This window comes from Streptomyces sp. NPDC001351 (assembly GCF_042896045.1).
Lineage (GTDB): Bacteria > Actinomycetota > Actinomycetes > Streptomycetales > Streptomycetaceae > Streptomyces.
Genome location: NZ_JBIAWS010000001.1, coordinates 1106242 through 1190554 on the forward strand (window position 1 = coordinate 1106242; position 84313 = coordinate 1190554).

At 71.3% G+C, this 84313-nt stretch carries 81 protein-coding genes and 1 riboswitch (1 of these 82 cut by a window edge); of the genes, 40 read left to right on the forward strand and 41 right to left on the reverse strand.

All coding sequences use genetic code 11. The features are described 5' to 3' along the window. Both ACFY1U_RS05105 and ACFY1U_RS05110 read left to right on the forward strand, forming a co-directional pair. Positions 1–761: the 3' portion of an amidohydrolase family protein gene (locus ACFY1U_RS05105; RefSeq protein WP_390692738.1), read on the forward strand. 331 nt of this gene lie to the left of the window's left edge; 761 of the gene's 1092 nt are visible here — the last part of the coding sequence; its start codon lies off the left edge, out of view; the stop codon is at positions 759–761. Between the two features lie 177 nt (positions 762–938). Then, a complete protein-coding gene (locus ACFY1U_RS05110) occupies positions 939–1835 on the forward strand; it encodes an SCO1860 family LAETG-anchored protein (RefSeq protein WP_390692739.1) in 897 nt (298 codons plus the stop codon). A 122-nt stretch (positions 1836–1957) separates the two neighbouring features. Here ACFY1U_RS05110 and cobC read toward each other — a convergent pair whose 3' ends face one another. Genes cobC through cobM form a run of 6 tightly spaced genes read right to left on the reverse strand, consistent with a single transcriptional unit; the run spans position 1958 to position 8278 of the window. Continuing rightward, complete coding sequence (gene cobC, locus ACFY1U_RS05115; RefSeq protein WP_390692740.1) at positions 1958–3022, reverse strand: Rv2231c family pyridoxal phosphate-dependent protein CobC; 1065 nt, start codon at positions 3020–3022, stop codon at positions 1958–1960. Then, entirely contained in the window at positions 3012–3929 is a 918-nt protein-coding gene (locus ACFY1U_RS05120) for a sirohydrochlorin chelatase (RefSeq protein ID WP_390692741.1), read from the reverse strand. The genes cobC and ACFY1U_RS05120 overlap by 11 nt, the downstream gene beginning before the upstream one ends. Beyond that, entirely contained in the window at positions 3926–4516 is a 591-nt protein-coding gene (locus ACFY1U_RS05125; RefSeq protein ID WP_390692851.1) for a precorrin-8X methylmutase, read from the reverse strand. The genes ACFY1U_RS05120 and ACFY1U_RS05125 overlap by 4 nt, the downstream gene beginning before the upstream one ends. Positions 4517–4536: 20 nt before the next feature. Continuing rightward, complete coding sequence (cobJ, locus tag ACFY1U_RS05130; RefSeq protein WP_390692742.1) at positions 4537–6228, reverse strand: precorrin-3B C(17)-methyltransferase; 1692 nt, start codon at positions 6226–6228, stop codon at positions 4537–4539. Next, positions 6225–7463: a precorrin-6y C5,15-methyltransferase (decarboxylating) subunit CbiE gene (gene cbiE / locus ACFY1U_RS05135; RefSeq protein ID WP_390692743.1), complete on the reverse strand. Its 1239-nt coding sequence runs from the start codon at positions 7461–7463 to the stop codon at positions 6225–6227. The genes cobJ and cbiE overlap by 4 nt, the downstream gene beginning before the upstream one ends. Then, positions 7460–8278: a precorrin-4 C(11)-methyltransferase gene (gene cobM / locus ACFY1U_RS05140; RefSeq protein ID WP_390692744.1), complete on the reverse strand. Its 819-nt coding sequence runs from the start codon at positions 8276–8278 to the stop codon at positions 7460–7462. Before cobM ends, cbiE begins: the two co-directional genes overlap by 4 nt. A gap of 111 nt (positions 8279–8389) precedes the next feature. Between cobM and ACFY1U_RS05145 the strand changes: the two genes are divergently transcribed. Then, complete coding sequence (locus ACFY1U_RS05145) at positions 8390–9118, forward strand: ZIP family metal transporter (RefSeq protein ID WP_390692745.1); 729 nt, start codon at positions 8390–8392, stop codon at positions 9116–9118. Positions 9119–9129: 11 nt separating this feature from the next. On the opposite strand, the gene cobI is transcribed toward ACFY1U_RS05145, so the two are convergent. The 10 genes from cobI to ACFY1U_RS05195 form a co-directional block, all read right to left on the reverse strand. After that, positions 9130–9873: a precorrin-2 C(20)-methyltransferase gene (gene cobI / locus ACFY1U_RS05150; protein ID WP_390692746.1), complete on the reverse strand. Its 744-nt coding sequence runs from the start codon at positions 9871–9873 to the stop codon at positions 9130–9132. Beyond that, entirely contained in the window at positions 9870–11360 is a 1491-nt protein-coding gene (locus tag ACFY1U_RS05155) for a cobyrinate a,c-diamide synthase (protein WP_390692747.1), read from the reverse strand. The genes cobI and ACFY1U_RS05155 overlap by 4 nt, the downstream gene beginning before the upstream one ends. Beyond that, positions 11323–11922 carry a cob(I)yrinic acid a,c-diamide adenosyltransferase gene (gene cobO / locus ACFY1U_RS05160; protein ID WP_390692748.1) on the reverse strand — a complete coding sequence of 200 codons (600 nt, stop codon included), beginning with the start codon at positions 11920–11922 and terminating at the stop codon, positions 11323–11325. Before cobO ends, ACFY1U_RS05155 begins: the two co-directional genes overlap by 38 nt. Beyond that, positions 11922–13925: a putative cobaltochelatase gene (locus tag ACFY1U_RS05165; RefSeq protein ID WP_390692749.1), complete on the reverse strand. Its 2004-nt coding sequence runs from the start codon at positions 13923–13925 to the stop codon at positions 11922–11924. Before ACFY1U_RS05165 ends, cobO begins: the two co-directional genes overlap by 1 nt. Then, positions 13922–17575, reverse strand: coding sequence for a cobaltochelatase subunit CobN (gene cobN / locus ACFY1U_RS05170; protein ID WP_390692750.1), 3654 nt, complete (start codon positions 17573–17575; stop codon positions 13922–13924). Before cobN ends, ACFY1U_RS05165 begins: the two co-directional genes overlap by 4 nt. Continuing rightward, positions 17572–19083: a cobyric acid synthase gene (locus tag ACFY1U_RS05175; RefSeq protein ID WP_390692751.1), complete on the reverse strand. Its 1512-nt coding sequence runs from the start codon at positions 19081–19083 to the stop codon at positions 17572–17574. The genes cobN and ACFY1U_RS05175 overlap by 4 nt, the downstream gene beginning before the upstream one ends. Beyond that, a complete protein-coding gene (locus ACFY1U_RS05180; protein ID WP_390692752.1) occupies positions 19080–20096 on the reverse strand; it encodes a cobalamin biosynthesis protein in 1017 nt (338 codons plus the stop codon). The genes ACFY1U_RS05175 and ACFY1U_RS05180 overlap by 4 nt, the downstream gene beginning before the upstream one ends. Before the next feature lie 99 nt (positions 20097–20195). Then, positions 20196–20338: riboswitch (cobalamin riboswitch) on the reverse strand. Between the two features lie 151 nt (positions 20339–20489). Beyond that, positions 20490–20717 carry a hypothetical protein gene (locus tag ACFY1U_RS05185; RefSeq protein WP_390692753.1) on the reverse strand — a complete coding sequence of 76 codons (228 nt, stop codon included), beginning with the start codon at positions 20715–20717 and terminating at the stop codon, positions 20490–20492. 34 nt (positions 20718–20751) lie between these two features. Then, positions 20752–22002, reverse strand: coding sequence for an anion permease (locus ACFY1U_RS05190; protein WP_390692754.1), 1251 nt, complete (start codon positions 22000–22002; stop codon positions 20752–20754). A 149-nt stretch (positions 22003–22151) separates the two neighbouring features. Further along, positions 22152–22901 carry a lysozyme gene (locus ACFY1U_RS05195; RefSeq protein ID WP_390692755.1) on the reverse strand — a complete coding sequence of 250 codons (750 nt, stop codon included), beginning with the start codon at positions 22899–22901 and terminating at the stop codon, positions 22152–22154. Positions 22902–23097: 196 nt separating this feature from the next. Between ACFY1U_RS05195 and ACFY1U_RS05200 the strand changes: the two genes are divergently transcribed. The 7 genes from ACFY1U_RS05200 (at position 23098) to ACFY1U_RS05230 (ending at position 30935) form a co-directional block, all read left to right on the forward strand. Next, complete coding sequence (locus ACFY1U_RS05200; RefSeq protein WP_390692756.1) at positions 23098–23829, forward strand: class II aldolase/adducin family protein; 732 nt, start codon at positions 23098–23100, stop codon at positions 23827–23829. A 279-nt stretch (positions 23830–24108) separates the two neighbouring features. After that, complete coding sequence (locus tag ACFY1U_RS05205; RefSeq protein WP_390692757.1) at positions 24109–25227, forward strand: alpha/beta hydrolase family protein; 1119 nt, start codon at positions 24109–24111, stop codon at positions 25225–25227. A gap of 191 nt (positions 25228–25418) precedes the next feature. Further along, complete coding sequence (locus ACFY1U_RS05210; protein WP_390692758.1) at positions 25419–26819, forward strand: hypothetical protein; 1401 nt, start codon at positions 25419–25421, stop codon at positions 26817–26819. Positions 26820–27053: 234 nt separating this feature from the next. Continuing rightward, on the forward strand, positions 27054–27728 hold the full coding sequence (locus tag ACFY1U_RS05215; protein WP_390692759.1) for a hypothetical protein: 675 nt from the start codon (positions 27054–27056) through the stop codon (positions 27726–27728). A 90-nt stretch (positions 27729–27818) separates the two neighbouring features. Beyond that, entirely contained in the window at positions 27819–29417 is a 1599-nt protein-coding gene (locus tag ACFY1U_RS05220; RefSeq protein ID WP_390692760.1) for an ABC-F family ATP-binding cassette domain-containing protein, read from the forward strand. Between the two features lie 362 nt (positions 29418–29779). Continuing rightward, positions 29780–30001, forward strand: a complete 222-nt coding sequence (locus ACFY1U_RS05225) for a helix-turn-helix domain-containing protein (RefSeq protein ID WP_004002281.1) — start codon at positions 29780–29782, stop codon at positions 29999–30001. Between the two features lie 130 nt (positions 30002–30131). Further along, positions 30132–30935: an enoyl-CoA hydratase/isomerase family protein gene (locus ACFY1U_RS05230; protein WP_390692761.1), complete on the forward strand. Its 804-nt coding sequence runs from the start codon at positions 30132–30134 to the stop codon at positions 30933–30935. A 100-nt stretch (positions 30936–31035) separates the two neighbouring features. Here ACFY1U_RS05230 and ACFY1U_RS05235 read toward each other — a convergent pair whose 3' ends face one another. Beyond that, positions 31036–31749: a nucleopolyhedrovirus P10 family protein gene (locus tag ACFY1U_RS05235; RefSeq protein WP_390692762.1), complete on the reverse strand. Its 714-nt coding sequence runs from the start codon at positions 31747–31749 to the stop codon at positions 31036–31038. A gap of 88 nt (positions 31750–31837) precedes the next feature. On the opposite strand from ACFY1U_RS05235, the gene ACFY1U_RS05240 reads away from it, so the two are divergent. From ACFY1U_RS05240 to amaP, 5 genes are read left to right on the forward strand one after another with little or no spacing between them, the layout of a single operon-like run. After that, complete coding sequence (locus tag ACFY1U_RS05240) at positions 31838–32335, forward strand: Asp23/Gls24 family envelope stress response protein (protein WP_390692763.1); 498 nt, start codon at positions 31838–31840, stop codon at positions 32333–32335. A 43-nt stretch (positions 32336–32378) separates the two neighbouring features. Then, entirely contained in the window at positions 32379–32564 is a 186-nt protein-coding gene (locus ACFY1U_RS05245; protein WP_390692764.1) for a hypothetical protein, read from the forward strand. Continuing rightward, positions 32561–32980 carry an Asp23/Gls24 family envelope stress response protein gene (locus ACFY1U_RS05250; RefSeq protein ID WP_390692765.1) on the forward strand — a complete coding sequence of 140 codons (420 nt, stop codon included), beginning with the start codon at positions 32561–32563 and terminating at the stop codon, positions 32978–32980. Before ACFY1U_RS05245 ends, ACFY1U_RS05250 begins: the two co-directional genes overlap by 4 nt. Then, positions 32977–33627 carry a DUF6286 domain-containing protein gene (locus tag ACFY1U_RS05255; protein WP_390692766.1) on the forward strand — a complete coding sequence of 217 codons (651 nt, stop codon included), beginning with the start codon at positions 32977–32979 and terminating at the stop codon, positions 33625–33627. The genes ACFY1U_RS05250 and ACFY1U_RS05255 overlap by 4 nt, the downstream gene beginning before the upstream one ends. A gap of 5 nt (positions 33628–33632) precedes the next feature. Next, complete coding sequence (gene amaP, locus ACFY1U_RS05260; RefSeq protein ID WP_390692767.1) at positions 33633–34211, forward strand: alkaline shock response membrane anchor protein AmaP; 579 nt, start codon at positions 33633–33635, stop codon at positions 34209–34211. Between the two features lie 31 nt (positions 34212–34242). Here amaP and ACFY1U_RS05265 read toward each other — a convergent pair whose 3' ends face one another. The 5 genes from ACFY1U_RS05265 to ACFY1U_RS05285 form a co-directional block, all read right to left on the reverse strand. Then, complete coding sequence (locus tag ACFY1U_RS05265) at positions 34243–34998, reverse strand: SDR family oxidoreductase (RefSeq protein ID WP_390692768.1); 756 nt, start codon at positions 34996–34998, stop codon at positions 34243–34245. Between the two features lie 5 nt (positions 34999–35003). Next, on the reverse strand, positions 35004–36791 hold the full coding sequence (locus ACFY1U_RS05270; RefSeq protein WP_390692769.1) for a glycoside hydrolase family 15 protein: 1788 nt from the start codon (positions 36789–36791) through the stop codon (positions 35004–35006). Between the two features lie 70 nt (positions 36792–36861). After that, on the reverse strand, positions 36862–37653 hold the full coding sequence (locus ACFY1U_RS05275; protein ID WP_390692770.1) for an SURF1 family protein: 792 nt from the start codon (positions 37651–37653) through the stop codon (positions 36862–36864). 49 nt (positions 37654–37702) lie between these two features. Further along, entirely contained in the window at positions 37703–37936 is a 234-nt protein-coding gene (locus ACFY1U_RS05280; protein WP_390692771.1) for a hypothetical protein, read from the reverse strand. An 80-nt stretch (positions 37937–38016) separates the two neighbouring features. Continuing rightward, positions 38017–39006, reverse strand: coding sequence for a DEDDh family exonuclease (locus ACFY1U_RS05285; RefSeq protein WP_390692772.1), 990 nt, complete (start codon positions 39004–39006; stop codon positions 38017–38019). A gap of 180 nt (positions 39007–39186) precedes the next feature. On the opposite strand from ACFY1U_RS05285, the gene ACFY1U_RS05290 reads away from it, so the two are divergent. The 6 genes from ACFY1U_RS05290 (at position 39187) to ACFY1U_RS05315 (ending at position 45328) form a co-directional block, all read left to right on the forward strand. Next, positions 39187–39984 carry an acetoacetate decarboxylase family protein gene (locus ACFY1U_RS05290; protein WP_390692773.1) on the forward strand — a complete coding sequence of 266 codons (798 nt, stop codon included), beginning with the start codon at positions 39187–39189 and terminating at the stop codon, positions 39982–39984. Beyond that, a complete protein-coding gene (locus ACFY1U_RS05295) occupies positions 39984–40868 on the forward strand; it encodes an SDR family NAD(P)-dependent oxidoreductase (RefSeq protein WP_390692774.1) in 885 nt (294 codons plus the stop codon). Before ACFY1U_RS05290 ends, ACFY1U_RS05295 begins: the two co-directional genes overlap by 1 nt. Before the next feature lie 37 nt (positions 40869–40905). Beyond that, positions 40906–42189 (forward strand): amidohydrolase family protein, encoded by a 1284-nt coding sequence (locus tag ACFY1U_RS05300; protein ID WP_390692775.1) that lies wholly within the window; start codon positions 40906–40908, stop codon positions 42187–42189. After that, positions 42186–43418, forward strand: coding sequence for an amidohydrolase family protein (locus ACFY1U_RS05305; RefSeq protein WP_390692776.1), 1233 nt, complete (start codon positions 42186–42188; stop codon positions 43416–43418). The genes ACFY1U_RS05300 and ACFY1U_RS05305 overlap by 4 nt, the downstream gene beginning before the upstream one ends. Positions 43419–43442: 24 nt before the next feature. After that, on the forward strand, positions 43443–44156 hold the full coding sequence (locus ACFY1U_RS05310) for a VIT family protein (protein ID WP_390692777.1): 714 nt from the start codon (positions 43443–43445) through the stop codon (positions 44154–44156). 125 nt (positions 44157–44281) lie between these two features. Then, positions 44282–45328: a zinc-dependent alcohol dehydrogenase family protein gene (locus tag ACFY1U_RS05315; RefSeq protein WP_390692778.1), complete on the forward strand. Its 1047-nt coding sequence runs from the start codon at positions 44282–44284 to the stop codon at positions 45326–45328. 3 nt (positions 45329–45331) lie between these two features. Here ACFY1U_RS05315 and ACFY1U_RS05320 read toward each other — a convergent pair whose 3' ends face one another. The 4 genes from ACFY1U_RS05320 to ACFY1U_RS05335 form a co-directional block, all read right to left on the reverse strand. Continuing rightward, positions 45332–46336 carry a CopD family protein gene (locus ACFY1U_RS05320; protein ID WP_390692852.1) on the reverse strand — a complete coding sequence of 335 codons (1005 nt, stop codon included), beginning with the start codon at positions 46334–46336 and terminating at the stop codon, positions 45332–45334. Positions 46337–46442: 106 nt separating this feature from the next. After that, positions 46443–47807 (reverse strand): CoA transferase, encoded by a 1365-nt coding sequence (locus ACFY1U_RS05325; RefSeq protein ID WP_390692779.1) that lies wholly within the window; start codon positions 47805–47807, stop codon positions 46443–46445. A 52-nt stretch (positions 47808–47859) separates the two neighbouring features. Then, positions 47860–49383 carry a S8 family serine peptidase gene (locus tag ACFY1U_RS05330; RefSeq protein WP_390692780.1) on the reverse strand — a complete coding sequence of 508 codons (1524 nt, stop codon included), beginning with the start codon at positions 49381–49383 and terminating at the stop codon, positions 47860–47862. A 106-nt stretch (positions 49384–49489) separates the two neighbouring features. Next, positions 49490–51016, reverse strand: a complete 1527-nt coding sequence (locus ACFY1U_RS05335; protein WP_390692781.1) for a S8 family serine peptidase — start codon at positions 51014–51016, stop codon at positions 49490–49492. Between the two features lie 252 nt (positions 51017–51268). Here ACFY1U_RS05335 and ACFY1U_RS05340 point away from each other — a divergent pair, with 252 nt between their 5' ends. The 3 genes from ACFY1U_RS05340 (at position 51269) to moaA (ending at position 54422) form a co-directional block, all read left to right on the forward strand. Then, positions 51269–51625 carry a DUF485 domain-containing protein gene (locus ACFY1U_RS05340; protein ID WP_266953941.1) on the forward strand — a complete coding sequence of 119 codons (357 nt, stop codon included), beginning with the start codon at positions 51269–51271 and terminating at the stop codon, positions 51623–51625. Beyond that, positions 51622–53247 (forward strand): cation acetate symporter, encoded by a 1626-nt coding sequence (locus tag ACFY1U_RS05345; RefSeq protein WP_390692782.1) that lies wholly within the window; start codon positions 51622–51624, stop codon positions 53245–53247. The genes ACFY1U_RS05340 and ACFY1U_RS05345 overlap by 4 nt, the downstream gene beginning before the upstream one ends. 185 nt (positions 53248–53432) lie before the next feature. After that, positions 53433–54422, forward strand: a complete 990-nt coding sequence (moaA, locus tag ACFY1U_RS05350; protein ID WP_390692783.1) for a GTP 3',8-cyclase MoaA — start codon at positions 53433–53435, stop codon at positions 54420–54422. A 15-nt stretch (positions 54423–54437) separates the two neighbouring features. Here the strand turns inward: moaA and ACFY1U_RS05355 are convergent, their stop codons facing one another. Both ACFY1U_RS05355 and ACFY1U_RS05360 read right to left on the reverse strand, forming a co-directional pair. Continuing rightward, a complete protein-coding gene (locus tag ACFY1U_RS05355) occupies positions 54438–54656 on the reverse strand; it encodes a hypothetical protein (protein ID WP_390692784.1) in 219 nt (72 codons plus the stop codon). Positions 54657–54892: 236 nt separating this feature from the next. Next, entirely contained in the window at positions 54893–55291 is a 399-nt protein-coding gene (locus ACFY1U_RS05360) for a DUF3099 domain-containing protein (protein ID WP_390692785.1), read from the reverse strand. A gap of 246 nt (positions 55292–55537) precedes the next feature. Here ACFY1U_RS05360 and ACFY1U_RS05365 point away from each other — a divergent pair, with 246 nt between their 5' ends. After that, positions 55538–55816 carry a GlsB/YeaQ/YmgE family stress response membrane protein gene (locus ACFY1U_RS05365; RefSeq protein ID WP_390692786.1) on the forward strand — a complete coding sequence of 93 codons (279 nt, stop codon included), beginning with the start codon at positions 55538–55540 and terminating at the stop codon, positions 55814–55816. Positions 55817–55930: 114 nt separating this feature from the next. On the opposite strand, the gene tyrS is transcribed toward ACFY1U_RS05365, so the two are convergent. From tyrS to ACFY1U_RS05380, 3 genes are read right to left on the reverse strand one after another with little or no spacing between them, the layout of a single operon-like run. Next, positions 55931–57199 (reverse strand): tyrosine--tRNA ligase, encoded by a 1269-nt coding sequence (gene tyrS / locus ACFY1U_RS05370; RefSeq protein ID WP_365844233.1) that lies wholly within the window; start codon positions 57197–57199, stop codon positions 55931–55933. Between the two features lie 56 nt (positions 57200–57255). Further along, the gene (locus ACFY1U_RS05375) at positions 57256–58650 is read right to left on the reverse strand and encodes a metallopeptidase TldD-related protein (RefSeq protein WP_390692787.1); all 1395 of its coding nucleotides are present in this window, start codon (positions 58648–58650) and stop codon (positions 57256–57258) included. Then, on the reverse strand, positions 58647–60170 hold the full coding sequence (locus tag ACFY1U_RS05380; RefSeq protein ID WP_390692788.1) for a TldD/PmbA family protein: 1524 nt from the start codon (positions 60168–60170) through the stop codon (positions 58647–58649). Before ACFY1U_RS05380 ends, ACFY1U_RS05375 begins: the two co-directional genes overlap by 4 nt. Positions 60171–60426: 256 nt before the next feature. Between ACFY1U_RS05380 and fabG the strand changes: the two genes are divergently transcribed. From fabG to ACFY1U_RS05395, 3 genes are all read left to right on the forward strand, one after another. Beyond that, positions 60427–61146 (forward strand): 3-oxoacyl-[acyl-carrier-protein] reductase, encoded by a 720-nt coding sequence (fabG, locus tag ACFY1U_RS05385; RefSeq protein ID WP_390692789.1) that lies wholly within the window; start codon positions 60427–60429, stop codon positions 61144–61146. A gap of 5 nt (positions 61147–61151) precedes the next feature. Beyond that, positions 61152–61919, forward strand: a complete 768-nt coding sequence (gene fabI, locus ACFY1U_RS05390; protein WP_390692791.1) for an enoyl-ACP reductase FabI — start codon at positions 61152–61154, stop codon at positions 61917–61919. Between the two features lie 193 nt (positions 61920–62112). Further along, a complete protein-coding gene (locus tag ACFY1U_RS05395) occupies positions 62113–62460 on the forward strand; it encodes a hypothetical protein (RefSeq protein WP_390692792.1) in 348 nt (115 codons plus the stop codon). Here the strand turns inward: ACFY1U_RS05395 and ACFY1U_RS05400 are convergent. Then, the gene (locus ACFY1U_RS05400) at positions 62441–63130 is read right to left on the reverse strand and encodes a FadR/GntR family transcriptional regulator (RefSeq protein WP_390692793.1); all 690 of its coding nucleotides are present in this window, start codon (positions 63128–63130) and stop codon (positions 62441–62443) included. The two genes, ACFY1U_RS05395 and ACFY1U_RS05400, sit on opposite strands and share 20 nt — an antisense overlap. 70 nt (positions 63131–63200) lie before the next feature. Between ACFY1U_RS05400 and ACFY1U_RS05405 the strand changes: the two genes are divergently transcribed. The 4 genes from ACFY1U_RS05405 (at position 63201) to ACFY1U_RS05420 (ending at position 65629) form a co-directional block, all read left to right on the forward strand. Continuing rightward, on the forward strand, positions 63201–64499 hold the full coding sequence (locus tag ACFY1U_RS05405; protein WP_390692794.1) for a CynX/NimT family MFS transporter: 1299 nt from the start codon (positions 63201–63203) through the stop codon (positions 64497–64499). 43 nt (positions 64500–64542) lie between these two features. Then, complete coding sequence (locus tag ACFY1U_RS05410) at positions 64543–64659, forward strand: SGM_5486 family transporter-associated protein (protein WP_269787331.1); 117 nt, start codon at positions 64543–64545, stop codon at positions 64657–64659. A 179-nt stretch (positions 64660–64838) separates the two neighbouring features. Then, positions 64839–65045: a hypothetical protein gene (locus ACFY1U_RS05415; RefSeq protein ID WP_390692795.1), complete on the forward strand. Its 207-nt coding sequence runs from the start codon at positions 64839–64841 to the stop codon at positions 65043–65045. A 65-nt stretch (positions 65046–65110) separates the two neighbouring features. Then, positions 65111–65629 carry a SixA phosphatase family protein gene (locus tag ACFY1U_RS05420; RefSeq protein WP_390692796.1) on the forward strand — a complete coding sequence of 173 codons (519 nt, stop codon included), beginning with the start codon at positions 65111–65113 and terminating at the stop codon, positions 65627–65629. A 111-nt stretch (positions 65630–65740) separates the two neighbouring features. Here ACFY1U_RS05420 and serB read toward each other — a convergent pair whose 3' ends face one another. Then, positions 65741–66955 carry a phosphoserine phosphatase SerB gene (gene serB, locus ACFY1U_RS05425; RefSeq protein WP_390692797.1) on the reverse strand — a complete coding sequence of 405 codons (1215 nt, stop codon included), beginning with the start codon at positions 66953–66955 and terminating at the stop codon, positions 65741–65743. A gap of 485 nt (positions 66956–67440) precedes the next feature. Beyond that, positions 67441–69297 (reverse strand): streptophobe family protein, encoded by a 1857-nt coding sequence (locus tag ACFY1U_RS05430; protein ID WP_390692798.1) that lies wholly within the window; start codon positions 69295–69297, stop codon positions 67441–67443. 253 nt (positions 69298–69550) lie between these two features. Here ACFY1U_RS05430 and ACFY1U_RS05435 point away from each other — a divergent pair, with 253 nt between their 5' ends. Continuing rightward, positions 69551–72052, forward strand: a complete 2502-nt coding sequence (locus tag ACFY1U_RS05435; RefSeq protein WP_390692799.1) for an FHA domain-containing protein — start codon at positions 69551–69553, stop codon at positions 72050–72052. Between the two features lie 94 nt (positions 72053–72146). On the opposite strand, the gene ACFY1U_RS05440 is transcribed toward ACFY1U_RS05435, so the two are convergent. The 3 genes from ACFY1U_RS05440 to ACFY1U_RS05450 all read right to left on the reverse strand — a co-directional run bounded on the left by ACFY1U_RS05440 (position 72147) and on the right by ACFY1U_RS05450 (position 75015). Then, positions 72147–72935, reverse strand: coding sequence for a transglycosylase SLT domain-containing protein (locus ACFY1U_RS05440; RefSeq protein WP_390692800.1), 789 nt, complete (start codon positions 72933–72935; stop codon positions 72147–72149). Positions 72936–73234: 299 nt separating this feature from the next. Continuing rightward, entirely contained in the window at positions 73235–74320 is a 1086-nt protein-coding gene (locus ACFY1U_RS05445; protein ID WP_390692801.1) for an S-adenosylmethionine:tRNA ribosyltransferase-isomerase, read from the reverse strand. Continuing rightward, positions 74317–75015, reverse strand: coding sequence for an SDR family NAD(P)-dependent oxidoreductase (locus tag ACFY1U_RS05450; RefSeq protein ID WP_390692802.1), 699 nt, complete (start codon positions 75013–75015; stop codon positions 74317–74319). Before ACFY1U_RS05450 ends, ACFY1U_RS05445 begins: the two co-directional genes overlap by 4 nt. A gap of 225 nt (positions 75016–75240) precedes the next feature. Here ACFY1U_RS05450 and ACFY1U_RS05455 point away from each other — a divergent pair, with 225 nt between their 5' ends. From ACFY1U_RS05455 to ACFY1U_RS05465, 3 genes are all read left to right on the forward strand, one after another. Then, the gene (locus ACFY1U_RS05455) at positions 75241–76386 is read left to right on the forward strand and encodes a GAF domain-containing sensor histidine kinase (protein WP_390692803.1); all 1146 of its coding nucleotides are present in this window, start codon (positions 75241–75243) and stop codon (positions 76384–76386) included. Beyond that, positions 76379–77020: a response regulator transcription factor gene (locus ACFY1U_RS05460; protein WP_365844203.1), complete on the forward strand. Its 642-nt coding sequence runs from the start codon at positions 76379–76381 to the stop codon at positions 77018–77020. The genes ACFY1U_RS05455 and ACFY1U_RS05460 overlap by 8 nt, the downstream gene beginning before the upstream one ends. A gap of 169 nt (positions 77021–77189) precedes the next feature. Beyond that, positions 77190–77438, forward strand: coding sequence for a chaplin (locus ACFY1U_RS05465; RefSeq protein ID WP_099927856.1), 249 nt, complete (start codon positions 77190–77192; stop codon positions 77436–77438). 212 nt (positions 77439–77650) lie between these two features. Here the strand turns inward: ACFY1U_RS05465 and ACFY1U_RS05470 are convergent, their stop codons facing one another. Continuing rightward, positions 77651–78439 (reverse strand): hypothetical protein, encoded by a 789-nt coding sequence (locus ACFY1U_RS05470; RefSeq protein ID WP_390692804.1) that lies wholly within the window; start codon positions 78437–78439, stop codon positions 77651–77653. Positions 78440–78580: 141 nt separating this feature from the next. Between ACFY1U_RS05470 and ACFY1U_RS05475 the strand changes: the two genes are divergently transcribed. From ACFY1U_RS05475 to ACFY1U_RS05485, 3 genes are all read left to right on the forward strand, one after another. Continuing rightward, positions 78581–79372, forward strand: coding sequence for an ABC transporter ATP-binding protein (locus tag ACFY1U_RS05475; RefSeq protein WP_390692805.1), 792 nt, complete (start codon positions 78581–78583; stop codon positions 79370–79372). Between the two features lie 93 nt (positions 79373–79465). After that, complete coding sequence (locus ACFY1U_RS05480) at positions 79466–79897, forward strand: NfeD family protein (RefSeq protein WP_390692806.1); 432 nt, start codon at positions 79466–79468, stop codon at positions 79895–79897. Between the two features lie 131 nt (positions 79898–80028). Continuing rightward, positions 80029–80973 (forward strand): SPFH domain-containing protein, encoded by a 945-nt coding sequence (locus ACFY1U_RS05485; RefSeq protein ID WP_361272652.1) that lies wholly within the window; start codon positions 80029–80031, stop codon positions 80971–80973. A 63-nt stretch (positions 80974–81036) separates the two neighbouring features. On the opposite strand, the gene ACFY1U_RS05490 is transcribed toward ACFY1U_RS05485, so the two are convergent. The 3 genes from ACFY1U_RS05490 to ACFY1U_RS05500 form a co-directional block, all read right to left on the reverse strand. Next, positions 81037–81543 (reverse strand): HNH endonuclease, encoded by a 507-nt coding sequence (locus tag ACFY1U_RS05490; RefSeq protein WP_390692807.1) that lies wholly within the window; start codon positions 81541–81543, stop codon positions 81037–81039. A 144-nt stretch (positions 81544–81687) separates the two neighbouring features. Beyond that, on the reverse strand, positions 81688–82227 hold the full coding sequence (locus tag ACFY1U_RS05495; protein WP_390692808.1) for a YbhB/YbcL family Raf kinase inhibitor-like protein: 540 nt from the start codon (positions 82225–82227) through the stop codon (positions 81688–81690). 42 nt (positions 82228–82269) lie between these two features. After that, entirely contained in the window at positions 82270–83052 is a 783-nt protein-coding gene (locus tag ACFY1U_RS05500) for a sporulation protein (RefSeq protein ID WP_390692809.1), read from the reverse strand. 137 nt (positions 83053–83189) lie between these two features. Between ACFY1U_RS05500 and ACFY1U_RS05505 the strand changes: the two genes are divergently transcribed. Then, complete coding sequence (locus ACFY1U_RS05505; protein ID WP_390692810.1) at positions 83190–83831, forward strand: DNA-3-methyladenine glycosylase; 642 nt, start codon at positions 83190–83192, stop codon at positions 83829–83831. Positions 83832–84313: the final 482 nt, after the last annotated feature.

Here is an 84313-nt window from a genome sequence, read left to right on the forward strand (position 1 = left end):
GGGCCGGACGCCACATCGCCCGCACCCGCCGCTACATGCGCGACTACGCCTGGGAGATCGAGCCGGACGAACTGACCGCCTACGTCGCCCAGGAGGCCCGCCGCGGCGACGGCTGGGTGAAGCTGGTCGGCGACTGGATCGACCGCGACCTCGGCGACCTGGCCCCCAGCTGGCCGCGGGAGGCCGTGGACGCGGCCATCGCCGAGGCCCACCGCCTCGGTGCCCGCGTCACCGCGCACTGCTTCGCCGAGAACTCCCTCCAGGACCTGGTGGAGGCCGGGATCGACTGCATCGAGCACGCGACGGGCCTGACCGACGACCTGATCCCCCTCTTCGCCTCGCGCGGCGTCGCGATCGTCCCCACCCTCGTCAACATCGCGACCTTCCCGCAGCTCGCCGACGGCGGCGAGGACAAGTTCCCCAAGTGGTCGGCTCATATGCGCCGGCTCCACGGACGCCGCTACGACACCGTGCGCAACGCCTACGACGCCGGCATCCCGGTCTACGTCGGCACCGACGCCGGCGGCCACCTCGCGCACGGCCTGGTGGCGGGCGAGGTGGCGGAGCTGGTCACCGCCGGCATCCCGCCCGTCGAGGCGCTGTCGGCGACCACCTGGGGCGCGCGGAAGTGGCTCGGCCGCCCCGGACTTGAGGAGGGAGCCCCGGCCGACCTCGTGGTGTACGAGAGCGATCCGCGGGCCGACGTACGTGTACTCGAGGCCCCTCGGCGGGTAGTGGTGAACGGACACGTCGTCGGCTGACCGACGCGGGCACAAGGCGGTACGGCGGTGAAAGAGTGGAACGCCTGTGCCTGGTGATTCGAAAATGTTCACGGCGAACACACGATGGGGTGAAGTGGCGCCGGAATGCCTTCAGGGCACCCCTGGTGCGCAATTCTTGACGGGTCCCGAGCAAGAATCCTCTGAGGGGTCCCCACCTTGAACGGCAAGAACTTCCGCATGCCCGCACGCCGTCTCGCCACCGTCGCGACGGCCACGGCCCTCGCCGCAGGTCCCGCGGCGCTGGCCGGCGCGGGCGCCGCGCACGCGACCGGTGACCAGGGCCGGGCGAGCGCTGTCGTCCTGCGCACCGGGCTCGACGTCTCCCTGCTCCACAAGACCGTGAACGTCCCCCTCGCGGTCTCGCTCAACCAGGTCGAGGCACCCGAGAGCGCCGAGAAGACGGCGCTGAGCGCGGAGCTGGACGGCGTCAACGGCGGCAGGCCCTTCAGCGTGCTGGACGCGAAGACGGCGAAGTCCGCGGCGAGCGTCACCTCCGCCAGGGCCGAGGGCTACACCAACCTCGCCCACGCCAGTGTCCATGTCCCGGGGCTGCCGCTGCTGTCCCTCATCGAGCTGGAGCAGGTCACCTCGAAGGCGGTCTGCGAGGCCGGGAAGAAGCCCGTGGCCTCCTCGAACCTGGGCGGCTCGGTGACGGTTCTGGGCAAGAAGGTCACCCTGACGACCGGCGGCAGCACGGAGGTCAAGGCGGCCGGCATCGGTGAGGTGCGTCTCGCCCTGTCGAAGACGGAGACGACCTCGCGTACGGCGGCCGCGACCGCCCTCGAACTCAAGGTGTCCGTCAACCCGTTGAAGCTGAACGTGGCCGAGGTGGGGGGCACCCTCACCCTGGCGAAGGCGACCTGCGAGGCGCCGGGCGGCTCCGCCGGGTCCAGCGGCTCCGGCAGCACCGGTGGCACCAAGGCGCAGGGCGAGGAGTCTGGGCTCGCCGAGACCGGTGGTGGCTCCATGACGCCGTACATCGCCGGTGGGGCGATCGCCCTGGTCGTGGCGGGCGGTGGAGCGGTGGCGCTGGCGCGGCGAAGCCGGAGCTGAGCGCTCCGCTGGGGGTGCGGGGATGGGTCGTTTTTTGGCTGCGGGCTCGATGTGGCTGGTCGCGCAGTTCCCCGCGCCCCTAAAGGGCGCACTCCCCGCGGCCCTGAGGGAGCCGGGACCGCTCAGCGGCGCGACGACGCCAGGGTCAGCGCACGGTCCAGTGCCTGGAGGAAGGTGTTGACCGTCGCCCTGTCCCGCACCGCCAGCCGTAGCCACTCCTCGCCCAGCCCCGGGAACGTGTCCCCGCGCCGGACCGCGAAGCCCAGGTCCCGCAGATGCCTGCGTACCGCGGTCGCCCGGGGCAGTCGTACGAGGATGAAGGGGCCCTCGGCGGGCTCTGTCACCCGGAGCCCCTCCGAGGCGAACTCGCCGAGCCCGGCGATCAGATGGGCCCGGTCGGCGGCGATGCGGTGTGCCGCGTGGGCCGCCTCCGCGAGGGCCTGTGGTCCCATGCAGGCCTCGGCGGCGGCCAGCGCCGGAGAGGACACCGGCCACAGCGGCTGGGCGCGCTCCAGTTCGGCGATCGTCTCGGGGGCGGCGAGGACGTAGCCGATCCGGAGGCCGGCCAGCCCCCAGGTCTTGGTGAGGCTGCGCAGGACCACCAGCCCCGGCACGTCCGTACGTCCCGCCAGCGCCTCCCGCTCGCCCGGCACCGCGTCCATGAACGCCTCGTCCACGACCAACGTCCGCCCGGGGCGGGCGAGTTGGGCGACGGCCGCGGCAGGGTGCAGGACGGAGGTCGGGTTCGTCGGGTTGCCGATCACCACCAGGTCGGCGTCCTCGGGGACCGCCGCCGGGTCGAGGCGGAAGCCGTCCTCCTCGCGCAGCAGCACCCGGTCCACCGTGTGGCCCGCGTCCCGCAGGGCCGCCTCCGGTTCCGTGAACTGCGGGTGCACGACGACCGGTCGACGTACCTTCAGGGCGCGGGCGAGCAGCACGAAGGCCTCGGCGGCACCGGCCGTCAGCAGCACCCGCTCCACCGGGAGGCGGTGCCGCGCCGCCACCGCCGCCCGCGCGGCCCGTCCGTCCGGATAGGCCGCGAGGGAGCCGAGCGAACCGGCTACGCGTTCGCGCAGCCAGGCGGGCGGTGTGTCCGCGCGGACGTTCACCGCCAGGTCGACCAGGGCCAAGCCGTCGTCGCGCACCTCGGCGTCGCCGTGGTGCCGGAGATCGTGCTCAGTGCGCATGGGCGTGTCCGCCGTGGTGGTGATGGTGGTGTCCGTCGTCGTCCGGGTGGAAGTGCGGCTGCTGCGGCAGCCCCACCTTGTCCTCGAAGCCAGGCAGCGCGATCCGGTACACGCACGAGTCGCAGTTCATCCGCAGATCGCCCTTGACCGCTTCCTCGTACCGCTCCATCACCAGATCGAGCAGCTCCGGCTCCGGGCCGATGACGTCGGCGGAGCGCACCTCGACCTCCGGGTGCGCGGCCGCCCAGCCCTCGGTCTGCTGCCGCACCCGGTCCGGCAGGATGCCGGTGAACAGAAAGTAGGGGAGGACGACGATCCGCTTGGCACCCAGCTGCGCGCACCGGTCCAGGCCGCTCGGCACGTCCGGCGCCGCCAGCGACACGAACGCCGTCTCCACGCCCGCGTACCCGCGTCCCTCCCACAGCAGCCGTGCCGCCTTGTACACCTCGGCGTTGGCGTCGGGGTCCGTGGAGCCGCGCCCGACCAGCAGCACGGTCACGTCCGCTCGGTCCTCCGGCGTCCGCGCGGTCTCTCCGAGCGCCTCGTCCAGCCGCCGCTCCAGGACCGACAGCAGCGAGGGGTGCGGGCCCAGCGGACGCCCGTACGTGTAGGAGATCCCCGGGTGGCGCTCCTTCTCGCGGGTCAGGGCCGCCGGGATGTCGCCCTTGGCATGCCCGGCGGAGACCAGCATCAGCGGCACGGCGGCGAAACGCCGTACCCCCCGCTCCACCAGTTCGGCGACCGCCTCGCCGAGCGGCGGCGGCGACAGCTCGATGAAGCCGCCCGCGACGGGCAGGTCGGGGTGGCGGTCCCCCAGCTGCCGTACGAAGTCGCGGAACGCCTCGGCTCCGGCCTCGTCCCGGGTGCCGTGACCGGCGATGAGCAGGGCGGGCGGCGGGGTGGTCACGATGTCTCCTCGGAATACGAAGTGGGGTGGTACAGCAGGGCGTTCAGGGTGGCCGACGCGACCGCCGAGCCGCCCTTCTCGGACACGTTGCTCACGGCGGGCAGCCCGCTCTCGCGCAACGCGGCCTTGGACTCGACCGCGCCGACGAAGCCGACGGGCAGGCCGATGACGAGCGCGGGGGAGGCGTCCAGGGTCAGCAGCTCCTCCAGGGCGGTCGGCGCGTTGCCGATCACCCAGAGGGCGCCCGGGCCGACCTGCTCGTAGGCGAGCCGTATCGCGTGCGCCGAACGGGTCAGTCCGGGACCGGCGACGGCGTCCCTGAGCCGGCAGACCGTCTCGCGCCGGGTGATCCCGGCCGCGACCATCTCCACGTCCACGACGACGGGCGCCCCGCCGTGCAGGGCCGCGTACGCCTTTTCCAGGGCGGCCTCGTCCATGACGAGATCGGTCGCGTAGTCGAGGTCGGCGGCGGAGTGGACGACCCGCTCCACCACCGCCCGCGTCAGCGGCGGGAAGTGCGAGGTGTCCAGGCGGGCACGCAGCCGCCGGTAGGACTCCTGCTCGATCGGATGGACCACACGGTTCACCGGCCCGGCGACGGAGTCGCTCATGATGCGGCCTCCTGCCAGCGGTAGCCGCGCGGCGTCACCATGCGCCCCGCGATCTCACGGGTCGCCGTGTTGCCCACGGTCACGACGGTCATCATGTCGACCGTCGCCGGGTCCAGGGAGCCCAGGTCGGTCACCCGGCTGGATTCGTCCGGCCGCGACGCGTTGCGTACGACACCGACCGGCGTCGTCGGCTCCCGGTGCTCCGCGAGGATCGCGAGCGCCTTCGGCAGCTGCCAGTCCCGGCCCCGGGAACGGGGGTTGTAGAAGGTCACCACGAGGTCCGCCTCGGCCGCCGCCCGCACCCGCCGCTCGATGACCTCCCACGGCGTGTGCAGATCGGAGAGGCTGATGGACACGTGGTCGTGGCCGAGCGGCGCGCCCAGGATCGCCCCGGCCGCGAGCGCGGCGGTGACGCCCGGTACGCCGATCACGTCGATGTCGTCGGAGGCCTCGGCTAGCGCGGGCGAGGCCATGGCGTACACGCCCGCGTCGCCGCTGCCGATCAGCGCGACCGCCTGGCCCTTCCGGGCCTCGGCCACCGCGGTCCGGGCCCGCTCCTCCTCGGCGCCGAGCCCGGACTCCAGGATCCGGGTGCCGGGCCGCAGCAGGTCGCGGATCTGGTCGACGTACTGGTCGAGCCCGACGAGCACGGAGGCGCGCCGCAGTTCGGCCGTGGCGCGCGGGGTGAGCAGATCGCGGGCGCCGGGGCCGAGCCCGACCACCGCGAGCCGCCCGCGCGCGGCACGTCGTACGACGGCGCAGGTCGCCATCGAGGCGTGCCCGTCCGCACGGGCCGACTTCCGCTTGGGGACGAGGAGTTCACCGCCGCGGGCGAGCGCGGAGGCCTCGGCGACCGACGGAGTGCCCACGGCGGTGAGCGGGGCGTCGGAGGGGTTGGGGACCTCGACCTTCGCCAGCTCCTCGGCGGAGTACGTCACCAGGGGCACCCCGAGCCGCGCGGCCGCCTCGACGATGCCGGGCTCCTCCCGCTTGGCGTCCACGGTCGCCAGCTCGGCGAGGCTACGAGGAGACAGTCCGGCGTCCCGCAACGCGCCCTCGACCAGCCCGAGCACCTCGTCGACGAGGGCGCCCTTGGAGGCACCGACGCCGACGACGAGGGACGGCGGACGCAGCAGCACCTCACCTTCGGCGGGTTCGGCCGCTCGGTCCGTCAGCCGGACGGTCCGTGTGCCCTCCGCCGTGAACGGCAGCGGCGGCAGCGGCCAGGCCACTTCGGCGTCCAGCGCGACCGGCTCACCGTCCAGCAGAGCCCGCGTCACACCGGCCACGTCGCCCTCCACCGGGAGGCCGAGCGTGTCCAGGCCGGTAATGCCCACGGCGTCCGTCGCCGTGGTCACCACGGGCTCGGCACCGAGCAACTCGCCCACCTGCTCGGCGAGTTCATTGGCACCGCCCCCGTGTCCGCCCACCAGCGACACGGCGAACCGGCCGCCCTCGTCGACGCACACCACACCGGGGTCGCTCTTCTTGTCCCCCAGCAGGGGCGCCACGAGCCGAACCACCGCCCCCGTCGCCAGGAAACACACGAGCTGCTCGCACTCCGCGAACGCGACTTGTACGGCGTCCCCGACGGGACCCTCGTACACCCGCGTGCGGTCCGGCCACGCCGCGGCCAGCCGGTCGCGCGCCGCCGCCCCCGCCGCGGTGGCGGAAATGAGGCCGATCACAGGGCAACTCCTTCGTGAGACACGGGGGTTCTGGTCCCCCACAGCAGGAATACGGGGTTCGTCGCCGCGAGGCGGGTGACATCCCCCGGCAGCGGTGCGAGCCGCGACGACTGCAGCAGCACCCCGTCGCAGTCGAACCCGGCACCGGTGAGCGCCGTGCGCACCGCGGGCACCCGGTCCAGTGCGGCCATGGCGACCACGACCGTCCGCCGGGCCCGCCGCGCGCACGCCCGCACGATGCCGGGCAGTTCGCGCCCCCCGCCCCCGACGAACACGGCGTCGGGATCGTCGAGCCGATCCAGCGCGTCCGGCGCCGTCCCGTGCACCACGTGCACGTCGACGCCGTGCGCACCGGCGTTGGCGCGGATCCGCTCCACCCCGTCCGGTGCCTTCTCGACGGCGCTGACGGCGGCGCCCAGCCGCGCGCACTCCACGGCCACGGAACCCGAGCCGGAGCCGACGTCCCAGACCAGATCGCCGGGGCGTGGCCCGAGCCGGGCCAGGGCCAGCGCCCGCACCTCGAACTTGGTGATCATGGAGTCGCGGTGCGCGAACTCGCCCTCGTGCAGGGCCCATCCCAAGGGCCGTACGGCCGTCCCGGCGAGCGTCCGTACGGGACCGAGCGCCCGCGTCTCGTCCAGGCACAGGACGACACTCACCGCCGTACCCCAGTCGCGGCCCGCGGCCTCGGCGGGGGAGACCCGCTCCAGGCGCTCCTCGCCGGAGCCCAGCGCGGAGGCGACGACGAGGACCCGGCCGGGCGCGGTACGGGCGAGCGCGGCGCCCAACTCGGCCGGACCGGCGCCGGGCCCGGTGAGCACGGCCACCTTCGGGTGCGCCCGGCACATGTTGACGGCCGTGCGCGGATCCCGCCCGTGCGCACTGACCACGACCGCGTCGTCCCAGGTCAGCCCGAGCCGGGCGAAGGCGGTGGCGACGGACGAGACACCCGGCCGTACGTCCAGACGCTCCGCACCGAAGCGCTCGGCCAGCGCCCGCACGATCCCGAAGAACCCGGGGTCGCCGGAGGCCAGCACGACCACCCGCCGGTCCTTGCCGACGTACTCCTCCATGGTGTCCAGGGCGGGCGCCAGCGGCCCGAGCACGATCCGCTCGGCCGTCTCGGGCAGCCGCACGGCGTCCAGATGCCGTCGCCCGCCCACGACGAGCTCGGCCCCCGCCACCGCTTCGAGGGGAACGGGTGCGCCCGTTCCCGTACCGACGACCGTGATCACGTACTGGCACCCCGCGCGCGCAGGGCCCTGCGGGCCTCCGGGTCGGCCTTGCGGTAGCCGTGGAAGTGACCGGGGTGGTACAGGTGCGAGCGGGTGCCCTCGGCGTCCAGCGCCGGGCCGACCAGGAAGAGGGTGTGCTTCCAGAGCTTGTGCTCCTTGACCGTCTCCTCCAGCGTCCCGATCGTGCACCGCACGACCAGCTCCTCCGGCCAGGTCGCCTGGTAGGCGACGACGACCGGCGTCGACGTCGGGTAGCCGCCCTCCAGCAGCTCCCGCACCAGCTGCCCGCTGCGGGCGGCGGACAGGAAGATCGCCATGGTGGTGCCGTGCTTGGCGAACTCCCGCACCTCCTCACCGGGCGGCATCGGCGTCTTGCCGCCGCCGAGCCGGGTCAGTACGACGGACTGCGCGACCTCCGGGATGGTCAACTCGCGCTGCGCGAGCGCGGCGACGGCCGAGAACGCGGACACACCGGGCACGACCTCCGTCCCGATGCCGATCCGCGCACACCGGTCGAGCTGCTCCTGCGTACCGCCCCACAGGGCGGGATCCCCGGAGTGGATACGGGCGACCTTCAGGCCGGTGCGATGTGCGCGCTCGTAGACGGCGACGACGTCCTCCAGCGACATGGTCGCCGAGTCGAGGATCTCCGCGTCCTCGCGCGCGTGCTCGAGGACCTCCGCCTGCACCAGGCTCGCCGCCCAGATCACGACGTCGGCCTCGGCGATGGCGCGCGCGGCACGGAACGTCAACAGGTCGGCGGCGCCGGGGCCGGCACCGACGAAGGTCACCTTGCCGGTGGGGGCATCGGCCATGGGAACGGTCCTCTCTAGCAAAGCTCGGGTCTGGCTCTTGGAGTGACGAGTGGAGTGTGGTTATTGCCGTCGGACGTGCGTGAACGGGGGTTGATCGGATAGCAAGGGCGTATGGCGGTCTTCGTCGCGCTCGGCGCGTTCCTGATGACGCTGGCCGGCGGCTGGACGGCACAGCGTGTGACCGACCGCCGCCACCTGGTTCTGGGCCTGGCCGGCGGACTGATGCTGGGTGTCGTCGGCCTGGACCTGCTGCCGGAGGCGCTCAAGGCGGCGGGCGAAGAGGTCTTCGGCGTACCGGCGGCCCTGCTCCTGTTCGTGGCCGGCTTTCTGCTGGCCCATCTGGTGGAACGCCTGCTGGCAGCCCGCCAGGCCGCGCACGGCGGGGAGGAGAGCAACGGACGCGCGCCCGAGGTGGGCCTCACGGCCGCCTCGGCGATGGTCGGTCACAGCTACATGGACGGCGTGGCGATCGGCGCGGCCTTCCAGGTCGGCGGCGGCATGGGCGCGGCGGTCACGCTGGCGGTGGTCGCCCACGACTTCGCGGACGGCTTCAACACGTACACGATCACCAGCCTGTACGGAAACGCCCGTCGCAAGGCCCTGACCATGCTGTTCGCGGACGCGGTGGCCCCGGTGGCCGGCGCGGCCTCGGCGGCGTTCGTCACCATCCCTCAGGGCCTGCTCGGCGGCTACCTCGGCCTCTTCGGCGGTGTACTCCTCTACCTCGCCGCCGCCGAGATCCTCCCCGAGGCGCACCATGAGCACCCCGCCCGCTCGACGCTGCTGTGCACCGTGGCGGGGGCGGCTTTCATCTGGCTCGTGGTGGGCCTGGCCGGGTGAGTCCGTGCCGGTCACAGCTTGCCGCCGCGCCCGCCGTCGCGCGGCGCGGGCGCGATGAGCGTGGAGAGGTACGGGAGGGGCTCGCCGTCGAGCTGGGACGCCGGCCGGATGGACTCCGACTCCAGCCCGAGCGCGGAACCCCACACGGCGTCGTCGATCCGCCCGGTCTCGCGCAAGGCCTCGGCGACCTCCCCGGCCTGCCGCCCGAACTTGTAGGCGACGACGGTGCCGGGCCCGGCGAGGGCCTCCTTGAGCACGGCGGCCCCGGCGGTGACGGGCACCAGGGTGAGCGGCTCGGTGCCCTCGGTGAGCACGGCACCCGAGCGCGCCGCGAGATCCTGCATGGCGGTGATCCCGGGGACGGTCTCGATGCCCGTCCCCGGCACCAGCTCGGCGATGGTCTGCGCGAGATAGGTGAAGGTCGAATAGACATGGGGATCACCGATGGTGGCGAACGCGACGACGCCCCGCTCCCGCAGCAACTGCGCGACCCGCTCCCCGGCCGCGTCCCAGGCAGCCTCCCGCCGCCCGCGGTCACTGCGCTCGTTCAGCGCGAACACCACGCGGACGACCTTCTCCGCCGGCACGTAGTGCAACACGGTGGCCTCGGCCCGCCCCCGCTCCAAGGTGTCCATGACGGGCACGACGACGACATCGGCGGCCCGCAGGGCATTGACCCCCTTGACGGTCACCAGCTCGGGATCACCGGGACCCACACCGACCCCGATCAACCTGCTGTTGCTGCTGCTGGTCATGACGTCCGGCACCTCTCCACGAACCGACGGGCGACACCGGGCTCGGACGCCCAGTGCGTGTGCAGATAACTGGCGTGCACACCTTGTTGTACGAAACCTTCGACCCGCGGCACAGGGGCGCGCACGCCCCAGGCGGGAGCCGCCCCCGCCCCCGGCTCGACGACCGTCCGGTGAAACTCGTGCCCCCGCATCCGGGTCCCGGCGGGCGCGAGCACACTGTCACCGACGGCCACGGCGTCCCGATACCCGAGGGTGAGCCGCCCGCTCATCCGCGCCCTGGCATCGAGCACCCCGCACATGGGCTGCCCGTCGAGCTCCCGGCACAGATACAGCAGCCCGGCACACTCGGCAGCCACGGGAGCACCGCCCTGCGCGAGCGCGGCGACGGCTTTGCGCAGCGGCTCGTTGGCGGACAGCTCGCTCACGTACACTTCGGGGAAGCCCCCACCGATGATCAACCCCCGTGTCCCGTCGGGCAGTTGCTCATCCCGAAGCGGATCGAAGGAAACGACTTCGGCACCCGCGGCAGCGAGCAGCTCACTGTGCTCGGCATAGGAGAAGGTGAAGGCGGCCCCACCGGCAACGGCAACCACCAGCCCGTCCGGCGTTTGAGGACGAGGCCGTTCAGGCCGAAGCGGGGGTCTGGGGGCGGCAGCCCCCAGGGTCGGGACGGGAAGGGGCGGCGGGGGCGAGGACCCCAGGACCTCAGCCGCATCCCAGGCCGCACACGACAACGCACCAGCACTCCGCGCCAGCCCCGCCAACGCCTCAAGATCGCACCCGGAGGAAACCTGCGCCGCCATGGCGGCAACCGCCTCCACAGCGTCGGTCCGCCGCTCGGCGACCGGCACCAACCCCAAGTGCCGCGAGGGCGTGTCCACCTGCGCAACCCGCCGCAGCACCCCCAGCACAGGCACCCCCGCCGACTCCAACGCCTCCCGCAACAACTCCTCATGCCGATCCGAGGCGACCTTGTTGAGGATCACGCCCCCGACCCGCACCTCCGGATCCCAGGACGCGAACCCATGCACCAACGCCGCCACGGACCGGGACTGCGACGACGCGTCGACCACCAGCACCACTGGCGCCCCGAGCAGCTTCGCCACATGAGCGGTGGACGCCAGTTCACCCTCCCCCGCGGCCCCGTCGAACATCCCCATCACACCCTCGACGACGGCGATGTCACACCCACGAGCCCCGTGCAGGAACAACGGCCCCACCAGCTCCGGCCCGCACAGATACGCGTCGAGGTTCCGCCCCACCCGCCCGGTGGCGAGCGCGTGATACCCGGGGTCGATGTAGTCCGGCCCGACCTTGTGCGGGGACACGGCAAGCCCCCGCGCGGCGAACGCGGCCATCAACCCGGTGGCCACGGTGGTCTTGCCGCTGCCCGAGGAGGGCGCGGCAATGACCAGCCTGGGGACGGAGGACGGGACACTCACGACGACATCACCACTCGATGCCTCGCTGGCCCTTCTGGCCCGCATCCATCGGATGCTTGACCTTGGACATGTCGGTCACGAGATCGGCGAACTCGACGAGCTTCTCGGGCGCGTTCCGCCCGGTGATCACCACATGCTGGGTCCCGGGCCGGTTCCGCAGCACGTCGACGACCTCGTCGGTGTCCACCCAGCCCCAGTGCATGGGGTACGCGAACTCGTCCAGCACATACAGCTTGTACGTCTCCGCGGCGAGGTCCCGCTTGACCTGCTCCCAGCCCTCCTGGGCCTTCTCCTCGTTGTCCATCTGGGAGTCCCGCTGCACCCAGGACCAGCCCTCGCCCATCTTGTGCCAGTCGACGGTCCCGCCCTCACCGCTGGCGCCGAGCACCCGCAGCGCGTTCTCCTCGCCGACCTTCCACTTCGCCGACTTGACGAACTGGAACACCCCGATCGGCCACCCCTGGTTCCAGGCCCGCAGCGCCAGCCCGAAGGCGGCCGTGGACTTGCCCTTCCCGATGCCCGTGTGCACGACGACCAGCGGACGGTTACGCCGCTGACGAGTCGTCAGCCCGTCGTCCGGCACCACACTCGGCTGCCCCTGCGGCATTACGCGGCCCTCCTCTTCGTCCCACCCTGTACATCCCTGACCAGCCCGGCGATCGAGTCCGCCCGCAACTCGTCGAGCGTCACCGCCGTCCCGCCCAGCTCCCCCGCGAGCTGCCCGGCGAGCCCCAGCCGGACGGGCCCGGACTCACAGTCGACGACCACGGAGGCGACCCCCTCGGCCGCGAACAGCCGAGCGGCCCGCCCAGCGAGCGCCACGGGCTCCGGACCACCGGTGGCCCGCCCGTCCGTCACCACCACGACCAGCGCCCGCCGCGCCGGATCCCGCAACCGCTCCACCCGCAGCACGTCGTGCGCGCGCAGCAGCCCGGCGGCGAGCGGCGTACGCCCACCCGTCGGCAACGACTCCAGCCGCACCGCCGCCGCGTCCACGGACGAGGTCGGCGGCAGCGCGACCTCGGCGGCCGAACCCCGGAACGTGACCAGGCCCACCTTGTCCCGCCGCTGGTACGCGTCCAGCAGCAGCGACAGCACGGCCCCCTTCACGGCGCTCATCCGCTGCCGGGCCGCCATCGACCCCGAGGCGTCGACCACGAACAGCACGAGGTTGCCCTCGCGCCCCTCCCGGGTCGCCTGCCTCAGATCGTCCCGCCGTACGACCAGCCCCGGCCCCGACCGCCCCCGCGCCCGCTGATGCGGCGCGGCGGCCTGCACGGTCGCCGCCAGGTGCAGCTTGGTGAGCGCCCCTTGAGGCCGCCGGGCCCCCGTCGTCCGCCCATGCTCGGTCCGCGCCCGCGAACGCCGACCGGCGGCCCCCTCACCGATCCCGGGCACGCTCAGCACCTTGGTACGAAAGGGCTCCGAGGCCCGTACGGCGGACTGCTCGGCAGCCCCGGAGGCCTGCGGCTGCCCGCCCTCGCCGGCCTCGGGCCGCGCATCGGTGTCACCGCCCTGCGGACCGTCCGAGTCCCCGGAGGGCGGCTGCCCGCCACCACCCGGTCCGCCGCCGTCGGGGTCCGGGTCGGGATCGTCGTCCTCGGAGAACTCCTCCAGCGTCTCGTCGAGCTTGTCCTCGTCGAGACCCGGCGCGTCGAAGGGGTTACGGCGCCTGCGGTGCGGCAGCGCGAGCAGTGCCGCCTGCCGTACGTCCTCGGCGAGCACCTCGGTGCGCCCGGCCCAGGCGGCCAGTGCGGTGGCCGTACGCGCCATCACGATGTCGGCCCGCATGCCGTCCACCTCGAAGGCGGCGCAGGTCGCCGCGATCTGCCGGAGCGCCCCGTCGCCGAGCCGCACCGACGGGAGCAACTGCCGTGCGGCGACGATCCGTTGACGTACGGAAGTCTCCTCGTCCGCCCAACGGGCCGCGAAACCGTCCGGATCGTCGTCGTAGGCGAGCCTGCGCCGTACGACCTCCACCCGCTGGTCCGGCTCCCGGGAGGCCGCGACCTCGACGGTCAGCCCGAACCGGTCGAGCAGCTGCGGCCGCAGCTCACCCTCTTCGGGGTTCATCGTGCCGACGAGCAGGAAACGTGCCGCATGCCGTACCGAGACGCCCTCGCGCTCGACGTACGACGCACCCATCGCGGCCGCGTCCAGCAGCAGGTCGACGAGATGGTCATGCAGAAGGTTGACCTCGTCGACGTAGAGGATCCCGCGGTGCGCGTCCGCGAGCAGGCCGGGCTCGAAGGCCTTCACGCCCTCCGCCAGCGCCCGCTCGATGTCGAGCGCGCCCACGAGGCGGTCCTCCGAGGCGCCGACCGGCAACTCGACCATCCGCGCGGGCCGTTCGGCACCGGGCCCGGCCTCGTGCGGTCCGTCCGGGCAGGAGGGGTCCGGTGCCGCGGGATCGCAGGAGAAACGGCACCCGGGAACGACGGCCACCTCCGGCAGCAGCGCGGAGAGCGCCCGCACGGCCGTCGACTTGGCGGTGCCCTTCTCGCCGCGCACCAGCACACCGCCGACCGCCGGGGACACGGCGTTCAGCAGCAGCGCGAGCCGCAGGTCGTCCTGGCCGACGACCGCCGTAAAGGGGAAGGGGGTGGTCACTGGTCGCCCTCCAAGTCGCCTTCCAGCTCCAGGTATGTGGCGCGCAGCCGCTCCAGGGTCTCCGCGTCCGGCTCGGCCCACAGTCCGCGGTCGGCGGCCTCCAGCAGGCGCTCGGTGATACCGCGCAGCGCCCACGGGTTGGACTGCTTCATGAACTCCCGGTTCTCCGGGGCGAAGACGTACTCGGCGCTGAGCTTCTCGTACATCCAGTCGTCCACGACGCCGGCCGTGGCGTCGTAGCCGAAGAGGTAGTCGACGGTCGCCGCCATCTCGAAGGCGCCCTTGTAGCCGTGCCGCCGCATGGCCGCCATCCAGCGCGGGTTGACGACCCGCGCGCGGAACACGCGGTGCGTCTCCTCGCCCAGCGTCCGCGTCTTCACCTGGTCGGGGGTGGCGGAGTCGCCGACGTACGCCTCGGGGCTCTCGCCCGTCAGGTGCCGCACCATGGCGACCATGCCGCCGTGGTACTGGAAGTAGTCGTCGGCGTCGACGAGGTCGTGCTCGCGGGTGTCGACGTTCTTCGCGGCCACGGCGATCCGCTTGAACGCGGTCTCCATGTCCCCGCGGGCGGCCCGTCCGTCGAGCCCGCGCCCGTACGCGTAGCCGCCCCAGACGGCGTACACCTCGGCCAGGTCGGCGTCGGAGCGCCAGTTGCGGGCGTCGATCAGGGGCAGCAGACCGGCACCGTAGGCGCCCGGTTTGGAGCCGAAGATCCGGGAGGTGGCGCGCCGCCGGTCGCCGTGCTGTGCCGTGTCCTCGTCGGCGTGGGCGCGCACGAAGTTGCGGTCGGCGGGCTCGTCCAGCTCGGCGACCTTGCGGACGGCGTCGTCGATGAGCCCGACGACGTGCGGGAAAGCGTCGCGGAAGAAGCCGGAGATACGGACGGTGACGTCGATGCGCGGCCGCCCGAGCTCGTCGAGCGGGACCACCTCGAAGCCGGTCACGCGGCGCGAGGCGTCGTCCCACACCGGCCGGCAGCCCAGCAGCGCCAGGATCTCGGCGATGTCGTCGCCCTGGGTGCGCATCGCCGACGTGCCCCAGACCGTCAGACCGACGGACTTCGGGTACGCGCCGGTGTCCTGCAGATACCGCTGGACGAGGGAGTCGGCGAGGGACTGGCCGACCTCCCAGCTCAGCCTGGAGGGAATGGCCTTGGGGTCGACCGAGTAGAAGTTCCGGCCGGTCGGCAGGACGTTGACCAGCCCGCGGGTCGGCGAACCGGACGGACCGGCGGGGACATAACCGCCGTTCAGCGCCTTGAGGATGTGCCCGATCTCGTCCGTCGTACGGGCCAGCCGCGGCACCACCTCGGTGCAGGCGAACTCCAGCACCGCGACGGCGTCCGGGAGTTCGGTGCCGAGCACCCCGCGGACGAGGGCCGGGGCGAGCGCGACGTCCCAGTCCCGTGCCTCCATGCCCTCCGCGATCCGCCGGCACAGCTGTTCCAGCAGGTCGATGGCGTCGGCGGCCGTTCGGGAGGGGCCCTCGACGAGATCGGTCAGCTCGACCGGCACCTTCACCGGAGCGCCGGGCTCGGCGAGCAGCTCCTTCTCGACCAGACCGAAATGAGAGGCCAGCGAGGCCCTGAGCCCCGGCAGCGCGTTCGCCTGCCCGCCCCACACCTGCGAGGCGCGCAGCACCGCCAGCACGAGGTTCACCCGCGGCTCGCCGACCGGCCCGCCGCCCAGGATGTGCAGTCCGTCCCGGATCTGCACGTCCTTGATCTCGCACAGATAGCCGTCGATGTGCATGACGAACTCGTCGAACTCGTCCTCGTCCGGCTGCTCGTCCACATGCAGGTCGTGGTGCAGCTCGGCCGCCTTCACCAGCGTCCAGATCTGCGCGCGCACGGCCGGCGCCTTCGTCGGGTCCAGGTCGGAGACGAGCGCGTACTCGTCGAGCAGCTGCTCCAGCTTGGCCAGATCGCCGTAGGTGTCGGCACGGGCCATCGGCGGTACGAGGTGGTCGACGACCGTGGCGTGCCCGCGCCGCTTGGCCTGGGTGCCCTCACCGGGGTCGTTGACGATGAACGGGTAGATCAGCGGGAGTTCACCGAGCACCGCGTCCGGCGCACAGCCGCCGCTGAGCCCGAGTCCCTTGCCGGGCAGCCACTCCATCGTCCCGTGCTTGCCCATGTGGACGATCGCGTCGGCGCGGAACGTATTGTCGAGCCACCGGTAGGCCGCCATGTAGTGGTGCGAGGGCGGCATGTCGGGGTCGTGGTAGATCGCGATCGGGTTCTCGCCGAAGCCGCGCGGCGGCTGGATCATCACGACGACGTTCCCGAACTGGAGGGAGGCGAGGACGATGTCCTCCCCGTCGACGTACAGATTGCCCGGCGGCTCGCCCCAGGCCTCCAGCATGGCGTTCCTGAGTTCCGGGTCGAGCTCGTCGAACCACGCCCGGTAGTCGGCGAGCGGCACCCGTGCGGGCGCGGCGGCCAGCTGCTCCTCGGTCAGCCACTCCACGTCGTGACCGCCGGCCGCGATGAGCCGGTGGATCAACTCGTCGCCACCGGAGGGGTATTCGGTGAGGGAGTACCCGGCGGCCTTCAGCGCGTCCAGGACCTGCACCGCCGACGCGGGCGTGTCCAGGCCGACCGCGTTGCCGACCCGCGAGTGCTTCGTCGGGTACGCGGTGAACACGAGCGCCAGCTTCTTGTCGGCGTTCGCCTTGTGCTTCAACTGCGCGTGCCGTACGGCGATCCCGGCGACCCGCGCGGCCCGCTCCGGGTCGGCGACGTACACCGGCACGTCGTCAGGGCCCTGCTCCTTGAAGGAGAACGGGACGGTGATGAGCCGCCCGTCGAACTCGGGGATCGCGACCTGCATCGCCGCGTCCATGGGGGACAGGGCGGCATCCGACCCGTCCCAGGCCTCGCGGGACGACGTCAGGCAAAGGCCCTGCAGCACGGGTACGTCGAGGTCGGCCAGCGCCCCGATGTCCCACGCCTCCTCGTCACCGCCGGCCGACGCCTGCGAGGCATGTGTACCGCCGGCGGCGAGGACGGTGGCGACCAGGGCGTCGGTCCGGCCGAGGATCTCGTACAGCCCGGCGTCCGCACCGCGCAGCGAACCGCAGTAGACGGGCAGGGCATTGGCGCCCTTCGCCTCGATCGCGTCGCAGAGGGTGTCCACGAAGGCGGTGTTGCCGCTCAGTTCATGGGCCCGGTAGAAGAGCACGCCGATGGTCGGCCGCCCCTCGACGAACTCCCGCTCGCCATGGACGCCGTACTCCGGCATCTTCTGCGGCTCGACGAATCCCTCGCCGGTCAGCAGCACGGTGTCGGACAGGAACCGGGCGAGCTCGGTCAGGTTGGCGGGCCCGCCCTCGACGAGGTACCTGAGCGCCTCCGCCACGACACCCGCGGGTACGGACGACTCGGCCATCAGCTCGGCGTCGGGGACGGACTCCCCGCCGAGCAGCACGGTGGGGATCCCGGACGCCCTGAGCGCGGCGAGCCCGTCCTCCCAGGCCCGCTTCCCGCCCAGCAGCCGTACGACGGCGATGTCGGCGCCGTCGAGGAGGCCGGGCAGTTCCTCGGTCACATCCACCCGGGTCGGGTTGCCGATCCGGTAGTCGGCACCGGACGCGGCCCGGGCGGCCAACAGATCCGTGTCGGCGGTCGACAACAACAGCACTGTGCTCATGCGGGCGCTCCCGGTGGAATGAAAGGCAGTCCTTGCGGCGCGCCCGACTCGATGAGCCGCCACAGCGCGTCCGTGTCCGCGTGTTGTTCGATCAGGTCGCCGAGCCGGTCGAGCTGCTCCTCGCGCAGCGCGGCGAACGAGGTGTCGGGCGCCGGTACGAAACGGCGGCCCGCGGCGGCCGCCACCTCGCGCAGAAAGGCCCGCCGGAACCCGTCCGACTCCAGCGAACCGTGCCAGTGCGTGCCCCAGGTCTGCCCGACCCGGATGCCGTCCAGGAAGGCTTCCCCTCCGGCTATGTCGGCGACACCGTGATGGATCTCGTACCCCTCGACGTGCTCGCCGAGGGCTTCCCCGACCGGCCGGGTGAGGGTCTTCTCGCGGGCGAACCGCACCCGCACGGGCAGTACCCCGAGCGCTTCCACATGGCCGCGCCGGCTCTCCACCTCGTCCTCGATGTGCTCGCCGAGAACCTGGAAGCCACCGCAGATGCCGAGGACGGGCCGCTGCTCGGCGGCCCTGCGGACCAGGGCGTCCGCAAGTCCCCGCTCGCGCAGCCACTCCAGGGCCTTCACGGTCCCCCGGGTCCCGGGAACGACGACGAGGTCGGCGTCGGCGAGCTCCTCCTGCCGGTCCACGAACCGCACCACGACGCCCGGTTCGGCGGCCAGGGCGTCCACGTCGGTGAAGTTGGACATGAGCGGAATCGCGCACACGGCGACCCGCAGCACGTCCTCGCCGACGGGCGGCGCGACGTTCGACTCCCGCACCGTCCCGCGCAGGGAGACCCGCAGTCCGTCCTCCTCGTCGATGCCGAGACCGTGCTGGAAGGGCAGGACGCCGTAGGTGTGCCGTCCCGTGAGTCCGTGCAGCATGTCGAGCCCGGGCTCCAGGAGGCTCACGTCCCCCCGGAACTTGTTGACGAGGAACCCGGCGACCAGCTCCTGGTCCTCGGGGGAGAGCAGGGCGACGGTCCCGAAGAAGGAGGCGAAGACCCCGCCGCGGTCGATGTCACCGACCACGAGCACGGGAAGCCGTGCGTTGCGGGCGATCCCCATGTTCACGATGTCGGTCCGGCGCAGGTTGATCTCGGCGGGAGAACCCGCCCCCTCACAGATCACGGCGTCATACGTGCCCCGCAACTCGGCGAGACAGTCGAGCACGGTCCCCAGAAGCTGCTGCTGCCGCCCACCGTGATACCCGCGCGCACTCAGCTCGCCGACGGGCTTGCCCATCAGCACGACCTGGCTGCTCTGCTCGCCACCGGGCTTGAGCAGCACGGGGTTCATCAGCGCGGTCGGCTCGATGCGGGAGGCCTGCGCCTGCATGGCCTGAGCCCGCCCGATCTCGGCCCCCTCGCGCGTCACGAACGAGTTGAGGGACATGTTCTGCGCCTTGAACGGCGCGACTTTCACTCCCTGCCGCACCAGCCACCGACAGATCCCGGCGGTGACGACACTCTTCCCGGCATCGGAGGTGGTACCGGCAACGAGAAGCCCCCCGCCGCTCATGACGCACTCCCGAAGGCTGTGGGCAGTCGTTCCGCTAGGGCGGAACGGGTGGGCACAGCCCCAACCGCCGGGCGCCTCGCCGCCCGCCCTCGCAGCACCGCCCCAGCCGCACCGACCCCCAACGCCAACCACCCCACCCGCCGCGACAACCGCACGGCCCGCTCGATGTCCCCGACCTCCACAGCCCGCCCCTGCCCGTTCAGCACAGGCCGATGCTCGACCCGCCCCCCGTACGACAACGTCCCGCCCAGCCGCACCCCCAGCGCCCCCGCGAACGAAGCCTCCACGGGCCCGGCGTTGGGACTCGGATGCTTGGCGGCGTCGGAACGCCAGGCCCGCACCGCACCGCGACGGTCACCTCCCGCGACGGCTGCAAGCACGGCGGTCAGACGTGCCCCCGGCCACCCCGCCACATCGTCCAGCCGCGCCGAAGCCCACCCGTACCGCCGGTACTTGGCCGACTTGTGCCCCACCATGGCGTCGAGCGTGTTGACGGCCCGGAACCCGAGCAGCCCCGGCACCCCGCCCACGGCCCCCCACACCAGCGCCCCCACGACGGCGTCGGACGTGTTCTCGGCGACGGACTCCACCACCGCCCGCGCGATCCCGTCGGCGTCCAGGGCCTGCGGATCCCGCCCGCACAAATGCGGCAGCCTGGCCCGCGCGGCCTCGACGTCCCCGGCCTCCAGCGCACGCCCGATGCCACGGGCCTCGCGCGCGAGCGAAGTCCCCCCGACGACGGCCCAGGTGGCGGCCGCGGTCAGTGCGAGGGAGGCGGCAGGGGACGGACGTACGGCCCTCTGCGCGACGACACCGAGCGCAAGGGCGCTCCCGGCGCACACGGCGGTGTGCAGCGCGCCCCACCCGCGATGGTCCCGCCACAACACCCGCTCCACGGCCCCCGCGGCCCGCCCGAACACGGCGACCGGATGCCCACGGCGCGGATCGCCGAGCAGATGGTCACCGAGGAGGCCGGCGGCGGCGCCGTACGCGAAGACGCGATCGGCACGCATCGGCTCAGCCGGCCGTGGGGTCGGGCAGCGACCTGGTCCTGAACCTCAAACGGCAGGCTGGCATGACGACATGTCCTCACTCAGGGTGTCCACGCCCTGGTTCGACGAGACCGGCGGTGAGAGTTCCTGGCTCCCGGGGCTTACTACCCCGGTGACAGTGGCGGGACCGCGCCGGACTCGCACCGGCTTCCTCTCGCGCCGCCGTAAATGGCTTCGGCAGTCCACCACGCCCCCGAACGGCAGTCAACTTGCCGTTGACCTGCGACGGGGGAGTGTGCTGAGGCCCACACCCGGCGCTCAGAACCCGGCATGAAAAACCCGCGGGGCGAGGAAGCACGAAAGGGTGCTTCCTCGCCCCGCGGGACGGTCGGGAAAGACGGTCCGGCCGCAGCCTCAGGACTTGGCGACCACCAGATGGATTCCGTACGCCACCGCCGCCGCGCACCCCGCGAAGGCCACGTATGCGCCGGCCACCGCCAGGGACGCCGAGTTGCCCTGTGCCACGGCCCGCTCGCGACGCGACAGGCCCATGATGCCGAGGGTGAACAGGGCCACCAGGCCCACCGTGACCGCGAGGCTGACGCCGAAGACGGAGCCCAGGGCTGCCCAGTCGATCTTCATGCTGCTTCTCTTCCTTCGTACCGGGTGGGCGGGCTCAGACGGTCGCGGCCGGCGGGGTCGCCGGGTCGGGGGCGGCGGTCACGGGGGCCGGGGCGGGGATCGTGGCCGTCAGGCCCTCGGTGACCGTGCCCGTGGGGGGCGGGGTCACGGCGGCGATCGCCGTGGTCACCACGCCGGCCGGCTCCTCGGTCTCGTTGACGTTCGACGCGTCGACGACCTCGCGGCGGGAGATCTTCCAGATGGCCGCACTGGCGGCGACCAGGAAGGCGGCGACGACGGCGGTGCCCCAGTCACCGAGATCCGTCACGGACTCCGCGCCCGCACCGGCCAGCGCCGCGGCCGGCAGCGTCAGGCACCAGGCCACGAGCATGCGGGTCGCCGTCGACCAGCGGACCACGCCGCCCTTGCGGCCGAGGCCCGCGCCCATCACCGAACCGGAGACGACATGGGTGGTGGAGAGGGAGAAGCCGAGGTGCGAGGAGGCGAGGATCGCCGTGGCCGCGCTGGTCTGGGCGGCGAAGCCCTGCTGCGGCTGGAGCTCGGTCAGACCCTTGCCCATCGTGCGGATGATGCGCCAGCCGCCGATGTAGGTGCCGAGCGCGATGGCCAGGCCCGCGGAGAGGATGACCCAGGTGGGCGGGTCCGAGTTGGGAGCGACGGCACCGCCGGCGACCAGGGCGAGGGTGATGATGCCCATCGTCTTCTGTGCGTCGTTGGTGCCGTGGGCCAGCGAGACCAGGCCCGCGGAGGCGATCTGGCCGGCGCGGTAGCCCTTCTCGGCGGCCTTGCCGTCGGCCTTCTTGCCGAGGGTGTACGACAGCCGGGTCGCGAGCAGTGCCGCAAGGCCCGCGACGATCGGGGCGGCGAGCGCCGGGATGAGCACCTTGGTGACGAGCACGTCGCCGTGCACCGCGCCCATGCCGGCCGAGGCGATGGTGGCGCCGATCAGGCCGCCCATCAGGGCGTGCGAGGAGCTGGAGGGAAGCCCGACGAGCCAGGTCAGCAGGTTCCAGAGGATCGCGCCGACCAGCGCCGCGAAGATGACCTCGGGACGTATGCCGGTCTCGTCGACGAGCCCCTTGGAGATCGTGTTGGCGACCTCCACGGAGAGGAAGGCACCCGCAAGGTTGAGCACGGCGGACATGGCCACCGCGACCTTGGGCTTGAGCGCGCCGGTCGAGATGGTGGTGGCCATCGCGTTGGCGGTGTCGTGGAAACCGTTCGTGAAATCAAACGCGAGTGCGGTTACTACCACAATCGCGAGGATCAGCGAGAAGTTTTCCATTTACCCAGGCAATCGTTCGAAGTCAACGGTCGGTTGACCGTAGGCAACCTGGGTGAACGGAAGATGAACTGAGGGCGGCTGCACGATGTCCGGATGGGGGTCGCCGCTTCGCTCTGTCCCGGCGACCCCCGGTCTCGCGGTGTCCTTGGTCAGTAGCCCCGGGCGAACTTCCTCAGCTGGGTCTGCGACCCGTTGAAGAGATTCTGGTCACCTGGCAGTCCGCCGCTGTTGTCGTACTGCCAGAAGGTCCAGAACGACCAGCCGGCCGGCAGGGAACCCGCGGCCCCGGCCTCGTGACGGGCTATCCACAGCGCGTGGCTGGAGGCGAACGCGCCGCTTCCGCCGGTGCACGCGTTCCACCAGTGGGTGGTCGTGTAGATCACGGGGTGGCGGCCGGTGAGCCGCTTCACCTCGTCGCTGAACGCCTTGATCCAGCTGACCATGCGCGCCTTGCTCAGGCCGTAGCACCTGTGCTTGGCGCTGTACGGGTTGTATTCGATGTCGAGCGCGGGTGGCAGCGTCCAGCCGTCCGACCGCCACCTGCCCCCGTGGTTCACGAAGTACGCCGCCTGCGCCCTGCCCGACGACTTGTCCGGCAGCGCGAAGTGGTACGCCCCCCGGATGATGCCGGCGCTGCGGGCGCCGTTGTACTGCTGGTTGAAGTACGGGTTGCGGTAGTTCGTGGACTCGGTCGCCTTGACGTAGACGAACCTGGCGCCCTTGGCCTTCGCGCTCGACCAGTTGACGTTCTTCTGGTGCGAAGAGACGTCGTGGCCCTGCGGCAGACTCGCCGCCGAGGCCGGAAGCCCGGCGAGAGCCGCCCCGGTGGCGGTGAGTGCCGCCACGGAGACCGCGAGGACGCGGGCGCGGCGGCGCAGCGGTTTGTGATCACGAGCCATATTTCCCCCCGGAATGGCGACGTGCACGACAAAACAACGGGAGATTACTGGAAGGTCGTCGAATGCCCGGTGATCTCAGGCCAAGCAGGGAGAGAGGGTGATATGTCCCTATAAGGGGTCTTTCGGAGGCATGGCTTCCGCCCTAAAGTGCCCCCGCCCGGCGCCGGGCCGGGGAGGTGCCTGGCAGGATCGCGGCATGGCTGAGCAGCGGCGGGACCAGCGAGGCGAACGGGATGCGCGAGAAGGTGTGCGGGACGTGCCGGAGCGGTGGGGGAGGGGTGTGAGTACCGAGGTGGCACACGCCTGGGAGGCACTCGTCGCGACCGCCCGCCGCACGGTCGCCGACGGCCTCGTCGTCGGCACCTCCGGCAATGTCTCGGTGCGCGTCGGGGACACCGTGCTGGTCACACCCTCGGGTGTGCCCTACGACCGGCTCAGGCCCGAGGACGTGACCGGCGTCGATCTCGACGGCCGCCAGGTGCTCGGCACGCTCGTCCCGACGAGCGAACTCCCCATGCACCTCGCGATCCACCGCACCACCGACGCCCGCGCCGTCGTCCACACCCACGCCGTGCACGCGACGGCCGTCTCGACGCTCGTCCCCGAGCTCCCGGCGATCCACTACATGGCCGGCGCCCTCGGTGGCCCCGTCCGAGTTGCCCCCTATGCGACATACGGCAGTGAGGAGTTGGCCGAGAACATGCTCCACGCCCTCGCCGACCGCACCGCCTGCCTGCTGCAGAACCACGGCACGATGGCCTACGGCGGCACCCTCGACCAGGCCTACGACCGCACGGCCCAACTGGAATGGATGTGCCGCCTGTGGCTGACGGCCTCGTCGGTGCCGGGCCTGTCACCGACACTGCTCTCCTCGCAGCAGCTGGCGGAGGCGGGGGACAAGCTGCGCGGGTACGGGCAACGACAGTGAGGTCCGCCCGGCCGCAGTCGGCGGGCCGGCAGCGGCGAGGAGGCTCGCACCACCGCAGTCGCCGCGGGCGGCGCGGCTGTCGGTCGTCCGCATCACCCTGATGCTGCGGTCCCCGCAGCGGGTGGCGGAGGTGGGGAGGGGGTGCGTGGGTACGGGCAGCGGTGGTGAGGTCCGTACAGCCGTCGTGGGCGTGAACGCGGCACGGCTGTCGGCGACCTCGCCTCACCCCGCCCCGTCCTCCCGCTGGCCGCAGGCGGGGTCCGCCAGGACACTGGACGGGTGCGCACAGTCAAAGCGACGGCCGCAGCCGTCACCGTAGCCCTGGCGGCCGGCGCGGCAAGCGTGGCCGCCGGCCGGTTCGCGAGCGACGCGGCGCTCAAGGCGCCGCCGGGCCGGCCCCTGCCCACCGAACCCCAGCTCACCGTGCACGCCACGGCCGCCGGCCAGATCGCGCTCACCCGCGACCTGGCGGCCATGCGCCCCGGCACCTACGGCCTCGCCGGCGACGGCACCCACGCTGTCGTCGGCCCCGTCCTCGCCACGGCGACGCACTCCGCCGACACCGTCGTCCGCCGCCTGGAACGGGTCACGCACGGCACCCTGGAGCCCGGCGACAAGGTGTGGCTGACCCCGAACCTGCACACCGGCGACCCGGGCAGCGCCCTCGGCCTGCCCCACACCGACGTCGACATCCCCGGCGAACTCGGCTACCTGCCCGCCTGGTTCGTGCCCGGCGTCCGGAACACCTGGGTGATCGCCGTGCACGGCCTCGGAGCCACCCGCGAACTCCCCATGAACATCATGGAGTTCCTGCACCGCCAGCGCTTCCCGGTCCTCGCCCTCGCCTACCGCGGCGACCCCGGCGCACCCCGCCCCCCGGACGGCCTGGGCCACCTCGGCGAGACGGAGTGGCGCGACGTGGACGCGGCGATCCGGCACGCCGTCAGCCACGGCGCCAAGCAGGTCGTCCTGCACGGCTGGTCGACCGGCGCCACCATGGCGCTGCGCGCCGCCGCCCACTCCGGGCTGCGCGACAGCATCTCCGGACTGGTCCTGGACTCCCCGGTGCTCAGCTGGGCCACGACGCTGCGCGCCCTCGCCGCGGCCCGCCGCACACCGGGCGCACTGCTGCCGCTCGCCGTGCGGGCCGCCCAGGGGCGTACCGGCATGGAGCGCGAGCGCACCGCCGAGGCCGAGCAGCTCACCGTGCCGACGCTGATATTCCACGGACCGGACGACACCCTGGCCCCCTGGGAGTACTCCCGCCGGTTCGCCCACGCCCGTCCCAACCTGATCGCTCTGCGCACGGTCCCGAACGCCCCGCACTCGGCGATGTGGAACGCCGACCCGGAGGCCTACGAAGAAGCGTTGCGCCGCTTCCTCACCCCCCTCATGTGATCCCTTCACCGCCCCTCCCGCGGTGCCGGGCCGGAGCGGAGATGAACGGTCGGCGCGATTCCGTTTAAGGCCGTACCACTGGCCTGTTCCCGCCCCCGAGCCGCCCGCCGGACCCCGTGCGTTGGCCAGTCCCGTCGCCCGCCGTGACATTCCGTTTGGGTTTTCGGACCGTCAACCGGAAGACTGCACCCGTGACGTCCCGTATCCCGCGCGACTCCAGGCTTCGACTCGTCGGCCCGCGATCCCTGTCCGCCGCCCCCAGAGCCGTGAACCAGCGCCGCCCGCGCCGCGCCGCGCCCCGCCCCCCGGAGGGCACCCCGGCACCCGCGGAGCTGGCCAGAATGGCTCGCTCCCAGCTGGCCGCCGCGGCCCGCGTCGCCCGCTGGGCCGACGCCGCGCTCGGCCCGGGCAGCGACGGCGCGACCGCCGACGGCAAGGCCACCCTCGCCGACGCGACCGCCGAACGAGCCGCCCGGGACCTCGGCCTGACCGTGACTCAGGTGCGGGCCGACTGGGACACCGCCCGGCTCGCCGGACTCGTCGAGGTGCACGGCGACAGCGCCCGCCCCGGCTGGCGGCTGCGCGCCTGGAACCGCGACGACAGCGCCGTCCTGCGCGGCTGGGTCGCCCTCTTCGACGCCTGGTCCCTCGCCCACGGCGAGCCCGCGGACCACGAGCCCGCCGCCGTCGCCGAGGTCGTCTCGGCCATGCCCCAGGTGCTCTCCTTCCTGCAGCTGTCCGCCGGGCCCGTCCCGGTCGACCAGCTCCTCGACCTTCTGGTGCAGCGCGTCACCGAACTGCGCACCGAGCGCTGCGAGATCCCCTACGGCCCGCAGCCCGAGCCCGTCGAGCAGCCGCCGGCCCTCGACGCCCCGCTCGCGCCCCTCCTCGACTGGGCCCTGCACGCCCTCGCCTCCGTCGGCGCCCTCACCTACGGCGGCGGACAGGCCACCCTCACCCCGCTCGGCAGCTGGGCCGTCTGGGTCAAGCTGGAGCAGATCTGCGTCGCCGCGCAGAGCCCCGCCGGGAACATCGAGGTCGCCGCCGACGAGATGCTCCGCGGCTGCGCCCAGCTGCGCCCCAACGCCGCCCGCGCCGAATACCGCGCCTGGCTCGCCGCCCGCCCCGTCGGCAGTGCCGTCACCGAACTCATCGCCGCCGCCCGCGGCGACGACGCCCTGCTGCGCGGCCTCGCCTTCGAGGCACTGCGCGTGGTCGGCGCCCCCGCCGAGCCGGACGTCAGGGCCGTCGCCGACGAGCCGACCCTGCGGCCGTACGCCCTGCTGTGGCTGGCCGAGCACGACGGGGTCGACCCCGAGGACGCCCACGAGGTCCTCACCCGCGAAGAGGCCACCTGGCTGTGGGTCGACACCGCCGCCGCGGTCGCCGACCACGGCGAGGCCCCGATGCTCGTACGCCACCTGGAGTCGGCCGTACAGCCGACGGTCCCCCTGCTCCTGGAAGAGGTACGGGCCGTAGGCCACCCCCGTACCGTCCAGGTCCTCGTCGCCCTCGCGGCGGCCCACCCGGACCCGGCCCTCGCGAAGGCGGTCCGCCGGGCCGCGTTCCAGGTGCACACCGGCGGTAGCTGAGCGCCCCGAAGGGGCGCGGGGCTGCGTTGAATGTGCGGCTACCGCCGCGTGGGCGCGACCAGCCACGAAGCAGCCGCAGACGCGCGACGGCACATCGCGGCACATGGCCAGGCGCTCGGTGCAGGGCCGAACGGGGGACACCCCCGTTCACCCGCCGCCGTGTCCCCCGCACAGCCCGTGCCCGCGACTACGCTCTGCGCCGAATCCGAGCCAATGGGCGCTGAAGGGGGCAATGTGGTCGTTCTGCCGGTCGAGGCGACGGAGCCGAATCCCTCCGCCCCTGGGCGCCCCGGGGGCGCCTGGCGTCCGGCTCTGCGGCGCCGCCTTCCCGCCGCCCTCGCCCTCCTCGTGGCCGCGCCCGTCCTGGCGGCCCTCCACGCGACCCGTCCCGCCCCCTACGGCGACCACTTCACCGCCCACGCGTCCTACGCGCGCGAGGGCCGCCATCCGCTCGCCGTGCTGCCCGTGCGCGGGGAGGCCGTCACGCTCTGGGACGACGGAGTGGTCACCGCGAACGACGGCACCTCCGTCCGCTGGCACCGCGCCCTGCCCGCGGCCGACGACTGGCTGCCCGCCCAGGGCGGCACCGGAGTGCTGCGCCCCCTCGGCCGCGGGATCCTCGCCGTCGTCACCCCGCCCCGCATCGCCGCCTACCGCCTCGCCGACGGCGACCTGCGCTGGGCGGTGCCCGCGCACGAAGGGTGCGTCTTCACGCCCGGGCGTGCCGTACGTCACGCCGGAGCGCTGATCGTCGCCCAGCCCTGCCCGGCGGCGGCCTGGACGTCCCAGCTCATCGCCGTCGACGACCTGGGCCGGATCACCCCGCACCGCACCCCCCTCGGCAACGACGTCCCCGGGAGGCGGCCCGAACACCCGAACACAGAAAAAGTGCTTGCACGGCCCCGTTAGACTTGGCCCATGGCCATTCTCCTCGCGCATTAGACGGCGGGAACGCCTCAGCCGCCCACCCGTCAACCCTTTCTGCCCTGGAGCCTGTCCGTGATCTCCGCCTCCGGTATCGAGCTGCGCGCCGGTGCCCGCGTCCTCATCGAGTCCGCCTCCTTCCGTATCGCCAAGGGCGACCGCATCGGCCTGGTCGGCCGCAACGGCGCCGGCAAGACCACCCTCACCAAGGTCCTGGCCGGCGAGGGCATCCCGGCCGGCGGCACGGTCACCCGCTCCGGAGAGGTCGGCTACCTCCCGCAGGACCCCCGCACCGGCGACCTCGACATCCTCGCCCGCGACCGCATCCTCTCGGCGCGCGGCCTCGACGTACTGATCCGCAAGATGCGCGACAACGAACAGCGCATCGCGAACGGGCAGGGCGCGACCCGCGAGAAGGCCCTGAGGCAGTACGAGCGCCAGGAGACGGAGTTCCTCACCAAGGGCGGGTACGCCGCCGAGGCCGAGGCGGCCACCATCGCCGCCGCGCTCAACCTGCCCGACCGGGTGCTCGGCCAGCCGCTGCACACGCTCTCGGGTGGTCAGCGCCGCCGTATCGAACTGGCCCGCATCCTGTTCTCCGACGCGGACACCCTGCTGCTGGACGAGCCGACGAACCACCTCGACGCGGATTCGATCGTCTGGCTCCGGGACTACCTGAAGACCTATCGCGGCGGCTTCATCGTGATCTCCCACGACGTCGACCTGGTCGAGACGGTCGTCAACAAGGTGTTCTACCTGGACGCCAACCGCGCCCAGATCGACATCTACAACATGGGCTGGAAGCTCTACCAGCAGCAGCGCGAGGCCGACGAGAAGCGCCGCAAGCGCGAGCGGGCCAACGCCGAGAAGAAGGCCGCCGCCCTGCATTCGCAGGCCGACAAGATGCGCGCCAAGGCCACCAAGACGGTCGCCGCGCAGAACATGGCCCGGCGCGCGGACAAGCTGCTCTCCGGCCTGGAGGCGGTGCGCCAGAGCGACAAGGTCGCCAAGCTGCGCTTCCCCGAGCCCGCCCCGTGCGGCAAGACACCGCTCACCGCCGAGGGACTGTCGAAGTCGTACGGCTCGCTGGAGATCTTCACCGACGTCGACCTGGCCATCGACAAGGGCTCCCGCGTCGTCATCCTCGGCCTCAACGGCGCCGGCAAGACGACCCTGCTGCGTCTCCTCGGCGGCGTCGAGAAGCCCGACACCGGCGAGGTCGTCCAGGGCCACGGCCTCAAGCTCGGCTACTACGCGCAGGAGCACGAGACCCTCGACCCGGAGCGCTCGGTCCTGGAGAACATGCGCTCCTCCGCACCCGACCTGGACCTCGTCGAGGTCCGCAAGGTGCTCGGCTCGTTCCTGTTCTCCGGCGACGACGTCGACAAGCCGGCCGGAGTGCTGTCCGGCGGCGAGAAGACCCGTCTGGCGCTTGCGACCCTGGTCGTCTCCTCCGCGAACGTCCTGCTCCTTGACGAACCGACCAACAACCTCGACCCTGCGAGCCGCGAGGAGATCCTCGGCGCCCTGCGCACCTACAAGGGCGCGGTCGTCCTGGTCACCCACGACGAGGGCGCGGTCGAGGCGCTGCAGCCCGAGCGGATCATTCTGCTGCCGGACGGCGTCGAGGACCTGTGGGGCGCGGACTACGCGGACCTGGTCGCCCTCGCCTGAGCGCACTGGATCGTCAGCGCTGCTTGATCGAAGGCGTGATCCACAGCGTATGGATCATTCGGCCGATCCGTGATCCATCATCTGTGTGAGATCTCCTCGTACCGAGGTGTGTCCTACATCCATTTCGCGGCCGAGCCCTTTATCGACAAGGGCTCGGCCGTCGTACGTCTCTGACCTGGCACTTCATAAAAGAACCCGTTCGGCGGTACGAACGCGACCGGGGGGAATTTCGGATTCCGCTTGTGGGGATGCGCTCCTGTCGTCAAAACCCTGTCTCACGGACCTTGCCGAATGGGTGGCCATGAAAGCCCGGAGGGGTGATCATGAGGGGACCAGAGCGCACTTCCCATGAGGAGGCACGGGTGGCCGAGACTCTGAAGAAGGGCAGCCGGGTAACCGGCGCCGCGCGCGACAAGCTCGCGGCAGACCTGAAGAAGAAGTACGACTCCGGTGCGAGCATTCGGGCGCTGGCCGAGGAAACCGGCCGCTCGTATGGCTTCGTACACCGGATGCTCAGTGAGTCGGGCGTCACGCTCCGTGGGCGTGGCGGGGCGACGCGGGGCAAGAAGGCCGCCTCGTCCTGATTCCCGGGCGGCCCATCGGCTTCGATGGTGGCCACCCGGTCGGTCGGCAGATCGGCCGGGTGGTTACTGTGCAGTCACTTAGCTTTGCGCTTTAGCTTGCTCTGCTGACCGCACTCATCGGAGGCACTCCATGGCTTCGCCCGCCCAGGACCTCGGTCCGGTACTCGACAAGGACGGCGTACGGCTCACCGTCGACGACGCGATCGCCACGGTGACGCTGACCAACCCGGCCAAGCGCAACGCGCAGAGCCCCGCGATGTGGCGTGCGCTCGCCGAGGCCGGGCGGGTCCTGCCGGGGTCCGTCCGCGTCGTCGTGCTGCGTGCCGAGGGGCAGTCCTTCTCGGCCGGGCTCGACCGGCAGATGTTCACGCCCGAGGGAATCGAGGGCGAGCCGACGTTCATCGACCTTGCGCGCAGCAGCGACGGTGAACTCGACACGAGCATCGCCGAGTTCCAGGCCGGTTTCACCTGGTGGCGGCGGAGCGACCTCGTGTCCATCGCCGCCGTCCAGGGCCACGCCATCGGGGCGGGCTTCCAGCTCGCGCTCGCCTGTGACCTGCGCGTCGTCGCCGACGACGTGCAGTTCGCCATGCGTGAGACCAGCCTTGGGCTGGTGCCGGACCTGACGGGGACGCATCCGCTGGTGTCGCTGGTCGGCTATGCCCGCGCGCTGGAGATCTGCGTCACCGGGCGCTTTGTGTCGGCCGAGGAGGCCGTCAGCACGGGTCTTGCCAACCTCGCGGTGCCGGGCGATCAGCTCGAGGGTGCCGTGCGGGATCTGGCGTCGGCGATTCTGGCTGCGCCGCGGGACGCCGTGATCGAGACCAAGGCGCTGATTCGGGGGGCCCAGGGGCGGTCCTTTGATGAGCAGCGTGCCGCTGAGCGGGCTGCGCAGGCGCGGCGGCTGCGGGATCTTGCCGGCCTCGGTGAGTGAGCCTCCGGCGGTGGTGCGTCTTTGGCTGCGGGTGCGTTGTGGCTGGTCGCGCCCCGCGGCGGAGCCGCTGATGTCACAGCCCCGCGCCCCTAAGGGGGCTTCAGCTGACCGCGGTTACCAGTACCGCCACCGTCGGGTGATCCGGTAGCACCCCGGCGACGGCTGCACGTACCTCGCGGGCCACGTCCACGGCACGGTGGTCCGCGCTCACCGCGAGCTCAACGCGCGCGTGGCGGTGCGGGAGGCTGCCCTCCTCCTGGAGGGTCGTGATCTGTACCGCCGCTCGGCCCAGGCCGCCCGTCAGGTGGGCGACTCCCGGGACCATCAACGCGGCGGAGGCCGCGCACAGTTCGTCCTCGTCGTCGGGCTCCACGGCGCGCGGCGGCTGTGGCCGGCGTACGGGCGCGGGTTCCGGTTCCTCGTCCAGCAGGGCCGTGACCCGCAGGTCCACCTCGGCCGGCGCCAGGCCGAACAGTTCGGTCGCCGCGGCTGCCAGCGTCGTCCGTACGAGGGCCGCCCTCGTCGGCAGCGGCTCGGACGCCGTCGCGGCGAAGTCCGCCGTCACGCGCAGCGGTCCGGGCGGCAGGGCGCTCGGCGGCGGCGGTACGGCCGGGTCGTGAGCGGTGTCCGGGTCGGCGAGCGCGATGCGGAGCGCGTCCAGCCGTACCCCGCGCAGTTCCCCGACCGCGCGCCGGAGCACCGCCTCGGCCGCCGCCTGCGAGATCCACGCGCCGTCGTGCGGGCCGCCCAGCGGCAGGAGCCTGCCGAGGCCCAACTGGTGCCGTACCGCGTGCGCCCACGGTTCCGTCGTCATTCCTCCAGCCTGCCGCATCCTCGGCACGCGGCGGCCCAACCCCACTTACCGTGGTCGTAGGACGACGAACCGAAAGGGACGTGCGGCGATGACCGACATGACGGAGCAGGGCCGGACGAGGAACCCCCAGGGAACGAGCGAGGCGACGGACCCCCCGACGCTGCGCAAGGCGCAGCCGACACGGCGCGGCGGAGGAGACCCCGCCACCCGGGGGCGGACGACCATCGCCGACGGGGTCGTGGAGAAGATCGCCGGACTGGCCGCGCGGGACGTGGTCGGCGTGCATGCCCTCGGGAGCGGGCTCAGCCGCACCTTCGGAGCCGTGCGCGACCGGGTGCCGGGCGGCTCGAAGTCCCTGACGCGGGGCGTGAAGGCCGAGGTCGGCGAGGTGCAGACGGCACTGGACCTGGAGATCGTCGTCGACTACGGGGTCTCGATCTCCGACGTCGCCCGCGCCGTGCGGGAGAACGTCATCGCGGCGGTGGAGCGGATGACGGGCCTCGAGGTCGTCGAGGTCAACATCGGGGTGAGTGATGTGAAACTGCCGGAGGAAGAGGACGAGGAGCCGGAGCCCCGGATCCAGTGACCGGCCGGCGACCGGACAACCGCACCACCGAGGGGAGCGCACGATGAGCAGGGCCGTGATCGGCATGATCGCCGGAATGGCGCTGGGCTTCGCCGGATACTTCGGCGGCTTCGGTGCCTTCCTGCTGGTGGCCGCCCTGGGCGCCATCGGGTTCGTCGTCGGCCGGTTCCTGGAGGGGGATCTGGAGATCGGCGAGTTCTTCCGTCCGCGTGACGACCGCCGGCGGTGAGCACGGTGAGCGACGGTGCCGGTGAGCTGCGCAGACCCACGGCCACCGTCTCGCCCGGCGAGCGCGGGGCCACCAGGATCGCCGACCGGGTGGTCGCGAAGATCGCTGCCCAGGCGGCCAGGGAGACCCTCAGCGACCAGACCGAGGACACCTCACCCCCGCACGCCAGCGTCGTGGTCCGCCCCCACTCCCCACTTCGTTCGAGCGGGGGGACCCCCCTCGCGGCCGCCCACGTCCGCGTTCACATCGAACTCGACTATCCCTGCGACATCGGTGCCCGATGCGCGGATGTGCGTCGACATGTCGCTTCGCGGGTAGGCGCGTTGGTGGGCATGGAAGTGCCGGAGGTCGCCGTCCACGTGGAGCGGCTGCATCTGACCCCGGCACACGGCGTGGCACAGGGGAGGACGCGGTGAGCGAGCCCCAGGGCTTGGAGGGCACCACACAACGACTGCCGGTCATCGAGAAGGCACCCGCCGACCAACCGGCCTACGGGCCCGCGCCGTCGGGCCACGACGGCGACCAGGGACGCTTCTGGTCGGCGCGCCGCATCCCCGCGGGCATCGTGGCGCTGCTGGTCCTGGCGGTCGCGGGCCTGCTCCTGTACGACATCGCGGCCGTACGGGCGCACCGGCCCGCGATGGCCTGGCGGCGCCAACTCGCCCGTCAGCTCGCCGAACGTCATCTCGACGACACCTGGGTGCTCGCCGGCGCGGGGATCGCCGCCGCCCTCGGCCTCTGGCTGCTCGTGCTGGCGCTCACGCCCGGCCTGCGCGGGATCCTGCCGATGCGGCGCACCCACGTCGACGTCCGCGCCGGACTGCACCGCGAGGCGGCCGCCTTCGTGCTGCGCGACCGCGCCATGGAGGTCGCCGGCGTCCAGTCGGTACGGGTCCGGATGCGCCGCACCCGCGCCGATGTGTACGCCCTCTCGCACTTCCGCGACCCGGGCGACGTACGCGCCGACCTGAACGCCACGCTCGACGAGGCGATCAGCGGCCTGGGGCTCACCCGCCCGCCCGCGCTGTCCGTGCACGTACGGCGTCCCGGACGCAAGGGGTGAGGGCGATGCTCAGGATCGTCAACCGCGTACTGATCGGGATCGCCGGACTCGCCCTGCTCCTGCTGGGCGGTTCGGTCCTGGCCGTCGGACTCGGCGCTCCGCCACCGTCCTGGTGGATCCACCACGGCCGGCACGACGTCCTGCTCAGCGACGCCGAACGCACCCGCTGGCAGGGCTCCGCCTGGTGGTGGCCGACCGTCATCGCCGCACTGGCCGTCCTGGTGCTGCTCGCCCTGTGGTGGCTGATCGCCGTCCTGCGCCGGCGCCGCCTCGCCGAGGTCCTGGTGGACACCGGCGACGGCGAGGGCGCGCTGCTGCGGGGCCGGGCCCTGGAAGGCGTACTGGCGAGCGAGGCGGGCGGCTTGGAGGGCGTGGCGCATGCCCATGTCCACCTCACAGGCCGCCGCACGGCCCCCGAGACCCGCGTTCAGCTCCTCCTGGAACCCCACGTGGACCCCGGAACGGCACTGCACCATCTCACTGCTCAGGCCCTGATGCACGCCCGCAATTCAGCGGGCCTGGCATCACTGCCGGCAGAAGTGCGCATGAAGAGCGTCAAGCATCGTGCGGAAAGGGTGAGTTGACCTCCCGCGACCAGCCCCCACTGGCCGGCACTCAAAATCCGTGCCGCATGCCCCCGTCAACGGGCACCATGATCCCGGTCAGATAAGACGCAGCCGGCGACAGCAGGAAAGCCGCCGTCCGCCCGAACTCCTCCGGCCTTCCGTACCGCCGCAGCGGGATACGGGACTCGTTGGCGGCACGAGTGGCCTCGGGGTCCGCGGACAATCCGTCCAGCTCGCGCACGCGATCCGTGTCAATCCGCGCCGGAAGCAGCCCCACCACGCGAATTCCCCGCGGCCCCAGCTCGTCGGCGATCGACTTGGCGAACCCGGCGAGTCCCGGGCGAAGCCCGTTGGAAATCGTCAGCGCGGGAATCGGCTCGTGCACCGACCCGGACAGTACGAACCCGATGACACCCCCGGCCTCCAACTCCGCGGCCGCCGCGCGCGCGAGCCGTACCGCTCCCAGGAACACCGAGTCGAAAGCCGCCTGCCACTGCTCGTCCGTGTTGTCGGCGACAAACCCAGGGGCCGGCCCGCCCACGCTCACGAGAATCCCGTCGAACCCCCCGAACCGCTCCCGCGCCAGCGCGATCAGCCGCGTCGGCGCCTCCGGGTCGGCATTGTCGACGGCCACCCCGACGGCGTTCGGCCCCAACTCGTCCGCCGCAGCAAGCGCACGCGCCTCGTCCCGCCCCGTCACGACCACCTTCGCGCCGTCCGCGACGAGCTCACGCGCGGCGGCGTTGCCGAGGCCCCGCGTGGCCCCGGTGACGACGTACACCCGGTCCTTCAGTCCAAGATCCATGGCCCCTATCCTGCCTCGTCGCCCCCGAACAGGGCGAGGGCGGTGTTCACCAGGCCGACATGGCTGAAGGCCTGCGGGAAGTTGCCGAGCTGGCGGTCGTCGACGGGGTCGTACTCCTCGGAGAGGAGCCCCACGTCGTTGGCGAGCCCCACCAGCCGTTCGAACAGCTCCCGTGCCTCCTTCTTGCGGCCCGTCATGTGCAGCGCGTCCGCGAGCCAGAACGAGCACACCAGGAACGTGCCCTCGTCGCCGGGCAGTCCGTCGACCGTCGTCTCGTCGGTGCTGTAGCGGCGCAGAAAACCGCCGTGGCCCAGTTCCTCGCGGATCGCGTCCACGGTGCCGGCCACCCGCGGGTCGTCCGGCGGCAGGAATCCGACGCGCGGGATGAGCAGGAGCGCGGCGTCGAGTTCGCGGGAGCCGTAGGACTGCGTGAACGTGTTCCGCTCGGCGTCGAAGCCCTTCTCGCACACCTCGCGGTGCACCTCGTCGCGCAGTGCGCGCCAGTCGTCCAGGTCGCCGCCCAGCTTCGGGTTCTCCTCCAGCGTGCGCACGGCACGGTCGGCGGCCACCCACACCATGATCTTGGAGTGGACGAAGTGGCGCCGGCCGCCGCGCACCTCCCACAGCCCCTCGTCGGGCTGCCGCCACTGCGCGCACAGCCAGTCCACCAGGGAGGCCTGCGTCGCCCACATGTGCGGCTTGACGGACAGGCCCGATTTCCGGGCCAGCCACAGCGAGTCCAGCACTTCGCCGTACACGTCCAGCTGCAGCTGGTTCACGGCCTCGTTGCCGATCCGTACGGGCGTCGAATCCGCGAAGCCGGACAGCCACGGCAGCTCGAACTCGGGCAGCCGCCGCTCGCCCGCCAGGCCGTACATGATCTGCAGGTCGGCCGGGTCGCCCGCGACCGCGCGCAGCAGCCAGTCCCGCCACGCCTCGGCCTCCTCGTGGTAGCCGCAGGCCAGGAGCGCGCCGAGGGTGAGAGTGGAGTCGCGCAGCCAGCAGTAGCGGTAGTCCCAGTTGCGCACCCCGCCCGGCTCCTCGGGCAGGGAGGTGGTGGGGGCGGCGACGATGCCGCCGGTCGGCGCGTAGGTGAGGGCCTTGAGCGTGATCAGGGAGCGCATCACGGCGTCGCGGTGGGGACCGTGGTAGCGGCATGCGGCGGACCACTTCTGCCAGTCCTTCACGCTGGAGCGCAGCGCCTTGTAAGGGTCGATCTGGGGCGGCCGCGGGTGGTGCGAGGGGTGCCAGGTGAGCACGAACGCGGCCTTCTCCCCCTTCTTGACGGTGAACTCCGAGTGCGTGCCGAAGTCCTCGCCCCAGGTGTGCACCGGGGGTTCTGTGCGCAGCCACACCGAGTCCGGGCCGGCGATCGCCACCCGGCTGCCCTCGGATTTGCGCATCCACGGCATGATCGAGCCGTAGTCGAAGCGCAGCCGCAGGGTGCTGCGGACGGTCACCTTGCCGTGCAGGCCCTCGACGATGCGTACGAGGTCGGGGGCGCGGTCGCGCTGGGGCATCAGGTCGGTGACGCGCACCGCGCCCCGGTCGGTCTCCCACTCGGTGTCCAGGACGAGGGTGTCGGGGCGGTAGGCGCGGCGGGTGCAGGGGCCCTTGGCGCCCTTGGGTGCGATGCGCCAGTGGCCGTTCTCCTTGTCGCCGAGCAGCTTGGCGAAGCAGGCAGGCGAGTCGAAGCGGGGCAGGCACAGCCAGTCGACGGAGCCGTCCCGGCCGACCAGGGCCGCGGTCTGTTCGTCGCCGATGAGGGCGTAGTCCTCGATACGGGGGTGCACGCAGTTGCGGGTTCCCGCAAGGGCCGCGGGGCAATCCGGGGCGGGGCCGGGGGAGTGACCCGGCGCGTGGCTACACCGCCGCGGGTTCCGCTTCCTCCGCCTGCTCCTTGGCGGCCGCTTCCTCCCGGTCACGGCGTTCGCGCCGTACCAGTACCCACCAGCCCACCGGGACACCGGCGGCGAACAGCCACCACTGGATCATGTACGCGTAGTTCAGCGGGGCGTCCTCGCTGCCGGGGTCGGAGATCTGCTCGGGGCTGTTGCCCTTCGCCTCCGGCGCCGTCTGCTCGATGTAGCCGCCGAGGACCGTGGCCCCGAGCCGCCGGGCCTGCTCCTCGCTGTTGATCAGCATGACCTGCCGGTCAGGCAGCCCCTTGATCTCCTTGATGCCGCTCGCCGCCGTCGTCTCGTCGGCCTTCAGCCGCCCCTTGATGGTGACCTTGCCGGCGGGCGGTGCGGGGATCTTCGGGAAGGTGGTCTGTGCCCCGTTCGCCGGGATCCAGCCACGGTTGACCAGCACCACCTTGCCGTCCGTCAGGACGAACGGGGTCAGGACATGGAAGCCGACCTCGTCGTCGGAGTTGGTGCGGCGCCTGACGACTTCCTCGCGGGCGGTGTCGAAGGAGCCCGTCGCGGTGACGGTGCGGTACTTGTCGGCGCTGGTGACCGCGTGCCCGGGGGAGGTGAGCTGCTCCACGGGAACCGGCCTCGCGTGCAGCGCCGCGGAGACCAGGTCGTTGCGGGCGGTGCGCATCTCGTAGCGGTGCTTCTGCCAGATGCCCAGCCTGATCATCGTGGGGATCAGGAGGAGGGCGATCAGGGTGAGAATCACCCACTGCCGGGACAACAGGAAGCGGTACACCCCACGACCGTACAACTCGGTCGTGGGGTGGCTGAGGCCGGGTGGCGGGTCACACCTTGTCGACGATGCCCACCTTGCCCTCCTCGCGGGCGCAGTGTGCTCCGCAGAACCACTGGCCGTCGACCTCGACCCCCTGCCCGATGATCTGCACACGACAGTGCTCGCACACGGGTGCCATGCGGTGGATCGCACAGGAGAAGCAGTCGAAGACGTGCACCGCTCCCTGCGCATGCACCTCGAAGGACATTCCGTAGTCATTGCCACATACTTCACAGGTCGCCATGCGCCACAGGGTGAGCCGTCGCCGCCGCGCGGGCGAGCGGGCGGCGGGCGAGTCGCACGGCAATCACCCGTCCGTACGGGTCATCCGTCGGCGGGCTCCACATCCCTGAGCAGCTGGCCGAACGCCGCCTCGTCCACCACCGGTGTCCCGTACTGACGGGCTTTGACCACCTTCGACGTACCCGAGTCCGGGTCGTTCGTGACGAGCAGGCTGGTCAGCCGGGACAGGCTCGTCGCGACGTGCAGCCCCGCCTCGACCGCGCGGTCCTCCAGCAGCTCCCGTTCGACGGAGGTGTCCCCGGAGAAGGCGATCCGCATGCCCTGTTTGAGCGGTTTGCCGTCTTCGTAGCGTCCTGGGTTGGGATACGGGCATGCGGGCCTTTTGCGGGAAGGGCGCCAACTGCTCGGCCGATAACTGCCGTAGCCCCCGCTCTGCTGTCCGATCCGGGGCGCGGGCCGGTCCGCCCACTCCGTCAGCGGCCGGCACTCGTGCAGCGGCAGCCGTACGCCCCCGGCCGCCGCGGCCGCGAGGCTCGGCCGGAACGCCTCCGCCAGCACCCGCGCGTCGTCCAGCGCGTGGTGCGCGCGCTGCTGTACGACGCCGAAGTGGGCGGCCAGCGACTCCAGCTTGTGGTTGGGCAGCGGCAGCCCGAGCTCCTTGGACAGCGCGATGGTGCACAGCCGCTGCCGCACCGGCGCCTCGCGCTGCGCACGCGCATACTCCCGCGCGATCATCTGCCAGTCGAAGACCGCGTTGTGCGCGACGAGCACCCGGCCCTCGAGCCGGGTCGCGAACTCCTCGGCGATGTCCTGGAAGAGGGGCGCGCCCTCCAGCGCCTCGCTCGTCAGACCGTGGATCCACACCGGCCCCGGATCGCGCTCCGGGTTGACCATCGTGTACCAGTGGTCCTCGACCTCGCCGCGCCCGTCCAGCCGGTAGACGGCCGCGGAGATTATCCGGTCGTCCCGGGCCAGTCCGGTGGTCTCCACGTCAACGACCGCGTATCCCTGCGGATACGCGGCCGGCCACGCTGTGGGGGAGGACGCTGCGGTCGTACGGTCTTCGAGCATGGTCCCTGAGGATACGGCCCTGCACTGACAGTCCTGTCCGTCAGGTGGCCTTCCCCGCCGGTCTGTTCGAGTGCCGCGAATGGCGCGAATGTCTGTGCCCCGGCTATGGACCTTTTCGGCAGCCGGTGCAAGCGTGCTGCCCGCCCGGCGTGTGACGGTCGACGGAAGGGCGGTACGGCTATGGCACGCGTACGGTACGGGGCACGGACCGAGGCGGAGATGGCCGCCGCACGCACAGCGGTCGCGAAGCTTCCCGACATCTGGTCCACCGGTGTGGTGGCCCTGTGGGAGACCGACCCGGACGCGCTCGCCGCGGTGCTGCCGCCGCCCCTGAAGCCCACGGGCCGGCCCCTGGTCCGGGTGAACATCAGCCGGGTCGAGCTGCCCGGACAACCGCTCGGCGCGGGCTCGTTCGCGGTCGCCGCCGCACACGCGGGCGTCGACGGCTGGTACCCGCTCGTCATGCCGATGACCCAGGAGCGGGCCCTCACCGGTGGCCGCGAGGTGTTCGGGGAGCCCAAGAAGCTGGGCGAGGTGACGGTCGAGCGCGAGGGCCTCGTCGTGCGCGCCTCGCTCGCCCGGCGCGGCATCGCCTTCGTCGAGGTGCGCGGCGCGGTGAGCGGGCCGCTGCCGCTGCCGGAGCCGAGCCGGAAGACCGACTTCTACTTCAAGTTCCTTCCCGCGGTGGACGGTTGGGGCTTCGACGCCGATCCGGTGCTGGTGCACTGCCTGCGCAGCGAGAAGGTGCGCCGGCTGGAGCGCATCACCGGGGAGGTCGTCCTGCGGGAGTCCATGTACGACCCGGTGGCCGACCTCCCGGTCCTGGATCTCGTCGACATCACCATCGGTGAGAAGACCAGCGACCAGCGCGGCAAGGTCGTGGAACGGGTCAGTGCCCAGGCCCTGTTGCCGTACATCCACCAGCGTTACGACGACCCGCGGCAGATCCTCGACGCGCCACCGGCGGGGAGCATCTGATGGAGCTGCAGGCCGGACAGGTGGCTGTCGTCACGGGCGCGGCGAGCGGGATCGGGCTCGCCATGGCCCGGCGCTTCGCGGCCGAGGGCCTGAAAGTGGTCCTCGCCGACGTCGAAGAGAGCGCTCTGGAGAAGGCGGCCGCGGACCTGCGCGCCGAGGGCGCCGACGTGCACGCGCGCGTGGTCGACGTCGGCGAGCGCCAGGAGGTCCTGGGCCTCGCCGAGTCGGTGTACGACACATACGGCGCCGTGCATGTCCTGTGCAACAACGCCGGGGTCGGCTCCGGCGCCGAGGGCCGCATGTGGGAGCACGAACCGAACGACTGGAAGTGGGCGTTCGCCGTCAATGTGTGGGGCGTCTTCCACGGCATCCAGGCCTTCCTGCCACGGATGATCAAGTCGGGTCAACCCGGTCATGTCGTCAACACGTCCTCCGGCGACGGTGGCATCGCCCCGCTGCCCACCGCCTCCGTGTACGCCGTCACCAAGGCCGCCGTCGTCACGATGACCGAGTCCCTGTACGCCCACCTGAGGGCGGAGCACGCGCGCGTGGGCGCGTCAGTGCTCTTCCCCGGGCCGCACATGCTGCGCACCGGCCTGTGGGAGTCGCACCGCAACAGGCCCGAACGGTATGCGAAGCAGCGGCCGCGCAGGAGCCCGTACCGCAGCCTCGGCCAGTGGGAGGCGGCGATGCGCGCGGCGGGCCGCGAGGTGCGGTTCACGCCCGTGGAGGAGGTCGCGGAGTTCGTCGTGGACGGCATCCGCGCGGACCGCTTCTGGCTGCTGCCGGTGAGCGAGCACAGCGACGCCCAGATCCGCGCGCGGGCCGAGTCGATGCTCCACCGCACGAACCCGTCGTACCTCGAAAGCTTCGTTCTGGACTGACAGATGGACTGACAGACGGACCGACTGGGGGACCGCTGTGACCGACCAGGACCCGTACCTGATCATCTCCTCCGACTGCCACGCCGGGCTGCCCACCGAGGAGTACCGGCCCTACCTGGAGGCCCGTTTCCACCGGGACTTCGACGGCTTCCTCGCCGGACGCGAGCGGCGCCGCGCCGAGATGACGCGGCTCGGTGTCCGCAACGAGACGTTCGCGGCCAAGTGGTTCCAGGACAACGAGGAAGGGCTGCGCGGCGGTTGGGACACCGCGCAGCGGCTCAAGGAGCTCGACGGCGACGGAGTCGTGGCCGAGGTGGTGTTCCCGGACGCCGACGCGGTGGACAGCCGCACGGCCGCCCCCTTCGGGGTGGGCCTCGGCCTGTCCGGCGACCAGGACCCGGAGCTGGGCCTGGCCGGCGCCCAGGCGCACAACCGCTGGCTGGCCGACTTCGTGTCGGAGCACCCCGAACGGCACTGCGGGGTGGCCCTGTTGCCGATCACGGCCGAAGTGCCGAAGGTGGTCGCCGAGATCCACCGCGCCAGGCAGTCCGGGCTCGGCGCCCTGCTGATTCCCTCGCTGTGGGGTGACCGGGAGCCGTACCACGACCGCCGTTACGACCCCGTGTGGGCGGCGGCGGCCGACTGCGGGATGCCGGTGATGACGCACTCCGGATCGGCACCGCGCCACGAGTACGGCGATCATCTGGGGATCTTCGTGAGCGAGGTGACCTGGTGGCCCGCCCGGCCCTTGTGGTTCCTCCTGTGGTCCGGTGTCTTCGAGCGCCACCCCGGCCTGAAGTTCGGTGTGGCGGAGTCGGGTTGCTGGTGGCTGCCGAACCTCCTGTGGTTCATGGACCGTCTCTTCCTGGGCGCGCACGGCGGCAAGAAGCTCTCCCCGTTCCAGGAGGTGAAGCGGCCGCCGCACGAGTACCTGGACCGCCAGGTCTTCATATGCGCGACCAACACCAAGCGCCGTGAACTGGCCCAGCGCTACGAGATCGGCGTCGACAACATCCTCTGGGGCAGCGACTTCCCGCACCCCGAGGGCACCTGGCCCGACACGCGCGCGTGGCTGCGGTGCACCTTCCACGACATCCCGGTGACCGAGACCCGCCGCATGCTGGGCCTGGCGGCCGCGGAGGTCTTCGGCTTCGACGTCGAGAGGCTGACCCCGCTCGCCCACCGCATCGGGCCCACACCGGCCGACCTCGGCCAGCCGGACGACCAGGCGGCCGTGACGGCGTCCTGGGCGCGCTCGCGCGAGGTGGGCCGGCACTGGCTGACCGACCACGACTTCCCGGTACTGGGGGCGGACCGATGAACGCAGAGGATCGCTACACCGTCATCTCCGCCGACTGCCACGCGGGCGCCGACCTCCTGGACTACAGGCCGTACCTGGAGAAGCGCTACCACGACGAGTTCGACGCGTGGGCGGCGACGTACGTCAACCCGCACGAGGACCTGCTCGCCGACTCGGCCGACAAGAACTGGAACTCCGAGCGCCGAATGGCGGAGCTGGAGGAGGACGGCATCGTCGCGGAGGTGATCTTCCCGAACACCATCCCGCCGTTCTTCCCGTCCGGCTCCCTGACGGCCACCGCCCCGACCGCCGTGGACTTCGAAAGGCGCTGGGCCGGACTGCGCGCCCACAACCGCTGGCTCGCGGACTTCTGCGCGGCCGCGCCGGGCCGCCGCGCGGGCGTCTTCCAGATCCTCCTCAACGACGTGGACGCGGCCGTGAAGGAGATCCGGTGGGCCACCGAGGCGGGCCTCAGGGGCGGTCTGACGCTGCCCGGGACCCCGCCGGGCTCGGGCCTGCCGGAGCTCCACTCGCAGTCCTACGACCCCATCTGGGCCGTCTGCGCGGAACTGGGCGTCGTGGTGAACCACCACGGCGGCTCGGCCTCGCCGCCGCTGGGCGACGAACCGGCCGCCCGCGCGGTCTTCATGGTCGAGGCGACCTGGTTCGCGCACCGCGCCCTGTGGCACCTGGTCTTCGGTGGCGCCTTCCGCCGCCACCCCGAGCTGAAGCTGGTGCTGACCGAGCAGGGCTCGGGCTGGATCCCCGGGGTGCTCGACATGCTGGACTACTACCACGGCCGCCTGGTCGCGGCCGCGACGAGGGCCACCACCGCCGAGTCCAGGTTCGGCGCGGGCCTCGCCGCCCGCATGGGCAGGCAGCCCTCCGAGGTGTGGCGCGACAACTGCTTCGTCGGCGCCAGCTTCATGCGTCCTCACGAGGTGCCGCTGCGTGACCGCATCGGCGTCGACAAGATCATGTGGGGCAGCGACTACCCGCACGACGAGGGGACCTACCCGTACTCCAGGGAGGGCCTGCGCATCGCCTACGCGGGCGTGCCGCGCGACGAGGTCGCCGCCATGGTCGGGGGCAACGCGGCCCGCCTGTACGGCTTCGACCTGGGCCTGCTGGATCCGATCGCGGCGAAGGTGGGGCCGACGGTGGCGGAGCTGGCCGAGCCGCTCACCGAACCACCGGCGGACGCCACGAGCCCGGCGTTCGCCCGGGGAGCGTCGGTACGGGTGTGGTGACGCCGGCAGTGGGATGCTCCCGGTGTGATGGAACCAACGCACGCCGACGAGGCCCACGGGGGCGCACTGGGTGAGCGGCTGAACTGGCTGCGTGCGGCCGTGCTGGGCGCGAACGACGGCATCGTCTCCACCGCGGGTCTCGTCGTCGGAGTGGCCGGCGCGACGGACCACCGCTCGGCCCTGCTCACCGCCGGTCTCGCGGGCCTGCTGGCCGGGTCGATGTCGATGGCCGCCGGGGAGTACGTGTCGGTCTCCACCCAGCGGGACTCCGAGATGGCCGCACTCGCCCTGGAACGGCGGGAGTTGAGCGAACAGCCGGAGGCCGAGCTGGAGGAACTCACCGGGCTGCTGCAGGAACGCGGCATGTCCCACGAGGTGGCCAGGGAGGCGGCCGAGCAGCTGACCGAACGGGACGCACTGAGGGCGCACGCGCGCGTGGAGCTCGGCATCGACCCCGACGAGCTGACCAATCCCTGGCACGCGGCGTGGGCGAGCTTCCTCGCGTTCACCGTCGGCGCGCTGCTGCCGCTGCTGGCGATAGTCCTGCCGCCCGCCCCCTGGCGGCTCCCGGTCACCGTGATCTCCGTACTGGCCGCCCTCGTCCTCACCGGCTGGACCAGCGCACGCCTGGGCGGTGCCCGGCCCGCGCAGGCCGTGCTGCGCAACGTGGCGGGCGGAGCCCTGGCCATGGGGGTCACCTACGCGGCGGGGACGCTGCTGGGGGCGGCCGGGGTCTAGCGGGCCCGATTCCCGCTGGTCCGCGGCGCCCTCGGCGAGCGGCGGGCATCCGCGGCGGCGTACCGTGAAGTGCGCCCGACCACCCCCGAGCGCACCCATGACACCGCACGAGAAAGACCCTCGCCATGCGCGCCACCACCATCCACGCCCCGTACGACATGCGCGTGGAGGACGTGCCCGAGCCCTTGGTGCAGCTGCCCACCGACGCCGTGGTGCGGGTGCTGCGCGCCTGTATCTGCGGCAGCGACCTGTGGGCGTACCGCGGCGAGGCGGCCCGGCAGCCGGGGCAGCGGATCGGGCACGAGTTCCTCGGCCTGGTCGAGGAGACCGGCTCCGAGGTGAGCACGCTCAAGCGCGGTGACCTCGTCGTCGCGCCCTTCATGTGGTCCGACGGCGTGTGCGACTACTGCCGCGAGGGTCTGACCACCTCCTGCGAGCACGGCGGGTTCTGGGGCTCCGTCGGCCACGACGGCGGCCAGGGCGAGGCCGTGCGCGTGCCCTTCGCCGACGGCACCCTGGTGCGGCTCCCCAAGGACGCGGCCTCCGACGACCACCTGCTGTCCGCCCTGCTGACCCTCTCCGACGTCCTCGGCACCGGCCACCACGCGGCCCTCGGCGCGGGTGCCCGCCCGGGAGCCACGGTCGCCGTCGTCGGTGACGGAGCCGTCGGCCTGTGCGCGGTGCTCGCCGCCAGGCGGCTCGGCGCGGAGCGGATCATCGCCCTCGGCCGCCACCAGGTCCGCACCGACATCGCGCGCCGCTTCGGCGCCACCGACGTCGTCGCCGAACGCGGCGAAACGGCCGTCGAGGCCGTGCGTGAACTCACCCGCGGACAGGGCGCACACGCCGTCGTCGAAGCCGTGGGCACCGAACAGTCCATGCGCACGGCGGTCAACATCACCCGCGACGGCGGCGCGATCGGCTTCGTCGGCGTGCCGCACGGCAGCGGCACCGGCCTCGACCTCGGCGTCATGTTCGACCGGAACATCGCACTGCGCGGCGGTGTCGCACCGGTCCGCGCCTACATCCCGGAGCTGCTGCCCGACGTCCTGGACGGCACCGTCGACGCCTCGCCGGTCTTCGACCTGAGGGTCGGTCTGGAGGGCGTCCCCGACGGCTACAAGGCGATGGACGAGCGCACGGCCCTCAAGGTGCTCGTCACCAACGACTGACCGTCACGACCAGCGGATCGGCAGCGGCAGCGCCGTCAGCAGCCCCGACACCAGGACCACCACCCCCAGGGCGGCGACCTCCACGCGCGCGGGGGAGCAGGCGGTCAGCGGGTCGGCGGCGCGGCGCAGCCGGATCCGCGCCCACAGGGCGAGCAGGGCGACGGTGGCCACCAGGATCACCTTGGCGAGCAGAGTGCGCCCGTACGCCGTCGTCGTCAGCTGGTCCAGGATCGTGTGCGCCGGCATGCGGCGCAGCGAACTCCACACCCCGGTGGTGGTGATGGCGGCGAACAGAACGGCGGCCACGCGCGCGTAGAGCCCCAGCAGGGCCGCGCCCGCCTCGGAGGGGCCCCACCGGCGCAGCGTCCGCAGGGTGTGCAGCAGACTCCCCGACCACAGCGTCGCGCACGTCAGGTGCACGACCGTCAGCCCCGACCCGAGCAGCGGGCTGTGTTCGGTCGGGGGATGCGCGCGCAGGGCTTCCGCACCGATGACCGCGGCCAGCGGCCAGACCTGGGTGGCGGGGCGGCGCGAGAGGGCGCAGAGGCCGGCCGCGAGAAAGGCGTTGACCTCCACCAGCGCGAGCTTGCCGTCCCGCGAGTCGTAGAGGCCGCCGACGTTGATGTCGGCGAGGCTGTGCGGCACCAGGTTGCCGGTGGACACGACCGAGGCGAGACCCAGTGCGGCGACGAAACCGGCGGCGGCCGCATAAGGCGCCCAGCTGCGGGGCGCGGCTTGCGGGGCGCCGGGCAGCGAACGCGCCAGACGCTTGACGAACAACTCGCCCACCGGCACGCACAACGCGGCGAACAGCACCGCCCGCAGCAGCGCGATGCCGCTGACACCGGGTGCGGCGGCCTCCCCCGTGCCGTGCAGCGCGACGGAGGGGCCCAGCAGCGGTATCAGCGAGGCCAGGGCCACCAGGACGAGTACGGCGACGGCTCGGCCGGCCCGGGGGCGCCGTGCGGGCTCCCCGGCCTCGGCTTCCCCGGCCGTGGGTTTTATCAAGGTCACCTCACGATGTTCGCCAGCCGTCGCAGAACCGGGCAAGTGGAGTAAGACAACTGGGGTACGGCATTCTGCTCACAGGTACGCTTTCGGGCGCTCCCATGACTCAGACCCACCGCGCGGGATCCGTCCCCCAGGGCACCGGCGGCCGCGCCCAGTCGGCCGGCCCGCCCACGAAGGACACCGGCGGCAGCGCGTACCGCAGCCGGCCCAGCGAGCTGTCCGTCTCGGCGAGCCAGGGACCGGGCCCGTCGTACGCGTCCCCGTCCGCGGCACCGGCCCCGATGCCGTTCACGAGCCACTCGGCGGTCCGCGCCAACGCCAGCCGTACGAACCGGCTGCCGCCCTCGTACGACTGCTCGGTCAGCGCCCGCAGCACCGCCGCCGCCAGCAGATAGCCCGTCCCGTGGTCGAGCGCCTGCGCGGGCAGCGCACCCGGCTGCTCCGGGGATCCCTCGACGACGGCGATCCCCGACGCCACCTGCACCAGGCTGTCGAAGCCCCGCCGCTCCCTCCACGGCCCGTACGCGCCCCAGGCCGACACCTGCGCGACGACCACCCCGGGCCGCCGCTCCGCCAGCGCCTGCGGCGACAGCCCGAACCGGTCCAGGGCGCCCGGCCGGTAGCCGGTGACGACCACGTCCGCCGCCGCGAGCAGCTCCTCGAAGGTGTGCCGGTCGGCCGTCAGGTCCAGCGTCGTCGACCGCTTCCCGAAGCCCGTGTCGGCGTGCTGGTCGGGCAGTTCTAGCAGCCGCGGGGGGTCCACGCGCAGTACGTCCGCGCCCAGCAGGGCCAGCGTGCGGGTGGCGACCGGGCCGGCCAGCACCCGGGTCAGGTCGAGGACGCGCAGTCCGGCCGCGGGCAGCAGGGGAGATCCGTCGAGCGGGGCGAGCACACGCGCGTGCGCGGAGCCGAGCCGTACGCGCTCCACCAGGGGGCGCTCGGCCACCTCTACGGCCTGCTCGTGCACGGCCCACTCCTCGGGGGTGCGCAGTGCCACGGCCAGACCCCCGGCCGCGTACACCGCCTCCTCGACCTCCAGTGCGGACTGCTCGGCCAACGCGGCTTCGACGGCGGCCACGTCGTCCGGCACACCCAGTGCGTCCAGCAGCCGTGCCCGGTGGTGCGGATAGTTCGCATGCGTCCGCACCCATCCGTCCGCTGTCCGCCAGAACCGCGACAACGGCGCGAAGCTGACCGGCGCCCGCCCGTCGACCAGCAGCTGCCGCTCACTGTGGAAGGCCGCGGCGACGGCCCCGTCGTCCACCCGGACCCCGGGCACCTCGGGGAGCCCGCTCCGCCGTGCTCCCAGCTCGGCACCGGCCAGCGCGCACGCCCCGACGCAGGCCCGCGCCAACTCCCGTACGGGAAGGCGCCCCTGGAGAGCGCCCTCCCGCACCACGGTCGACACCCGCGGGAGAAGGGCGGCATCGCCACCCAGTTCAGACCATGCGAACTTGATTGCAGTCATGACTGCACTATGCATCATTGACTGAATCAATATATGGAATAGGTGGACCGGTCTACTTGGTCACTGCGTCCAGCGCGTCCACCGTGCCCCAGCCGTAGAAGCCGTTGTAGTTCCTCGGCCCCTCGCACACCGCGTCGACCTTGCCGTCCCCGTCGATGTCGTACGGGTCCGTGCACGCCGTGCCGTCGACCTCGGCGTACAGCAGGGCCTTCACCAGGGCGGCAGAGGCGTGTGGATGGGTTGACTTGATCAATGCGGCGACGGCTGCCACATGCGGCGAGGCCATCGACGTACCGGCCATGTAGCCCCACTTGCCGCCCGGCAGCGTGCCCAGGATCAGGCCGCTGGTGGCCGGCGGAGCCGGAGCCTGGTAGCGGGTCGAGTCGCCACCCGGAGCGGCCACGTCGATGACGCCCAGACCGTAGTTGGAGAACGACGACTTGATGCCCTTCGCGCCGGTCGCCGCCACGGTCACCACACCCGGCAACTGGGTCGGTATGTCAAGGCACTTGGACGGGTCGACCACCCGGTTGGAGGGAGTGCCGTCGTTCGGCGAGGACGGGTCCGTGACCGAGTCCGAGGCCAGGTCGTACTTGTCGTTCCCGGCCGCAGCGACGTTGACCGTGCCCTTCCGCTCGGCGAACCGCGCGGCCCGGGTGACGGCGTCCACGAGCGCCTTCTGGTCCGGGTCGTCGGTGCAGTTGAAGTACCAGGGATCGGTGTAATAGCTGTTGTTGGTGACGTCGACGCCGTGCTCGGCCGCCCATACGAAGCCGCAGACCACGGCCTCGGTGTAGAAGTAGCCGTTCGGGTTCGCCACCTTGATGCCGGCGACCTTCACGCCCGGAGCGACACCGGTCATGCCGACACCGTTCTTCGCGGCCGCGATCTCGCCCGCCACATGCGTGCCGTGCGGGCTCTCCGACGCGCTGGGGCGCCAGGCGCCGTCGGTCGTGTCCGGCTTGCCCGACACACAGTTGACCGAGGCGTCCCGGTTGAAGTTGGGCGCGATGTCGGGGTGTGTGTCGTCGACGCCGGTGTCGATCACGCCGACCGTGACCTTCGGGCTGCCCAGCGACTTCTCGTGCGCCTTGTCCGCCTTGATGGCGGCGAGATCCCACTGCAGGGGCTCCAGCGGGTCCTGCCCGGCGGCGTGCTGAACGCCCTTCAGCTCCTCGGCCGTGAGGGCCTGCGGCGCGCCCATGTCGGTCGTCGACTGGGCGGGCAGCGGCGCGTTGCGGGTGTTGCCGGCCGACTCCACCCCCGGCACGGTGCGCAGGGTCCTGGCGAAGTCGGGGTTCGCCGAGTGGACGACGATCACGCCGATCTCGTCGTACGAGGTCACGATCGTGCCGCCGGCCTCGGCGATCGCCTTCTTCACGTGCGTCGCGGTTCCATGCCCGGGGCGGACGTTGACGACATAGCTGAGCGAGCTCGCGTCGGCGGCGGTCGTGGCCGCCGACGCGCTGTCCACCGCCGCGGCCGTGCCGTTCGGCAGGAACGCGAGGGCCGTCGCCGTCGCCATCCCGAGTGGGATCGCGATCGCGCGGCGGTAGCGCGGGTGAGGCGCTGTCATGTGTCGGTGTCTCCAGTTCGTTCGCGGTGCGAGCGGTCGGTACGGACCGTGCGGGAGGTCCGGGCGGCGCGGTCCCTGTACCGCGCCGCCCGAGCAGACACTGGATCTACTTCACTGCGCGCAGCGCGTTGACGATACCGAAACCGTAGAATCCGTTGATCCGTTTGCCGCCCACGCACGTGGCGTCCACGACGCCGTCGCCGTTCCCGTCGTACGGGTCGGTCGGGCAGCCAGGGTTGTCGGCCTGCGCCTTGAGGAGGGCCTGCAGCTGGGCCGGAGTCGCCCACGGGTGCGTCGACTTCAGCAGCGCGGCGACGGCCGCGACGTGCGGTGTGGCCATCGAGGTGCCCTGCAGGAAGCCGTAGGAGTTGTTCGGCAGCGTGGAGAGGATGCGGCCGTTCTTCGACGGCGTGTCGGGGATCTTGTACTTGTCGCCGCCCGGCGCCGCGACGTCGATGACTCCGTCGCCGTAGCTGGAGTAGTACGACTTGGCGCCCGTGACACCGGTCGCGCTGACCGTGACCACACCGGGCAGCTGGGTCGGCACGTCGAAGCACTTGTGCGGGTCGACCGTCCGGGTGACCGGGGTCGAGTCGTCGGGGCTGGAGGCGTCGACGAGGGCGTTCGAGTCGAGGTCGTCGTTGGAGTTGCCCGCCGCGGCGACATTGAGCGTGCCCTTGCGCTGTGCATACAGCTGGGCCCTGTTGACCGAATCAACAATGGCACGTTGATCGGGGTCGTCCATGCAGTTGTACTGCCACGGATCGACGTAGTAGCTGTTGTTGGTGACCTCGACGCCGTGGTCAGCGGCGAACACGAAGGCGCACACCACGCTCTCCGGGAAGAACAGCTGGTTCGCGTCCGGCTGGGCCACCGTGATGCCGGCGACCTTCACACCGGGCGCGACCCCCGCGACACCGATGCCGTTGCGGGCCGCGGCGATCTCCCCCGCCACATGGGTGCCGTGGTAGTGGTCGGCGTCGACCGGCCGCCAGGAGCCGTACGTCGTGTCCGCCTTACCGCTCACACAGTTCGCGGACTGCGAGGCGGAGAAGTTCGGGGCGATGTCGGGGTGGGTGTCGTCGACGCCGACGTCGATCACGGCGACGGTCACGTTCTTGCTGCCCGGGTCGATCTTGGCCGCCTTGTCGGCGCCGATCGCCCTGAGGTCCCACTGGTCGGCCTCGAGCGGCTCCTCGCCGGCCGTCGAACTGCCCGCGATCTTCGCGGCCTGGGCCTTGGAGAGGTACTGGACCGCCCCCTCGTCCGTCGTCCCCGCCGCGGTCACCGGCGAGGTGCGTGAGGCCCCCGCGGACTGCACGCCGGGCGCCTTGCGTATCTGCTGGGCGAAGGCGGGGTTCGCGGAGTGGACGACGATCACGCCGATCTTGTCGTACGCCACGACGACGGTGCCGCCGGCCTTGGCTATCGCCTCCTTGACCGACTCGATCGTGCGATGGTCCGTCCTGGTGTTGACGAGATACGCGAAGTTTTCCGCGTCGGCCGCCTGTGCCGTGGACTCCGCGCGCGGGGCGGCGTGAGCGGCCGCCGGCAGGAAGCCGAGCGAGGCGGTCAGCGACAGCGCGACCGGTACGGCGAGTGCGAGCCGGCGTCTGGAACGCAGATGAGCCATGGGGTCTCCACATCATCCGGAAACGAAACCGCCCGAGACGCAGGTGCTGCTCGGGCAGGTACATGACGGGCGGTGCAGGCCGAAGCTATCTCCCGGCGCCGCTGGTCAGCAATGAGTTGCCCAAGGTGAGTTCGGAAACAGGTCAAGGGAGTTGAACCTGTCCTCGCGTGGCGCCGTGACCTTGGACAGGGAGCACGAGGACACTCGCCCCCGATCCCCCTCACAACCGCATCCGCAACGCGAGGAGACTCCGTGGCCACCGAGACACCGCCCCCCTCGAAGACCCAAGCCCGACTTCCCTCCACCGAGGAGTTCGTCGCGGAGCAGGAGAGCGCGGAGTTCGGTGAACTGCGCCGCTCCCACCGCTCCTTCGCCTTTCCGCTCACCGTCGGCTTCATCGCCTGGTACCTGCTCTACGTCCTGCTGTCGAACTACGCGGACGACTTCATGGGCACCAAGCTGTTCGGCAACATCAACGTCGCCCTGGTGCTCGGCCTCGCCCAGTTCCTCACCACGTTCCTCATCGCCTGGTGGTACTCGCGGCACGCCGCCGCCAAGCTCGACCCCAAGGCCGAGGCGATCAAGTCCCGTATGGAGGGCGACGCATGAGCATCGCGCAGCAGACCGTGCTGGCCGCGGGTGAGGCCAGTCAGCACCGGCCGCTGATCATCACCCTGTTCTCGGTGTTCGTCGCCGCGACCCTCGTCATCACCATCTGGGCGGGCCGCCAGACCAAGGACGCCGCCGACTTCTACGCGGGCGGCCGCCAGTTCACCGCCTTCCAGAACGGCCTCGCCGTCTCCGGCGACTACATGTCCGCCGCGTCCTTCCTCGGCATCGCGGGCGCGATCTCACTGGCCGGCTACGACGGTTTCCTGTACTCCATCGGCTTCCTGGTCGCCTGGCTGGTCGCGCTGCTCCTGGTGGCCGAGCCCCTGCGCAACTCGGGCCGCTACACCATGGGCGACGTCCTCGCCTACCGGATGCGCCAGCGGCCCGTCCGCACCGCGGCCGGTACGTCCACCATCGTGGTCTCGATCTTCTACCTGCTGGCCCAGATGGCGGGCGCGGGCGTCCTGGTCTCGCTGCTGCTCGGCATCACCAGCGACGCCGGCAAGATCGGCATCGTCGCCCTCGTCGGCATTCTGATGATCGTGTACGTCACCATCGGCGGCATGAAGGGCACCACCTGGGTCCAGATGGTCAAGGCCGTGCTGCTCATCGCGGGCGCCCTGCTGCTGACCTTCCTGGTGCTGCTGAAGTTCCACTTCAACATCTCCGACCTGCTCGGCAAGGCCGCCGACAACAGCGGCAAGGGGTCCGCCTTCCTGGAGCCAGGCCTGAAGTACGGCCTCACCTCGACGTCCAAGCTGGACTTCATCTCCCTGGGCATCGCCCTGGTCCTGGGCACCGCGGGCCTGCCGCACATCCTGATCCGCTTCTACACGGTGCCCACGGCCAAGGCCGCCCGTAAATCCGTGAACTGGGCGATCGGCCTCATCGGCGCCTTCTACCTGATGACGCTCGCACTGGGCTTCGGCGCCGCGGCGCTCATCAAACCGGACGAGATCATCGCCTCCAACAAGGCGGGCAACACGGCGGCGCCACTGCTGGCCCTGCACCTGGGCGGTGTCGACTCCAACTGGGGCGCCATCCTGCTCGCGTCCATCTCCGCGGTCGCCTTCGCCACGATCCTCGCGGTCGTCGCGGGCCTGACCCTCGCCTCCTCCTCGTCGTTCGCCCATGACATCTACGCCAACGTCATCAAGAAGGGCGAGGCCACCGAGAAGCAGGAACTGCGGGCGGCCCGCTGGGCGACGGTCGCGATCGGCGCCGTCTCGATCTGCCTCGGCGCCCTCGCCCGCGACCTGAACGTGGCCGGCCTCGTCGCCCTCGCCTTCGCGGTCGCCGCCTCCGCCAATCTGCCGACCATCCTCTACAGCCTCTTTTGGAAGCGGTTCACCACCCAGGGAGCCCTGTGGTCGATCTACGGCGGCCTGATCACGGCGGTCGGCCTGGTGCTGTTCTCGCCCGTGGTCTCCGGTAAGGAGACGTCGATGTTCCCCGGCGTCGACTTCCACTGGTTCCCGCTGGAGAACCCGGGCATCATCTCGATCCCGGTCGGTTTCCTGCTCGGAGTCATCGGCACCTACCTGTCCAAGGAGGAGCCCGACAAGGGCAAGTACGCGGAGCTGGAGGTCCGGTCCCTGACCGGCACCGGCGCCCACTGAACCCGATGAGTCCTCCGAAATCACCCTGAGTACGTCCCTGAGCGGCCGCGTCGTAGGGATCTACGACGCGGCCGCCCCGTACCTCGTGGGATCGGGACGCTGTCGTTGTCGGTGGCGTCACGTAGGCTCGCAGGTGACGGGAAATGATGAAGCCGTCCTGATCCGTTACGAGGGAGGGGGCCCACGTGCTCATCGACACCTTCGGCCGAGTGGCCACCGACCTGAGGGTCTCGCTGACCGACCGGTGCAATCTGCGGTGTACGTACTGCATGCCCGAAGAGGGGCTGCAGTGGCTGGCCAAGCCCGATCTGCTCACCGACGACGAGATCGTCCGCCTGATCGACATCGCCGTCACCTCCCTGGGCATCAAGGAGGTCCGCTTCACCGGCGGCGAACCCCTCCTGCGTCCGGGCCTGGTCGGCATCGTCGAGCGGGTCGCCGCGCTGCACCCCCGCCCCCAGATGTCCCTGACGACGAACGGCATCGGACTCAGGCGCACGGCGACGGCCCTGAAGGCGGCCGGCCTGGACCGGGTGAACGTCTCACTCGACACCCTCCGCCCCGACATCTTCAAGATCCTCACCCGCCGGGACCGGCACAAGGACGTCATCGAGGGCCTTCAGGCCGCCCGCGACGCAGGCCTGACCCCGGTCAAGGTCAACAGCGTCCTGATGCCGGGTCTGAACGAGGACGAGGCCCCGGACCTGCTCGCCTGGGCGGTGGAGCACGACTACGAGCTGCGCTTCATCGAGCAGATGCCCCTGGACGCCCAGCACGGCTGGAAGCGCGAGGGCATGGTCACCGCCGGCGACATCCTGGCCTCCCTGCGCACCCGCTTCGACCTGACTCCGGAGGGCACGGACGAGCGCGGCTCGGCCCCCGCCGAGCGCTGGATCGTGGACGGGGGCCCGCACCGCGTCGGCGTCATCGCCTCCGTGACCCGCCCGTTCTGCTCGGCCTGCGACCGCACCCGCCTCACCGCCGACGGCCAGATACGCACCTGCCTGTTCGCGCAGGAGGAGACCGACCTGCGCGCAGCCCTGCGCTCCGGCGCCCCGGACGAGGAGATCGCCCGCATCTGGCGACTGGCCATGTGGGGCAAGAAGGCGGGAGCGGGCCTGGACGACCCGTCGTTCGTCCAGCCGGACCGCCCGATGTCGGCGATCGGCGGCTAGGGGCCTCGAGGGAACCTAGGCCTCCTGGGAGGACTCCCATTCCTTCAGCAGGACCACGTCCTTGAGGAAGCCCCGTACACCGAGGAACTGGGAGAGATGCTCCCGGTGCTCCTCACAGGCCAGCCATGTCTTGCGCCGCTCCGGCGTGTGGATCTTCGGGTTGTTCCACGCGAGCACCCACACGGCATCGGCACGGCAGCCCTTGGCGGAGCAGATCGGGTTCTCGTCACTCACAGGTTCGTCTCACAACCGGGCTGAACAAGGCGCTGAAAAGACACCGAACAAGGCGACGCCGAGCAGCCACGGGGGGAGCTGCCCGGCGTCGGTCTGTCGCTCCGACGGGGGATGCGGAGCGCCTACGAAGTATGTCACGGGTAACCCGTCGCCCGGCACCTGAACAACATGATTGATCTGAGCTTTTCTTGAGCTTGGTGCGGAGCCGCCTTCCGCTTGCGGCCCTTGTGCCGTGGTCACGCCCGGTCGTGCGGCTCGCTTCGTGCGTCCGGTGCGGACTCGGCCGCGACATCTTCCGGGACCGGTTCCGCGAAACCGTCGTTCGTCCGCGGCGGCGCAATCATCGGACGCATCGGGACACTCACGAACGTCGACGGAAGCGACGGCGCGTTCTCCCGGCCCGCGTTGGCGATCACCACGGCGATGTAGGGGAGGACCGCTCCAAGGACCAACGCCACGATCGCGACGTGCCGTTCGACGTTCCACAGCGAGGCCGCGAGGATCACCGACACCGTACGGATCGACATCGAGATGACGTACCGGCGCTGTCGGCCGCGCACGTCCTCGTCGAGGCTCGCCCGAGCCCCGGTGATCCGGAACACCTGGCTGTTGCCGACGCCATGCAGCTTCCGCATCACATTCCACCATCCGCCCGCATCGGACCGTCCCCGTCCCCGTGCCCGGTCCGCCCCCGGTCGGGGAACGGTGCCCGGACACCTCCCACGTTACGCCGCGCCTGCGCCGCCTACGAGACCGGGTCACCTCCTACCTGGCCGAACGGCCTCAGCCGTAGCGCGTACAGCCCCACCCGGCATGCGCCGTACGGTGCCCGGGCCGACACTGGGCCCAAGGCTCACATCGAGCCGTACGAGGAGGCAGCCATGGGCTGGTTGTGGGCCATCATCGTGGGATTCGTACTGGGCCTGATCGCCAAGGCGGTCATCCCCGGCAAGCAGCACAGCCCGCTCTGGCTGACCACCATCTGCGGCATGCTCGGCGCGATCGCAGGCAACGCCCTGGCCCGAGCAGTCGGCGTCGCCTCGACCCGAGGCATCGACTGGAGCCGCCACGCCTTCCAACTGGTGGCCGCGATCATCATCGTCTTCCTGGTCGACATGGCATACATGGCGACATTGGGCAAGCACAAACAACGGGCATGAGCTGCAGCGCCCCTTTCAGGGGGCGCGGGGCTGTGTCGATATGCGGCTCCGCCGCGTGGGCGCGACAAGCCACGACGAGGCCGCAGCCCGCAGCTTGCCGCACCCCTACGGCGCTTACGCTCCAGTGACCTCAACGGCGGCAAGATTCTTCTTGCCCCGCCGCAGCACAAGCCACCGCCCGTGCAGCAGATCCTCCTTGGCGGGAACCGCGTCCTCGGACGCGACCTTCACGTTGTTCACGTACGCCCCGCCCTCCTTCACGGTCCGCCGCGCAGCCGACTTGCTGGCGACCAGCCCGACCTCGGCGAACAGGTCCACCACTGGGCCGGGCTCGGCAACCCGGACATGCGGCAGCTCGGACAGCGCCGCCGCCAGCGTCCGCTCGTCGAGCTCCGCCAGTTCCCCCTGCCCGAAGAGGGCACGGGACGCGGCGATCACCGCGGCCGTCTGGTCGGCGCCGTGCACCAGCGTCGTCAGCTCCTCCGCCAGCGCGCGCTGAGCGGCACGGGCCTGCGGACGCTCCTCGGTCTGCTTCTCCAGCTCCTCGAGTTCCTCACGGGACTTGAAGGACAGGATCCGCATGTACGTCGAGATGTCCCGGTCATCTACGTTCAGCCAGAACTGGTAGAACGCGTACGGCGTCGTCATCTCGGGGTCGAGCCAGACGGCGCCGCCCTCGGTCTTGCCGAACTTGGTGCCGTCCGCCTTGACCATCAGCGGCGTCGCCAGGCAGTGCACCTCGGCGTCGGGCTCCAGCCTGTGGATCAGGTCCAGGCCCGCCGTGAGGTTGCCCCACTGGTCGCTGCCGCCCTGCTGGAGCGTGCAGCCGTGCCTCCGGTACAGCTCCAGGAAGTCCATGCCCTGCAGCAGCTGGTAGCTGAACTCCGTGTAGCTGATGCCTTCCTGGGACTCGAGCCGGCGCGCGACGGAGTCCTTGGTCAGCATCTTGTTGACGCGGAAGTGCTTGCCGATGTCCCGGAGGAACTCGATGGCGGACAGACCGGCCGTCCAGTCCAGGTTGTTCACCATGACCGCGGCGTTCTCGCCCTCGAAGGACAGGAACGGCTCGATCTGCGCGCGCAGCCGGGTCACCCAGTTCGCGACCGTCTCCGGGTCGTTCAGCGTGCGCTCCGCCGTGGGGCGCGGGTCACCGATCTGGCCGGTCGCGCCACCCACCAGGGCCAGCGGGCGCAGGCCCGCCTGCTGGAGCCGGCGCATGGTGAGGACCTGGACCAGGTGGCCGACGTGCAGACTGGCCGCGGTCGGGTCGAAGCCGCAATAGAACGTGACGGGACCGTCCGCGAGCGCCTTGCGCAAAGCATCCTCGTCAGTGGACAGGGCCCACAGCCCCCGCCACTTCAGCTCGTCGACGATGTCCGTCACGGTTCTCGTATCTCCTTGATGATCTTCGGGCGGTCGTACGACTACCGGCTACGAGGTTATACGCCCTGACTGACAGAGCTCATATTGAAGTCGGGCACCCGCAGCGCAGGCATCGCAGCCCTAGTGAACCAGTCGCTCCACTCCCTCGGCAGCGTCTTTTCCGTGCGCCCGGCCTCCGTGGCCCGCCCGAGCAGATCGACGGGCGACTCGTTGAAGCGGAAGTTGTTGACCTCGCCGCTGACCTCGCCGTTCTCGACGAGGTAGACGCCGTCCCTGGTCAGCCCGGTGAGCAGCAGGGTGGCGGGGTCGACCTCGCGGATGTACCACAGGCAGGTCAGCAGCAGCCCCCGCTCGGTGTTCGCGACCATCTCCTCCAGGGAGCGGTCGTCCCCGCCGGTCAGGACGAGGTTGTCGATCGCGGGAGCCACCGGCAGCCCGGTCAGGCCCGCGCTGTGCCGGGTGGTGGTCAGGTGGGCCAGCTCGCCCTGCCGTACCCAGTCGGTGGCCGTGAGCGGCAGGCCGTTGTCGAACACCGACTGGTCGCCGCCGGAGGAGTGCGCGATCACGAAGGGCGCCGACTCCAGGCCCGGCTCGTTCGGGTCGCTGCGCAGGGTCAGCGGCAGCTCGCTGAGCCTGTCGCCCACACGGGTGCCGCCGCCGGGCTTGGAGAACACCGTGCGGCCCTCCACCGCGTCCCGGCCGGACGCCGACCACATCTGGTAGATCAGCAGGTCCGCGACGGCGGTCGGCGGCAGCAGCGTCTCGTACCGCCCGGCGGGCAGTGCGATCCGCCGCTCGGCCCACCCGAGGCGTACGGCGAGTTCCGCGTCCAGCGCGGCCGGGTCGACGTCCTTGAAGTCGCGCGTGGAGCGGCCCGCCCACGCCGAGCGCGTACGGTCCGGGGACTTGGCGTTCAGTTCCAGCGTCCCGTTGGGCTGGTCGTGCCGCAGGCGCAGGCCCGTGGACGTACCCACATAGCTCGACGTCAGCTCGTGGTTGGCGAAACCGTAGAGCTCGCGGCCGCCCGTACGCGCGCGTGCGAAGGCCTCACCGAGCGCCGGCGCGAAGTCGGCGAACACGGTCGACGAGGTCTCGGCGGGCGCGTCGACGAAGTCCGGCGACTGGGCGACGCCCGTGACCAGCGGCTGCGCGTCCTCCGCCGGCCCGGCGCCGCGGGCGGCGGCCTCGGCGGCCCGCACCAGCGGCTCCAACTCGTCCGTGGTCACGGCCGAGCGGGAGACGACACCGGAGGCGGTGCCTTCCTTGCCGTCGACGGTCGCGACGACCGTGAGGGTGCGCCCGCGCGTGACGCCGTTCGTGGTGAGCGCGTTGCCCGCCCAGCGCAGGTTGGCGGTCGAGTGCTCGTCGGCGATGACGACACAGCCGTCGGCGGTGGACAGCTCCAGCGCCCGCTCGACGATCTCGTGCGGCTTGTTGCTGCGGGCGCTCATCGACCGGCCTCCTGCGTGGTGTTGAGGATGTTGACGCCCTTGAAGAGCGCGGACGGGCAGCCGTGCGAGACGGCGGCGACCTGGCCCGGCTGGGCCTTGCCGCAGTTGAAGGCACCCCCGAGGACATACGTCTGCGGGCCGCCCACCGCGGCCATCGAGCCCCAGAAGTCGGTGGTCGTCGCCTGGTAGGCGACATCCCGCAGCTGCCCGGTGATCCGACCGTTCTCGATCTTGAAGAACCGCTGGCCCGTGAACTGGAAGTTGTACCTCTGCATGTCGATCGACCAGGAACGGTCGCCGACGACGTAGATGCCCCGGTCCACCCCGCCGATCAGGTCCTCCGTCGCCATCCCGGCCGGATCCGGCTGCAGCGACACATTGGCCATGCGCTGCACCGGAACGTGCCCGGGGGAGTCGGCGAACGCGCACCCGTTGGACCGCTCGAACCCGGTCAGCCTCGCGATCCGCCGGTCGAGCTGGTAGCCGACGAGCGTGCCGTCCTTCACCAGGTCCCAGGACTGCCCCTCGACACCCTCGTCGTCGTAGCCGACGGTGGCGAGTCCGTGCTCGGCGGTGCGGTCGCCGGTGACGTTCATCAGCTCGGAGCCGTACCTCAGCTTGCCGAGCTGGTCGAAGGTGGCGAAGGAGGTGCCGGCGTAGGCGGCCTCGTAGCCGAGCGCGCGGTCCAGTTCGGTGGCGTGGCCGATGGACTCGTGGATGGTCAGCCACAGGTTGGAGGGGTCGACGACCAGGTCGTACAGGCCCGCCTCGACGCTCGGCGCGCGCATCTTCTCGGCGAGCAGCTCCGGGATCTGCTCGAGCTCGCTCTCCCAGTCCCAGCCGGTGCCGGTGAGGTACTCCCAGCCGCGTCCCACGGGCGGTGCGATCGTCCGCATGGAGTCGAACTCGCCGCTCGACTCGTCGACCGACACGGCCGTCAGCTGCGGGTGCAGCCGCACGCGCTGCTGTGTGGTCACGGTCCCGGCCGTGTCGGCGTAGAACTTGTTCTCGTGCACGGTGAGCAGCGAGGCGTCGACATGGTTGACGCCGTTCGCCGCGAGCAGCCGCGCGCTCCAGTCCGCCAGCAGCGCCGACTTCTCCTCGTCGGGCACGGAGAACGGGTCGATCTCGTACGACGAGATCCAGGTCCGGTCCGCGTGCACGGGCTCGTCGGCCAGCTCCACCCGCTCGTCCGAACCGGCCGCCTTGATCACCTGGGCGGAGAGCTTCGCCATCGCGACCGCCTGCGAGGCGACCTTGGCGGCGGCGTCCAGGCTCAGGTCCACCCCCGATGCGAAGCCCCAGGTGCCGCCGTGCACGACCCGCACCGCGTACCCGAGGTCGGTGGTGTCCGACGAACCGGAGGGCTTGGCGTCCCGGAAGCGCCAGGACGCGCTGCGCACCCGCTCGAACCGGAAGTCCGCGTGCTCGGCGCCCAGGGCACGCGCGCGTGCGAGTGCCGCGTCGGCCAGGGCCCGTAGGGGAAGTGCCGTGAAGGCTTCGTCGATGGTATGAGGCACCGAGGTCTCTCCTTGTTGTCGTGACCTGTGATCGGACCGGCGGTTGCTCCGATCATTTCGCGTGACCGGGCCGCGGACCACAGGTTTCGAGCCGGTACCGGGAACTTTCTGTAGGGACCCGACAGTGAGTCCCGTAAGCCACTGTCGGTGCCCGATTGTCCGCGGGAGCACCTGGACCGATAGGTTTTCGAGGAAGCCGCCTGTCATCCAGGTGTTCGGGCGGGGGGTATCAGACCGCTATCGAAAGGGTGATCCGTTGAGCCGCTCGGTTCTCGTCACCGGAGGCAACCGGGGCATCGGCCTCGCCATCGCCCACGCGTTCGCCGACGCCGGCGACAAGGTCGCCATCACTTACCGCTCCGGGGAGCCGCCGGCCGCCCTGACGGAATTGGGCTGCCTGGCCGTCAAGTGCGACATCACCGACACCGAGCAGGTGGAGCAGGCCTACAAGGAGATCGAGGCCCAGCACGGCCCGGTCGAGGTCCTGATCGCCAACGCCGGCATCACCAAGGACCAGCTCCTGATGCGCATGTCCGAGGAGGACTTCACCTCGGTCATCGACACCAACCTCACCGGCACCTTCCGCGTGGTCAAGCGCGCCAACCGCGGCATGCTGCGCGCCAAGAAGGGCCGCGTCGTCCTGATCTCCTCGGTCGTCGGGCTGTACGGCGGCCCCGGCCAGGCCAACTACGCCGCCTCCAAGGCCGCCCTGGTCGGCTTCGCGCGTTCCCTCGCCCGTGAGCTGGGCTCGCGCAACATCACCTTCAACGTCGTCGCGCCCGGCTTCGTCGACACCGACATGACCAAGGTGCTCACCGACGAGCAGCGCGAGGGCATCGTCAAGCAGGTGCCGCTCGGCCGTTACGCGCAGCCGGAGGAGGTGGCCGCGACGGTGCGGTTCCTCGCCTCGGACGACGCCTCGTACATCACTGGAGCCGTCATCCCCGTTGACGGCGGACTGGGAATGGGTCACTGATCACCATGAGCGGAATTCTCGAGGGCAAGCGCGTCCTGATCACCGGTGTGCTGATGGAGTCCTCCATCGCCTTCCACGCCGCCAAGCTGGCCCAGGAGCAGGGCGCCGAGATCATCCTGACCGCGTTCCCGCGGCCCACGCTGACCGAGCGCATCGCCAAGAAGCTCCCCAAGCCCACCAAGGTCATCGAGCTCGACGTCACCAACGACGAGCACCTGGCCCGCCTGGCCGACCTGGTCGGCGAGGAGCTCGGCGGCCTCGACGGCGTCGTGCACTCCATCGGCTTCGCGCCGCAGGACGCGCTCGGCGGCAACTTCCTGAACACGCCGTTCGAGTCCGTGGCCACCGCCATGCATGTCTCGGCGTACTCCCTGAAGTCGCTGACCATGGCCTGCCTGCCGCTGATGCAGAACGGCGGCTCGGTCGTCGGCCTCACCTTCGACGCGCAGTACGCCTGGCCGCAGTACGACTGGATGGGTCCGGCGAAGGCCGCCCTGGAGGCCACCAGCCGCTACATCGCGCGCGACCTGGGCAAGCAGAACATCCGCTGCAACCTCATCTCCGCGGGTCCGCTCGCCTCGATGGCCGCCAAGTCCATCCCGGGCTTCGCCGACCTCGCCTCCGTGTGGGACAACCGCTCCCCGCTGGAGTGGGACCTCAAGGACCCGGAGCCGGCCGGCAAGGGCATCGTCGCCCTGCTGAGCGACTGGTTCCCGAAGACCACGGGCGAGATCGTCCACGTGGACGGCGGACTGCACGCCATCGGCGCCTGACGCTGCCGCTGAGCCTCGGCCGACACCGAGGGCCCGCACCCGGCCGGGTGCGGGCCCTCGGCGCGTGCCCCGCCCCCGCCGCGATGTCACCCGTTCGGGCTATGTGGCCGGGCGGGCCGGGACTGGACTGCGCACCCTGGATTACGTGTTCAGCACGTGATTCCCTCCCCAGCACGGCCGAGGAGGTCCCCTTGTGCGCATCTTCCGCCACCTGGCCTCAGTGACCGTCGCCGTCGCTCTCGTGATGTCCCTGCCGTACGAGGCGATGCCCCACGCGCGCGTGAGGCCCGGGAAGCCGCCGGCGCCGCAGCTCTTCGGCGCCGAGTGCCGTACCAGGGTCACCGGCTCCCACGTGACCGCGTACTGCCACAACCCCTATCCGCAGACCGACGGCGTCAGCCTGCACGTCGAGTGCGCCCGCTGGTGGGACCTCGACACCGACAGCACCCCGGTCGACACCGAGCCGGCGATGACCGTACGGCTCACCGGCCGGTGCTGGAAGGAAGTCGGCTCGGTGTGGATCAGTCACCAGAGGCGCTGAACCGTCCGGGACGGCACAGGAGCGGATAGCTCGCCGCCTCCGCGCCGGCCGCCTCGGCGTCGCCCGTACGGATCGCGTCGACCAGCCGTGTGTGCTCCATGTACGTCTCCGGGGTGAGCTCCCGGCCGACGTCCTCGCGCAGCCAGTCCCGCAGCACCTCGCCGAGATCGGCGTACATCGCGGTCATCACGTCGTTGTGCGAGGCCGCCACCACCGCCAGGTGGAAGGTCGAGTCCGCCGTCACGAAGGTCTCCGTGTCGCCCGACTCCCAGGCCTCCTCGCGCCGTACGAGCAGCGCGTCCAGCTGCTTGAGGTCCTTGTCCGTGCGCCGCCCGGCGGCGAGCCTGGCGGCTGCCGACTCCAGCGTGGAGCGCAGCTCGGCGATGTGCCGCGGGTCCGCGCCGGCGAAGCGGCGGTGCATCACACCCGCCAGCTCACTGGTCGCCACGACATAGGTGCCCGAGCCCTGGCGGATGTCCAGCAGACCGTTGTGCGCGAGGGCGCGGACGGCCTCACGGACCGTGTTCCGGGCCACCCCGAGCTGCTCGACCAGCTCGGGCTCCGTCGGGATGCGGGAGCCGACCGGCCACTCGCCCGAGGTGATCTCGTGTCGCAGTGCGGCGATGACCTGCTCGGACAGCGCGGAACGGCGGGGATGACTCAGGGGCATGGCACACCTTCGCACGCGGCGGGCGGATCCGGCCGACCCGGGGGTGGACAACCAATCATCCAATGATTCTATGATGGACGGCATGGCAAGTGAGGAAACTCGGACGACGACGTTCACGACCGTGGCCCTTCCGGCCGCGGGCGAGCCCCGGCGACCCGCCACGCGCGCGTGGCGGACGAGACTGCTCGTGCTCGGCATCGTCCTGTCGGCTCTCAACCTCCGCCCCGCCATCACCAGCCTGGGCGCGCTCCTCGAAGAGGTGCGCGACGGGCTCGGCATGAGCGGCAGCGTGGCCGGCCTGCTCACCTCCGTGCCCCCGCTCTGCTTCGCCGTCTTCGGCGTCACGGCCCCGCGCCTGGCCCGCCGCTTCGGACCGGGCGCGGTGGTGTGCGCGGGCATGGTCGCCATCACCACGGGCCTGCTCATACGGCCGTACGTGGGCGGCACGGCCGGCTTCCTGGCCGCCAGCGCGCTCGCCCTCATGGGCATCGCCGTCAGCAACGTCCTGATGCCGGTCATCGTCAAGCGCTGGTTCCCGGACCGGGTCGGCTCCATGACCGGCCTCTACTCGATGGCGCTCGCCCTGGGCACCGCCGCGGCGGCCGCGGTGACGGTGCCCATGACCGAGGCACTGGGCGGCGGTTGGCAGTCGGGACTCACGGTGTGGGCGGCCCTCGCGGCGGCCGCCGTACTGCCGTGGATCCCGTTCGTACGGCAGCGGGGCGCGACCCCCGCCGAGCAGCCGCCCGGGCGGCAGGAGCACGCGCGCGTGGAGACGCCCGCGCTGCGGATCACCCGGAGCCGTACCGCCTGGGCGCTCGCCGTCTTCTTCGGGCTGCAGGCCACCGCCGCGTACATCACGATGGGCTGGATGGCGCAGATCTTCCGGGACGCGGGCGTGCCCGCGGGCACGGCGGGCCTGCTGCTCGCCGTCACGATGGTGATGGGCGTGCCGCTGGCCTTCGTCATCCCGCGCGTCGCCGCCCGGCTGCCGCACCAGGGGCCGATCGTGATCGCGCTGGGTGCCTGCGGACTCGCCGGTTACGCCGGCCTGTATCTCGCTCCGGCCGCCGGTGCCTGGGCCTGGGCGCTGCTGCTCGGCGTCGCCAACTGCGCCTTCCCGCTGGCTCTCACCATGGTCGGCATGCGGGCCAGGACCGGCGCGGGCGTCGCCCAGCTGTCGGCGTTCGCGCAGAGCACCGGCTATCTGATCTCCATCCCCGGCCCGCTCCTGGTGGGCGTGCTCTACCAGCACAGCGGCGGCTGGGGGCTGCCGATCGCGCTGATGGCCGCCCTCATGGTCCCGCAGATGGTCGTCGGTGTCCTGGCGGGACGCAACCGCACAGTGGAGGACGAAGCGGCCCGCTGACCCCGGCCGAACCGTCGCAGGCGTGGGGTGCGAGACTTGCCGCATGCCAGTGCTCGACCCGAACCCCCAGAACGGCCAGAAGAAGATGCTGCTCGTCTTCGGCTCGTTCCTCGCCATCTTCGTGATCATCGCCATCATCGCGACGATCGCCTCGCCGTGACCGTCCGCCGGGCGGCCCGATGCGCCCGATGGTGGGGCTAGCACCCCCATCCCCTAGGGGGTGAGTGTCAGGGTCAACTGGGTGGATCTCCGGATGGGTTGAGGGCTCCGGATTCCGTAACTTCGAGGTGTGACCGCGTACGGCGGATCACCCGGACCCGAAGACCAGCGGAGGCACCCATGTCGGCCCAGTCGCACACCCGGCCCCACCCGGCGACCACGGGTGGCATCGACATCCGGCTGCCCTGGTGGGCCCTCGCCCTGCCCACGCTCGCCTTCATCGTGCTGCTGGCTCTGATGCTGAACCCGTCGGACGCACAGGCGGCGGCGGGCGATCCGGCGATCACCCACCTCTTCGAGCGGGCACAGCAGCTCATAGGCCGCTGAGCACCGGTTCGGCCGCCAGTCAACTCCCTGCGCCCCATGGCCTGTTTCATGCGAAGCTGGGTTCCATGAGCGTCGCAGAACCCCGCAGGATCGTCCTCTTCCGGCATGCGAAAGCCGACTGGCCACAGGTGACCGACCACGAGCGCCCCCTCGCTGAGCGGGGCCGCACGGACGCCGCAGTCGCCGGACGCAAGCTGGCCGACACCGGTATCCCCTTCGATCTGGCCCTGTGCTCCACCGCGGTCCGGACCCGAGAGACCTGGAAGCTCGCCGTCCATGAATTCCCGCACCGGCCGAAAACCGTCTACGAGGAGCGGATCTACGAGGCCTCACCCGGCGAGCTGATCGCGCTGCTCAACGAGAACCCCGACGACGTGCAGAACGCCGTACTCATCGGCCACAACCCGGGCGTGCAGGGTCTCGCCGAGATCCTGGCCGGCTCGTCCGAGGGCGACGCCGGCGAGCGGATGAACCGCCGCGGCTTCCCGGCCGCCGCCTTCGCCGTCCTGTCCTTCGAGGGCCCCTGGAAGGGCCTGGAGCCGGGCGTGGCCACGCTGCTGGACTATTGGGCGCCGACCGAGTAGCCGAAACGGCGCAACCAATAGACGACCGACGAAGCGAGCAGGCGACACGACGACCGAGGGGCCCGGCACCACCACGGTGCCGGGCAGGCCCCTCTGTGCCGATGGGGGCGACTACTCCTCGTCGTGCGTGTCCGCGGCCTCGACCTCTTCACGGGTGACGCCCAGCAGATACAGGACCGTGTCCAGGAAGGGCACGTTCACCGCCGTGTGCGCGGCCTCCCGTACGACCGGCTTGGCGTTGAAGGCGACGCCGAGACCGGCCGCGTTGAGCATGTCCAGGTCGTTGGCGCCGTCGCCGATCGCCACGGTCTGGGCGAGCGGTACGCCCGCCTCCGCGGCGAACCGGCGCAGCAGCCGCGCCTTGCCCGCGCGGTCGACGATCTCGCCGGTGACCCTGCCGGTGAGCTTGCCGCCGACGATCTCCAGGGTGTTGGCCTGCGCGAAGTCGAGCCCCAGCCGCTCCTTCAGATCATCCGTGACCTGGGTGAACCCTCCGGAGACCACGCCCACTTGGTACCCGAGCCGCTTGAGCGTACGGATCAGGGTCCGCGCCCCCGGCGTCAGCCGCACCTCACTGCGCACCTTGTCCACCACGGACGCGTCGAGCCCCTCAAGGAGCGCCACGCGCGCGTGCAGCGACTGCTCGAAGTCCAGCTCCCCGCGCATCGCGGCCGCGGTCACCTCGGCGACCTTGTCCTCGCAGCCGGCGTGGGCCGCGAAGAGCTCGATCACCTCGTCCTGGATGAGCGTCGAGTCGACGTCCATCACGACCAGTCGCTGCGCCCGGCGGTGCAGACCCGCCGCGACGACCGCCACATCGACACCCAGTGCCGCGGCGTCCGTCACCAGGGCGGTGCGCAGCGGCTCGGTCTCGACGCCGGACACCGCGAACTCGACCGCTGTGACGGGGTACTTGGCGAGGCGGAAGATGCGGTCGATGTTGCCGCCGACGGAGGCGATCTTCGCGGCGATCCGGGCGGTCGCCTCCGCCGTGAGCGGGTGACCGAGGACCGTGACCAGTGAGCGTCCGAGGCCGCGCGGGCGGTTGTCGCCCCGCCCGGAGATGATCTCCGCCTGCATCTTCATCGACTCCGCCCAGCTGTGGACGGTCGCCCGCAGATCCCCCTCAAGACCGTGGGGCGGCGGGGTCACGAGCGCGCACAGCGTGAGCCGGCCACGGGTGACGACCTGCTCGATGTCGACCACGTCGACGGAGTAGGCGGCGAGGGTGTCGAACAGGCCGGCCGTGATGCCCGGCCGGTCCTTGCCGAAGATCTTGACGAGGAGGGTGGGGACGTCAGAGGTCGAGGTCTGCGATGCGCTCATGGTGTACCCACCGTATCCGGCACCCAGTGCCGACCGCCGCCGCGGTCCGCCTGCCGGACACGGAACAATGGGTGTCGAGCGGATGACCAAAGCCTTACGGTCCGACCACGACTGCACCGAGGACACCGACCGCCCGGGCCGCTTCGGGGGTGGGTGGGCGCCTCGGGTGGCGTACGTGTGCCGGGGGCCCGGTTCCACCAGGGGGCGATGCGCCAGGCTCAGCCCCCCTTCGGCCGCAGCTGCCGCACCGGATCTCGCCGAGTGCTGCTTGCCGCGCACCGTGCCGGACGGCCCGGTTACCTCGGGGGCCGGTGCATCCCGCTCCGCGGCCTGCCTCTGGCCGGCGGGAGCCGTAGAGGCCGGCGACGACTGTGCGGGGCGCATCCGCTCTCGGCGGTCCGGTCGCCTCGAACGGTATGCGCGCGCCGGGCAGCCGGGCAGCCGGGCAGCCGGGTTTCCTTCCGGCGGTGGCCGGCGTGTGTGGCTCAGCGGTCGTCCTTCGGACGCCCCGGAGGGGGCGGTGGCTGGGGCGGGGGCGGGGCCCCGTCCGGGCCGGGGGCCGGCCGGTTCCCGCGGTGGGGGCGGGGCGGTTGCCGCGGGGGCGGGGGGCTGCCCATCGGGCGGGCCACCGTCGGGGCGCCGTACATGTCGCTGTTGCGGGTACCGGGTGGCGGCGAGCCGGCGGGCGGCCGTCCACGGCCGGAGGCGCCCGGCTCACCCTGCCGGTCCGGCGGCCGCGCGTCCTCCGGCTCCCGCAGCTCGTCCGGCAGCTGCAGATACGGATTGGTGGTGGGGTTCGGCGCCCGGTACGGCGTACTCGGCGTGTACGGCCCCGACGCGCCCCCGGCGGCAGGCACCCCGCCCCCGGTTTCGGGCGCGTACACCACCGCCACCCCGCCGCCCAGCGCCAGCGGCGCCGCCCGCCGCCCCGCCGCGCCGGTCGCCCACGCCAGCAGCGCCCCGGCGGCCCCCGCTCCCGCACCCCACAGGGCGCCCAGCAGCAGCGCCATGCCGAGCTGCCCGTGCAGCTCCACCCCGGCGCCGAACGCGTCGAAGCCCAGCACCGACAGCGAGGCGTCCGCCGACACCTCCGTCAGCCACGCGAGCAGCGGCAACGTCAGCGCCGTGACGATCCCCAGCCGCACCGCGCACCGCCCGGCGAAGGCGAGGGCGCCCGGACCCCGTACTCCCGAAGAAGCCGCAGCCGGCGAAGCCCCGGCACCCACCGGCGTCCGCACCGCGGCCAGCACCCCTGCCAGCAGCATCATCACGGCCGCGGCCACCCCCAGCAGCCACACGCGCCCGTCCAGGTCCGCCAGCCGCCCCAGCGTCACCGACTGGTCGGTCTTCGCGGTGAGCAGGCCGTCCAGCGGATGCGGCAGGAACTTGGTCAGTACGCCGGTCGCCTTGCCGTCGAACGGCACGAAAAGACCGATGGGGATAGCCAGCCAGGTGCCGTTGGGCGTGCCCAGCAGCGCGGCGCCGAAGATCCGCTTCGGGTGGTCGTCACCGATTGCCGCGTACGCCCCCGCCATGAACCCCGCCGCCACCGCCGTCAGCATCACCGTGACGATCGCCGACGCCGCCGGCCGTACGACCCGGTGCACGGCCTCCCAGCCGCGCGGCAGGGGAGTGCGGCGCGAGGCCAGCAGGGCGATCAGCAGGATGCCGGCCGACCAGCCGAGCCCGCCCAGCAGCGTGGGTGCCGTATCGACGGTGAAGCCGACCGCCGCCTTCGCATGGATGAGGTTGCCGATGTTGTCGGGCAGCAGCCCGCCGATGTTCCCGATGTCGCCGAGCCCGGGGATGTCGACGCCGCCCCCGCCCCCGCCCCCGCCGCCCGCGCCCGGCAGCTTGTCGAGGCCAAGCGAACCGCCGTCGATCGTGATGACGTCGTGCCCCGCCCACGCCAGCCCGCCCAGCGTCGCCACGAACAGCGCCACCACCGCGCCCGCGCGCGCCAGGAGTTCGGCCGGCGCGATCACAACTCCCGCCGCCCGCAAGGACCGTAGGAAGAACCAGGAGAGCAGGAGGGCGCCGACCAGGCTGACCCCCAGTGGCGTGATCGTGACGGCCGTATGCGCCTGCGCGCCTTTCAGGCCGAACGCCGACACGTCGCCGGACGGTGTGACCGAACCACCCGCCCCAAGTGCCACCACCGCCGCGGTCATCGGCCCGAGCGAGCCCGACGCGTCCGCCTCCAGCAGATGCAGACCGAGCGCCGCAGTGCCCACCATCCCGATCAACGCCCAGCTCACGGAGGCGATCGCGGACAGCAGGACGTCCCCCCAGGGCACCCTGGTGCCGCTCCTGACGGACTCGACACTCGACGACGCGCTCATGGACGCACTCATGGCAGACCCCCCGATCCGCATTGCGGCACGGCGGCCGCGCATGTCCCCCTCGCGTGGATTACCACTCTCCGGGCCCTTTTCAACCCCGTCAACGGAACCAGCCGATGCGCATGTGCGTGGTGGTTCACAAGGCCCGAGTTTCGGTCAGGGGGGCGAGCCTGAAATAGTTCCCGACGATGTTCGACATCCCTAGACTCCCTGTGTCGGGGGTAACTCGGGGGACTACTCAGTGGGGCATGGAGTGCCGGAACTCGTACTGGAATTGAATGGACGTACCTGGACGCTCGACCCGTCCAGGCCGTACACCCTCGGACGTGATCCGCAGGGGGACATCGTGCTCGACGACGCCAGAGTGTCCTGGCGTCACGCCACGATCAGCTGGGGCGGCCGCAGTTGGGTCATCGAGGACCAGGGCTCCACCAACGGCACGTTCGTGCAGGGGCAGCGGATCCATCACATGGAGATCGGGCCCGGCTCCGCGGTGCACCTCGGCAACGCGACCGACGGCCCGCTGGTCAACGTCACCGGCGCGGCGGCCGCGGTCGCCCAGCCCCAGCAGCAGCCGTACGCCGCCCAGGGCGCGGGCCCCGGCTGGGCCCAGCAGACACCGCAGCAGCAGGCCCCGCAGCCCGGCTGGCAGCAGCCGCAGCAGGCCGCCGCGCCGATTCCGCAGCAGCAGGGCCCCGGTGGTGGCGCGGGGGCGCCGCCGGTCTACGGCGACCGCAGCCCCACCACGTTCCACCAGTTCTCCATCGGCCGCGTGATGCGCATCGGCCGTGCCCTGGAGAACGAGCTGGTCGTCTCCGACCTGCAGGTCTCCCGGCACCACGCCGAGTTCCACTCGACGCCCGACGGCCGCATGGAGATCCGCGACCTGGGCTCGCACAACGGCACGTACGTCAACGGCCAGCCGATCGCGAAGGGCGGCTCGGCGCTGCTCGGCCCGACCGACATCGTCGGCGTCGGCCACTCCACGTTCCGGATCGTCGGCGACCACCTCGAGGAGTTCGTCGACACCGGTGAGGTGTCCTTCTCGGCCCGCCACCTGACCGTCACGGTCGACGGCGGCAAGCAGATCCTCAAGGACGTCTCCTTCGGCGTCCCCGAGAAGTCCCTGATCGCGGTCATCGGCCCGTCCGGCTCCGGAAAGTCGACCCTGCTCAAGGCGCTCACCGGCTACCGCCCCGCCAACCAGGGCGACGTCCTCTACGACAACCGCAACCTGTACAAGCAGTTCGCCGAGCTGCGCCAGCGCATCGGACTGGTCCCGCAGGACGACATCCTGCACAAGGAACTGACCGTCAAGAAGGCCCTCAAGTACGCGGCCAAGCTGCGCTTCCCCGCCGACACCACGGCCCAGGAGCGCGAGAACCGCATAGACGAGGTGCTGCGCGAGCTGAAGCTCGACATCCACAAGGAGAAGAAGGTCACCTCCCTCTCCGGCGGCCAGCGCAAGCGCGTCTCGGTGGCCCTGGAGCTCCTCACCAAGCCGTCCCTGATCTTCCTGGACGAGCCGACCTCGGGTCTCGACCCGGGCATGGACCGCGATGTCATGCAGCTGCTGCGCGGCCTCGCCGACGACGGCCGTACGGTCCTCGTCGTCACCCACTCCGTGGCCGAGCTGGCCCTGTGCGACAAGCTCCTGGTGATGGCCCCGGGTGGCGCGGTCGCCTACTTCGGCCCGCCGGAGGAGGCGCTGAACTTCTTCGGCTACGACACCTGGGCCGACGTCTTCTCCGCCTTCGAGAACTACCGCGACTACGACTGGGCCGGACGCTGGAAGGGCTCACAGCACTACCAGATGTACGCCGCGGACATCGACGCCGTTGCACCACAGTCCGTACAGATGCCTCCGATGCAGGCGATGAAGCCGCCGAAGCCGCAGGGCTGGATGAGCCAGTTCGTCACCCTGGTGCGCCGCTATGTCTCGGTCATCGCCTCCGACAAGGGCTTCCTCGCCCTGACGGTGATCCTGCCGCTCGTCCTCGGCTCGGTGAGCCTGCTCATCGACTCGGGCAAGGACCTGCTGGTCAACACGGAGATCAACCCGACGACCCAGCAGCCCGTCCCGAACGGCACGGCCACCACCGTCCTGCTGATCCTCGCGGTGGGCGCCTGCTTCGCCGGTGCCGCGAACTCCGTCCGTGAGCTGATCAAGGAACGGGTCATCTACGAGCGGGAGCGCGCGACCGGCCTGTCCCGCTCCGCGTACCTGATGTCGAAGGTCTTCGTGCTCGGCTTCATCACGGTGCTGCAGGGCCTGATGGTCGGCATGATCGGCTTCGCCAGCAGGAAGATCCCGACGGAGGGCCTCGTCCTCAAGAACCTCCCGCTGCTCGAGCTCACCATCCCGGTCATGGCCCTGGGCTTCACCTCGATGATGTTCGGCCTGATCATCTCCGCCCTGGTGAAGACATCCGAGAAGACCATGCCTCTGCTGGTCATGTTCGCGATCGTCCAGGTCGTCTTCACCGGCTGCCTCTTCGCCCTGAACGGCGCGATCGGCGTCAACCAGTTCTCGTATCTGATGCCCTCGCGCTGGGCCGTCGCCGCCGCGGGCGCCACGCTCGACTTCAACCGGATCAGCCCGCCCGGCAAGGGCAAGCCCAACGACCCGCTCTGGGAGCACACCGTGGGCGCCTGGAGCATGGACATGATCGCCCTGATCGCGCTCGGTGTGATCTGCGCGTTCTTCGTGGCCCGCTTCCTGCGCCGCCATGAGCCGGAGGTCATGCGCAAGTAGTCCGTCCGCCACGACGCTCTCGTACGACGCCGAAGGGCGGCACCCTCAGTGGGTGCCGCCCTTCGGCGCATGCGTGAAGAGGTCCGCGCCGACCTCAGTACGCGCTGTTGACGTTGTCGATCGAGCCGTACTTGTCGGCCGCGTAGTTGGCGGCGGCGGTGATGTTGGCGACCGGGTCGTAGATGTTCCAGGACGTGCCGGCCACGTGGTAGGCGCTGAAGGTCGGCGGGATGACCTGCAGCAGGCCCTTCGACGGGATGCCGTTGATGGCGTTGATGTCCCAGTTGTTGATGGCCATCGGGTTGCCCGAGGACTCCCGCATGATGTTGCGGTACAGGCCGTTGTAGCTGCCCGGTATGCCCTTGGACTGCATGATGTCGAGCGCGTTCCTGATCCAGCCGTCGAGGTTGTTCGCGTAGGTCTTGACGACCGGCTTGGCCGCGGCACGCTGGGCGGCCCGGCTCGCGGCCTCCTTCGCCTGGCGCGCGGCCTCGGCCTGCTTCTTCGCCGCGGCCGCGGCGGCAGCCTTCTTCGCGGCCGCGGCCTTCTGCGCGGCGGCAGCGGCGGCGGCCTTCTTGGCGGCGGCAGCGGCGGCGGCCTTCTGCTTGGCCTTGGCCTCGGCCTGGGCCTTGATGGCCTCGGCCTTCAGGCTGGCACCGGCGAGCTGGTCGGTGACGCTGGCCTTGACGTCCTTGATCTGGTTGGTGCCGTACTCCACCTTGGCCGTCGAGAGGGTGGCCTCGTTCGTGGTCGTCTCGGCGTTGCTGGGCACCGCGGAGAACGCCAGAGCGGCGGCACCGAGGGTGGCGACACCGGCCATCGCGACCTTCTGGTGACGGGTCAGCGAGCGACTGAGACGGCGAATGTTGGTGTTCTTGAGCATGGCAGACGGACCTCTTCGAATAGCGCGGAGGTCGCTCTACGTCCGGCGGGGGACACGGGTCCGACCCGCACAAACGCCGCGGGGGGAACCCGCGGCGCTGAGCGACGGCAGCCATTCTTAGCGGCCGCAAAATGTCGTGGCAAAGGTGTGACATACGATCCCCGGTAGTGGATCGGGTGAGGGCAAAAACGGACAGACTGGACCGTTCGCCCCGCTCATGCGGGGAGGGTCTGTCTCCTATCGCCCTTCGTACGTGATCTGCGCCCTATGCGCGGGCTCACATCGTCACCGGGACATTCTCACCATGAGTTGCTTGAGCAATGCACTGCGTAAGGGGCCTCCTCCTGCAGGATGAGGTGGACGTCCCCGAACTCGTGCCACAGGTAGAGCCCGCGCAGCGCCTCCTCGTAGCTACGGTCGACCGCGGCCCGCCCGGCGATCGCCTCCAGCATCAGCAGATGCGAGGCCTCCGGCTCGTGCAGCCCGGTCAGCAGCCCGTCCACCACCCGCACCCCGCGCTCCGGGGTGACCACGAGATCCGTCCACCCTTCACGCGCGTGTACGACGCCGTCCGGCCCCGCCGCCGACTCCACGGCCCGCACGGCCGTCGTCCCGACCGCCACCACCCGTCCGTCGCCCGCCCGCACGGCATTGATCAGCCGCGCCGACGCCTCCGGCACGGAGTACCGCTCCGGATACGGCGGCTCGTGCGCCTCCGCCGAGGCCACCCCCGTATGCAGGGTGATCGGTGCGAACTGCACACCCCGGCTGACCAGCTCCGCCACCAGCCGCGCCGTGAAGGGCCGCGCCGCACTCGGCATCTCCGCACTGCCCGCCCCGTCGGCCGGCGGCAGGGCGAACACCGTCTGGTACACGGCCAGCGGCTGGTCCCGCTCCGTATAGGAGTAGCGAATGGGCCGCCCGTGCTCCCGCATCAGCCCAAGGACCCCGGCCCCCGACACCCGCGCCCACCACAGCCGGTCGCCGCGCGCGCTCAGCGGCTCCTCCAGGACCAGCCGCACGCCCCCGGGCAACCGCACCTCCAGGCCCGCGGGCCCGCCCGCACGCGCGCGCGTGGTGCCCTTCCCGTCCGGATCCCGCAGCTCGACCGCCCACCGCCCGTCGTCCCCGCGCGTGGAGAAGTGCACCACCACGCGCGCGTGCCCGGCCCGCCCGTCCACGGCGGCGGCCAGCGTGGGAGAGGTGTTCACGACGAGCAGATCCCCGGCCCGCAGCAGCCGCGGCAGCTCCACGAACGCATGGTGCGACACCTCGCAGCCCCGCGACACGAGCAGCCGTACGGCGTCCCGGTCGAGCCCCGCCCCGCGCTGCTCGACCGGGACCCGGGCCGACAGCTCCTCCGGTACGTGCACCGCCACCGTCATCGCTGCCCCTCCAGCAGCGCCGGAGCCGCATACCGGCCGCTCGCCGGCCGCTCGTCCAGCAGCCGAAGGAACGCCGGCACCACACTCGCCGGTGCCGGCCGCGGATCACCGTCGTCCGGTACGGCCGCCGCATACAGGTCCGTGGCCATGTCCCCGGGGTCGACCGCCCAGACCCGCAGCCCGGGCTCCTCCTCGCCGAGCACCGCCGCCAGATGGTCGAGGGCCGCCTTCGAGGCGCCGTACCCGCCCCACGTCTCATAGGCCTCGGCGGCCGCGTCCGAGCTGACCGCGATCACCATGCCCGCCTCGGACGTCCGCAGCAGCGGCAGCGCCTCCTGGACCAGGCCCAGCGCGGCCACCACGTTCACCTCCAGCGCCCGCCTGAACCCCTCCAGGGGCAGCTGCTCCAGCCGTACCAGCGGCTCGGCGCCCAGCGCGCTGGCGTTGTTCACCAGCAGATCGATGCCGCCCAGCTTCCCCGCGGCCGCCACCAACTCCGCCCGGTGACCGGCGTCCGTGACGTCCCCGGGCACGGCGCTCACCCGCGTGCCGTACGCGGACACGGCCCCCGCCGCCTCGGTGAGAGCCCCCTGCGTCCTTGCGTCCAGCACCAGATCCCAGCCGCGCGCGGCCAGCGCCTCGGCCAGCGCCCTCCCCAGCCCCTTGGAAGCCCCCGTGATGATCGCTACCGGCATGACACGTCCCCTCGTCTCGGCCGCCCGTCGATCGGCGGTGACCTCAACCTAGGAACCGCGCCGCCCGCCCCGCCTCGGACGCGGGCCCCAACCGGCCGGGGCCCTTCGGACTAAGCCGCCCGTCCGGGGCCCCGGACCTACTCCGCCCGACCTAGGCCCACCGGCGCAGGCTCCGCCGTCACAGGGCCGATCCCCGTTGTCACACCCCGCCGGTACCTTGAGGGCATGAGTCACGGCCCCCGGTCCGGCCTCACCGCGGTGAGTTCCGCGCTGCTGGCCATGAGCAGGCATCTCGAGGTGCGCGACGTCCTCAAGACGATCGTCGCCTCGGCCCGCGAGCTGCTCGACGCGCAGTACGCCGCCCTCGGCGTCCCCGACGACCACGGCGGCTTCGCCCAGTTCGTGGTCGACGGCGTGAGCGACGCGCAGTGGAAGGCCATCGGCCCGCTCCCGCGCCAGCACGGCATCCTCGCCGCGATGCTCCAGGACGCGAAGATCGAGCGCCTCGCCGACGTCCGCAAGGACCCCCGCTTCGAGGGCTGGCCCTCCGCCCACCCCGACATGTCCGACTTCCTGGGCCTGCCGATCAGGGACGGCGACGAGGTCATCGGCGCCCTGTTCCTCGCCAATAAGAACTGCCCGAAGCCGGAAGGCAGCTGCGGCTTCACCGAGGAGGACGAGGACCTGCTCGCCATCCTCGCCCAGCACGCCGCGATCGCCCTCACCAACGCCCGCCTGTACGAGCGCAGCCGCGAGCTGACCATCGCCGAGGAGCGCTCCCGGCTCGCCCACGAGCTGCACGACGCGGTCAGCCAGAAGCTCTTCTCCCTGCGCCTGACCGCCCAGGCCGCCGCCGCCCTCGTCGACCGGGATCCCTCCCGCGCCAAGGGCGAGCTGCAACAGGTGGCCGCGCTCGCCGCCGAGGCCGCCGACGAACTGCGCGCCGCCGTCGTGGAGCTGCGTCCCGCGGCCCTCGACGAGGACGGACTGGTCGCCACCCTGCGCACCCAGATCCAGGTCCTCGACCGCGCCCACACCGCGCGTGTGACCTTCGACAGCTGCGGCGTGCGCGCCCTGCCGGCCGCCCAGGAGGAGGCCGTCCTGCGCGTCGCCCAGGAGGCCCTGCACAACGCCCTGCGGCACTCCGGGGCGCGGCACGTGGACGTGTCCCTGTCCCGGCGCGAGGGCGGCACGGTCCTCCGCGTCACGGACGACGGCAGCGGCTTCGATCCGAAGTCGATACGCCGCGCGGGACGCCACCTGGGCCTGGTGTCCATGCGGGACCGCGCAAGCGGGGTCGGCGGCGTGCTGAACGTGGAGTCGGCGCCCGGAAAGGGCACCACGATCGAGATGGAGGTCCCCGGTGGCTGACGCAATCAAGGTGCTGCTCGTCGACGACCACCAGGTGGTCCGCCGCGGCCTGCGCACGTTCCTCGAAGTGCAGGACGACATCCAGGTCGTGGGAGAGGCGGCCGACGGCGCCGAAGGAGTCGCCCGCGCCGAGGAGCTGCAGCCCGACGTCGTGCTGATGGACGTCAAGATGCCCGGCATGGACGGCGTCGACGCTCTGCGCAAGCTGCGCGAGCTGAACAACCCCGCGCGCGTGCTGATCGTCACCAGCTTCACCGAACAGCGCACGGTCGTCCCGGCCCTGCGCGCCGGCGCCGCCGGATACGTCTACAAGGACGTGGACCCGGACGCCCTGGCCGGCGCCATCCGCTCCGTCCACGCCGGGCACATCCTGCTCCAGCCCGAGGTCGCGGGCGCCCTGCTGTCCCAGGAGGAGGCCAACTCGGGCCAGGGGCGGGGCGGTTCGCTCACGGAACGGGAGCGCGAGGTGCTCGGCCTGATAGCGGACGGCCGCTCGAACCGGGAGATCGCGCGGGCCCTCGTCCTGTCCGAGAAGACCGTGAAGACCCACGTCTCGAACATCCTGATGAAGCTCGACCTGGCGGACCGCACCCAGGCGGCCCTGTGGGCCGTCCGCCATGGTGTGACCGGCTGAAACGCGCCGAGCGCCGGGACGCCGCGGCAATACGGAGGGTTCCGCTCCGGACTGAGATTCATACCGTCGTGGGAATGTCCCCCGGATGGCGCATCCTCCGCGGATCTCCGCCGTTCTTCAGTGCGTGCTGCGGCGATTGCCGCGGCAACCGCTAGGGAGGGCTTGGAAAGTGAAGAACCTGAAGAAGGCAGCGGCTGTGACGATGGTGGCCGGCGGTCTGCTCGCCGCTGGAGCCGGAATGGCCTCCGCCACCACCGGCGGTGCGCACGCCGACGGGACGGCCGTGGGCTCGCCCGGCATCGTCTCGGGCAACGTGGTCCAGGCCCCGGTGCACGTCCCGGTGAACGTCTCGGGCAACAGCGTGAACGTCGTCGGCGTGCTGAACCCCGCCTTCGGCAACCTGGCCGTCAACCACTGACGTCCGCCACAGGGCATGCACGACCACCGGCCTCCCGGGTATCCCGGGAGGCCGGTCAGTCTTTGACGGCGGTCGCCCTGCAGCGCCGGTCGGGGTTTGTCTTTCAGCCCGTCCGGCGTTTGAGGACGAGGCCATTCAGGCCGACAAAGGGGGTCTGGGGGCAAAGCCCCCAGGTACGGCCGCACAACCCCCGGCCACAGAGAACCCAACGCTCACCGCACCCCCCGCTCCCGCTCCTCCACAACGGAGTTGTACGCGGCGACCTGCGCCCGCCGAGCCGTCCGCTCCACCGGCCGCAGCGCCTCGGCCCGCGCCCCCATCTCACCGGCGCTCACCGCGCCCCCGTGCCCGTTGCCGCGAGCAAGGGAAATCAGCAGCCCCACCCGCTGCGCCAGCTCCAGCACCCGCACCGCCCGCGGCGGATAACCCGGTGCCAGCACCTCCCGCCCCCGCTCGGCCCGCGCCCGGTACGCATCGATCGCCGCCTCCGCCACCGGTCCCGACCCGGCGACATCCAGCCGCGACAGCACCTCCGTCGCCTCCCGCAACGCCTCCGCCAGCTCCCGCTCGGCCTCACCCAGCGAGGGCACATCGGCCGGCGGGGCCTCCCGCACCGGCAGGCAGTGCCACACCACCTCCACATGCACATCGCCGTCGGGCCCGGCCTCGTACACCTCAGGCACCAACCCGAACGCGGCGCCATGACAGACCACCGCCTCCTCGGCGTCCATCGCCCGCGCATTGAACTCCGGCGGCCCGCTCAGCCCCAGCGGATGCCCCGGCGCGGGCAGCGCGACCCGCAGCCCCGTGGCGCCGAGCGCCCGCAGCCGGCCAAGCGCCAGAGTGAGCCCGACGGGCGCAGCCTCACCGGGCAGCCCCTCCATGCGATGCACGGCATCGTCCCCGACGATCGCCAGCACAGCGTCGTCCGGCGAGACAAGTCCGGCCAAAAGGGCGTTTCCCCAAGCGGCAAAGCGTCCTGAACGCGGTTCCGAGAGCATGCCCCCACCCTAAGGACCGGACCGATGGAATGGGCCGGGCGACCGGTGGCGTAGATTTCATCGAGGGCTGCGCCCGAAAAGCGCGCACGCGACAGCCGAGACGCCGAGACCGGTCACACTGCAAGGGGAGACAACGCGCTCATGAGCGATGTTCTGGAGCTTCAGGACGTATCCGTGGTCCGTGAGGGCCGGGCTCTGGTGGACCAGGTCTCCTGGTCGGTCAAGGAAGGCGAGCGCTGGGTCATCCTCGGCCCCAACGGCGCCGGCAAGACGACCCTCCTGAATGTCGCCTCCAGCTACCTCTTCCCCAGCAACGGCAGCGCCACCATCCTCGGCGAGACCCTCGGCAAGGTCGACGTCTTCGAGCTGCGCCCCCGCATCGGCATGGCCGGCATCGCCATGGCCGACAAGCTCCCCAAGCGCCAGACCGTCCTGCAGACCGTCCTCACCGCCGCCTACGGCATGACCGCCGGCTGGCACGAGGACTACGAGGACATCGACGAGCAGCGCGCCCGCGCCTTCCTCGACCGCCTCGGCATGACCGAGTACGTGGACCGCAAGTTCGGCACGCTCTCCGAGGGTGAGCGCAAGCGCACCCTCATCGCCCGCGCCCTGATGACCGACCCTGAGCTCCTCCTCCTCGACGAGCCCGCCGCCGGCCTCGACCTCGGTGGCCGCGAGGACCTGGTCCGCCGTCTCGGCCGCCTCGCCCGCGACCCGATCGCACCCTCGATGATCATGGTCACCCACCATGTCGAGGAGATCGCCCCCGGTTTCACCCACGTCCTGATGATCCGTCAGGGCAAGGTCCTCGCCGCCGGCCCGCTGGAGCTCGAGCTCACCTCCCGCAACCTCTCCCTCTGCTTCGGCCTCCCGCTCGTCGTCGAACAGGTCGGCGACCGCTGGACCGCTCAGGGCCTGCCGCTGTCCTGACGGTGTGAAGCCCGCGCGAAAACACGGGCAAGAAGCCCACCCAGCCCCATCGCGCCCTGTCCGAGGCAGGACCCGCGGTCCTACCATGACCATGTGAACGACATCGACGCATGGGTGTGGTGGCTCGTCGGCGCGGCTGCGCTCGGAATCCCGCTCGTGGTGACCGCGATGCCGGAGTTCGGCATGCTCGCAGTGGGCGCCGTCGCCGCCGCGGTCCTCGCCGGACTGGGCTTCGGCGTCGTGGCGCAGGTGCTCACCTTCGTCGTCGTCGCGGTCGCCCTCATCGCCGTCGTACGGCCCATCGCGCTCCGGCACAGCGCCCAACGCCCCCAACTCGCCACAGGCGTCGAGGCGTTGAAGGGCAAGCAGGCCGTCGTACTCGAACGCGTCGACGGCTCCGGAGGCCGGATCAAACTGGCCGGCGAGGTCTGGTCGGCCCGCTCGCTCGACGCCGGCAGCGCTTACGAGGTGGGGCAGGAAGTGGATGTCGTGGAGATCGAAGGGGCCACCGCAATCGTCATCTGACCTCGTAGGACTCAACTGAAGCGAACAGCCCACGAGTTGTGCGAGGGTCTGTCAGACTCGACCAGCAAGATCTTCAACAACCATAAGATCTTCCGAAAGCGCCGAGGCGGAGAAGGGTACGGGGAACGACGATGGAACCGGTCATCATCGTCCTGATCATTCTGGTGGTGTTGGTCTTCATCGCCCTGATCAGGACAATCCAAGTCATCCCACAGGCCAGCGCCGCCATCGTGGAGCGCTTCGGCCGCTACACGCGGACACTCAACGCGGGCCTCAACATCGTGGTCCCGTTCATCGACACGATCCGCAACCGCATCGACCTCCGCGAGCAGGTCGTGCCGTTCCCGCCGCAACCGGTGATCACCCAGGACAACCTGGTCGTCAACATCGACACGGTCATCTATTACCAGGTGACCGACGCCCGGGCCGCGACGTACGAAGTCGCCAGCTACATCCAGGCGATCGAGCAGCTCACCGTCACCACGCTCCGCAACATCATCGGTGGCATGGACCTCGAGCGGACCCTGACCTCCCGCGAGGAGATCAACGCGGCCCTGCGCGGCGTCCTCGACGAGGCCACCGGCAAGTGGGGCATCCGCGTCAACCGCGTCGAGCTCAAGGCCATCGAACCGCCCACCTCCATCCAGGACTCGATGGAGAAGCAGATGCGCGCCGACCGTGACAAGCGCGCAGCGATCCTCACCGCCGAAGGTACGCGCCAGGCCGCCATCCTCACCGCCGAAGGTGAGAAGCAGTCCCAGATCCTGCGCGCCGAGGGTGAGGCCAAGGCCGCCGCCCTGCGCGCCGAGGGCGAAGCCCAGGCGATCCGCACGGTCTTCGAGTCCATCCACGCCGGCGACCCCGACCAGAAGCTCCTCAGCTACCAGTACCTCCAGATGCTTCCGAAGATCGCCGAGGGCGACGCCAACAAGCTCTGGATCGTCCCCAGCGAAATCGGCGACGCCCTCAAGGGACTCTCCGGCGCCATGGGCAACTTCGGCCCGTTCGGCGGCAACTCGGGCGGCGGAGGCGCGGAGAAGGCTCCGGAACGCCGAGAGAAGCCGTCGATCGACTGACGCGTCCTGTACGACACCGGGGCTCACCTCCGACGGAGGTGAGCCCCGAGTTCTGCGTACGGCCTAGGCGGCGGGCTGGGCCAGCCAGTCCGGAAGCGCCTCGAAGTCCTCACTGCCGAGCGTCAGCAGCATCGCGTCCTGAGGCGTCGGCTCGAACGGCTGCCGCAGCAACGGCATACCCGCCTGCTCCGGAGTGCGGTCCGCCTTACGGTGGTTGTCCTCCGCGCAGGAGGCCACCGTATTCAGCCACGAGTCCTGACCGCCCTGCGCCCTCGGCACCACATGGTCCACCGTGGTCGCCCGCCGACCGCAGTACGCGCACCGGTGCCGGTCCCTCACCAGCACACCCCGCCTCGACCACGGAGCTTGTCTTCGGAACGGCACCCTCACGTACCTGCACAATCGGATCACCCGGGGCGCGGGTATGTCGACCGCGGCTCCACGCATGCGCAGCTCGGGGTGGGCCTGCTCGACAACGGCCTTGTCCTGCAGCACCAGAACGACGGCTCGATTCAACGTCACCGTCGACAGCGGCTCGAAGCTCGCATTCAGTACCAGCGTGTCCCGCATCCCAGCCCACCTCCCGTGCAGTCGGCCCACCCCCTGGCGGGCTTGGATCAACTCTGGCCGGGCACGCCGAGATGGACAACGCAATAAAAACTGCCCGCCCCTGATCAATTCCAAGACCAGAGGCGGGCAAACGTTCCATGAACGTCAGTCTTCGGCAGGCACCTCGTACTCACCGATCAGCTGGGCACGCGCGATCGCGTGGAACCGCAGATTGAAACCGACGACGGCGGGAGAGACATCGGAATCCGGCCCCAACTTCTCCTGGTCCACGGCGTACACCGTGAACACATACCGGTGCGGCCCGTCCCCGGGCGGCGGAGCGGCCCCGCCGAAGTCCTTGCTCCCGTAGTCGTTGCGCACCTGCACGGCACCCTCGGGCAGCCCCTCGAACTTGCCGCTGCCCGCACCGGCCGGCAGCTCGGTCACCGAGGCCGGGATGTCGAAGACCGTCCAGTGCCAGAACCCGCTGCCCGTAGGCGCGTCCGGGTCGTAGCAGGTCACGGCGAAGCTCTTGGTCTCGGCGGGGAAGCCCTCCCACCGCAGCTGCGGCGAGGTGTTGCCGCCCGCATAGACCTGAGCGTCCTTGAGCGTGGCGCCCTCCTCGACGTCCTCACTCGTCACCGTGAACGACGGCACGGGCGGATGGAAGTCATGGGGGAGCGGCCGCCGCTTGAGCTCGGTCACCTCGGTACCTCCTGATCGATGACGGAATCAGCAGCTCCGAGCCTAGAACCAGTTGCGCTTGCTGCCGACCTCGGACAGCCACTGGTTGAGGTACGCCGCCCAGTCGGTCCCGTAGAAGTCCTGCAGCCCCACCTGGAAGGACCGGAACGTGTCACTGCCCTCGCTGAACAGACCGGGCTTCTTGTCCATCTCCAGGATGACGTCCATGGCGTGCTCGTCGGCCACAAAGCTCAACTCGACCTGGTTCAGCCCGCGGTACTGCGACGGCGGGAAGAACTCGATCTCCTGGTAGAACGGCAGCTTCTGGCGCGTACCCCGGATGTGTCCGCGCTCCATGTCCGCGTTCTTGAAGCGGAAGCCCAGCTGGATGAACGCGTCCAGGATCGCCTTCTGCGCCGGCAGCGGGTGCACATTGATCGGGTCCAGGTCACCGGAGTCGATGGCGCGCGCGATCGCCAGCTCCGTGGTCACACCGATGTTCATTCCGCGCAGCGCCTGCCCGTCGATCATCGTGACCGGCGTCTCCCACGGGATCTCGAGCCCGAACGGCACCGCGTGCACGGCCCCGGCCTGCAGCTCGAAGGCACCACCGAGCTGCACCTTGGTGAACTCGATGTTCTGCTTGTACTCCTCGTCGCCGCTCTCGACCTCGACCCTGGCCTGCAGCCCGACCGACAGGCCCTCGATGTCCTGGTTCACGGACCCGCCCTGGATCCGCACCTCACCCTGGACGACGCCGCCCGGAACGACGTTGACCTCGGTCAGCACCGTCTCGACCGAAGCCCCGCCGGCCCCCAGGCTCGCGAGCAGCTTCTTGAACGCCATGTCTCTCCCTATACGTGTGGACCCTTGATCCCTACCAACGCGATCCGGGCACGGCCGGTTCCGCCCCACACCCTGGCAAGCAGACGGAACCTTGACCACCCCTTGGCCTCCACCCGTCTGGACTAGGCTCGTGCCCCATGATCGCGCCACCGGACCGTACGCCACTCCCCAGGAAGTTCTTCGACCGCCCCGTCCTGGAAGTCGCCCCCGACCTCCTGGGCCGCATCCTCGTGCGTACGACACCGGACGGTCCGATCGCCCTGCGCCTCACGGAGGTCGAGGCCTACGACGGCCCGAACGACCCCGGCTCCCACGCCTATCGCGGACGCACGGCCCGAAACGGCGTGATGTTCGGTCCGCCCGGGCATGTATACGTCTACTTCACCTACGGCATGTGGTTCTGCATGAACCTGGTGTGCGGCCCCGAAGGAAGGGCGAGCGCGGTCCTGCTCCGGGCCGGTGAGGTCATCGAGGGCGCCGAGCTCGCTCGTAAACGCAGACTCTCGGCCCGAAATGACAAGGAACTGGCCAAAGGGCCCGCACGCCTGGCCACAGCCCTGGGCGTGGCCCGCGATCTTGACGGCACGGACGCGTGCGCCCCAGGGGACACGCCGTTGCGGATCCTGACGGGCACCGCAGTCGCCCCCGACCAGGTACGCAACGGTCCACGCACCGGCGTGGCAGGTGAGGGGGGCGTGCACCCGTGGCGCTACTGGATCGCCAACGACCCGACGGTGAGCCCCTATCGGGCCCACGTTCCGAGGCGCCGCTCAAGTTGACGCGTCCCTGGAAGCTGCGTAATGTAGCCCGAGCCGCTTGACCCGGTACGGCAATCGCCAACAGCCGGAAGCGGCCAAACCACTACCTACGATCGCCCCTCGGCGGGGTCGAATTCGGTGTGCCCGCATGCCTGAATTCGGACTCGCAGAACTCGATTATGAGTTTGCCGGGGGAATCGGTTAACGTAGTGAATGTCGAAAGGCCCCGCCGACTGGGAATCAGGCCCGAAAGGATCTGATAGAGTCGGAAACGCAAGACCGAAGGGAAACTGCCCGGAGGAAAGCCCGAGAGGGTGAGTACAAAGGAAGCGTCCGTTGCTTGAGAACTCAACAGCGTGCCAAAAATCAACGCCAGATATGTTGATACCCCGTCTCCAGCGTCTGCTGGGGCGAGGTTCCTTTGAAAATACACAGCGAGGACGCTGTGAACCGTTCGGGCTTATTCCGCCCGGCGGTTCCGCTCTCGTGATGTGTCACCCGAT

What these genes read in the sequence shown, in the direction of transcription:
- ACFY1U_RS05490 (WP_390692807.1), bottom strand. Translation starts at nt 81,543, where the DNA reads ATGCGGGACACGCTGGTACTGAATGCGAGCTTCGAGCCGCTGTCGACG.
- ACFY1U_RS05195 (WP_390692755.1), bottom strand. Translation starts at nt 22,901, where the DNA reads ATGGCTCGTGATCACAAACCGCTGCGCCGCCGCGCCCGCGTCCTCGCG.
- ACFY1U_RS05290 (WP_390692773.1), top strand. Translation starts at nt 39,187, where the DNA reads ATGGCACGCGTACGGTACGGGGCACGGACCGAGGCGGAGATGGCCGCC.
- ACFY1U_RS05475 (WP_390692805.1), top strand. Translation starts at nt 78,581, where the DNA reads ATGAGCGATGTTCTGGAGCTTCAGGACGTATCCGTGGTCCGTGAGGGC.
- fabI (WP_390692791.1), top strand. Translation starts at nt 61,152, where the DNA reads ATGAGCGGAATTCTCGAGGGCAAGCGCGTCCTGATCACCGGTGTGCTG.
- ACFY1U_RS05335 (WP_390692781.1), bottom strand. Translation starts at nt 51,016, where the DNA reads ATGGCTCATCTGCGTTCCAGACGCCGGCTCGCACTCGCCGTACCGGTC.
- ACFY1U_RS05175 (WP_390692751.1), bottom strand. Translation starts at nt 19,083, where the DNA reads ATGAGCGGCGGGGGGCTTCTCGTTGCCGGTACCACCTCCGATGCCGGG.
- ACFY1U_RS05200 (WP_390692756.1), top strand. Translation starts at nt 23,098, where the DNA reads ATGGCTGAGCAGCGGCGGGACCAGCGAGGCGAACGGGATGCGCGAGAA.
- ACFY1U_RS05325 (WP_390692779.1), bottom strand. Translation starts at nt 47,807, where the DNA reads ATGACTGCAATCAAGTTCGCATGGTCTGAACTGGGTGGCGATGCCGCC.
- ACFY1U_RS05445 (WP_390692801.1), bottom strand. Translation starts at nt 74,320, where the DNA reads ATGACGGTGGCGGTGCACGTACCGGAGGAGCTGTCGGCCCGGGTCCCG.
- ACFY1U_RS05245 (WP_390692764.1), top strand. Translation starts at nt 32,379, where the DNA reads ATGAGCAGGGCCGTGATCGGCATGATCGCCGGAATGGCGCTGGGCTTC.
- ACFY1U_RS05235 (WP_390692762.1), bottom strand. Translation starts at nt 31,749, where the DNA reads ATGACGACGGAACCGTGGGCGCACGCGGTACGGCACCAGTTGGGCCTC.
- ACFY1U_RS05185 (WP_390692753.1), bottom strand. Translation starts at nt 20,717, where the DNA reads ATGAAGATCGACTGGGCAGCCCTGGGCTCCGTCTTCGGCGTCAGCCTC.
- ACFY1U_RS05485 (WP_361272652.1), top strand. Translation starts at nt 80,029, where the DNA reads ATGGAACCGGTCATCATCGTCCTGATCATTCTGGTGGTGTTGGTCTTC.
- ACFY1U_RS05420 (WP_390692796.1), top strand. Translation starts at nt 65,111, where the DNA reads ATGAGCGTCGCAGAACCCCGCAGGATCGTCCTCTTCCGGCATGCGAAA.
- ACFY1U_RS05285 (WP_390692772.1), bottom strand. Translation starts at nt 39,006, where the DNA reads ATGCTCGAAGACCGTACGACCGCAGCGTCCTCCCCCACAGCGTGGCCG.
- ACFY1U_RS05415 (WP_390692795.1), top strand. Translation starts at nt 64,839, where the DNA reads ATGTCGGCCCAGTCGCACACCCGGCCCCACCCGGCGACCACGGGTGGC.
- ACFY1U_RS05405 (WP_390692794.1), top strand. Translation starts at nt 63,201, where the DNA reads ATGATGGACGGCATGGCAAGTGAGGAAACTCGGACGACGACGTTCACG.
- ACFY1U_RS05295 (WP_390692774.1), top strand. Translation starts at nt 39,984, where the DNA reads ATGGAGCTGCAGGCCGGACAGGTGGCTGTCGTCACGGGCGCGGCGAGC.
- ACFY1U_RS05265 (WP_390692768.1), bottom strand. Translation starts at nt 34,998, where the DNA reads ATGGATCTTGGACTGAAGGACCGGGTGTACGTCGTCACCGGGGCCACG.
- cobN (WP_390692750.1), bottom strand. Translation starts at nt 17,575, where the DNA reads ATGAGCACAGTGCTGTTGTTGTCGACCGCCGACACGGATCTGTTGGCC.
- ACFY1U_RS05345 (WP_390692782.1), top strand. Translation starts at nt 51,622, where the DNA reads ATGAGCATCGCGCAGCAGACCGTGCTGGCCGCGGGTGAGGCCAGTCAG.
- cobM (WP_390692744.1), bottom strand. Translation starts at nt 8,278, where the DNA reads ATGGCCGATGCCCCCACCGGCAAGGTGACCTTCGTCGGTGCCGGCCCC.
- ACFY1U_RS05230 (WP_390692761.1), top strand. Translation starts at nt 30,132, where the DNA reads ATGGCTTCGCCCGCCCAGGACCTCGGTCCGGTACTCGACAAGGACGGC.
- cobO (WP_390692748.1), bottom strand. Translation starts at nt 11,922, where the DNA reads ATGCCGCAGGGGCAGCCGAGTGTGGTGCCGGACGACGGGCTGACGACT.
- ACFY1U_RS05190 (WP_390692754.1), bottom strand. Translation starts at nt 22,002, where the DNA reads ATGGAAAACTTCTCGCTGATCCTCGCGATTGTGGTAGTAACCGCACTC.
- ACFY1U_RS05155 (WP_390692747.1), bottom strand. Translation starts at nt 11,360, where the DNA reads ATGCGGGCCAGAAGGGCCAGCGAGGCATCGAGTGGTGATGTCGTCGTG.
- serB (WP_390692797.1), bottom strand. Translation starts at nt 66,955, where the DNA reads ATGAGCGCATCGCAGACCTCGACCTCTGACGTCCCCACCCTCCTCGTC.
- ACFY1U_RS05505 (WP_390692810.1), top strand. Translation starts at nt 83,190, where the DNA reads ATGATCGCGCCACCGGACCGTACGCCACTCCCCAGGAAGTTCTTCGAC.
- ACFY1U_RS05145 (WP_390692745.1), top strand. Translation starts at nt 8,390, where the DNA reads ATGGCGGTCTTCGTCGCGCTCGGCGCGTTCCTGATGACGCTGGCCGGC.
- ACFY1U_RS05500 (WP_390692809.1), bottom strand. Translation starts at nt 83,052, where the DNA reads ATGGCGTTCAAGAAGCTGCTCGCGAGCCTGGGGGCCGGCGGGGCTTCG.
- ACFY1U_RS05240 (WP_390692763.1), top strand. Translation starts at nt 31,838, where the DNA reads ATGACCGACATGACGGAGCAGGGCCGGACGAGGAACCCCCAGGGAACG.
- ACFY1U_RS05440 (WP_390692800.1), bottom strand. Translation starts at nt 72,935, where the DNA reads ATGCTCAAGAACACCAACATTCGCCGTCTCAGTCGCTCGCTGACCCGT.
- ACFY1U_RS05280 (WP_390692771.1), bottom strand. Translation starts at nt 37,936, where the DNA reads ATGGCGACCTGTGAAGTATGTGGCAATGACTACGGAATGTCCTTCGAG.
- ACFY1U_RS05180 (WP_390692752.1), bottom strand. Translation starts at nt 20,096, where the DNA reads ATGCGTGCCGATCGCGTCTTCGCGTACGGCGCCGCCGCCGGCCTCCTC.
- ACFY1U_RS05315 (WP_390692778.1), top strand. Translation starts at nt 44,282, where the DNA reads ATGCGCGCCACCACCATCCACGCCCCGTACGACATGCGCGTGGAGGAC.
- ACFY1U_RS05330 (WP_390692780.1), bottom strand. Translation starts at nt 49,383, where the DNA reads ATGACAGCGCCTCACCCGCGCTACCGCCGCGCGATCGCGATCCCACTC.
- ACFY1U_RS05455 (WP_390692803.1), top strand. Translation starts at nt 75,241, where the DNA reads ATGAGTCACGGCCCCCGGTCCGGCCTCACCGCGGTGAGTTCCGCGCTG.
- ACFY1U_RS05375 (WP_390692787.1), bottom strand. Translation starts at nt 58,650, where the DNA reads ATGAGCGCCCGCAGCAACAAGCCGCACGAGATCGTCGAGCGGGCGCTG.
- ACFY1U_RS05400 (WP_390692793.1), bottom strand. Translation starts at nt 63,130, where the DNA reads ATGCCCCTGAGTCATCCCCGCCGTTCCGCGCTGTCCGAGCAGGTCATC.
- ACFY1U_RS05365 (WP_390692786.1), top strand. Translation starts at nt 55,538, where the DNA reads ATGGGCTGGTTGTGGGCCATCATCGTGGGATTCGTACTGGGCCTGATC.
- amaP (WP_390692767.1), top strand. Translation starts at nt 33,633, where the DNA reads ATGCTCAGGATCGTCAACCGCGTACTGATCGGGATCGCCGGACTCGCC.
- ACFY1U_RS05410 (WP_269787331.1), top strand. Translation starts at nt 64,543, where the DNA reads ATGCCAGTGCTCGACCCGAACCCCCAGAACGGCCAGAAGAAGATGCTG.
- ACFY1U_RS05470 (WP_390692804.1), bottom strand. Translation starts at nt 78,439, where the DNA reads ATGCTCTCGGAACCGCGTTCAGGACGCTTTGCCGCTTGGGGAAACGCC.
- cobC (WP_390692740.1), bottom strand. Translation starts at nt 3,022, where the DNA reads ATGCGCACTGAGCACGATCTCCGGCACCACGGCGACGCCGAGGTGCGC.
- ACFY1U_RS05430 (WP_390692798.1), bottom strand. Translation starts at nt 69,297, where the DNA reads ATGAGCGCGTCGTCGAGTGTCGAGTCCGTCAGGAGCGGCACCAGGGTG.
- ACFY1U_RS05450 (WP_390692802.1), bottom strand. Translation starts at nt 75,015, where the DNA reads ATGCCGGTAGCGATCATCACGGGGGCTTCCAAGGGGCTGGGGAGGGCG.
- cobI (WP_390692746.1), bottom strand. Translation starts at nt 9,873, where the DNA reads ATGACCAGCAGCAGCAACAGCAGGTTGATCGGGGTCGGTGTGGGTCCC.
- ACFY1U_RS05305 (WP_390692776.1), top strand. Translation starts at nt 42,186, where the DNA reads ATGAACGCAGAGGATCGCTACACCGTCATCTCCGCCGACTGCCACGCG.
- ACFY1U_RS05360 (WP_390692785.1), bottom strand. Translation starts at nt 55,291, where the DNA reads ATGCGGAAGCTGCATGGCGTCGGCAACAGCCAGGTGTTCCGGATCACC.